This window comes from Neobacillus drentensis, from assembly GCF_036965245.1.
GTDB classification, from domain to species: domain Bacteria; phylum Bacillota; class Bacilli; order Bacillales; family Cytobacillaceae; genus Neobacillus; species Neobacillus drentensis_G.
The window spans coordinates 1-115,343 of sequence record NZ_JBALPG010000008.1 but is presented as its reverse complement, the minus strand read 5'-3'; the positions used below and the strand labels follow the sequence as shown (position 1 = coordinate 115,343).

Sequence of the window (115,343 nt, the reverse complement as noted above, 5' to 3'; positions counted from 1 at the left end):
AACAGGGAATGGTGCAAATCTAACATTTACCGGCTTCGATAATTATGTGCGTTTATTTAAGGATCCAACCTTCCTCACTACAGTAAAAAATACGGTGATCTATTTAATTATTCAAGTGCCAATAATGATTTTGCTAGCGCTGTTTCTTTCTGTTTTATTAAACAATAAATCGTTGAAGCTAAAGGGATTATTTCGAACTGCTATTTTTTTACCATGCGTAACCTCTCTTGTTGCCTATTCCGTCATCTTCAAATATTTGTTTGGTCAAGATGGCATTATTAATATCATGTTAATGAAGGTTTCACTTATTTCGGAGCCTATTCAATGGCTAACAGATCCTTTTTGGGCCAAAATTGCGATTATTATAGCTATCACTTGGCGCTGGACTGGGTATAACATGATATTCTATTTATCCGCTCTGCAAAATGTTGATGAATCCATCTATGAAGCAGCAAAAATCGATGGTGCGTCACCGGTTCAACAATTTTTCAAAATCACGATCCCAATGTTGAAGCCTATTATTTTGTTTACCTCAATTACCTCAACGATTGGTACGCTTCAGCTATTTGATGAAGTTATGAATATTACAAAGGGTGGGCCTGGAAATGCGACGATGACGATTTCTCAGTACATTTACAATTTATCGTTTAAATATACCCCTGATTTTGGCTATGCCGCCACTGTTTCTTATGCCATCGTCATTATGATCGTTATCTTCTCTATCATTCAGTTTAAAGTAGCAGGTGATAAAAATGAGTAACCTTAAACGAATATTCAGCTATACAGTCCTTATCATTGCATCCATTGTTTCTATTTTTCCATTTCTATGGATGATAGTAAGCTCGACAAATAAATCTATTGATGTGACGAAGGGGAAGTTATTGCCGGGCAGTCATTTTATCGAAAACCTTCATAATCTGCTGGACACGGTTGATCTTGTACCTGCATTAATAAATTCAGCGAAGATCTCGATTATCACAACCATTCTTGGTTTGCTGATTGCCTCATTAGCTGGCTATGGATTTGAAATTTTTAGAAGTAAGTCTAAGGACTTTGTGTTCAACTTCTTGCTGCTTTCCATGATGATTCCTTTTGCAGCATTAATGGTACCGTTATTTAGAATGTTTGGAAACATTTCTCAAAAACTGCCGATGATTGGGATTGATACACTGTCAGCAGTCATATTACCGACGGTTACAACTGCTTTTCTTATCTTTTTCTTTAGACAAAGCACAAAGATGTTCCCAAAGGAAATTCTAGAAGCAGGAAGAATTGATGGCTTATCGGAGTTAGGTTTATTCCTCCGGATTTATGTTCCCACAATGAAAACAACCTATGCAGCAGGGGCTATCATAACGTTCATGGCCAGCTGGAATAGTTATTTGTGGCCGCTTGTTATTTTGCAATCACCTGAGAAGCAGACAATTCCCCTGCTTATCTCCAACCTCGGATCAAGCTACTCACCCGACTTTGGAATGAATATGACAGCCATTGTGATTGCAACCCTGCCAGTTGCGCTCATTTTCTTCATCATGCAAAAGCATTTTGTTGCTGGTATGATGGGTTCCGTGAAATAGTTCGGTTGAAAAAGTAAGCAGATAGGATGTGTAAGAGAGTATGACAAAGGTTCCAAGTATTAATTGGTTATCAGACGTAAATGTATTTGCTGTTAATCGTCTTCCTGCTCATTCCGATCACGTTTATTACCAGACGGTGGAGGAGGCAAATAGTGCTGCTCCAATGAGGTTACGGCATGAATTGAACGGTGATTGGAAATTTACCTATAGCATTAATCCAGACAATCGTCCGGAACAATTTTTTCAACTTGATTTCAATTGCTCAGGCTGGGGAGATATTTGCGTGCCAGGGCATATTCAGCTTCAGGGGTATGGAAAACCGCAATATGTAAACACCATGTACCCATGGGATGGTCATAATGAAATCAGACCGCCAGAGATTCCAAAGGATCATAATTCTGTAGGAAGCTATGTGAAAATGTTTACTGTTCCAGCACATATGAAACATAAACCAGTATATATTTCCTTTCAAGGCGTAGAGTCTGCTTTTTATGTATGGTTAAACGGTGAGTTCGTCGGCTATAGTGAGGACTCCTTCACTCCGGCAGAGTTTGAGCTTACTCCATTTCTCATAGATGGGGAGAATAAGCTGGCCGTTGAGGTTTATCAACGGAGCACGGGCAGCTGGCTTGAGGACCAAGATTTCTGGCGCTTTTCTGGTATTTTCAGGGATGTCTATCTCTACACGGTACCGGAGATTCATGTCTTTGATGCACATGTTCGTGCAGAACTGGACGCCTCTTATAAGCAAGGAACTCTACAAGCAGACCTTAAATTTTTACCAGCTGATTCAGTCCCTTCAAAAATCATGGCTGAGTTGTTCGATGCTAAAGGAAGGTTAATAGCGAAAAAGGATGCTGTTCTAGGTGATGGAATATGCACATTTTCGATTCCAGTCGATACTCCAGAATTATGGAGTGCCGAAAATCCTAATTTGTATAAGCTATTTATTCATGTTTATAACGAGTCCGGTAGTTTGGTAGAGGTTATTCCACAAAAGGTTGGATTTAGAAGATTTGAGCTTGTTGATAAGGTTATGCGCCTCAATGGTGAACGTATCGTTTTTAAGGGTGTAAACCGTCATGAATTCAATTGCCGAAGAGGCCGCGCGATTACGAAAGAAGACATGCTTTGGGATATTAAAACACTGAAACAGAATAACATCAACGCAGTCCGTACTTCGCATTATCCGAACCAGAGCTATTGGTACGATTTATGTGATGAATATGGCATATATGTCATCGATGAAATGAATTTGGAAACACATGGGTCGTGGCAAAAGATGGGCGCGGTCGAGCCCTCCTGGAACATTCCGGGCAATAAGCCGGAATGGCAGGATATTGTCATGGACAGAGCTATTTCGATGTATGAGCGGGATAAGAACCATCCGTCCATTTTGATTTGGTCATGTGGGAACGAATCATACGCAGGCGAAGTGATTCTAAACGTTTCTAAATATTTTAAAGAAGTGGACCCTAGCCGTCTTGTTCATTACGAGGGCGTATTCCATAACCGTGACTATAACGAAACCAGTGATATGGAAAGCCGGATGTATGCGAAGCCTGCTGATATTGAAAAATATTTAAGCGAGAATCCGGAGAAACCGTACATCAGCTGCGAGTATATGCATGCAATGGGCAATTCACTGGGCGGCATGTATAAATACACGGATTTAGAGCGGAAATATCCGATGTATCAAGGCGGCTTTATCTGGGATTATATCGATCAATCGATGATCAAGAAGGACCGATATGGAAAAGAATTTTTAGCATACGGCGGCGACTTCGATGACCGTCCGACGGATTACGGCTTCTGTACGAATGGCATTGTGTATGCAAATCGAGAGTTATCGCCAAAAATGCAGGAAGTCAAATACCTGTATCAAAACTTCAAGCTGGAGCCGGATCAAACTGGAGTGACGGTGATAAACGACAGTCTTTTCACCGATACCTCCGATTATGATATGGAATACATTCTGTTCCGGGAGGGCAAGGAATTGGCTCGTGGCATCATTAATATGGTGGTTGCGCCTATGAGTGAGGGAAGAGCGGAATTTGAGCTGCCTGCTGATATTGTTAGAGATTCGGGCGAGTATTGTATTCATGCCTTCTTTAAATTGAAGGAGAACACACTTTGGGCAGATGCCGGATATGAAATTGCCTTTGGACAGTACGTGTTTCAGGTAAAAGGGACAGAAAAGCCCGCACCAATTCCTGGAACTTTAAGAGTGGCAGAAGGTGATGTCAATATTGGTGTCCATGGCCTCGATTTCTCCATCATGTTCTCGAAACAAGCCGGAAGCTTAGTATCGTTGAATTATGCTGGAAAAGAAATAATTGCTCTTCCTCCTGCACCATTGTTCTGGAGAGCGACAACGGATAATGACCGCGGCTTTTCTCAAGACTTCCATTCGGGGCTTTGGTATGCTGCCAGCCTGGCACGGAAATGTGTTGGGGTTGAGGTGAAGGAAGGTGATGAACAGGTTTGCGTCACTTTTACCTATAAATTAGCCATTAGCTCGGAAGTGGAAGTGAAGATCAATTACACTGTCTTATCCGATGGAAGCGTTCGTGTTAAATCGGTTTATCATGGAGCCGCGAATCTTCCGCAGATGCCGATTTTTGCCGTGTCCTTCAAGGTTCCAGCTGATTATGACCAACTGGAATGGTATGCGATGGGGCCGGAAGAGAATTATTCCGATCGCTGTAAGGGAGCAAGACTAGGTCTCTTTAAAAACCAAGTTTCCGATAATTTATCTGGTTACGTCATGCCGCAAGAGTCAGGCAATCGTACCGGAGTACGCAGGGCCAGTCTAACGAACCGTGATGGTCAGGGAATTAGGATTTCTTCTGTTTCAGAGCCGCTTGCCTGCAATTTTTCACCTTATACAGCATTCGAGCTTGAAAATGCAGGGCATCATTACGAGCTGCCAAATGTCCACTATACGGTCGTAACGATTGCAGGCAAGCAGATGGGCGTCGGCGGGGATGACAGCTGGGGTGCGCCTGTTCACGATGAACACCTCATTCATGCAGACCAGGATATGGAATTTGAGTTTATGATTCAGCGGATTTAAGTAGTTCAAACCGATAATGACTAGTAAAGAGTTAAAACTGGACTCTTTACTAGATTAGTATGTTATTAAAATAGAATAAACCTTACCTTAGTATAGTATTTTGAAAAAGGTTGATAAATGCTCCATTGATAGATTGACCATTTTTTAGAATGGATTTTGGAGTGAACTCTGTATTTAGGGGTGATGACATGATCTGAATAATTACATTACTGTTCCCGTAATGCCCGGAATTATGGACAACAGCCAAGGAAATGAATGATTTAGAATCATCCACCTTTGAGTAAACATCGAATTCCTTAACTGTCTGGAAATGTACCTTAAAACTATTGAAGGGAAGGATTTGCTTTATGTTACCAAAGAGGTTTGGTAGAAAAATATTTGCGTATTGCATGATCGTATTACTCGTTATGGGGGTTGTTTCACCCGCTATATCTAAAAAGACTTTTGCTGAGGAAAATTCTGTTGAAGTCAATTCTAATATAGAGACTATCAAATTAGACCCAAGCTATCAGCATGAGCCACTTGATGGATGGGGAACGGCACTGGTCTGGTTTGCAAATGTTACAGGGGGTTGGCCAGATGAACTTAGAAACCAGCTGGCAGATGATCTCTTCGGGGAAGATGGGTTGAATTTTAATATTGCCCGCTATAATATTGGCGGTGGTGATTCACCAGAGACTAAGCCATATATGCGTAAAGGCGGGGCTGTTCCTGGCTACTGGAATCGGCCGGCAGAATTTGGTCCTCCAGAAGGAAATCCAGAAGGTTGGAAGGAACAGGAAAATTGGTGGGATCCAGAAAATCCAGATCACTGGAATTGGAATGCGGATGCAAATCAACGGTGGTGGCTTGAGGCTGCTAAATCAAGGGGTGCAGACACGTTTGAAGCCTTCTCCAATTCTGCTCCATATTTTATGACTAGAAGTGGCTATGTTTCAGGGAACACTAAGCCTGGGGAGGAAAATTTGAAGGCTGACCAGTTCGGAAATTTTGCTTCATACTTAACAACAGTCGTTGATCATTTACAAAAAGATCTAGACATTGAATTTAAAACGCTTTCACCGATTAATGAACCGTCAGGCTTTTGGAAGGCACTGGACAGACAGGAAGGCTCCAACTGGCCAGTGGCAGCACAGGCAAAAATCATTAACGAGGTGAAAAAGCAGTTAGCTGAAAAACAACTTAATACAGTAGTTTCTGCAATGGACGAATCTACTCCGCAAGGGTTTATAAGTGATTGGGACCAATATAATGCTGAAACACGTGCCAATATTACGGGATTAAATGTCCATACGTACTGGCCAGAACATCAAATTGGCGTGCGGGATATTGCCAAATCATCTGGCAAGAGGCTGTGGATGTCAGAGGTAGATCTCAGTCCTGGAGGCATCGGACAAAATCATGCCGATATTCGAACAGGTCTTGGCCTATCTGAACGAATTACCAGCGATATTCAAAAGCTTGAACCGGAGGCATGGGTTCTATGGCAGGCAATTGAAGATGAAGTCAATATGAATCCAGAACACGAAAATGGAAACTGGGGACTAATCCAAGTTGACTTTGACCCTAAGGATTTCAGCAAGGTGAAAATTTATAAAAATAAAAAATACTATGCAATGGGGAACTATAGTAAATTTATCCGTCCGGGTTCTCAGGTCATCAATTCAAACAGCAGCAGTACATTAGCAGCCATCAATAAACAGGATGAATCGCTTGTCTTAGTTTATACAAACAGCACGACAGAGGAAAAGGAGCTGAACTTTGACTTATCAGGATTTGGAACTGTAAAAGATGACGCAGAAGCTGTTCCTTATGTAACGTCAGCAACGGATAATATTGCAAAGGGATCTGCTATTAAAATTTCGGATAAGAAGCTATCAGCTGTCGTTAAACCTCAATCAATTACCACTTTTGTAGTTTCAAAAGTATCCGGTGTTGCCCCTAATCAAAGTGTTGTCGATTCCGATGCAGACTACAATATTATTAATAAAAACAGCGGGAAGGTACTAGACATCGCCCAGGATCAAGCAGCGATTGTACAAAAAACGAAGGTTCAGGATAAAGATAATCAGAGCTGGAGAATTCAAAAAGTAACGTATGGTAACAGCAACAAGGAGATTTATCAAATTGTCCATCCGGCAAGCGGCAAGGTACTTGGTATCGAAAACGGTTCGGCCATTTTGCAGAAGGATGAGGATCAGCCAAGTCAAAAATGGATTCTATCAACCTATGGAAATGGAGAATATACATTTGTCAATGTACAAGATGGCAAACTGCTTGAGATAGGCGGACAATCCAAAGCGGAGGATGCCCGGGCAACGGCATGGCAGCCGAATGCCGGAAATAATCAGGTATGGAAGCTGGTTAAAGCGGGAATTACCAAGATTGAACCGGTAGAGGTTGTTGTACCAAAGAAAAAAACGGCACCAGTTCTGCCTAATGAAGTAATGGCCGAATACGGTGATGGGAATCGAGTTTTAAAAGGTGTCGTTTGGAATGAAATCTCTCCAGCTCTCTATGATCGAGAAAATGTCTTTACTGTTGAAGGTAAGGTAGAAGGCACAAAAATAAAGGCCATTGCAACGGTAATTGTTTCTAAGATTGAGAGCATCGAGCCTGTCAAAGTGAAAACGACTCCAGGCGTAGCACCAATTTTACCAAAAGAAGCAACAGCCAAATTAACGAACGGTTCTAGTGGTAAGGTGGCCATTCTATGGGATGAGATCAATCCTTCACTTTATGCTGAGCTAGGGAAATTTACCGTAAGAGGAAAAATACCTGACAGCCCAGTTAAAGCATTTGTGCAAGTGCAAGTTACAAAGCCGGCGTTACAAAACCATGCCTTACGAAATCCAGTTAACGAGTTCCCAAAAGCAACTGCTTCCTTCACGGGAATGTACGACAGTGCCGCAAACATAAATGATGGAATTATCTCAAGTGTCCGCTGGACGAACTGGGATCCAAACAATTGGAGAAAAGAAGACTGGGTTGCGGTTGATTTTGGCAAAGAAGAGACCGTTTCAAAAGTGGATTTCCATTTTTATGACGATGGCAGCAAGACAAGGCCAGCAGAATCATTTATTCTGCAATATTGGGATGGCGGTACTTGGGTAGATATTAATGGAACGCAAACCGATGTTAAAGCTAAAAAAGAGATCAGTCTTACGTTTGAGCCAATCACTACTTCGAAAATAAGGGCTGTTATGCAGGCGATGCCAAATACTTGTATTGCTATATCTGAATTAATGGTATGGGGAGTTGAAAAGACATCAGTTCCTAGTGTTGGCGAAGATGCATCGCTAGAAAGTATCTTAATAAATGGGCAATCGCTTAAAGCTTTTAAAGGAGATACTTTTGACTATCAAGTTGAAATGAACGGCCGGGTGCATAAGGAATTAAATATGGAGGCAGTTACAAGCGATATTTTTGCTGATGCTCAAATCAAGCTGCCGGATTCCCTGCCTGGTAAAGCCATTATTACCGTAACATCTGAAGATCGTAAACATAAGGAAACCTATACGATAGAATTTGTTAATGAAGATGGGATCTTATTAAAAAAATAAATAAATAGTATTAACGCCAAAATGGGGGGCTTTTGATAAGCCCCCTGTTTAAAATTGATATCCAATTTGGAAAAAGGTGAAGTTTTATGCCAATTCATACAAATCTAGAAAAACAGCAATTTCATTTAACGAATGGTCAGGTAAGCTATATTTTTCATGTGATGAAAAATGGGCACTTGGGCCATCTCTATTATGGCAAAGCATTAAGGCATCGAAGTGATTTTTCCCATTTGCAAACGTATTATGTAGCAACACCCGCAAGCTGTCATGTTTATGAGGATGATCCTGCATTTAGTTTGGAAACGCTGCGTCAGGAATACCCTGCTTACGGAAACTCAGATTTCCGGGAACCTGCAATTTCTGTGGGAAAAGACAATGCACTAAATGTTCCTGATTTTAAATATGATTCTTTTAGAATCCTAGAAGGGAAGCCACGGCTTGAGGGTCTCCCCGCAACTTATACCGATAAGGCAAGTACCATCCAAATCCTTTTAAAGGATGAGTTCCTTCAGGCAGAACTGACTTTGAATTATACTATTTTTCAAGATAAACCTGTTATTACGAGAAGCGCTTCCTTGAAAAATTACGGCACTGAAAATTTAGTGATTGATCGAATGATGGGAGCATCTGTCGACTTTCCTGATAAGGATTTTATATTTACTCATTTATCAGGGTCTTGGTCCCGGGAGAGGCATGTGAAGGAGCGGAGGCTTGAGATGGGAAATCAGTCGATTTCAAGCCTGCGCGGTGCCAGCTCACACCATCATAATCCATTTTTGGCCTTAAAGAGACTGGAAGCAACGGAGCATACGGGTGAAGTGTTTGGCTTTAATTTTGTATATAGCAGTAACTTTATTATGCAGGTTGAAGTTGACCATTACGATACAGCCAGACTAACAGTTGGGATTCATCCATTCGGCTTCAAATGGAATTTATTGCCCCATGAAGCTTTCCAGACACCTGAAGTGGTCATGGTTTATTCGGATAAGGGGTTAAATGGGATGAGTCAGGCGTTTCATGCCCTCTATCGAGAAAATTTAATCCCAGCTCAATGGAGAAAAGCAAAGCGCCCTATATTAATAAATAACTGGGAAGCTACATACTTTGATTTTAATGAAGAGAAGCTTGTAAAAATTGCAAAGTCAGCCAGTGAACTAGGAATTGAATTGTTCGTCCTTGATGATGGCTGGTTTGGGAAAAGGAATGACGATACATCCTCACTCGGTGATTGGCATGTAGATTTAAATAAGCTTCCAAATGGGTTAGAAAGCTTAGCTAAGAAAATCTCCAATGTTGGAATGAAATTTGGTCTTTGGTTTGAGCCAGAGATGATTAGCCCTAACAGTGAGCTATATCGTGAGCACCCGGATTGGGCAGTGGGCACACCACATCAGCGGACATTTGGACGTAACCAGCTTGTACTAGATTTTTATAGACCTGAGATTGTCGATTATCTTTATGAAAAAATGTCCAATATCATTAAACTTACTAATCTTTCTTACATTAAATGGGATATGAATCGGAATATTACTGAAGCATTTTCGAGAAAATTAGCTCCAAATGAGCAAGGGGAATTTTTCCATCGCTATATTTTAGGAGTATATAGTCTTTACGAAAGGTTAACCAGTGAGTTTCCCCATGTCCTTTTTGAATCCTGTGCTGGCGGGGGAGGAAGATTTGATCCCGGAATGATGTATTATGCTCCACAAGCATGGACAAGTGATGATACGGATGCCATTGAAAGGCTGAAAATTCAATATGGAACATCATTCGCCTATCCGATTTATAGTATGGGATCGCATGTTTCGGCAGTCCCAAATCACCAAACATTACGGACAACTCCACTATTGACGAGGGCAAATACTGCTTATTTTGGTACATTTGGCTATGAATTGGATCCACTTACGTTATCAGAAGAAGAGCGGGAGGAAATTAAAGGGCAGATTGTTTTTTATAAAAACCACCGAAACTTAATTCGTGATGGTCAATTTTATAGACTATTGAGCCCATTTTCGAACAATGAAACAGCTTGGATGGTTGTTAGCCAAGACCAATCGGAAGCGTTGGTAGGATACTACAAGGTTTTGGCGACCCCAAATTCTCCGAAACAGCAAACATTACGGCTTAGGGGGTTAAATGAAGCTGCGTCCTATTCCGTGGCTAGAAGTAATCATGCCTATTATGGAGATGAACTAATGCAAGTAGGTCTTCAGCTTCCGATTGAGTTTAATGGTGTTAATGGCAAAAGTGCTGAGCGCGGCGGTGACTTTCAGTCACATGTTTTTTATTTGCGAAATATAGACATAGGTGAAAAAAACAAAAGGATGGAGTAATCTCCATTCTTTTTTAGTAAAATTTTTAGTAAAAATATTGAATAATTTTACTAAAGGGAGTAGAATTGTGTTAAATATAGTTATTCACTTTTCATGAAAATGAAAGGGATCACATTCACTGGAGGGATAATAAAATGAACGTTACAACGCTAATCACAACATTTAAAGAAAAATTTGGGACTACACCCGAACAAGCCTTCTTTGCCCCAGGCCGGATTAATTTAATCGGCGAACATACTGATTATAATGGAGGGCATGTGTTTCCATGTGCGATTACGTATGGAACATATGCGGTTGCGAGGAAGCGTGAGGATCAGCTCGTCCGCTTGTACTCTGTTAACTTCCCTGACACAGGGATTATTGAATTTCATTTAAATCAGCTAGATTACGATAAAGAACACAATTGGGCAAATTATCCGAAAGGGATGATTCGCTACATTCTCGAATCAGATTATGAAATTCCAACGGGCTTTGAGTGCGTCATTCATGGAAATATCCCTAACGGTGCAGGTCTTTCTTCCTCTGCTTCGATTGAATTATTAACAGGAGTTCTTGTTGATAGTTTGTTTGGATTAGAGATTCCACGGCTCGATGTCATTAAGCTTGGCAAGCAGGTGGAGAATCAATTCATCGGTGTCAACAGCGGCATTATGGATCAATTTGCAATTGGGATGGGAAAGAAAGATGCAGGGATATTACTAGATTGCCAGACTCTTAAATATGAATACGCACCGATTCAGCTGGAAAATCACAAAATTATTATTATGAATACAAACAAGCGCCGTGAATTGGCGGATTCAAAATACAATGAGCGCAGAAGCGAATGTGAGGAGGCGCTGGCCGAACTTCAGCAAAGACTGCCGATTGAAGCACTTGGACAGCTTTCAGAAGCCGAATTTGATGAAAATCAACATCTAATAACAAATGAAACGGTCCGTAAACGGGCAAAACATGCTGTCTATGAAAATAGAAGAACATTAAAAGCGTTGGAGAAATTGAGGGCTGGAAATCTAGAGGCATTTGGTCAATTAATGAATCAATCGCATATATCCTTACGTGATGATTATGAAGTTACCGGAATAGAACTTGATCGTTTAGTAGAAGCTGCATGGGAACAGCCTGGAGTGATAGGTGCGCGCATGACGGGAGCAGGATTTGGGGGCTGTGCCATCGCCATTGTAGCAAATGAAGAAGTTGAGAATTTTATTGCTAATGTTGGTGCGGCTTATCTTGATAAGATTGGTTATAAGGCTGATTTTTATGTTGCCAGTATTGGAGACGGTGCAAAAGAAATCGAAGTGGAGGCGGCTGTGTAAATGAGTATTCTAGTTTTAGGCGGTGCGGGTTATATCGGTTCGCATGCTGTTTATCAATTAATTGACCAAGGATTTCAGGTGGCAGTCATCGATAACTTTCAAACAGGACACCGTGATGCCGTACATCCACAGGCTGCATTTTATGAAGGTGATATTCGCAGCCATGAATTTATGCGGTCAGTATTTGAAAAAGAACAGATTGAAGCAATCTTGCATTTTGCCGCTAACTCACTCGTTGGTGAATCGATTCTTGAGCCGTTAAAATACTATGATAATAATGTGTACGGCACGCAAATTGTCCTCGAAATGATGAAGGAATTTGATGTTAAGCATATTGTGTTCTCTTCGACAGCGGCCGTTTATGGAGAGCAAAAGGTTGTACCGATTACTGAAGAGGCGGAAACAAAGCCAACAAATACGTATGGTGAAACAAAATTAACAATGGAAAAAATGATGGCCTGGTGTGAAAAGGCGTTCGGAATTAAATACGTTGCCCTTCGCTATTTTAATGTTGCTGGTGCAAGACAGGGCGGGAAGATTGGCGAAGACCATAATCCGGAAACACACTTAATTCCCGTTGTCTTGGAAGCGGCATTAGGAAAAAGGCCGGCAGTTAAGATATTTGGCGATGATTATGATACCTCTGACGGTACCTGTGTTCGTGATTATATCCATGTCGAGGACTTGATTGCGTCTCACCTATTAGCCCTAAAGTTTTTACAAAATGGCGGGGAAAGTCATTGTTTCAATCTCGGCAGCAGCCAGGGCTTCTCAGTAAAGGAGATTGTTGAGACGGCTAAAAAGGTAACAGGTATTGATATTCCAATCCAAATTGGAGAACGTCGTGCTGGCGATCCAAGTACACTTATTGCCTCGTCGGAAAAAGCAAAGCGTTTACTTGGCTGGAACCCATCGAGAACGTCGATTGAGCAAATCATCACCGATGCCTGGAACTGGCATCAACATCATCCAAATGGATATCAGAGGTGAAAAAGAATGATTAATCAATTAGTTCAACAATTGATAAAACAAGCGCTTGCTGCCCAATTAATCGAGCGGGAAGACGAAATATATGCAAGGAATCAAGTTCTGTCGCTGCTTCATTTAGCAGATTATAAGGAAGAAGCTGAGACTGAAAACACTCCCCAAGAGATCCCTGAGTTGCTAGAACAAATTGTTGACTATGCTTGTGAGCAAGGAATTATTGAAGACCTATTTGATGAGAAAGAAATTTTTTCAAGTAAAATCATGAATTGTTTTATCGCTAGACCTTCCAGTGTGAATCAGCTTTTTTATGAAAAATATAAACAGAATTCACAAGAGGCTACTCAGTACTTTTATGAGTTAAGTAAAAACAGTAACTACATCCAGATGAAGCGAATCCGTCAAAATATTGAATATAAGGTCGCCACGGAATACGGAGATTTGGACATTACGATTAATTTATCAAGGCCGGAAAAAGATCCGAAGAGTATCGCACTTGAGCGGGCAGCCCAAAAAACGGACTATCCAAAATGCCTGCTATGTATTGAAAATGAAGGGTATGCGGGTAGAATCGGTCATCCTGCCCGTTCGAATCATCGGATGGTCCGGGTGAATTTGTTGGATGAGAATTGGTATTTGCAATTTTCTCCATATGTCTACTATAACGAGCATTGTATCGTATTGTCGGAAAAACATACGGATATGAAAATCAGCCCAGCAACATTTGCGAGGCTTCTTTCCTTCGTAGAGAAATTTCCGCATTATTTTCTTGGTTCAAATGCCGATATTCCGATTGTGGGAGGCTCGATTTTATCACATGAACATTACCAAGGCGGGAATTATCAATTTGCGATGGCGAAGGCGGAGGATGACTGGACATTTACAATGAGTGGATTTCCTAATGTCGAATGTTCAGTTGTCAAATGGCCGATGTCAGTGATTCGTCTGCGCTCAGAAGAAGTTGGATCACTTACAGAAGCCGGGGCGTATATTTTAGCTAAATGGAAAAATTACAGCGATGAAACGGTCAACATTTTGGCTAAAACAGGTGAGACCCCTCACAATACGATTACACCTATTGCCCGTAAAAATGGGGATCTTTTCGAGTTAGACTTGGTTCTTCGCAACAACCGAACGAGCGACGAGCATCCACTTGGCATCTTCCATCCACATTCAGATGTTCATCATATCAAGAAAGAGAACATTGGCCTAATTGAGGTGATGGGGCTTGCTGTTTTACCGGCACGACTTAAGCGAGAGCTTGAAGAGGTAGAGAATTTCATCCTTGGGAAAACAGAGGTGGTCACTGACTATCATTTGAACTGGGCAGAAGAATTAAAAGCACGCTATCAGGCTGTTGTTGATGTATCCAATGTGGAGTCAATTGTTAGAGATGAAGTAGGGAAGAAGTTTTTGAGGGTATTAGAGGATGCTGGTGTGTTTAAACGGGATGAAGCAGGGACTACTGGATTCAGGCGGTTTATTCAAACATTATGATAAATTTCGGGGTGTGTATTCTCAATTATATCCATGACTTGTCGTAAGCGGTAAGAGATTTGTAGTAAAGTCTACGGAATATGTAGTAAGTGAACCGAAATTAGTTGTAATGAGCCTGAAATGTGTAGTAACGGTCCAAAAATTTGTTGTAATGCTCATAAAGCCCCCTAAAATATGGAGTGTGAGACGATGAAAATAATTGATAGATTAGTTGGAAGTCATGAAAATTCGCCTGTTATCGAATATTCCCTTATCAACGATTCAGGAATGACCGTATCTTTTCTTAATTACGGTTGTGTCATTACGAAGATTATCGTCCCTGACTGCCACGGAAACTTTGAAAATGTTGTACTTGGTTTTGACGAATTTAAGGACTATCTCGAATTCTCGCCTTACTTTGGAGCGGTAGTAGGCCGGGTGGCGGGAAGAATCAAAGATGCCAGGTTTGAATTGGACGGAAAAGAATACCTGCTCGCAGACAATGAGCATCCCAACCACTTACATGGCGGTAGAATAGGATTTAGTTCAGTGGTTTGGGAAGCGGAAAAAGTAAAGGAAGAGCAAGCTGTAGGTGTGAAGTTTTTTTATCATAGTCCAAATGGTGAAGAAGGATACCCTGGTAATTTGGACACGAACGTTACGTATCTTTTAAACAATAAAAATGAACTGATTATTACCTTTGAAGGGAAAACAGATCAAAAAACAGTAGTCAATTTAACCAATCATTCCTATTTTAATCTGAGCGGCAATTTAAAAAGGGATTGTTCAGAACATATTCTGCAGCTAAAGAGTGATCGCTTTTTAGAGTTGGGTCCTGATCTTATTCCAACTGGTCAAATGCTGGGTTCCAAGAATACCCCATTTGACTTTCAGCACGGCCGCAGGTTACAGGCCGGGATGAATTCGGCGCATCCGCAAAATGTGCTAGTTGGAAACGGTTATGATCATCCGCTTATTTTTACGAAAGAAGGAGAAAATCAGATTGTATTAAGTGATGAAGAAAGCGGTCGAACGTTATTGGTTACGACGGATCAGCCGTGTGTGGTCCTTTATACATCGAATCAATTAGAAGCACCTTTTTCAATTTCGGGCGTCCGGGCAAGAAATTACTTGGGAGTTTGCCTTGAAACACAAGGTTTTCCTGATGCCATTCATCATCCAGAGTTTCCGACTACCATTTTAGACCCAGAGGAAGTATACTATTCCACAACGAAGTATCGTTTCTTTGCTAACACATTAGGAGACTGATTTTATGGCTACGATTAAGGATATTGCACAATTAGCGGGGGTTTCAATTGCAACTGTATCCCGCGTGTTAAATTATGACACCACGCTTTCTGTCGGTGATGAGACGAAAAAAAGAATTTTTGAGGCTGCAGAAGAGCTGTCTTATAAGAAGAAACCAGTGCGAAAACAAGACTCAGTGAAAATAGCCCTGCTGCAGTGGTATACCGAAAAAGAAGAACTAGAGGACTTATACTATATGTCGATCCGCCTGGGAGTAGAAAATCGCTGCCGGCACCTTGGAGTCCATATGGTAAAGTACTTTCAGGACAACTATGAAGAGCTGAAGGATAATGAGATTCAAGGGCTCATCGCAATCGGAAAGTTCAGCAGTAAGCAAGTAAAAGAGCTGCTTTCAATTACCAAAAATATTGTTTTTGTTGACTCCTCTCCGGACGAAGAACGATTTGATTCGATTGTGATTGACTTTGAAAAGGCAACCGAAAAGGTGCTGCAGCATTTCATTAAAAAGAGTCATGAGGAAATTGGCTATATCGGCGGAAGAGAAGGCTTTAAAGACAAAACCTCAATTATTGAAGACCAAAGGGAACTGGCGTTCAAGAGCTATTTAGAAGAAAAAGGTTTATTAAACGAAGCGTTTATGTACAGTGGGACTTTTTCCGTGGATGATGGCCATTCTCTAATGAAAAAGGCAATTCAAGAACACGGTGACAACCTGCCTACCGCATTTTTTGCAGGGAATGATTCTATTGCCGTTGGTGCTCTTAGGGCCCTGTTGGAGGAAGGAATCTCAGTTCCAGAGCGGGTGAACATCATCGGAGTAAACGACATCAGCATTTCAAAATATGTGTTTCCATCCTTAAGCACGGTCAAGGTGTATACCGAACTTATGGGTGAAACCGCCGTTGATACACTATTGGAACGAATCGAAGGCAGAAAAACTGCAAAAAAAATCTTCATCGGAACCAAACTCATCCTAAGAAACAGCAGTTTCTAACCTCAGGACCCACCAACAAGATTGGTGGGTTTTTTGTAGGCGTGTGGACACCGTCTTTTTACGGTGCCTGACACCATTTTCATCATTTCCATAAAAACGACGTTGTTGAATTTTTGAATGTTCCGTATAATGTTTTTATCCCGTATTAGCGGGCAGTTAGAGCCCTCTTCTCAAGACTTTGATAATACAAAAAGGATAAAAGGGGATCAACTGTTCATAAATGTCCGATTAGTTTAATTAACAATCAGTGGGTGGTGGGAAAAAAACCCCACTGATTGTTAGTTGAATTTTAACTAGATTGGTAGCGGTTACATAGACTAGCGGGATAAAGGATTGGGGTTGTTTTATGGGCAGGTTATCTGTTATGGCGTATACGTTTGGTGCTTTATTTTTTGTTGTGAGTTGCTCATTTTCAATATTTTATGGTGTTAAGGTAGTGACCCATGATTTGCCTAGCGAAAAAAAAGCGCAGGAAAAGTACAACTATCATTTTGTTCTTGTTCCAGAAGAGCTTGATAATGAATATTGGCGTCTTGTGGAGAAAGGGGCTAAGGCGGCTGCTAAGGATTATGGGGTTATGCTTGAGTATGTGGGGCCAAAACAATCCAATATTGATGATCATTTAAAAGCGATTGAAATGTCAGCGGCCTCTAAAGTGGACGGAATCATGACACAAGGCTTGAGTGACGAGCAATTTACGCCATTAATAAATCGGGTTATTGAGAAGGGGATTCCTGTCATCACTGTCGATACCGATGCTTCCAATAGTAAACGGATGGCCTATATCGGAACTGATAATTATTATTCCGGGTATTTAGCGGGAAAAGCATTAATTGCCGATACAAAGGGAAAGGCAAATGTAGCTATTATTACGGGAAGTTTTTACAAGAACCATCAAATCCAACGGGTAAAGGGTTTTGAAGATGCGGTAAAAGCAGAAAGCGGCATCCAGATCATTGATGTGCAGGAATCAGATATTAGTAGAGTTCAAGCAGCTGAAAAGGCATATCAAATATTGCAGGAACACCCTGAAGTTAATGCGTTTTATGGAACAAGTGCCCTCGATGGGATTGGGATTGCTCAAGTGGTCCAGAAATATAAAAATAACGGCAATATCTATATCATGGCATTTGATACATTGCCGGAAACACTTACATATATTCAGAAAGGAATCATCAACGCCACCGTTGTTCAGGAGCCCTACGAAATGGGCTATGAAGCGGTGATCATGATGATTGATATAATTGAAGGAAAAAAAGTACCTTCCATAATTCACACGAATACAAAGATTTTGAAGGTAGGAGATTTACCGCCAAGTCACCCGGATAGAATGGAGGCAAGATATTGATGTTATTTCGAATCAGATCGAAGTTGCTCCTCTATTTTATTGTCCTTGTCGTGTTGTTGTCCTCCGTCGGGCTGATTTTTTACAACAGCAGTGAAAAACTTGTAAATGAATATGATGATAGCTTTGAGCGATTTTTGCTGTTAAATGATATCTCGCAAAGAACCAATTTAATTAGCGAAAAGCTTCACGCGTATATATTAGATAAGGAAGAATCTTATCTAAAAGACTATCGAAAAGAAAAGGTAAAGCTGATTAATGATCAAAAAAGACTTTATCAAGAAATGAGTACGAATGATATTACACTGATTAATTATAAAAATATGATTGATAGCTTTTTAGATGAGTGTGATGCAACAGTTGGTGCTTTTCAGAAGGACGAAATTAACCAATACTCGAATCATTTTAATGAAGTTTTGAAAATTTCCACATTCCTTCAAGAAAGTACACTGGCACTGTTGAACAATAAATTGACCGATTATCAAAAGTTCTATGATCAAATGGAACAGCAAAACCATTATTATAAGCTCATGTCGATTTCTCTGTTTACAGCGGCTTTTTTTCTTAGCACCTTGCTAGCGTTATGGATTTCCGGCGGGATTACGAAACCAATCAGTTTGTTATCCAAAGCGGCTAAGGAAATTTCATCAGGGAATTTAACAGGAGATGATATAAAAATCACGACAAAGGACGAATTAAAGCCTTTAACGGAAACATTTAACCAAATGCGGACAAATCTCAGACAGCTTGTAACGGAAATTAAACAGAAGTCGGAATTAGATAAGCTGTTAAAAGAGTTGGAGCTGCGTAGTCTGCAAAATCAAATTAATCCTCATTTTCTGTTCAATACATTGAATACGGTTTCAAAAATGGCATATTTAGAAGAAGCAGAAAATACATCGCGGTTGATTGAAGCGGTTGCGGCATTACTCCGTTATAACCTCGGAGATTTAAACAAAGCCTCTACGTTAAGAGAGGAAGTACGGATTGTGAAGGAGTATTTTTTTATCCAGCAAACAAGATTTGGAGAACGGATTCAATTTTTCAGCGAAATCGAGGACAGTTGTTTAGATATTGAAATACCGTGTTTAATTTTACAGCCGCTTGTTGAAAACGCCTTTATTCATGGGGTTGAATCGTATGAAGAAAATGGAGTGATCCGCCTCCATATTTATCGGCACCAAGACCGAGTGCATGTAGAAGTCATTGATAATGGGGATGGGATGGATGAGGCTGTCAAAAACAGACTGCTCACCTATGTTAATGGGACTGAAACGGAGGAAATATACGAACCCGAAAAATCAAAAGGTCACTCAACAGGCATTGGCGTAAAAAATGTGATTAGACGACTGCAGCTTTTTTACCAGCAGAATGACATTTTCGAAATAGAATCAGAGTTGACGAAGGGAACCAATTTTAGACTGACGATTCCTAATGTGGCAAAAGGAGGAAGCGAGCTTGTTGAAAATTCTCATTGTGGATGATGAAGTGCTTGAACGAAAAGCATTAACGAAAATTATTAACAGCTCATTAATGGACGTAAAGGTCATTGGTGAAGCCGCAAATGGAAGAAAAGCAATTGAAATGGCTGTCGAGTATAGACCGGATATTATTTTTATGGATATAAAAATGCCGGGCATTGACGGAGTCCAAGCGGTAAAAGAAATCAAAAAACTAAATTCCCTCATCCGATTTATTATGGTTTCTGCCTTTAATACGTTCGAATACGCCAAAGAAGTGATGCAGCAGGGGGTCAAGGAATACCTTTTAAAGCCTAGCAGCATACAAGATATTCTTGCCGCGGTGGGGCGAGTTTCAAGCGAAATTTTTGAGGAAAGAAAGCATCAAGAAGAACAGCAAAGTCTGAGAGAAAATTTAGACCGTGCCGTTTCGATTGCGCAAAAAGAGTGGGTTTCATCTCTATTAATGAATCAGGTGCAGGATATTACCTTTGAAGAATGGAGCAAGCTGTTAGGGGTAGAAATTACTTCAGGGTATATTATGTTGTTTACTTTACAACAGCTTGGTCCATCCGAACTCGCTGCAAGCGAAAAACAAAACTGGTATACCTGGTTGAAGGATACCCTAAAAGCCGTTGTAAAAAAGCATGAAATCATGATTGGGCCGGTAACGGACACCCAGGTGCCGGTTTTATTTCTTTGCAAAAAGGTAACAGAAAAAACACATTTTAAAACAAACGCACAAACGATTCTTGAGAGCTTGATTAGTTTTTTCAATAAGGAAAGTTTCAGAGGAGAATTAAGGATTGGGATTGGCCATCCGTACAGCCAGGCCCATGAACTGAATAAGTCTTATCATGAAGCGGTTATGGCCCTCGAGCAGATTCTAAGAATGCCTAATCGGAGATATTTATTCTGCGACAAGCTTGGAACTGCCTTTGAAGTCCCTGTTGAATCAGGTTTTATGGAGGTTGAGAAAAAGCTGTTAGATGCTGTAAGGCAAGGAGATGTCAATCAAGTCCTGTTTATTTTTGATTCGTTTGTCACAAAGCTCGAATCGAACAAGACGATCAAACCATCATGGGTGAAAAAATCATTCGATGAATTGTTTATTCTCCTATCCCGCATGCTTCACGATCTAGGTATCAATTATGAACGGATTCCGGCAATCGACGAGTCTGATGATATCTGGCTTATTTTTGAAAAAGGGAAAACGCATCTGCTTGCGGTCGTTCAGCATGTACAGGCGTGGCGGAATAATCATGCTAAGGGAATGCTGCAAAAGGCAAAGGAATATATCGAAATTCATTATGCCGAATCTATTACATTGGAGTCAGCAGCCGAATATGTCGAGCTCAGTCCCTATTATTTTAGTAAATTATTTAAAGACCGGTTTGGCTTGACGTTTATTGATTACTTGACAGAAATAAGAATCAAGCATGCCAAAGCGGAAATAGTGAATCAAGGAAAAAGCCTAAAGGAAATTTGCTATTCAGTAGGTTATAAAGACCCAAACTATTTTAGCCGCGTGTTCAAAAAGGCAACCGGCCTGTCCCCAACGGAGTATCGTAAAGTAACGGTAAGCTAAAAAATAAGATCAATCCAAAGATTGGTCTTATTTTTTTGTGGAAAGAACTTCGGTAGTTGTCTAGCGCCAGCGCCTAGGGGCTCGGGGTCATAAGCCAATCAGTCAAGAAGGTTAAAGAGCAACCTTCTCGCCTGCTTGTCTTATGCCTGGCTACAGAAAGCTATCGCTTTCTGTACGCATTAAGGGAGACTAATCTCTGGCTTCGCTTTGCTTGCCAGTCGATAATTCTCCCTGTATCGCCCCTGGACAAGGCGCTTCCGCTTTTCTATTTGTCTAGCTCCAGCGCACAGCGACTAGTGGCAATCCCGCTCCTCCCTACGATAAGTCAACATCGAATCGCTTCCACATTTCCGTTTGCAATCGATTGCAAAATAATCTAGATATTCGCAAATATGTGCTATAGATTTGAACTATTGCATCGTTTGTCCTAATGCTACCATAGGTGTAAGGGCTTACATAAAGACTGTGTTAAGTGTCGCTTACAGCAGCTTACCATAGTCTTTATTAAAAAAGAAAAAGGAGAATGATTACATGCTTAAGAAGAAAAAAGGGTTAATTCTATCTTTAACAGTTGTATCTAGTATTCTATTAGCGGCAGGCTGCAGCAGTTCAACCGGCGGATCTGGAGATTCTACAAAAGGCAAAGACGGCGATCTTCCTGCAGTAGGAGCAACCATCTATAAGTTTGACGACAACTTCATGAGCTATGTACGCCGTGCAATGGAGAAGGAAGCAAAAGATAAAGTAAAACTTATGTTGAATGACTCGCAAAACGACCAGGCAAAACAAATTGAGCAAGTGGATACGTTAATTGCAAAAGGGGCAAAATCACTGGCAATTAACCTTGTGGATCCAAAAGCTGCACAAACGATTATTGATAAAGCGAAGCCAAAGAATATCCCGGTTATCTTCTTTAACAAAGAGCCGGATGCGAGCGTTTTAAAAGGCTATGAAAAAGCTTACTATGTTGGAACAACATCTTCAGAATCAGGTGTACTTCAAGGTGAATTAATCGCGAAAGCTTGGGAAGCAAACAAAGATAAATATGACAAAAATAAAGATGGCAAACTTCAATACGTATTATTAAAAGGTGAGCCAGGACACCCAGATGCTGAAGCACGTACGAAATTTGCAATTGATACTGTAAAACAAAAAGGGATCCAAGTAGAAGAGTTGGCAATGGATACTGCTATGTGGGATGCCACGAAAGCTACTGAAAAAATGGATGCTTGGTTAGCAAAATACAGTGACAAAATTGAATTTGTCATTGCAAACAACGATGGTATGGCACTAGGTGCGATTGCTTCGCTTGAAAAATCAGGGTATTTCTCTGGTGACAAGTATATGCCAGTAGTAGGTGTGGATGCGATTCCAGAAGCGCTTGAAATGATTGAAAAAGGAAAAATGGTTGGTTCTATTTTAAATGATGCGAAAAACCAAGGTAAAGCTACCATCGATCTTGCTACAAATGCAGCAAAAGGTAAAGACGTATTAGACGGAACTTCTTGGAAGCTTGACGATAAGAAAGCCGTTCGGGTTCCTTACGTTGAAGTAACAAAAGATAATATTCAAGTTGGTAAGGATGCATATAAATAAGAAAAGCGGAAGCGCCATGGAGAAGAACTAGAGAATAAGAAGTTTTAGTAGAAGCGCCTGTCCGGGGACAGCCAAATGTTTACCCCCAAGGCGCTCCTCGAACGAAGTAAAAGATGCTCCTTTTCCTTCGTTCGGGGCATTGCTTCTTTGGAAGCAGGACAACGATTTAATAGAAAAAATTTTTCAGAATAGATATGAGACTTACTTTTAAAGTCTCATATTTTTTAAATGCTTAAGCGAGGAGGTTCGCTAATGTCTGAAGCTAGTACAACCAATTTACTTGAAATGCAAAATATAACCAAACGATTTCCCGGCGTTATCGCGCTTAATAATGTTTCACTCAAAGTTAAGGCTGGATCTGTACATGCCTTAATGGGCGAAAATGGTGCAGGAAAGTCAACATTAATGAAGTGCTTGTTCGGAATTTATTCGATGGATGAAGGGAAAATTCTTTTTGAAGGAAAAGAAGTAGCATTTGCTAATTCCAAGCAGGCACTTGAAAATGGTGTTTCCATGGTTCATCAGGAATTGAACCAGGTACGGCAGCGTAATGTTATGGATAATATTTGGCTCGGCCGTTATCCGAAAAAAGGCGTCTTCATTGATGAGAAGAAAATGTATGAGGACACTAAGGCTATATTCAAGGGTCTCGATATTAATATTGACCCGCGCAGTAAGGTTAGCAGCTTATCCGTTTCTGAGATGCAGATGGTGGAAATTGCAAAAGCTGTCTCGTACGGTTCAAAAATCATCGTAATGGACGAACCAACTTCATCATTAACTGAAAATGAAGTGAACCATCTATTCACCATCATTCGAAGACTGCAGAGCGATAACGTTGCAATCATCTATATCTCGCACAAAATGGAGGAAATATTGAAAATTTCCGATGAAGTGACAATTATGCGTGACGGTCAATATATTGCGACGAAAAGTGCGGAGGAATTAACCACAGATGAAATCATCAAGCTCATGGTCGGCCGTGATTTGTCACAGCGCTTTCCGGCAAAAAGCAACAAGCCGGGAGATGTGATTCTGAAAGTTTCTAATTTAACTGCTGAGACGCAGCCTTCTTTTTCTGAAGTGAACTTCGAGCTGAGGAAAGGTGAAATTTTAGGAATCGCCGGTCTCGTTGGTTCTAAGCGAACGGAAGTGCTGGAATCGATATTTGGGATGAGAGCGTTAAAAGCTGGAACGATTGAATTAAACGGCAAGGTTGTAAAAAATCATTCTCCACAGCATGCCATCAAAAACGGTTTTGCTCTTGTAACGGAAGAAAGAAGATCAACCGGTATTTTTCCAGAGTTAAGTATAAGCTTCAACTCGATTATTTCCAACATGGCTCAATACCGTAAAGGCCCATTCCTATCAGACAGTAAGGTCAAGGAAGATACGCAGTGGGTGATTGATTCCATGAAGGTGAAAACACCTACGCAAAAAACATCCATTGGAAGTCTTTCAGGCGGTAACCAGCAAAAGGTTATTATTGGGCGCTGGCTCCTGACAAAACCGGATATTTTATTGCTTGATGAACCAACACGGGGAATTGATGTTGGAGCAAAGTTTGAAATCTATCAACTTATTAACCAATTAGCAGCAGACGGGAAAGGCATTATCATGATATCTTCCGAAATGCCAGAGCTTTTAGGGGTTACAGATAGAATTTTAGTAATGAGTAATGGAAAAGCAGCTGGAATCGTTGATACCTCTACGACATCTCAAGAAGAAATCATGCGATTAGCAGCTTTGTATTAGGAGGCGGTTGAAATGAATACGCAGGCATCAAAAAAATCGAATGTATCAAAGTGGCTTGTTGATAATGTTATTTATGTAGTTTTAGTCCTTCTCGTTATCGGGATTGTCATTGCTTCTCCTGACTTCTTATCGATGACGAACTTAATAAATATTTTAAGTCAATCATCCTCCCGGATCATTATTGCACTTGGGGTTGCCGGGATCTTAATTACAGCAGGTACAGACCTTTCAGCCGGCCGGATGGTCGGACTTTCAGCTGTTATTTCAGCATCTATGCTCCAGGCTGGGGATTATGCGTATAAAATGTATCCAAACTTGCCTGAATTACCGCTTTTTGTGCCGATTTTACTAGCAATGGCTGCAACAGGTTTAATCGCAGCAATAAACGGTGTGGTTGTTTCAAAATTTCACGTTCCGCCGTTCATTGCGACATTAGGTATGATGATTGGTGTATACGGACTGACTTCAATTTACTTTGACCGTCCGCCATATGGTGCACAGCCAATCGGCGGTTTAAGTGAAAAATTTACTACCTTTGCACAGCGTGGTATCAAAATTGGTTCATATGAATTCCCTTATCTTATTCTTTATGCCATTATTGTATCTCTCATTATTTGGGTCATTTGGAATAAAACTCAGCTTGGTAAAAACATGTATGCAATCGGCGGAAACCCAGAAGCAGCTAAGGTTTCAGGTGTTAACGTCGCTAGAAATCTCATTATCATCTACACTATTGCCGGTCTTCTTTACGGCTTAACGGGCACTCTAGAAGCGGGACGTGTCGGCAGTGCAACGAACAACACGGGTAATATGTACGAATTAGACGCGATTGCAGCCTGCGTAGTCGGTGGTGTATCCTTATCAGGTGGGATTGGAACTGTTCCGGGGGTTATCACAGGGGTATTAATATTCCAAGTAATCAACTATGGGCTAGCATTCCTAGGCGTAAGCCCGTACATCCAATTCATTGTAAAAGGCCTAATCATCATCGTCGCCGTCGCATTCGACATGCGCAAACACGCTAAGAAAAAATAAGTAACTGGGTGTCAGGCACCACCATTGGACAATATCCAATGACGATGCCTGACACCCTTATTTAGAAAGCTTTAAGAAGTCCCCAGAACTTTTTGCCCCTGGGGCTGTGTGTTGTTTGGAGTTGGTTCAAGCGTAATCCCTATGTCATCAAAGGAGAGGTCCTTTGGCAGGCGGCTAGTGATTATGCCGTTACCATTTGGATCAGGCTTTAGTGTGCCGGCACTTTGCCGATTGCCATTCTTTAAGAGCCATACTTGATATACTTCCTCATCTTTCGTACTTGGCAACTTAGATAAATCAATGACAAGGACGGTGTCACGGCCTTCCTCAAGAAGGTAGGCGCTTCCGCTTGCCGAAGCGGCTAAATTCACCCCTTTTAAATCAAATGTCCGGACAATTTGCGTTTGAGAACTCGCTTTGTTTTCTAATACCACTATGTTTTCCTTCAAATGGAGGTTAATCCAGAAAAGCCCGATTAGTCCTAATAGTAAAACGGCTGTTATGCCCGTAGATAACGGTGAAAATTGTCTTCCTAGAAATGCTTTTAATCCATCAAGATAACTACGCTTTTTTAACTCTCCTTCTTGAACCTGTAAAGTAGCCACATTTTCAGCTGTCTTAGCTTGAGCCAGTGATGATCCCTTATTTTCAGTCCCCTTAGCTTGAACTGATTCTGTCGAGTTTTCTTGAAAAATAAAGTCCATGACCTCAGCTTTTAATGATTCAGGAACATCCATTTCTTCGACATCATAAGAAAGCATCTGCCATGTCTCCTTTAAAGAATTTACTTCTTTCCGGCAATGTTTACATGTTATTAGATGTTGTTCAAATTGTGCCATTTCATCTACCGATAGCTCACCAATGATATATAAAGATAGGTTTTCGCATTTATTTTCCATGCGGAACACCTCCAATTTCTTTACTGAAATAATTACGAAGTATTTTTAATGTTTGATGCAGCCGGCTTTTAATGGTACCAAGCGGTTTTTGTTCCATTTTAGCAATTTCACTTAAGGAATAGCCTTCCCAGTACAATAAATTGATTAGGCGCTGCTGCGGTTCAGAGAGATGCTGCTTAGCTTCCTGGATTTGTTGTTTTAATAGATTTCTTGAAACTTGCTGTGGTACATCTTCTGTTTCCTGATCCTCCATTTGCCACCATTCGTTAAGTTCCAGCTGTACCATCCCCGGCTGTTTTTGTTCCTTTCGAATTATATCAATGGCGATGTTTCGGGTAATGGTGAGAATCCAGTTTGCAAATTTGCCTTGCAGCGGGTTGTAAATCCTTGTTGTTGTCCAAAGTCGGAGAAAAACTTGTTGGACAATTTCTTTGGTTTTCTCTCTATCACCTTTTGTTAATTTAAAGGAGAAGCTGTAGACAAGCTTTACATAGCGATCATATAGTTCTTCAAGCGCCGGTCGATGTTTTTGGTTAATTAATGCAATCAGTTCCTCGTCCGTTTTCGATTTCACTGCCGAATTCTCTCCCTTATGAAATAGTTTTATTAAGTATAAACTATAGTAAACAGAAAAAAGAACTGCCAAAAGTGCAGTCCTTTCGTATCATATTATGGTGCAAAAGTTGTTTCACTGTTAACGATGAACCAAACGTCTTTAACCCCTTGTCCGTTCACATCCCCAATTGCTTGATCTTTAACAAAGTAGTACAGCGGGTAGCCTTTATAGGTTGTTTGTTGTTTGCCCGTGTCATCGCGGGTAATAGTACCGAAGTCGTCTTTGTTAAAGCCTTCTGGAACCTCAAAATTATCAGTATAGAAGGCCGGCCAGTTTTGCAGACATTCACCGCTGCAGTTAGAAGTATTTGGCTTATCGTTTTTGAAGTAGTAAATTGCCTTACCGTCAGCATCAGCAAGATATTTTCCAATCTTTTCATTTTCCTTTAATTTTAGGGCTGACACTGGATCATTAGAGGATTCTTCTGTTTGAACATCTCCTGATTCCTTTGACACTTCTTCCGTTTGGTCATTTGCCTTTGCATCTTCTGCTTTTTCTTTAGAACTGCAGCCAACAAGCAGTACTCCTGTTAAAAGAAATAAGAATAACCAATTCCATTTTTTCATGATATAAATCCTCCTTAGCTGATCTTTTCAATAAAGGTAACGAAGGAGGAGTAAAAACGGTTCGATAAAAAAATAATTATTTTTATTAAATTCATCTGAGGCTTGGAAGCTAATAATCGTAATATTTACCCGTATTTCTCAAGCCTTTAAACTAATAAAGCTTTTAAGCAATAAAAAATGTTACAACAGAAAGAACGACAGACGTAATCAACATCGCAATTAGCGGCCGGGCTGCTTTCGTACGGAGATCACGTAAGCTTACATTCAATCCGAGACCAACCATTGCTGTTGTCAAAATAAAGGTGGTCGCAGTTGAAATCCCATCTAAGGCTGCTTTCGTAACTGGAATCGATTTGCCGAGTACATAACTTCCAAACAAACTCATTAAAATAAAACCGATAAGAAACCAGGGAAATTCAATTTTCGTATCTCCTGCACTCCCAGAACTTTTCCTTTTTACCCAATACATTAGAATAAAGCATAGTGGAACAAGGAGCAGAACCCGGCCTAATTTTGCCAGCAAGGCAATCGCTAAACCATCTGGACCCGCTGGGGCTCCTGCTAAGGCGACATGGGCAATCTCGTGAAGGCTGATCCCGCTCCAGATTCCATATTCAATCGCTGTTAGCGGAAGGAAAGGGCGCAGGATTGTATAGATAATCGAAAAAATCGTCCCTACCAGTGCAATAATTCCTACTCCAATAGCGGTATCTTCATCCTTTGCTTTAATGATCGGCGAGACGGCTGCAATTGCTGCTGCTCCGCAGACTCCTGTCCCAACTCCAACGAGCAGGGTGAGGGATGATTCTGCTTTCAGCAATTTTCCAAGCCATACAGTAAATAATATGGCAAAGGCAATGACGCCTACATCACGTGCAAGCAGTCCCAGTCCTTGATGAAGTACAATATCAATATTAAGTTTTAAACCGTATAAAATAATTGCAAAACGTAATAGACGTTTCGAAGAAAATTGAATCCCGGCGCGTATTTTTTCAGGATAACCGAAAAATTGCCGATAAATGACTGCGATCACAATAGCACAAGCGAGCGGTCCAACATGATCAAAGCCAGGGACTTTTGATAATACGTAACCGAATGCCGCTATGACAACGGTAAAAGCAATCCCTCCTAACCATAACCCTATGGAATGCTTTGGTTCAGGTTTTTTTTGCTGATGTTCGGACTGCTCGTTCAAGGATAGAGTTTTAGCACTCTGGCTCCCCATTTATATCACCTCAGTTTATTTTCTATCCTTAGAATACTCCTGATTCGTGCATAAGAAAAATAAAGATATATAATAGGGATGATAAGTAAATTCATATAAATAAAACAGATTAATGAAATTAATGGGGGCAAAATGATGGATCAACATTTAGAGGTGTTTGTAAAGGTCGTGGAAAAAGAGAATTTTTCTAAAGCGGCAGAGGAGCTGCACATGACACAGCCGGCGGTCAGTCAGTATATCAGAACCCTGGAAGAATCTATAGGTACGAGGCTGCTTGAGAGGAGCAATAAGTATGTGCGCCTCAATAAGGCCGGAGAGATTGTTTACCATCATGCAAAAGAAATTTTAGCACTTTATACAAAAATGCAGTCATTAGTTGACGACCTGTCAAATAAGGCGAGCGGGCCGATTGCGATTGGCGCGAGCTACACATTTGGAGAATATATCCTTCCGCATATTATTGCCAGAATGCAGGTGCAATACCCTCTCATCAGTCCATCCATTAAGATCCAAAATACAAAGGAAATCATTGAGCTTGTAAAAATGCATCAGTTAGATATTGGCATCATTGAAGGATTTTTTAAAGAAAATACCTTAAATTCAGAGGTAGTGTCCGAAGACAAAATGGTTATCGTTGCTCCGCCCGGTCATCATTTATTGACCGAGAAACGGGAAAAAAGTATTTCTGATTTAGCGGAAGAAACTTGGATCCTAAGGGAAGAAGGCTCCGGTACAAGGGAGGCTGCAGATAATCTTTTTCGAATGTATGATTTTACCCCGAAAAAAATCATGGAATTTGGAAGCATCCAGCTGATTAAGGAATCTGTAGAAGCGGGTCTAGGGATAAGTCTATTATCCCACTGGGCGATAGAGAAGGAACTTGTCAATGGCTATATCAGAATGATTGATGTGAAGGGGCTGCCTTTTAAACGGCATTTTTCAATATTAACTCATACTTCCTATCAAACAAAAGCTTTAAAGACATTGATTGAAACATTAAAAGGGTACTTAGCAAGTGAAGTCATACAAACTATCAAATAATTGGCCTGAAAGATTATATGTTTTGTCTAATGACAGCAAGTGGATGTATTGTATAATTAAAATAACTGAATATTTTTGCAAATAAAACAATAAGATTATCATAGGAATGGGACGGCTTACGTAATGAAAGACCGTTGCAGTTATAGTAAACAGAATTTCCGCTTTTCTGCTCCATGAGATTTATAACTCACATAAAAATGTTCTTAATCTCATTTTTAAGAGGGAGTGTTTTATCATGCAAAAACAAAAACTAATGATCAATGGGGAAAGATTGAAGCAGGAATTGGAACGCTTTGCTGATTTTGGCCGGACAGAAAACAATGGGATCACACGCTTGTCCTTATCAGAGGAAGATATTCGCGTAAGGGATTACTTCCGTGCTTGCTGTGAAGAATTAGGCTTATTGGTTAAGATGGATGATATAGGCTGTATGTACACCACACTAGAAGGCACCGAGAATAAACCATCTATTTTAATCGGATCTCATTTGGATTCGGTAAAAAAGGGCGGCCGATTTGATGGAGTTTTAGGCGTCGTAACCGGATTAGAAGTAGTCAGAACGATAATAGAAAATAACATCAAGCCGCGAATTTCTATTACGATTGTGAATTTTACTAATGAAGAAGGTGCTAGATTCGAGCCTTCGATGATGGCATCAGGAGTTCTTTCCGGTAAATTTGATAAGTCTGTCATGCTAAAAAAGATAGATTCAGAGGGTGTGACCTTTCAGGAGGCACTAATAGCCAGTGGGTACGAAGGGGAGGTTGAGAATCGGTTAAAAGAGGCGGCCGCCTTTTTAGAAATGCATATTGAACAAGGGCCAATTTTAGAAAAGGAAGCGTTTTCAATCGGTGTTGTTGAATGTGTGGTAGGAATGGCCTGCTATGAAATTGAAGTAACGGGGGAATCGGATCACGCCGGTACCACTCCGATGAATATGAGAAAAGACGCCTTGTTTGCGACTAATAGCTTAATCAACGAAATTCGCCGCCACTTAAGCACATTGGATAATGAATTGGTCTTCACCATCGGAAGAGTGAACGTGTATCCGAGTATCCATACAGTTATTCCAAATAAGGTTGTGTTTACGCTAGAAGCACGACACAAGGACATGGAAATCGTTAACGCTGTTAAAGATTTCATTCAAAGCCTTCCGCATTTAGGAGTCAACGAGGGCTGCGAGGTCAAAATGACAAAATTATGGGAACGGGACACAGTATGGTTTGACCCGGAAATCTGTAAGCTATTGGAACGATCTGCTGAATCGCTGGGGTATTCTAATAAAAGAATGGTCAGCGGTGCCGGTCATGACGCGCAATTTATTGCCAGCTATGTTCCGACTGCGATGCTTTTTGTCCCTAGTATTAACGGGAAAAGCCATTGCGAAGAAGAACTTACGAGCTGGGAAGATTGTGAAAAAGGGGTAAATGTTATTTTAGATACTGTTCTTACCTTGCTATCAAAATAAATTAACGTTCTAAAGTTGGGAAATAGAATGAAATGAACCAGCGAGGAGTACATCCATGTGCTCCTCGCTGGTTTATTTTTCTGATAGGATAGCAGTTTATCGTAAAACCAGCATTAGCATTACGATAAACAGGCAATTTTCTAAGTCAGAATTTTTGTTGATAAATATGGATTCGCTATAAATGTTCAAATTTCTCAAATAATTGGGGGGATAGTCCCACTCGAAATGGACCACAGTATCAATAAAAAGAATGCTTTCATTATGGAAATAGTAATAACTCTAGTTTAAGATAAGAGAGAATATGGCAATTTATACAAAGTATGGGTGGGAGTCAGTTGATTCATTTAGACTACATTATTAATCTCTCGATTTTTTCACTAATGGTAAGTATGCCGTTAGTCATCCGGTCATTTATCAATCTTAAACCATTGAAACATGTACATTTATGGGTCGGATTATATGGTGGAATTGTTTCCGTAATCCTTGTATCGTTTTCCTTCCAGCAAAACGGGTATTCCTATGACATTCGCTATGCACCAGTTATTCTGTTATTTTCCTATTTTGGACCCGTGCCTGGATTAATTACAGGGATATTTGCCTTGACCTCAAGACTGTTATCAAGTGGTCAATGGGCCCCTGCTATTATTGGCTGGACCATTCTCATGACTGTATTTTCTCTCGTCCACTGGTTTACAAAACGTCTTACCTCCGTAAAAAAATGTTTCATTCTTTTTGGATCATTTCTATTAATCTATGCAATTATTGTATCAATCATTTTCAATATATTTAGAGATAAACCTTTCTTTCATCTTCAATATCTATTGTTTGTGATGATAGGTGTAATCATTGGTGTATTACTTATTGAGTCATATATGAAGCTGTATCGATTATATAATCGGTTGTCAGACATGTACAAGATGGTGGAGGCTAGTGAATCAAAGTACCGCCTCATCGCTGAGAACACGTCAGACCTTATAATGGTGATGGATAAAGAGCAGTCGATTAGTTATTTCTCTCCTTCGCATGAGCTTGTTTTAGGATTCCAATGCTGTGAAATGGAAAAGTTTGAATTATGTAAGTTTATTCATTCTGACGACATCACGAATTTTCAAAATACAATTATGAACATGTTTAAAAATAAAGAGTCACAATCGATGGAATTCCGATTAAAACACAAGGACAACCGCTGGATTGAATTTGAGTCTCGCTGCATGCCTGTTAAGGGAGAAAAAGAAGCAATCGAGAAAATAGTGATTATCAGCCGAGATATCTCTGAACGGAAAAAATCCGAAGAAATTCTTTTACAATCTGAAAAGCTTTCAATTGTCGGGGAATTAGCTGCAGGAGTGGCCCATGAAATCCGTAATCCTCTTACAACCATTAAAGGATTTGTTCAACTATATAAAACGGAAAATAGTTCGATTGAATATAATGATTTACTCTTAAGTGAATTAGAGCGGATTGAAACCATTACAAGTGAACTTCTCACATTAGGGAAACCTCAAGCAGTCCAGTTGATCCGGACAAATGTAAGAGAATTAATTGAAAATACACTCGAGTTACTATCTCCTCAGGCTCTTATGAACAATATTCAATTTAATCTAAAGTTTGAGGAGTCGCCATTTATTATTACAGGTGAGAAGAATCAATTAAAGCAGGTTTTCCTTAATATTTTTAAGAACGCAATAGAAGCAATGCCGAAGGGCGGGGACATACATATTAACCTCCAAAAAGGTTTGGCAGACGAGTGCATTATTTCAGTCCAAGATCAAGGCTGTGGCATTCCTGAGGAACTTCTCCCTCGTTTAGGTGAGCCTTTTTATAGTTTAAAAGAAAAGGGAACAGGACTCGGCATCATGATCTGCCATAAAATCCTTAAACAACACCATGGCAGCATCACCTATAAAAGTAAGATTAAAGAAGGAACCTTAGTCGAAATAAAACTACCATTGGTAAGTTGAGAATAGTCGTATAGGTGTTAGGCACCGCTCGTGGACAGTGTCCACGGACGGTGCCTGACACCATTTTTTTCTTGGAATAGAACTAGTTATGGTGTCATATTTATAGCATATCAAACGTTTGATGGGTTAAAGTGGCAAAGTGTTCAGAACAATCGAAATTCCGACTTGACTGATAGGATTGTGTGTATTAAAATTTTCAATAAATCAGCAAAGGGGGAATATTGTGAATACTTTTCTTATTATTGTGAATGTAGTTATTTTGCTGCTACTCATTTTAGGGTTGTTCATCATGCAGAAGAAGCATGTTTCGTTTTCAAAACGTGTGTTCACCGCATTAGGTTTAGGTATTGTATTTGGTTTTATTATTCATTTAATCTACGGAACAACACATGAGGTAACTACAGGTTCAATTGATTGGTTTAATATTGTAGGGTATGGTTACGTAAAACTTTTACAAATGGTCGTTATGCCGCTTGTATTTATCTCTATTGTCGGTGCCTTTACAAAGTTAAAGCTGACTAAAAATATTGGAAAAATCAGTTTCTTAGTTATCGGCATTTTACTTGGAACAACCGCCATTTCTGCAGCCATTGGCATTGGTTCCGCTTTGGGCTTCGGTCTTGATGGTATTCATCTTAATGAGGGTGATGCCGAAAAAGCACGGAATGCTCAGTTAGTGGAACGTGTAGCTGGCGTTGAAAACATGACGCTCCCGCAGCAAATTATCGAATTAATTCCAAGTAATCCGTTTCAAGATTTAACAGGTGCCCGTCCAACCTCGACAATTGCGGTTGTCATATTTGCAGCCTTTATCGGCGTTGCCTACTTAGGAGTAAAACGTAAAGATCCTGAGCATGCAGACTTTTTTGCCAAGATTATTGATACTTTTTACTCGATTATCATGCGGGTCGTTAGCCTGATTCTTCGTCTGACACCATATGGGATTCTGGCTATCATTACCAAAGTGACAGCAACGAGTGATTATGAGGCAATTGCGAAATTAGGCAAGTTTGTTGTGGCTTCTTATGTGGCGCTTATTCTAATGTTCATTGTGCATTTACTTCTAATATCTTTTGCGAAGCTAAGCCCTGTTAACTATGTGAAAAAAGCATTACCAACCTTAACCTTTGCTTTTACCTCACGTACAAGTGCGGGAACATTGCCAATGACAATCAAAACGCAAACAAAAGACTTTGGTGTATCTGAAGGAATAGCAAACTTTGCAGGATCATTTGGGCTTTCCATCGGCCAAAATGGCTGTGCCGGTATTTATCCAGCGATGTTAGCGGTAATGGTTGCTCCTGCTGCAGGAATTGACCCAACCAGCATATCCTTTATTCTTACATTGATTCTAGTAGTTGCGATTAGCTCATTTGGTGTTGCCGGTGTTGGCGGCGGCGCGACCTTCGCTGCCTTAATCGTATTATCAGTTATGAATCTTCCAGTTGCGATTGTCGGCCTATTAATCTCTGTTGAGCCGCTAATTGACATGGGACGTACCGCCCTAAACGTAAGCGGAGCCATGACAGCCGGCGTCCTAACAGGCAAAGCAACAGGAGAAATAGAAACAGAAGTCTACCAACAGCCAAACGTCGTTGAAGCATAATAAATTAATAATATACCTTCACGACATACTTAATGAGGTGTCAGGCACCACGGACATGTCCACCTAGAGTGGACACTGTCTTTTTGTGGTGCCTGACACCCTTTTAAATGTAAAAAATGATGTACTAAATGTCTTAATCTATAGGATCAGATTTCTTTACTATTGGTTTTATCATATCTATTAATTCCTTCACTCTTGCTTCTAATGAATGACGTTCATGCACCATTTCATAACCAGCTTGAGCGATTTTTTTTCGCTCTTCTTCATGAATTAAATAATAATCTGCTACCCGTTCAAAATTGTATTTATTGATTTCAACAAAGTTTTCTTTAGGCTTGAACCCTAAATCTAATAGTTCCTGATTGGCAGGAGCTAGAAGGAGTGTGTTGCATGCTAATACTTCGTAATATTTCATAAAAGGTAGATGAAATTTAGAATCATCTGTAATGAACATTTTAGCCCGATTTATTTCTTTTGCATAGTTTTCACCAACAAATATCCTCGTGTCTTGCTCATTTACGTTTTTATATCCTGGATGACTATGATACACAAAACCGTTCTTATTTCTCATTCTCCTATAAACTCTTTGTCTTGTTGGGTAGTGATTTGATATCTTCCCCATTAATAACCAATTTATTTCTTTAGGATACTGATAATCTTTAAAAATATTTGTATTCACAAAGTGTGGCAGCCAAAACATCCTTTTTTCATATTGAGGGTGTCTCTTTAGGAATTCATCTCGATAAATCGTAAACAAAAATTGAATATCATACTTTTCAATAAACATGTTTCGTTTATCTACATTACGATGTGCATCGTGTATAAGTAGTCCTATTGGAATATCTACTTCACCAAGCCCAGTAATGGAAGGACTTCCTGAAACATCATTAAACAATATAAAATCTGGTTGAAAATCTAATTCTTTCATGACTTCATGAATATTAGCTGGTTTATGCCAAACTCTGTAATCACATACATTCTCGAGCCCCTTACTTAAGTAGTAAAAATTTTTCACTACATGGTGTTGAAAATCATGGACAAAATGCAGAAGCTTAAGCTCTTCTTTCATTAATGTCTCTCCTTATCTTTAAACTTTATATACATTTATATGAAATATCCATTTTTATGCGTGGGTTTATTACTTTAAAAGATTAGAATGGGGCCTAAGTCAAAAAATATACAATTACAACATCACTTTTTGATTGAGATAAACATACTTATATTAAGAACGTTTGATTATGAGTTTTCAGTATAGATATTTTTAAACCAAAGGAGTTTTGAAAGGTGATGAGAATTTTATATATTGGATGGATTGGACATGAAAACTTAGGTGATGAATTAATGAAAGACCTTTTTGTACAAAATTTAAAAACGATTATGAAAAACAAGGATTACACTCTTGATTTTGGCTTTAATGTATCTAATGAAATGATTAGGAACTCTGACTTTGTAGTTTTGGGTGGCGGTTCTCTAATTGTATCAACAGGTATAAACATCTTGAATAAAGCATTAAATGAAGGCAAAAAAGTAATGGTATGGGGATCGGGAGTAGATTATTTGGAAAAAAGGGCTATCAGCAACTTAAATAATCAGGCCCATCCTTTTAAAAAGGATTTTGTAGGAAAATTAAACAATGTAGTAAACAATGCAGAATACTTTGGTGTTAGGGGCCCTCTTACTTTTAATTTTCTAAAACAGATGGGTGTGGATGAAAATAAAATTGAGATTAGTGGTGATCCCGGTTTATTATTAAATCCATCTGTTAAAATCGATCCTATACAAGAATTAAATTGGGATTATAGGAAAGAAAATATTGTTGGAATTAACTGGGGAACAACCAATAATAACATTTATGGTAAAGACGAATTATTAGTTGAAAATCAGTTGGTAAATGTTTGTAATAGCTTGGTACAAAGGGGATATAAAATATTTATCTATAATATATGGTCTAAAGATATACAACCATGTGCACGACTATATAGTAAAATTCAAGATAAAGAAAATGTTCAATGGAGTTCGAAACTTTATCATCAGGATGAACTATTTTCTTTAGTAGAGAAATTTGCATTCACTATCAATTTTAAATTACATCCCAATGTGATTTCGGCTGCTGCAAATACACCTTTTATTGGACTCGGTTATCGGTTTAAAATCTTTGATTTTGCAAAATCAATAGAACAGGACAATTTTGTTATACCAACAGACTCAAAAAATTTAGTTGAGGAGATCTCACTATTAACAAATAATGCTTGTTTAGATCGAAGTGGCTTTATAAATAAAGTTAAACATTATCGTGACATTTACGAGAACAGATTATTGTCCTCACTAAACGTATTCTATTAACATTGATTCTCCCTTTTTAAAACTCTTAAGAGTTTTAAAAAGATTTAATAATAGCTATACAACAATTTTCGGAAATCTTATGTTCACAATGAAAATAGGGGGCTCGAAAAAATTACATGATTACAATTGGTAAACCTGAAATTAAGAGGATCAACAATACGGTTCGGCTACAGGCTGTTATAACGATAGGTGAAAAAGAAGATATCCTATGGTATGAGGTTGAAGATAAATATGGTAACTTTTTAACGGAAGAAAGGGCGGATGCTTTTGTTATTGGTTTGTTGTGGAAAGCCTTAGAACATGGTTATGATATTCAAGTAAAGGCTCCCATTTCAGAACGGCTGTATTTTACCATCAACAGTTTTTTAATCCCTATCATCAGCCAGTTTTACAATTATAAGAAAATAAATGTTATCTGTGAGCAATTAGATTCAAATCCTATACCAAATGCGGGTGCAGTAGGTACAGGTCTTTCATGTGGAATTGATTCTTTTAGTACAATTTATGAAAATCTAATGAATGATAAACCTAAAAACTATCAAATCACCCATTTTACTTTTTTTAATACTGGTTCACATGGTCGCTATGGTAAGAATTGGACAAGAGTACTTTATAAAAATAGAATTAAAATTTCAAGAGCCTGTGCGTATGAGCTAGGTAAAGAACTAATAATTGTCAATAGTAATGTAAGTCAGTTTGTATCATTCGATTTTCAGGCAACTCATACACTTCGAAATATGAGTGCAGTTTTAGCTCTTCAAAAGTTATTTAACGTATATTACTATTCCTCAGCATACCACATAAACGATTTCAAGCTCTCAACAAAGGATTCAGCCTACTACGATGTTTTAAATCTAAGTATGCTTTCTACGGAAAGTGTTAATTTGTTTTCAACTTGTCCCAACTTTAGTAGGGTTGACAAGACACGCTTAGTGGCAAAATTTGAACCCGCTTATAAATACCTAAATGTCTGTACGAGATCTGCGTATAACTGTGGAAAATGTAATAAGTGTTTAAGAACATTGTTAACATTAGAAATGATAGGGGCATTAGAAAATTTTAAATCTTTATTCAATCTTAAGTCGTATTATCTAAATAGATCGAAATTCATTGAAAAAGTAAAAGCTGAATACAATTCGGATAGCTTATTGAAAGAAATTTATGATGAGATGGTAAGAACGAATTTTCTATCTGATCAAAAGTAGGGGATCGCTTAAGATAAAGAAGTGGAAGAAGGCTCTTTATTTTAATGGAGAGATAAATTCTATTTCTTTTTTCTTTTCGAGTGGTTTCACTTTAGAAGCAGGTAATAGAATACCTTCACCTTATATCAGCGGTTGATGGAGGAAGAAAATAAAAACAGACGGATCGTCCATCTGTCGGAATTTTAGTAAACAATATGGTTTATAATGCAATTCCACGTGAAAGAACGGGATTTGAATACCTTCTCTCCAGTAATGGCCCCAAGTATTCCCCCTGCAAGAACATCTAAGGGATAATGAAGTCCTAAGTAAATCCTCGATATTCCCACACAAAGCCCTAAAGGAATGAGAACAAATGCCAGCTGCGGGTTGAATAATACATACGGAGTCACAACGGAAAAGATGGCCGTTGTATGACCCGATGGGAAAGAATGATCTTGCAATGGGTTAGCAGGGAACTTCGTTTCAACGATCATCAAATACGGTCTTTTTCGTGGAAACAGCTGCTTAATCATATGGACGGGAATATGACTGGCTGCTAACGCAAGTCCACTGGCGATTACTGTTAATTTGGCCTCACCTGATGATAACAGGATCAGGTGAAATGCTGCCGCAATGGTAATGTCCGCTCCTCCCAAATTTGTAACCGTCCGGGAAAATAGATTTAACAGTTTTTTATCAAAATGGCGGTTTACCTGTAGCAATACCCGGCATTCGAAACCATAAATTGTATGAATCCATCTAAATAAATGCGTCAGGCACCGCAAGCATGTCGGCGTGGAATGTACAGTGTCTTTTTGCGGTGCCTGACACCCTTTTTAACTTACACCCTTGTTTAAGCGTATTTTTGTTCTTCGCGATCGCGATCCTCGATTACGTGGGTGTATTGGCTAACGAGGTTTTGCAGGATTTGCTCCCAGCTTTGTGTTAGGGCATACTTTCTTCCAGTGCTTCCCATTTGTTCACGTAAGCGGTCATTGGTTAACAACTGAAGAATGGCCTCCGAAAATTCCTCAACATTACCTGGTTTACACAATTGTCCCGTTACCCCTTCTTTAATAATATTCTGAACACCGCCTGATTTCGCCCCAATTACAGGGGTACCGCTGGCAAGAGATTCAAGTACCACATTTCCAAATGTCTCCGTAGGTGAGGGGAAAACAAATAAATCTGATGCGGCATAGGCTTCTGCTAAACGATTTCCACTTAAGTATCCCGTAAATATCATATTAGCTGGTGCTTGGGCTTCCAGTTCTTCACGCAATGGACCGTCTCCAATGATTAACCATTGTATTTTTTGATTTATGTCTGAGGGCATTGATTTCGCAACAGCTATGAGTGTGTCTAGATCTTTCTCGGGTGCTAATCTGCCAACATAGGTAAGCAGAAACTCTCCTTGCGGGCAGTAAAGCCTTTTAACAGCTGCCTTATCATAATGAGGATGAAACAGCTGACAATCCACACCTCTTGGCCAAAGCTCAAGATTTGTAAATCCATGCTGTTTTAATAATTGGAATGCTGCGGGTGAGGGGACAAAGATCTTTTTACATGTCCGATGGAACCAGCGCATGTATTTCCAATGTACTTTTGAAAGAAATGGAAGGTTATAGTATTGCAGATAATCATCGAAATTGGTGTGATACGATGCAACGAGTGGGATGTTTAATTTTTTTGAAAAATAAACACCACAAAGGCCAATGTTAAAAGGGGTAGCAACATGAATCAAATCTGGTGAGAAGCTCTGCAACTCTGACTTGATCTCGAGGAGATTTGGAAAAGCCAAACGGCATTCTGGATATAAGAAAAAAGAAAGACTCTTAAACCGGTGGATATGACTCGAAACATACTCCTTGGAAGTAGAATCTGGTGCAAAAATTTTAAACGTAATGTTTTGATCTTCCAAAAAATTGGTCAATCGTTTAAGCGTGCGGGCAACCCCATTGATGTCAGGATAAAAGGTATCAGTGAAAATAGCAATTCGCATACAATCCCTCCTAACCGAATCTCTTACAGACATAATAAACAAAAGCATACAATCCCAGTAATGGTACCAAGGATTCCTCCTGCAAGGACATCTGAAGGATAATGAAGTCCTAAATAAATTCTGGATATTCCCACACAAACCCCTAAAGGAATGAGAACAAATGCCAATTGCGGGTTGAATAGGACATAAGGGGTCACAACAGAAAAGATTGCTGTTGTATGACCCGATGGGAAAGAATGATCTTGTAATGGGTTAGCAGGAAACTTTGTTTTTTCTATCATCAAATAAGGTCTTTTTCGTGGAAACAGATGCTTGATGATTTGGACAGGTATATGACTGGCTGATAGCGCAAGAGCGCTGGCGATTGCTGTTAGTCTGGGCTCACCTGATGATAAGAGTATAAGGAGAAAAGTGGCTGCAATGGTAATGTCAGCTCCTCCAAGATGTGTTACTGTACGGAAAAAAAGATTTAACAGTTTTTTATCAAAATGGCGGTTTACCTGTAGCAACACCCGGCATTCGAAGCCATAAAATGCATGGATCCATCTCATCATGATCGCTTCCCCTTTAAAAATATTTCATTCAAACGTATCATTTGTGTTCGGAAGGTCAGGTCTTCCTATTGATCGATAAATAATCGGATACTGCCTAATTTCTTGAAGTGGATAACAATTTCGGCCATCAATTACAATCGGCTCCTTCATATGGGTTAGATATACCTCCAATGGGAGATGCTTGATTTGGTCCCAGTCTGTGGCGATGAGGGCAAGGTCTGCATTTAGGAGTGCCTGCCGAATTTCTTCGGTATACTCTATGGCGTTCCCTATGATCCTTCTGGCATTTGGGATGGCAATAGGGTCATAAGCGGTAACAACTGCGCCTGCCTCAAGCAATTCTTTTATAATTGTAATAGCAGCCGACTCCCGAACATCATCTGTATCTGCTTTAAACGCTAACCCGAGTAAGGCGATTTTTTTCCCTTGTAACGAACCAATCGTTTCCTTCGCTTTCAAAACAGGCAGCGATTGTTGACGGTTATTAACGTTAATGACTGCTTCAAGCAATTCATAACGTTGCTTGAAATCCCCGCTAAGCTGAACAAGTGCTTTTGTATCTTTAGGAAAACAAGAGCCTCCATATCCAATTCCTGCTTTAAGAAAGTGGTGGCCAATCCGTTTATCTTGACCAATTCCATAAGCTACTTCCTCAATGCTGGCCCCGACATTTTTGCAAATGTTGGCCATTTCATTGATAAAACTAATTTTTGTTGCTAAAAAGGCATTGGCAGCGTATTTAATCATTTCTGCACTTCTGATGTCGGTTTTCATAATCGGAATTTTCAATGGCAGATAAAATTGTTCCATAAAAGCTGCCGTTTCAGAATGATTGGTGCCAATCACAATTCGGTCTCCATGGAAAAAATCATGAATCGCGGCCCCCTCGCGAAGAAATTCTGGATTGGCAACCACTTCTACTTGGAGGTTAGGAGGTTTTCTGCTTTCAATAATTTGTTGAATAAGCTCATTCGTACCTACTGGAACCGTGCTTTTCGTACAAACAATCACATCCTGCTCGATGTAGTGAGCGATTGTATGGGAAACCACATGTATGTATTTTAGGTCTGCTGAACCATCATGGTTTTCGGGTGTCCCGACTGCAATGAAAATAATATCAGCTCCTGAATAGGCCTGATGAGGAGACGTGGTAAAATGCAGCTGCTTGTTACACAGATTTTTTTCTAAAATAGCCTCTAATCCCGGCTCATAAATAGGTGAATGGCCGCATTGGAGCATGTTAATTTTCTCTTTTTGAATGTCAATGCACGTCACCTGATGCCCTAATTCAGCTAAACAAGCACTAGTGACCAATCCTACATATCCCGCTCCAGCAACAGTTACCTTCATCCAATCCCTCCCAATGAATTTATTTACTTTATTTTATTAGGAAATAATGGATTTTTTCTTAACCTACTGTAAAAAGAGTGTAAAGACTGTGTGTAGTTATTAAAATACTTTAAATTAAAAATACTTGAAATCAAGATAAATGCAAGGTACACTATAAATGGAGATGAACAGCAGGAGTTTTTCCTACGTTTTTATAGAAAATTGTCAGTGTATGAATGAATGAAGAGATAAAATCCATATTAGAATTAGGATTAATAAATGCAGCTTCTAAAAAAACAGTGGGGGAATTGAATAGAATGGAGAATTTTCATCAAAAACCAAGTGTATATGTCGGAGAGGTTAATATTAAAGTTAAAAACCTAGATAATTCAGTGACCTTTTATCAAAATATCATAGGTTTCCAAGTATTGGAGCAAACAGAAAGTAAAGCGGTCTTAACGACGGACGGGAAAACACCGCTATTAATGCTTGAACAGCCTGCTGATGTGATTCCGAAGGCAGGAAATATGTCTGGTTTGTACCATTTTGCGATTTTGCTGCCATCACGAGCTGATTTATCTGTCTTTTTAAGGCACTTGCTTCAGACGGGTTATCCACTAGGGGCAGCGGACCATTATGTGAGCGAGGCGATGTACCTTAATGATCCCGACGGCAATGGAATCGAAGTCTACCGGGACCGCCCCTCTGCAGAGTGGACCTGGAAAAATAATTTAGTTGAAATGGCAACCGAACAGCTGGATGCAGAAGGTATTCTTGCGGAAAGTGATGCGGAATGGAACGGCCTTCATTCTGGGACAGTCATGGGTCATATTCATCTTCACGTAGGCGATCTTCAAAAAGCAGAAGAATTTTACACAAAAGGGCTTGGGTTTGACGTTGTCAGTTACTATCCGCAAGCAGCATTTTTGTCAACGGGAAGTTACCATCATCACATTGCCATCAACACTTGGCAGGGAGTGGGAGCACCGACCCCTCCGAAAAATAGTGTTGGTTTAAATTGGTACTCACTTGTTTTCCCTAACGAAACAGAAAGAGAGAACGTGATAAAGCAGCTGCAGCAACTTGGTGCCCCGTTAAAGCAAGAAGCGGATTATTATGTAACGAATGATCCGTCGGGAAATCAAATTCGATTGGTGGTCTAGAACTTCCAAGTATCAAAAAAAGGGGGGCGGAATTAATAAAAATAAGCCAGACAAGACATTCCAAGGGTGGAATATCTTGTCTGGCAGACTTTTTTGTTTCAATTATTTAGAGGTCCATACCGCTCCAATCCTTAATCTCATTGTAGGTCCCAAGTTCGGCCAGATAGACCCCGTCCTGCCCTGTAATTCCAGTTATTAAAGCTGCTTTTCATATGATTTACCTCCTGTCTGTTGCTGCTACTTTATATATGTTGGTTTGTTTGGTCAATGTTTCCTTGCTTAAAAAAGACTGCTCCGTTGGTTAGTAGGAAGCAGTCTTTCTATTCCAGAAATCCTTTAGAAAGGATTCATTAGGAGAAGCAGCATTAAGTTGTCTGCCTAGGTGTAACAGAGAATATGTTTGCACAGCAAATTCTTACTTCTTGGTTTTTAACACCTTCGTCTAAAATAACTACATTTCCGAGAATTCTTGAAAAATGCCCGTTCGCGGTTGTATTACCGTTTGATTGAACCTGAACTTCTTGGCCTACTGCAATACCAGAGAATAAATCTTCGCAAGAACAGCAGCACTCATTGATTCTTACTCCCAAATTAAATTAGGCCCTTTCTTTTAAGTTAATACAATGTACGCAAGTCCTAAAAAGGTTGTTAAAGAAATAAGCTAAAGACCTAATGTTGCTCTTTTTTGTATAAATGGTAAAAAAACAAAATAACCCATTTTGGGGTATGAGGTACAAGCCAAGTTACGAATCTTTCATACTATATAAATGAGTAACTAACAGCAACCATAAGAAATATAGAAAGGAGTAGTATGATGAGAGTTTCGTATGGGAAACATACAAAACATAAATTAATGTCCCTCGATGAGCGGCTTTTAGGCTATCTGCCTGAAACCCAATACTTTACAGAAGAGACGTTGTGGGAAATGTTAGAGAAACACAACCAGATCATATTAAAGCCATGCTTTGGTTATCAAGGACTTGGAGTGGTCCAACTATCAGCTTTAGAAAATGATCACATTGAACTTCATAAAGAATACAAAAAAAATATTTTAAATGGAAAAGAGGACACCTATTCCTATCTAAAAGAGAACCACTTTTCAAGGAAAAGACCCCGCTATATCGTACAGAAAAAAATTCCCCTTGCCACCATAAATAATAATCCTTTTGATATGCGCGTAATGGTACAACGAAAAAGAAAATCTTCAGATTGGGTCGTAACCGGGAAATTGGCAAAGGTTGCGGCCAATAATTATGTTATAACGAATGCTGCAAAGGCGATATTATCCGTGGAAGAGGCCATGCAAAGATCAACACTAAATAATGAGCAAACTAACAATATAGTAACGGAGTTAGACCAGGTTTCCCTGATAGTTGCTGAACAATTAGCAAAATCTTATCCCAATATTCGTGCTTACGGCATTGATTTGGGGATTGATCGGGAAGGTAAAATTTGGATTATAGAAGCAAACTTATCACCTTCTATTTTCATGTTTAAGCTACTAAAGGATGGCTCCTACAAAACAATTAGATGGTACCAAAAAGGATAATTTTTTTAAAAATTCCCAATGCACCATCAAGGCAGTTTATAGCCTATACAAATTATTTGGTATTGAATATAAAGTAGGATAAAGGTCACAAAGGCGGTTTGTTAGGAGGACGGAGATTAGCAGATGGAAACCATAGGGGTTTTACTGTCCATTAGAGAATGGAATCATTTAAGACGTAAAAAACACAATGATGACGGAATTTGGCATCTGTTTGCCGTAAAAGGGGAAGAGCTCAGCCTGAAAATTGTTTATTTCACGCTTCAACATGTTTCGTTACAATTATTAAAAACGAAAGCAATTGAAATTGAAAAAGATTCAGGTATAAAAAAACACACAATTGATATTCCATCGATTATTTATAATCCAACAAAATTTTATCAAAAAAAGTATATTAAACTATTAAGGGAGTTATCAAACCATCCTAAATTTCAGGTAATAAATGAGCACCATATCATAAAGAAAAAAAACTTATTTGAATTAATTCAGGCACAATCGGAATTAAACAAGTATCTTAAAAACGGAAAAGAAAATGATCAAAATAATGCTCCTTTGACATTTTACGTTTTGGGGCAAAAAAGTCCGAATAAGGAATGGGAAATTCCAATTATTTATGTAAAGGACTCAAGTGAAAAAAAACACCTTTTGGTGGAAGCCTCTTCTTTACTAGAAAATCAGCCGCAAAAGCCTAAGGAAATACAGGAAATTCTATATGACCATAGTAAAAAACTGTTGAAAATCATTCATTTTTATTATCCTGGGATTTATGAGATCGGACTGCTTTTTTCAATCAATAGCAATGGGCAAATTTATATCGATTCCACTTGTTCTTTTAATATTATTTTGAAAGACCTTTTTGCTTGGAATCAGCAGCTTTGTCAGAAAATCTTCGAAAGCTCATTAAAGGGCGCAAAGGAAATGATTCAACAAAATGCTATTCCAAATGGATCAGACAAAAAAAATCAACCAAAATCTTCATTAAATGGAAAGGAAAATTCCTCAGGTTCGGTTAAAGAAAAGAAAAAAATAAAGCATTTAAATAAAGATGATTTGCGCATTTGGGTAAAACTTATACCCTTTGAAGCTGAAGAGATGACAATTAAATTGCCTGGCGGGTTAATACACTCTTCAATCAGCGAGCTTAACGCACTCCAATTTGGCATCAAAGAACAGCCATGTAAGATAGATATAGAGGGGGGGGTTCTGTTAAAATACAACACTTATTATTCCCCTATTGAAATATTAATCTCTAGTTCCCTGTTAGCAAAGTTGCACATACCACAAGACATGGTTTATCAACTAAAGGTTTCCACAGACAAAGTTATTATCGGACCAACTATTGGTTTACTATTAGGAGAAAAAAATCAGATTTATAATCCTGCATATATGGAAAAGTTCTCAGATCGACTAGGGATATATGAAAATTTCGGCGGTTTAGTGATTGCCTTTTCCTCTCGTTCCGTTGATTGGGAGGAAAAAATAGCTTACGGAATGATTTATAATCCCAAACAAAAACATTGGGAATATGGAACTGCGCCAATACCTGATGCAATATATCGTCGAAATTTCCATCAGAAGCCGGTGTGGATTAAACAATTAATCGAACTAACAGATGAAAAGCTATTCAACTCTCATCACTATAAAAAGTCAGATCTTTTACTGCTGCAAAATGATAAGAAAATAAATAAACATTTGCCGGATACTCATCTTTTTAAAAATACGAATGAATTAATTGAATTTGTAAATAAAAAGAAAAAGGTTATTTTAAAGCCGGTAAGTCTATCCCGCGGACGTGGCATTTTTTTAATTGAAAAGGGTTTAGGCGAACGCAAAGGTTATGTCCTTCATGACCATAGAAAGGGATTTCGACTCCAGCACCACATTCCTGATGCAAAGGGTTTAAAGGAAATACTAAAGGATTTAAATGTTTTACATGACAAGTATTTGTATCAAACCTATATTCCACTTTTAAAGATTAATAATCGCCCGTTTGATGTTAGGGTAGTGATGCAAAAATATGATAAGGAGCATTGGATTTGTACGGGTATTGAATGCAGGGTCGCTGGTGAAAACGAAGTCTTAACGAATATTGCCAGAGGCGGCGAGGCAATAACCTTGGAAGAAGTGATCTCGAAAGCAGGTAATCATCTGACCATTGAAAAGGTTGAAAAAAATATTTTAAAAGTATGTAAAGAATTCTGCGATTTAATGGATAAAAAAGATGAACATTATGCGGAGTACGGGTTAGATATTGGTCTAGATAAAGAGGGCTATCCGTGGATTATTGAGGCAAACATTTTTCCCAGCTTTAAAGGCTTTAAAGCTATGGACTATAATAGGTATTTAAAGATCCGCTATCAGCCTCTTATTTATGCTGTCCACTTACAAGGATTTGCCGTAACGGAAACAGGGGAGGGGACTATAGATGAAATTTTTCATCCAAACAATTCCCACGACTAGCTCAACTATTTCTATTCCGTTTACTGAATTAGACAAATTGTCATTGCGGGGAAAGCAGGCTATTACGATAAGAATTGGGGTTATACAGAAAAAGGCTGTCCTTTCACACCATAATGACCATGATCGATGTATCTATATTTCTTCTGATTTAGTAAAAGATATGTCACTTCCGGAATTTATCGAATATGAAATAAAAATTCAAGATGACATCTTGTTTATTGGACCAATTTTGGGTATGTTGGTTCGCGGTAAAATCGCTGAAATGAATTTACCTAGAATTAAGATTTACAAGAATTATTTAATTGATTACCAACACGTCAATGGCCTTATTGTCCTCTTTACTTCCGATGGAATCAATTATAAGAAAAAGCTGATTAATGGTTATGCGTATAATCCAATTAATAAGGAGTGGGTAGAAGGGATATTTCCTTTTCCTTCAGCAGTTTTTCTTAGAAAATCCATTAAAGAATCGTCACGAAAAAAATTACAAAAATTAATTGGAAATAACTTTTTTAATTCACATGTTTTTAATAAATGGGAAATGTGGGAATGGTTTTCTAAAAGTGAACAATTAAAGCAAAACCTGCCCGAAACCGTTTTGGCAGAAAATATGGAAGAAGTTAAAAAGTTAATGGATGTTTATCAGAAAACCTTTATTAAGCCTAGGGCAGGTATGCAAGGGACAGGAATCTTTCAGCTTTCAATGGTTGGTAAGGAGTATACATTAAGCTATCGTGTTAAGGACAAAAATATTAAGACAATATTGGATAACTGGGAAGCGGTTCAACTATATTTGCAATCAGAACTAAACTTACAGAATTATATTGTTCAACAGAAGATCCCTTTACTCCGAAATAATAACCGCGTTATGGATAATCGGGTCATTGTTGTAAAAGATCAAAATGGAGCTTGGTCTGTTTCAGGTATGGTAACAAAGTTTGGGGATATAGATAGTATAGTCAGCAATATATCAAGCGGCGGTTCAGCGGAAAAAGGCTGGCAGGCTCTCGTGGAAATGTATCAGGGGGACTCTAAGCAGGCCTTTAAAAAATATATGGAAATAGAGAAGTTAGCTCTTACATGTTGTAAGGTATTGGAAAGTAAAGGGCTGCACCTAGGCTATATCGGTATAGACATAGGGATTGATGAAAACCATCATCTTTGGGTGATTGAAATTAACAATCGTAACCCGGATATGACGATTGCTTTGGACGCTAATGATTTTCAGCTATACTATAAAACTAAATCAGCTCCATTCCATTATGCTAAATGGTTAGCTTGCTTTGGGGGTGAAAAAAGGGATGCTTTATGAAGTAAATGCAGAAGATTTATCTAGTAATTCACTATTCTTACCTGAGTCAACTGCAGAATCTTTCGGAATTGAAAATAAGCAAACTGTTACACTATCTTTTGGAAAGAGAAAGAAACCAGTAACGATTCATACACTACATTCTAATCACGATAGCAAGATTTTAGTTAGTAAGAATGTAAGATCCGAGCTCTTAATTGATACCGATGTAAAATACGAAATGGTTTATTCAAACAATGAATTAATGCTTGGACCGATCATTGGATTGTTATTGGCAAAATCTGATGTCAGATTACAAAAATATATGCAGCATTATTTAATTTATACGATGTTGTACGAACAAATAAATGGAATTTTATTTGTTTTTTGTGAACAACAAATTGATTTTACCAACGAAAAAATTACCGGTTATGTATTTGATCCTTCTACACCTGAGAACTGGAGAAAAGCAGAATTGCCTTTTCCCAAGGCAGTTTTTAGAAGGGTTGAACTATCGCAAAAAACGTTAACCGAACTTAGTGAAAAAATAGGGGCAGGCTTTTTTAATGCTCAATATTTTGATAAATGGCAGTTTTGGAACTGGCTGTCGCCATATGAGGAACTAAGGAAGCATCTTGCTGAAACGACAAATAAAGTGACATTAACCAATCTAAATTTATTCATTGATAAATATAACGGTGTCTATTTAAAGCCTAAAAATGGTTCAAGGGGAAAAGGGATTTATTATATAGAAAAACATAAAAATCAATATGTCATTCTCGAAAACTATCAGGACAATATTCGACAATTATCAAGCGAACAAATGATTACATTCCTTTCAAAGCACTCGTATTATTTATTGCAGCAGCCGATCCACCTTCATACCTTTGAGGAACGAAAAGTTGATTACCGGGTCATCCTACAAAAAGATGGAACAGGTCATTGGCAATGTACAGGAATTATCGCGAGATTTGGAAATACAAATGCCATTTCTTCTAATTTTAAAGCAAATGGCTTTGCCATGGAGGGAACGTTAGCGTTAATGACCCAGTTTGGCTATGACGAATTAACAGCGTTTAAGAAATATCAAGAAATTATCTCCATTTGTAGAAAAATGGCTTGTACAGTAGACGAAATTGCAGGTGGTTACGCTGATTTAGGGATAGATATTGGTATTGATAAAGATGGTAAGGTTTGGGTCATTGAAATGAATAAGAGGCCGGATCACGACTTTCCGTTATTTATAAAAGATCGTAAAATGTATTATTCCGTTAAATCGAATCCGGTATTGTTTGCAAAGTATATTGCGATGGGCAATTAAGGTGTTTTTTGCTTACTGATTACAAAAAAATTAATTGAAATAACAAATGACTCCAGAGTAATAAGGGAGTCATTTTAATATTTTGTAAATAGAGATCTAACTAATAGATTCGTCATCCATTTGATAAAGCTTTAATGCATTGGGGGCATGAATAGTAATTAAATTTTTTATATCCTCAGCTAAGGCAAAATTATAGTTTTTACTTTGGTTTCGACTTGATAGTTCAACTTTATTTTTATAAGTTAGACCAGTAAGTTCTTCAAAAACTTGCGGGTTTTTAATGATTTTCTCATATTTCAAAAGATGAATCTCATTACTAAATGATAAGTAGCGCTGACAAAATAAATCGTAAATTTTAACAAAAGTGAGAAGTGATTTATCACTTGAGCAGGTTATTTCCCGAAGTTCTTTCCAAAATGGCTCTGCATACGGCATCCGGCCATTACTAATATAAAGATTTAATGACTTCCAAGACAAGATTGTTGGAACGGGGTGTCTTACAATCGCAATGATAGAAAATACACCGGTTTCTAATAATTGAGGGAGGATGCCCGTATAATGTTCATTGTGCTTCATAGCTAACAAAAAGTTTTCATTTTCTATTTCGAAGGTAAACGCTCCATGTTTTCGAACGTTGAACCGCCTCCCCTTTCTTCTTTCCGAATAATAGTTTGTAAGCGGGGTGCCATCTTTGTTGCGGATATCTTTAATAGGTTTATTATCTCTAATTTTGTTGCGGATATTTTTATAATCATTCATTACAAATTCTGTCACCTTATTAACATCTTTGAAGTTTTTAAACCAAGGTGATTGCCACCTCGGCTCACTTAAACAAACCGCATTTTTTAAATTATCCAATAAAGCCGCCGATAATGTAGTACCTCCTCTTGGAATTCCCGTCAAAATTACATCTTTTTTGAAATCAGTCATTTTTTTGTGCCTCCTTGTTGGTATGACTGTAGAAAAGTGAATAATAACAAGTTAAACTTTAGTGGTGATTTCATATTTCTAGTTACAGTATATGTAGATGTACGTTAAGTCGGACTAGTTATCTTACTTAAAAATGGCCCTTCCAAGCCTTTACTTCCTCCGTAATGGGATATCTCACCTCCAGAGTTTATGTGCCCTGAAGTAATCGAAATCTTATTCAAGGGATTGAAAAAATTCATAAAAGAAAAGAGCTGTCTTATAGAGTAACAGCTCTTTTTCATTAGAGTTCGAATCCAAATTCCCCAATCGTATGCTCTTCATTATGAAAGTCTGATCCGCCTGTCATTAGGATGTTATACTTTTTTGCTAGATTTTTATATCGGATGATGTCTTCTTTGCGATGTTTACGATGCCAAACTTCAATTCCATCAAATGAAAGCTGCATTAATTCCTCTACTAATGAATTATCTTGAATAAGTAAAGGATGTGCTAAAACAGCTATCCCGCCAGCGTTATGGATCAAGGTTATTCCCTCATTTGGAGAGAGAACCATCTTATCCGCTGCACATGGTTTTCCATCTCCTAAATAAAGATCAAATACTTCTTGGGTATTTTTAGCATATCCTTTATCGACCACTGCTTTTGCAATATGAGGGCGGGCAATCACGTCGCCCTTACTGTATTTTTGAACATCATCTAATGTAATTGCCATCCCCAATTCGCAAAACTTATTTACAATCAATTGAGAGCGATTAAAACGATGTTCTCTCATTTTTTGTAAAACACCGGATAACTCAATTGATTCATGAATATAATAACCTAAAATATCAATGTTTTTTCCCTTATACTTCGTGCTTAATTCAATACCTTGGATAACTGTTACATTCAATGTTCTTGCCGTTTGTAATGCCTCTTGAATTCCATCTGTTGTATCATGATCTGTTATGGCAATAGTAACTAATCCTTTTTGCGCTGCCATTTTTACAACTTCGCTCGGGGAAAAGCTGCCATCTGAAGCGGTTGTATGCAAATGCAAATCAAAATAACCATTCTCAAGGATTTTCTTAATCTCCAATCAAATTCTCTCCTTTTTTATTATTATATGAAGCATTCTCTCAGCGGAATAGGTCAATTATAAAGGATAATATACCTCAGTTTTGGCAATATTTCGTCCATTTCTATTTTAACTCCGCAAATACTCAGCCCTTAATTAATAGCATTTCATATACTATTTTAATCCCATCTAAGAATGGAGAATGATTATAGGAGGATAACAATTGGAGAAAAATAAACAGCAACTCCCAGATTCTCATAAAAACATGCCTGATTTCGTAATTATTGGTGCGATGAAATGTGGAACGACTACACTTTATCAAAATCTGGTTAAACATCCATCAATTGTAAGTGCGAAAACGAAAGAGCTTCATTTTTTCGATGTAGAGAAGGAATTTAGAAAAGGTTTAGATTGGTACACAAGCCAGTTCCCTTTACTTCATAGTAAACTACAAAATAAACAAGATTTAATAACAGGTGAAGCATCACCAAGATATCTCTTCATACCAGATGTTCCAGAAAGGGTATTTAATGCCATGCCGGATGTAAAGCTAATTGTATTGTTAAGAAATCCCGTTGATAGAGCATTTTCTCACTATCACCATTTAAAAAGGAGGGGTGTGGAAAAATTGACTTTTGAGAAAGCTATTAATCAGGAGGGAGACGGAAATATCCAAAAATATAATAATAGAACCTATTTAGCAAGAGGAAAATATGTAGAACAATTGAAAAGATGGATGAACTTTTTTCCAAAAGAACAGATTTTGATTATACACAGTGAAAATTACTACCGTGATCCAATAAAAGGAATAAATCAAGTTTGTCAATTTTTAGACATATCTGAATGGAAATATAAGTACACGAAGAACCGTAGTTATCGATACCCTAAAATGGAGAAGCATATGAGGGAAAGATTAATTCAATACTTTAAACCGTATAATGAGGAATTGGAGGATTATTTAGGGGTTAAGTTTAATTGGGATTGCTAATGAAAAGAATGTAACCGTGCTTCTGTATAGAAGGCGGTTTTTCTTAAATTGAGGAGGGAAAAACTAGGAATATAAAAAGAGGCGTTTCAGCCTCTTTGTGTAAATTTGTTGGAAGCTTTCAATAATGAAAATCTTTTGGCAGTGGGGATAAAAAGTCCGTAACAATGTTCCTCCACAAATAAACTTATTGAATTAAATCTTTTACCATTTTCCTGTTTCATTCTCTTTCGGTTTGAGGTTTTTGGAATTTGTACCCCAATAAATCAATTTCTTTTTTAAAGTACTTTTGAACATTTTCTTTTTGTTGATCATTATAATGTGTACTATAATGTTTTTTGTTTTTCCTGAAATTACCTTTTGCCTTTGGCAGCCAACCATCCCAAGGAAGACCAATTTGTTCACAAATAAATTTTAAATCACTTTCTAGATTTTCATATTTCCCGAGGTAGTTAACAACTGGCTCATTATTTGTTGTATATTTATGGAAATTATGAGCTCTATTGTATCCTCCCTCTTTTAGAAATTTATCAAAGCTTACTTTTTTGGGGTTTTTCACAAAATAATAATAAGAAGAAATTAATTTGTCCCAAGGGTTTCGATCAAAACAAAACTTATAATAAGTGTTCCATATTTCTTCTCCTACCAAATCCTTTATTTTTCTTGCAGACGCGTGCTTAGAGATTTTTTTTCCATCGACTTTATAGTTTTGGGGATATTTACCGAATTTAGCCCTAATCTTTTCATCCACTGGTGATATAGGAGTGATAATGTCATTTTCACCACAATATCTTGACAATGAAATTTCGATGCTTGTCCCAGCTGTTTTTACTGTTTTCAAAAAAATAAATTTATATTTATGTGAAATTATCAATTCTTATTTTTCCCCTTTCTTTTGAAAATTTCTTTTTGATGCTGATATCCTTAATAGAAGGAAATGCCAGCCCTTTTTCAACTAGAATAGTATTTTTATGCCGCTAATAAATAAAATCACTGCCAAAATGAATCTAAGCGGTTTTGCAGGTACTTTTGTGGAAAGATTACTACCTAAAATAACTCCGGGTATTGAACCTATTAACAGATTAACTGCCAAGAGATAATCGACATTACCAAGACCTGCATGCAGGATTCCAGCCACAGTAACCAAGCCAAAGGCATGAGCAATATCTGTGCCAACAACACTCGATGTTTTTATTCGATAAATGTACAACAATGCAAGTGCAAATAAGGAGCCTGCCCCAATTGATGTTAGACCTACAATAAATCCTAAAAAGAAACCAATCAGAATGGTTAGCCCTTTTTTCCCCTTTATAGCATCTGTATCTCCAGGTTTAGTTTCAAAGCGATTACTAAAAAAGTTCTGAAAAATCATTGCAGCGGCAACAAAGATCAGAACATACCCTATGGAATGTTTAATAATCAGTTCTAGATTTTGAAAATAAATGTCAAAAACCTTTAGTAACACGATTGCGATTACTGCTCCTGGAATACTGCCAAAAGAAAAATATAAAACTAACCGGCCATTAATCGTCTTATGTCTCCAATGCTGGATTGTTCCAAAAAATTTTGTTATAGAATTATAGAATAGGTCGGTTCCAACAGCTATGACAGGGTTTATCCCTATTAGCATTAATAGTGGAGTTAAAAGTGATGCACCTCCTACTCCAGTCAAACCAACAAGAAAACCAACAAACACCCCCAGAATAATAATTCCTATTTCCATTTTCACTCCCCTATCATTCTTTATTTGAATAAATATACTGTCATATGTGGTGATTTCTTATTTCTTATTACAGAATATGTAAATGTACGTTAAGATGGACTAGTTATTTTGCTGAAAAAACAATATAAAGAATAAATATAGTAAAAATAATTTAAATGCACTTTCCATAACAGATAAGTAATACCAGTATCTCATTAGCTGGCAATTTAAAATTATATTAACTTAATAATTTATCCTGGGCTTGTGCTTGTTTTATATAAATGCCGTTTCCATTGTTTCAATCTATTCATACACTGAATTGTTAACTTGGTTCCTTTAATTTATAAACTACGGTTTTTTAACGAATAGGGAAAACAATTAGAAAGGAGAGTAGCATTTTGAATAATAATGGTAAGCCAAAGAATAATGTTTTCTGGCATCAATCAGCAATCAAAAAAGAAGATCGAGAAAAACAACACGGTCATAAAAGTATAATGATTTGGTTTACGGGACTATCAGGATCAGGAAAGTCAACCATTGCCAATGCTCTTCAGCATAAATTATTCCAAAAATACATTAATGTTTATTTATTGGATGGAGATAATCTCCGTTATGGCATAAATAAGAATCTCTCATTTACTGCTGAGGATAGGCAAGAAAACATAAGAAGAACAGCTGAAATAAGTAAACTGTTTGTAGATGCTGGAATCGTTGTACTTGCTGCAGTCATTTCTCCATTTGAAAAAGATAGGTTAAATGCGAGAGCACTTTTTAAACAAGGTGAATTTATTGAAGTATACATCAAATGTTCCCTTGAGGAGTGTGAAAACAGAGACCCGAAAGGACTTTATAAAAAGGCTAGAAAAGGAGAAATAACCCAATTTACTGGAGTTGATCAGCCTTATGAAGAACCAAGAAATCCAGAAATCGTTATTGATACAAATAAATTATCAATTGATGAATCAGTTGAAATTCTCATTTCATACCTTTTCGATAAAGCTGGTCTTGTATTAAATACAAAGGAGTGATTGATTTTGACATTAAGTATTCCTCACGGCGGTAAGTTAATTAATAGAGTAGACTTAAATTACAATTTTTCTACTATTTCATCTGAGATTGAAATGGATGCAATGGCACTATCTGATTTAGAGTTAATCGCAAATGGAGCATACAGTCCACTAGTTGGCTTTCTAGGAAAAGAAGACTATGAATCTGTTATAGAGAATATTAGATTAGCAAACCGGCTTGTTTGGAGTATCCCGATTACTCTCCCCGTTTCTGAAGAAACTGCACAGAAGCTAAGGATAGGGGAAAAGGTGAAGCTAACGTTTAAAAATGATACTTATGGAGTATTAGAACTAGAAGAACTTTATACACCCAGTAAAAAAGAGGAAGCAGAAAAAGTGTATCAAACGACCGCCCCCGATCACCCTGGTGTCAAAAAACTTTTTGAGCGTCCCAATGTTTATGCAGCAGGACCAATCATTTTAACAAAAATCCCGCCAAAAGATCCTGATTTTAGCCCCTACTATAAAACGCCCTTGAAAATACGAAAAGAATTTGAAAAAAAGAATTGGAACACTGTTGTAGGATTTCAAACGAGAAATCCTGTTCACAGAGCTCATGAGTATATCCAAAAGACCGCATTAGAAATCGTTGACGGCTTGTTTCTAAATCCCTTAGTCGGCGAAACTAAATCGGATGATATTCCAGCGGCTATTCGAATGAAAAGTTATGAAGCTTTATTAAAAAACTATTACCCGAATGACCGTGTCTATTTAGGGGTATTTCTCGCATCTATGAGGTACGCTGGGCCAAAAGAAGCTATCTTCCACGCTCTTGTTCGAAAAAATTATGGCTGTACACATTTCATTGTTGGACGAGACCATGCTGGAGTTGGTAATTATTACGGAACCTATGATGCACAAAAAATCTTTAAACAATTTAGCTTTGAAGAGATTGGCATCATGATTCTTTCCTTTGAACATAGCTTTTATTGTACAAAATGTAAAAGTATGGCTTCTAGTAAAACGTGCCCTCATGGAAAAACTGACCATTTACATTTATCAGGTACAAAGGTTCGAGAAATGCTCCGTAATGGGATTACGCCGCCTCCGGAGTTTAGTCGACCCGAGGTGATTGAAATCTTAATCAATGGATTAAAAAATTTATAATTAAAAAGAGCTGTTTAATAAAAATAACGGCTCTTTAGGATATGGCATATTACCCCAAACCTTTTTTATGAAAGTGAATATCCTTTTACTATAGGGTTGTCTAATTTGATGGCGTAAATGGAAATGTTGAGCACTAGGACTATCTCTAGAAATCTTTTACAGCGAAGGTGAATAGGTATGACGAAAGAAAATAAAGGTGTTTCAATTATCGTTTCAACGAATAAAGAAGGCTTCTTAGAAAATATTTTGTCGAATTTTGAGAATCTGAATTGGGATACGAAGGAATTAATTATCATCCTAAATAATGATTCTTTAAAACTTGAAGATTGGGTAAATAGGGCAGAACAAACCGAATATGTAACTGTATATCAGCTGCCGGAACAACTTTCCTTAGGGGCTTGTCTGAATTTTGGAATTGATCAAGCAAAATATGAATATATTGCAAAATTTGATGATGACGATTATTATGGACCATCGTATTTAACAGAGGCAATAAGGGCATTTGAGAGAACGAATGCCGATATAGTTGGTAAACGTACTGCTTTTATTTACAATTTAAAATCAAAACAACTGAGACTTCACTTTCCCGATAATGAGGAAAGGTGGGTAGAAAGAATTCGAGGCGGAACCATTATTGCAAAGAAAGAAGTGTTCAGTAAAGTCAGATTTGCAAATATATCATTAAGAGAAGACATCGATTTTTTTAACCGGAGCATGCAACAGGGGTTTAAAATATATTCAACCAGTCGGTACAATTATACCTATATTAGAAGAGGTGACGGAACCCATACTTGGGAACCTAAACCAAAGAAATTAATAAGGACATCTAAAGGGATTAGATTTACTGATGATTATAAACAGTATGTAAATAAATATTTTGATACCGAATAGAATAGTTACACACATGTCATTGTTGGGCAAGGGTAAATGGAAATATCGGGCACATTGATTATCTCAGGAAATATTTTACAGAAAGGGTGGATAGATATTGCCTGAAGAAAATAAGGGTGTTTCGATTATCGTTTCTACCAATAAAGAAGGTTTCTTAGAAAATATCTTTTCGAATTTTGAGAACCAGAATTGGGAAACGAAAGAATTAATTATTATATTAAATAAGGATTCTTTAATACTTGAAGATTGGGTAAATAAGGCAGAACAAACCGAACATGTAACTGTATATCAACTTCCTCAAAGCGTTTCCTTAGGTGAATGCCTGAACTTTGGGGTAAATAGAGCGAAGTATGAATATATTGCGAAATTTGATGATGACGATTATTATGGACCATTCTATTTAACAGAGGCAATGAACATTTTTAATAAAAAGAATGCTGATGTAGTGGGAAAACGAACTTATTATATGTACAATTCCCTAACGAAAGAACTAAGACTCCGTTTTCCAAGAAGGGAACACAGGTTTATATCGAAAGTTCATGGTGGAACCATTATGGCAAAGAAAGAAGTGGTCAGTAAAGTTAGATTTGCAAATATTTCATTAGGGGAGGATGTAAATTTTTTATATCGCTGCAGGCAACAAGGCTTTAAAATTTATTCAACTAGTCGATATAATTATACTTATATTAGAAGAGGTGATGGAACCCATACTTGGAAACCTAAATTACAGTATTTAAAGGCGACATCTGTAAGGATTAGAACAACAAATGACTTTAAAGCGCATGTGAATAAATATTATGATACGGATTAGAATGGCAGTACACTTTTCAGCGTTAGATGAGACCATGCTAGAGTTGGCAATTATAAGGCCCACAAATGATAATCTTTTGGGGGCCTATTCCTTGGTTTAGAGATTTAATTTGATGAAAGAGTCTCATATAGTACTAATCAAAAGCTCGCAGATAATCGTTCATCATACAATAAAAACTCTCTATTCTTGATCACGCTTATTAATCAACTTTTTCATTTCTTCTATATTTCCTCTTTTTTTAGCATAACGGTTATATAACTTAATATTATTAACAATGTTAGGATTGCCACGAGATCCAACTTTTGGATGCCATATATGATAGATTGAGGTATCTCTTGGCCTTATATAAGGTCCACATACAGTATTCATTGCATCTTTAAATGCATTATCCTCTTTCCCCCATCCTACAAACCTTTCATCAAATCCCTTTACCATGTTAAAGTTTTCTCTAGTAACAATGATCACTCCACTAATTGGTTTAGACTTCTTAAATTTTCGTTCTTTATATTTAACTTTAAATGGTAAAGGCCATTGGGGAGAATGAACTAGAAGTTTTTCAGAACTTGATTTTGATAGATCTTGCCATGTGAAGTAAGGAATGACCCAAGCATGTTGATCAAGTAACTTAATCCCTTGCACTAAAATTTGGGGGTCATAAAAGACATCAGCATCTGCAATAACAAAAACATCCCTTGTAGCTTGTTTAGCTGCGATGTTAATGGCTTGGGAACGATTAAAAGGTTCAATAAGGGTTTCACCAATACACAATTCCACTTCAGGCATCATGGTTTCATAGAAAGTCTTAACCCATTTAAATATTCTATCTCTTAAACCATTGTCCCGTTTGTAAGGGATCAAAACAGATACATTATTTAACATCATCTTCCTCCTTTACCTTAAATAGCTCATTATTTTAAAGAAAACTCGCCGTTAGGCGAAGACAGAGGCGAAGACAGAGGCGTAGTTGCACTTATGCCTGATAGGAAAGGTAAACTTTCCTATCGGCTAAAAAAAGCCTTCTCCCTCTTAAGGATCCTATTAAATTATCCTGCATTATCATATTCACAATAAGTTTTGATGGAATGGACAATGTCCTACCGAATAGTATTTTTTTATATGATTTAAGACAAAAAATATTAAAAAAATGGTCAATAATCTAAAAAGATTTTGATGAAAAACCAAACCAATATATTTTTAAAAGAATAGTATATAAGAGACCATGGGATTGATTTAAAGAATTGAAGAATATTGGAATGGTTTGTAGTAATCTTTAATATCACATAAATAAGTTCAAAGGGACGGTAGAAAAATGAAAAGAGGGATCACTTTAAAAAAGAAATTTAAACAAAAAAGAAAAAAAATTAAAAGAACCAAGAGACCTTCGAAGATTGCAAAAACAATTAATGAAAGTGTGAAGCACCATAATTATAAAGCCTTGATGGCCGAATATTTGGAAGAGGATTTAAGCAAAACTTCAGACACCTTTACCTCACTTATAGAAAGATTGGATCGAGTTGATGATTATATTGAGGGAAATAAAGCTTATGAAAGTACAAAACCAAATGAATTAGAAGTTGCCTTTGGTATTTCTCTAAAAAGTAAAAAAGTATCTCGCAATTGGACTACAGTTCAGAACAATTTATCAAGAACACTGAGATCAATATTAAACAACACTGACCAGAACTTTCGGATAATAATTGCGGGACATGAGAAACCAAATATAGAAGAAATTAATCATGAGCGTGTTACATGGTTATCTGTTTCATTCTCACGCCCAAAATATATTAGTCAATATAGTATCGATAAATTTCGTAAACGTAGAGTTATTGGCGCCTATTTAAGGAAAACAGGGTTTGCAGGATACTTTATGCCACTCGATGCGGATGATTGGATACACTATAGATTTGTTGAATATATTCGGACAGCCCCTATTTCAACTGCGTTTATTTTAAACAAGGGATGTATGGCTAATTTGAAAAATAATCAAATATGGGTAAAGGATCGTTTTTTTATAGGCTGCGGAAGTAGTGCCGTATTTTATTTTTCCAATAAAGATTTTCCTAGGTCCTTAAGAATAAAAGATGTTGCGAAAACAAAATTTAAATGGGCAATTTGGCCTCATCATAAGGTTACACTATTCCTAAAAAATAAAAACTATAGAATGGTGGATTTTCCATTTGTTACTTGGGTTCTCTTTCATGGAGATAACAATAGCATAATAAAAAGGAAATTAAGCAGTAAGGTATCTCCAAAAATTTTTAATGTCATTCCTGAAAACCTTGAAGATAGGTTTTATAAATACTTTAAAATAAAGAATTTTTGAAAAGAAACCGAATATTTTACCAATCGGGAAAACTATCTGTTTTTAAAGGAAGAATTTGGACGAGATCTACCTTTCTTTGTTTCCAGCCAGTGGTAAAAAGGTAAATACAAATCCCTGCATGTAATCAAGATATTTAGTTTAATACCTAAGCATGTTTCAATTAATTGAATAGGATATATGAGAAATTTCCATTCAGAAAGGTTGGGAGCATATTTGCATGATGAAACACAACAAAATAAGATCAAGGGAGTATCGATTGTAACAGTAACAAACAGACTTAATTACATCGAGAATGTTTTTTCAAGCTATGGAAATCAAATCTGGCAAGAAAAAGAATTGATCATTATTTTAAATAATGACTCAATGAATCTACTTGAGTGGGGAGAATATGCAAAAAAGTATAACCAAGTTTCCGTTTTTCAACTTTCAGATCATATTACTCTAGGAAGGTGTCTGAACTTTGGGGTAAACAAAGCAAAATATGGCTATGTCGCGAAATTTGATGATGATGACTATTATGGTCCATTGTTTTTAACAGAAGCTATGAACACGTTTGAAAAAGAAAATGCTGATGTAGTGGGAAAGCGCACTTGCTATATGTATAATTCTCTAACGAAAGAGCTAAGGATCCGCTTTCCAAAAAGAGAACACAAGCGAGTATCAATTCTTCAAGGTGGAACGATTTTGGCAAAAAAAGAGGTAATGGAAAAAGTACCCTTTCCGAATAAAAATGTTGGTGAGGGATTGAGCTTTACACAAAGGTGCAGGGCGAAAGGCTACCGCATTTATTCAACGAGCAGATTTAATTTTGCCTATATTAGACATAGTGATGATTCGCACACATGGAATCCTTCAACAAATTACTTCAATCAAACCTCAAAACGAATTGCATTTACCGATAATTTTCAGGAATATGTTAACCCAGATTAACGTTACAGTAAGCCGATAAAAAGAAGGTGAATTATGATAAAAATTCTCCACAAAACTGAACCAAACACGATTGAATTTTCTATGAAACTTGCAGAAGTTTATAATATTAATTCTTCAAAACTGATCATAAGAATCGGAGCCTGGATAAGAGAAATGTTTGTTAGAATTAACGACGAATTACCTGAGGATACGATTGGTCTGCCAGAAGAATTAAAACAATCCTTTACACTTCCAGAAGAGCTTTCCTATGAAATTGTTGTAAAGAATCGATATCTAACAATAGGACCGGTAATAGCATTTGTGGCCTATCGTGGTAAGAAAAATATGTCACCAAAAAATCTGGAATTATATAAACTCCGTTTTGCAAAATACCATAAGGTTAATGGGCTCATATTTATTTGTGCCGCAAGCGGGATCAATCCATCTACGAAAACCATTGAAGGTTATTATTATAATCCCAATGGTATAAACTCTATAACTAGATGGATTTACGGTGTGTTTCCTTATCCGAATGCAGTATATAAAAAAAAGCCTATTGATGGGTATCGGTACAATGATTTGATTTCATCAATCGGGGATCGAATTATTAATTCTTTCTTTTTTCTAAAAGCCGATATTGCCAAAATGACCCAACGGGATAAAAATTTCCAAAAATATTTCCCTTATTCTGAAATGCTTGATACCGAGGAGCAATTAAACAGGTTAATTAAACACCACCATTTTGTTTATATTAAGCCTTCAAATGGACGTCAAGGGATCGGAATCTATAAAGTGACTTTGGACGAACAAGAGAATTATCAATTTATGGATAGAAGGCAAAAGGTTTTTTCTCTTGCGAAAGGTGAACAGTTAAATAAATTTCTAAATAAATGTAAACGTAAAAATTATATTATTCAACAGGGCATTGAATCTAGGGCTAATAATCAACAGGTTGATTTTAGAGTATATGCCCAAAAGAATAAAAAGGGGAAATGGGTTTGTCAAGGAATGATTGGCCGATTAGCCAAAAAGGGTTCGGTTGTAACAAATTTATACTTTACAGAAAAATTGCTGCCAGGTCTTGAATCCATTAAAACAATCTTTAATGCGGACGATGCCGATGCTATAAAAATTCAAGGTGAGATTTATAAACAGTGCATTGGTGTATGTGAAGAATTAGATAAGAAGTTTGGGAAATACGGCGATGTTGCAATAGATGTAATTGTGGACGCTAATCAGCGCGTATGGATCTTGGAGATTAATAAAGATTTCGGATATCAAAGTCTCGTAAAGCTGAAAAATCGCAAGCTGCTTCGTACACTCTATACGACACCTTTCGAATATGCAAAGAAATTAGCTGGATTTTAACGCTACAACATAACAAGGTAGATTGACAACCGTGGAGGTTTGATAAATTGGGAAACTCATATATTGGAATCTTAGTTGATGGATTGGTGTACAGCGGAATTAAACGGGGCTATTCCTATTTTGAACGCGTGGCTTTTTATGAAGAGGCAGGTAAAAGATTTGATCTAATTCCATGTTTTTTTCGGTTAGGGGATGTATCACCAGATTCGGAATGGATTCAGGCCTTAGTGAAAGAAACGAATGGCAGATACAAATTGAGAAATATTCCTATTCCTTCCGTCATTCATAATCGAGGTCTTTTTTTTACGAAACAAGCAAAGGTTAAACTGCTAAATCTTCAAAATGCAGGTTTTACGATTTTCAACAGCTGGAATCGTTATAGCAAAATGACTGTTCATGAAATTCTAATACAAAATGAAGAATTACGTCCCCATTTACCTGAAACTAAAAGAGCAAGTATAGAAAATCTTAAAGAGATGATGGAAAAACATACTGAGCTGATCATTAAGCCTAATAGCGGAAGCCTTGGCGGCGGGGTGATGATGGTCGAGAGAACAGACAATGAAGTTTGGACAGTTAACCACAATCAAAATAAGGAGTTTTTTACGAGTGAATTACCGGGAATCCTCCGGAAAAGGGCAGCTAACAAATATTATTTGATTCAACAGCGTATCCCGCTAGCTAAGTATCAAGGCAGTCCGTTTGATTTACGTGTATCGGTGCAAAAAAACGGCTCAGGAGAATGGCAGGTAACAGGAATCGTTGGAAAGGTAGCTAAACTAGGAAGTTACGTGACCAATGTGGCAAAGGGTGGAACGTGTAAATCTCTTCGAGAATTAGTAGGTGGCTCTCCTGGCCTGGATTATGACAATGTCTATAAGAATATTGAAGATTTCTCCATTAAAGCAGTAAAGGAATTAGCCATTCAGTTCCCTAGCCTGGCAGATGTGGGTTTGGATATTGGCATAACAGAAGATGGTTTTCCAATGTTTATAGAATGTAATGGACGCGATTTAAGAATTACCTTTGGTAAGGCCAAAATGCTGGATGTTTGGAAAGCAACATATACCACACCAATAAGCTATGCCCGGTATCTCATAGATTCAAAGACTGAACAGGAGTAATTTTTATGAAAACTCTCAAACTATCTGATTTTATTGGCAAGATAAATGGGAAACTGCTGCAAGGAAATCCTGACGATGAGATTCGAAAAATAGTAAAGAAATTAAATAATCTAAGTGAAAAATCTTTATATTTTCACAGTAGTAAGACAGCAATTAGAGCCGATTCCTTACTGGAAAAAACGAATTACACGATTGTAACAGAAGATCAAGGGCTCCTCCCAAGTGTAGACGGAACAGCAAATGTCATTTTGGTTACGAATAGTAAGGATTCATATTGGAAATTTATCGATTATTATCGAAATCTATTTCAGATTCCTGTTATCGGGGTAACCGGTACATGTGGAAAAACAACAACAAAGGACATGATTAAACATATTTTAAACCGAACTATGAAGGTCCATTCTACCCTTTTCAGTCAAAATGGACTTCATTTAAACTTGCACTATTTGCTGGGATTAAATGATCAAACGGAAGCAGCGGTATTTGAAATGGGTGTTGCATATCCTGGTAATATAAAGAGCAGTGGGAAATATTTCAAACCAACTATTGGGATTATTACGAACATTGGAGAAGCACATTTGGAAGGCTGCAGGACGTTGGAAAAATATATTAAGGCAAAGGGAGAAATGTTTGACGTTCTATCCGATGAAGGAATATTGTTCATCAATGCCGATGATGGGAACATCAAATCCTTACCGATTTCTTCATTTAAAGGAAGGGTCCTTTCGTTTGGTAAGGATCCGGCAGCTGAATATAGAGCTGAGAATATCCAATTTGAGAATAATAGGATGCTTTATACTATGCATGTTGAGAACCACGAATATAGAGTGTCTATCCCTGGGTATGGAGAGCACAATGTATATAATAGTCTAGCAGCCATTGCCTCAACAACTGCTCTTGGTATTCCAATCGAAGAGGCGATTCAAAGGCTAAGTACGTATAGAACAATGGAACGGCATGTAAAAATTTATAATGGTACGGGTAATATAACTGTGATTGATGATACTTGGAGCTGTAATCCGAGCTCTGTAAAGTCTGCCATCGATGTTCTTAAAAAGACCTCAGACGGAAAGACAGAAGTACTCGTCCTTGGGAAAATGCAGCGTCTGGGAAATCAAGTAAACAAACAGCATATTCAAATGGGAAAAACGATATTAGATGTTGGCGGGGTCGATCATTTAATTACAGTTGGTGCATCAGCTAGGCTGACAGGGGAAAGCGCGATTGCATTAGGAATGTCCCAGGATAAAGTTCATCCTGTTATGGATGCAAAGGAATTGGAAGCCAAACTAGCTGAAATTCGTAAAGAAGAAATGATGATTTTATTTAAAATGTCACTGGGTAAAATGGACCCTTCATTCCGAAAGGTAGTAGAAAAGTATCGATTTACCTAATAAGAATTGCCAAAAGCCGCTGTGTTTGTCCATAGCGGTTTTTAAGTGTCATTCGTTTTTTTAATTACATACTTTATGGTATATCCATTTTTTCTTTGCCGATAGGAAAGTATAACTTTCCTATCAGGCATAAGTACAACTACGCCTCTGTCTTCGCCTAACGGCTTGCCAGTCGGTGAGTTTTCTTTAAATGTCCAGCTCCATCGCCCAGCGGCTAGTAGACTTCGCTCTTCTCCCTACGATAAGTCAACATCGGATCGCTATCGCTCTCCGTGTTTCCTTTATCTCAGTCGAAGCGCTCCAGTCATACGCCGATAAACGGGCGCTTCCGCTTTTCTTCAAAAATTGTTATACAGGGGATGAATGGTTGGTATGCAAACAATCGTTTTTATAGGAAGTAATAAATCTGGAACAAGTAAAGAAGCCCTCATCACCTCCACTGAAATGGGATACTTTACTGTTTTATTAACGGATCGAAAAAAATTCATGCGTCAAAGAAATGAATTCCCTGAGGTTCAACAAATGATGTTTGTAGAAAATTTATTCGAGAAAGATAAAATTCTCTCGATTATCAAAGATTTGGAACTGGATGGAAAGCAGATACGTGCTGTTATCAGTTTCATTGACCCATTTGTTTCTTATGCAGGAAAGATTTCAGAAGAGTTGGGACTTGTCCAATTGTCGGTAGACGCTTTGTCGATTATCGAGGATAAATCTCGTTTCCGTACAAATCTAAAGGGACTTCCTGTCTCCCCTCACTTTACTGTTCTTCAATCTGATGAATCCATCCACAAATTTATTGAAGAATTTGATGGTTATTTTCCGCTTGTTTTAAAATCACCCGTTTCCAATGGATCAAAAGATGTATTGCCTGTCCATACAATTTATGAATTAAGTGAAGGATTGCAATTTTTAAATAAAAAGTTCCCAAACAAAGCTATTTTAATGGAAGAATATCTAATTGGACCACAATATTTAATTGAAGTCATGGTGGTAAACGGGGAGATTTTCATTATTGCCGTTATTGAACAGGAGATTTTAAATGGTCACCGCTTTATTATCACTGGTTACATTTATCCTGCCTTATTAAGTATGGAAGAATATGAAGAATTGGAAAACGCCGTTTTTAGTATAATACGCAAGCTGGAATTAATAAATGGAACATGTCATCTAGAAATGCGTAACGTAAATGGCCAGTGGAAATTGATTGAAATCAATCCGAGAATGTCCGGTGGGGCAATGAATCGAATTGTTCAGGAAGGTACAGGGATTAACTTGGTCAAAGAAACCATCAAGTTATTCTTAGGCATAGAACCTAACCTAGAAAAATCCGTTATGAAATATGTTTATGCAAAATATCTTATTGTCGATTCTAAAGGAAAATTAATAAAGGTGACAGGGAAGGGTAGAGCTTTAAAACATAATGGAGTTAAGGAGGTTTTCGTTAAGCCTAAAAAAGGGGCTGTGTTAAGGAAACCCCAATCGATGGGCGATCGGTATGCATATGTTATTGCTGTTTCTGACACAGCTGAAAGTGCAAAACATGCAGCGGTTACAGCAGCAAATGAGATAAGATTTTATTTAGAACCTCTTTAAGGACGTGAGGTCATGGTGCTTATTGGGATGCTTCACAATCGGAAAGATCCTGGTAGAGTTAAGAAAGCATATCCATTTGCAGCAGTTGCAAAAATGGAAGGTATTGAATTTATTTATTTTACTTTTAATGGTGTAGATTTTGACAGAAAAATCGTTAATGGCTGGGTTTATGAGAAGGGAAAATGGATCGAAAAACAGGTGGGTTTTCCTACGGTCATTATTAACAGTTGTAATCCCAAAAACGATAAACATGTAATGGTTGTAGAGAGGTTAAAAAGAGTCGCTGTTTTTACAAGTTACCCGGTCGGTAATAAGATAAGTGTTTATAAAAGGGTAAAGAAGGCAAAAACATTTGCCTCTTATTTAATTCCTTCAACAATTTTAGAAAGTGCAAATGACCTTTTTTCATTCTTAGAGACGCAGTCTGTTGCTGTAATAAAGCCGTTAACTGGAAATCATGGTAAAAGAATTTTTTTTATTAAAAAAGTAAAAGAGGATATGTATCAATGGATGGATGGATCTAAAACACTTTTTTATAAAAAGAGGCAATTAGAGGCTTTGGTAAATCAAGTTATACTTAATCAAAAATATTTGCTGCAGCCTTTTATTGAATGTAAAACGAAATCTGGATTAACACACGATTATCGGTTGCATGTTCAAAAAAATGGAAGTGGAAAGTGGGAGATTACATTAATATATCCACGTATTAGTGGTAATAAGAAGATGGTTAGTAATATAAGCAGTGGCGGATATCGTGGTGAATTGATTCCTTTTCTTAAGGAAGAATTTAAAGAAGACTACATGAAAATGAAATGTATTCTTGAAGAATTCGCATTAGCGTTTGCCTCCCACTTTGAATCTCTTTATAATAATCCATTTGATGAGCTTGGTATTGATGTTGGGGTAGATCAGCAGCAAAACCTATGGATTTTTGAAGTGAATTGGCGTCCAGGCTCAAAAAACCGAGAGTTTGAAGTTGCCAAACGGCTCATACCTTATTGTAACTTTTTAGCAACTGAGGAATTCGATAACAGACCATCATGAGGTTTAACTAACAAAGAGCAGGGGCTTAAGGAAAAATGAAGAATTTTTCCCCAAGAGGGAGATATGGAAACCAAATATGTAGAACTTGTATTTTTACTGATGGTGTAAAAGATCAGCAATATACGTGAGCTGTGAATTTGATTGGAGTGGGCTCTAGGCTATGAGTGTATGGCTTTTTAGAAAATGCACTCTGTTGAAAAACTAATTAAACGTTTGATTGAATGAAGCGGAATATGATTTTTATTGCTGAGAATGGGAACAAATTTTTCAAGTGGTAGATACTATAGGGGAGAAAGGAGCGTGGTTAGTTTGAAAAAAGGATGGTTAGGGATTGGAATTGTGGTCGCGGTTATTGTTATTTTTGGCCTCATGTTCATGTCCAGCTATAACAGCTTTGTCAATCTAGAAGAAAATGTAGACCAGTCATATGCTCAAATCGAAAATCAGCTGCAAAGAAGGCTCGATTTAATTCCAAACTTAGTGAATACCGTAAAAGGGTATGCTTCACATGAAAAAGAGGTCATCGCATCGATTTCAGATGCACGAGCAAGACTAGCAGGTGCAAATACGCCGCAGGAGGAAGCGACAGCGAACGCCGAATTATCTAGTGCTTTAAGCCGGTTGCTTGTAGTCGTTGAAAATTATCCCAACCTGAAAGCAGACCAGCAGTTTACCCAATTAATGGATGAACTTGCTGGGACAGAAAATCGAATCGCCGTAGCCCGCAAAGATTACAATGATCAAGTAGCGGTTTATAACAAAAAGGTTAAGCGACTGCCGGGATCTATTATCGCGGGTATCGCCGGATTTGATGAAAAAGAATATTTCAAAGCGGATCCTAAAGCTGGAGAAGCACCAAAGGTTGACTTTGGGGGCAATGGATAATGAAAGCGAAGAGGGTCTTCAGCTTTATTTTGGTGTTTTTCACTTTTTTTCTATGTGCAGCCACTGCACTTGCTGAGGATGTCCAAATTCCTGCTCCAGTAGGAGATATTTATGTACAAGATTTTGCCGCTATATTAACCGAAACAGAAAGAGCAGAATTAATCAATTTAGGCAGAAGCATTGAAGATCAAACAACGGCACAGGTTGCAGTTTTGACAGTCGAAACAATTGGGGACCGAGCGATAGAGGAATTTGCGAATGAGGCATTTCGGCAATACGGAATCGGAAGCAAAAAGGAAGACAATGGTGTATTGCTCGTATTTTCGATGAAAGAACGCAAGGTAAGAATTGAAGTTGGATATGGGCTGGAGGGTAGGATTCCAGACGGAAAGGCTGGCCGGATTCTGGATGAATATGCCATCCCCTATCTAAAAAATCAACAGCCGAATAATGCCGTAGTAGAAACTTATAAGGCAATAGCGAAAGAAGTCTTAGCCGAATATGGCATTGAGGGTGGAGAAAGGACAGCAGCGAATCCAGCGGTATCAAAGGATAAAGAGGCAGGGTTTCCATCCTGGTTAATTATCCTTATTGTGGTGGTGGTCGTATTTCTCGATTTTAAGTTTTTTGGCGGCACTCTCACCTATCTCATCCTCTCTATCATTTCCCGGGGCGGAGGCAGAGGAGGAGGAGGAGGTTCCAGCGGCGGTGGTGGTGGATCATCAGGCGGTGGCGGAGCCAGCCGCGGCTGGTAACGAAGCAGGGTGTTCCTGTTACAATTCCTATTCCTATTCCTTTTCATGTTCCTGTTACAACTATGGGGATACAACTTGTGGTGTCAAGCACCGTTTGTGGATTTGTGTTTGTCTGGTGGACGGTATTGAGTTGCTTGATGATAAGGTTTTATTTTGTTTCCACTAAAAAAGATGCTCTTCATTAACTGAGGGCATCTTTTTGTGTTGGTGTTGTTGAAAAGTCACGATGAAGCGTTTTTCAGTGTTCTCCTTTTTCTCCTGTAGGAATAATAAATAATGAATCCGAAAAGACAAAGGATGATTAAATATATGCTATATCTAGAAAGGTAGGTTCCAACCATAACCCAGCTCCCTCCAAGTACTCTGCCCAAAGTGATAAAGGTAAAGCACCAGATAATCGCCCCTGTATAGGCAAATATGGCAAACTTTTTGTAGGAGTACTGGTTAATTCCTGCAAGATATGCCGTAATATGCCGTACTCCAGGAATAAAAAAACCGATGATGAGCAGGAACGGACCTAATTTATTAAATAATTTCCTTGTTTGATCAATCCTAGACTCACTGATATGAAGTTTAGGGCCAAATTTATGTAAAAACGGTATACCTAATTTGACACCAAAAATGAAGCTAAGCGTAATTCCACAACACGCCCCAATAAAGGCACATAAGAGAGAAGTCAGGTATGCTAATTTTCCTGCAAAAATAGTATAGCCCACATAGGTGAGCAGAACCTCATCAGGGATGGGCAGTCCAATTATGCCGCCGATTAAGGCAATAATTATCCCCATATAGCCAAAATGTTCAATTAGATAATTCAAATGCTGCATTATTACACGTCCTACATTCATTTCTAGAAAAAATAACAAGATAAAAAAGAAAAAACACCTTTCCCAACTTATCATCCGCAAAATTTCTCATTTTTATGTGGTACCTGACACCATTTTCACCATATCCGTAAATATAATAGTATAAATATTTTTCTTAGGAGTGAGATTTCATGCCGATTGAGTGGAATGAAGCAGATCAAGTGTTTCATTTATATAATAAGAAAGTTAGTTATCTAATTCAAATTGTTTATGGAAAGTATCCGGCACATTTATATTGGGGCAGGCGAGTGCAGGTGCTGCAGCCTTCATCCATACTCTCATTTAAAGGAAGGGCATTTTCGCCAACGACAGAGCCTGATGACCTCAAATTTTCACTCGATATACTCCCGCAAGAGTACCCTGCATTTGGGAATGGGGACTTCCGAAAGCCTGCCTATCTGCTTCGTACCCATGATGGTTCAACAATTACGGAATTTGTATATGATTCCCATGAGATTTTGAAAGGGAAGCGTCCGCTTAAAGGGTTGCCTTCCTCTTATATTGAAGATGATTCTGAGGCAGATACATTAGTAATTACAATGGTAGATTCCATATTGGGGATTGGATTGAATCTCAATTATACGATTTACCGTGACCTTGATGTAATAACAAGATCAGCGTCCTTCGAGCATCTTGGCAGTTATGCTATTGAAATACATAAATGTATGAGTATGTCAGTGGATTTCCACGAGTCGAATTGGGACTGGCTGCACCTTCATGGAACATGGGCAAGGGAGCGTCATATCGAACGCCAGCCGCTGCTCCATGGAATTCAATCAATTTCTTCCACAAGAGGCGCAAGCAGCCACCAGCATAATCCATTTCTTGCGTTACTTTCAAAGGATGCAACCGAAGAGTTGGGTGATGTTTATGGGATTAGTCTATTGTATAGCGGGAATTTTCAAGCCTCCATCGAAGTAGATCCTTTTGATACAACCAGGATCAGTATCGGGATTAATCCGTTTGATTTTATCTGGCTGAATAAGCCAGGTGAAATGTTTCAAACACCGGAGGCAGTAATGGTCTATTCTTCAGAAGGCATTGGCGGGATGTCGAGGACCTTTCATAAACTATTGCGAACCAGGGTGTGCCGCGGTGTTTATCGCGACAAAACACGCCCGATTCTAATCAATAATTGGGAAGCCACCTATTTTAACTTTACCGAAAAAATTTTAAAGGAACTTGCAGATGTGGCGAAAGGACTGGAAATTGAGTTGTTTGTCCTTGATGACGGCTGGTTTGGACACCGTGATAATGATAAGAGCTCTCTTGGTGATTGGGTCGTCAATAAGAAAAAACTCCCACATGGCATAAAGGGATTGGCAGATTATATTCAAAATAAGGGGATGCAATTTGGTTTGTGGGTAGAGCCGGAAATGGTATCGCCTGATAGCAATTTGTACCGCAAACACCCCGATTGGTGTCTGCATGTACCGGGGCGAAGCCGGACACTTTCCCGAAACCAGCTCGTCCTGGATTTAAGCAGGGAAGAAGTATGTGATTTTTTAATAAGAACTCTCACAAACATTTTCTCCAGTGCACCAATATCCTATGTAAAATGGGATATGAACAGAAATATGACAGAGGTGGGATCGGCAGCACTTCCTCCTGAAATGCAAAAGGAAACAGCTCATCGCTATATGCTTGGTTTGTATCGGATTTTAGAAACATTAACCGAGCGCTTTCCTGAGATTTTGTTTGAAAGCTGCTCGGGTGGCGGCGGCCGCTTTGATCCTGGCATACTCTATTACATGCCGCAAACGTGGACGAGTGATGATACAGACGCGGTTGAACGGTTAAAAATTCAATATGGAACAAGCATCGTTTATCCGGCGATTACCATGGGAGCGCATGTTTCGGATGTGCCGAACCACCAGGTAGGAAGAATGACACCTATACAAATGAGGTGTCATGTGGCAATGGCAGCCAATTTAGGGTTCGAATTAAGTGTCGGCAAGCTCAGCAATGAAGATAAATCAGTGATAGTAGAACAAATCCGTCTTTACCATCAAATTAAGGAGATTGTTCTGTTCGGTGACCAGTATCGATTGTTAAGTCCATTTGAAGGTATGGACACTGCATGGATGTATGTTACACCGAGCCAAGAACAGGCGGTTGTTTTTTACTATAAAACGCTGGCAACGCCGAATCCACCCTTTTTCCGTCTCAAATTACGAGGATTAAATCCTAAGCTGAAATACAGAATAAACAACGCTGAGCACCCTTTTTATGGAGACGAACTGATGCAAATCGGTAAAGACATGCCGCTGATTAAAAAGGACTATTCTTCATTTATCTTCCATATTAAAGCAATATAAGAGGTGCTAGATACATTATTAATGCTATACGGCTATGCACCCCTGTTTTCCCAAAAATGGTGCCTGAAACTATTTGGAAATAAAATTATCCTTTTCTTAAATATATGAATCAAGTATTGTTTTCATATAGGGGTAGCCAACTTGGGTGGGGGAACATACGATGTTTATGCTTAATCTTAGTACACAAAAAAGGCTGTTTATTATGTTTTTGATCGTGGCGTTAATTCCACTGTTAACATTAGGGATTATTTCATATGATCAATCGTCGAGAGTGGTGAATGGAAAGTTATCAAACTATAATCATTTTGCCGGCGAAAAGATTAAAACACAGCTGGACCAAATATTGGAGGATATGTATTATAGCGCAGCTGAAATTCAACAATATTTAGCAGATAGTACGTCTGTTAATCTACAGCATCAGGAGCCGCAAACGTATTCGGATTTTAAAGAAGTGAATAATTTAGAGAGGCTTTTGCAGGCTCATAAAAAGTCGAACATCCGAGGGATATATGTCATTACATCTTCGGGCTTTTACTACGGAGATTCTGACTTTAATGTGGAACAATTTAAGAAACAGGATATCTGGAAGCGAATTTATTGGAGTGGAAACTCAGAAATTGGTATTTACCAACCGTCCTATTATAAAAACAATACTTCCCATCATGTCCTTGGTTTAATTGTTCCATTGAAATTCTCCTACGGTGCATTAAACAATAGTTATCTATTAATTGAAACAAATATAGACGATTTATACGAATTAATGTCGGTATTGGAGAAGGATCTCCATTCAAGAATTACAATTAGAAATGAAGTAGGTCAACTGCTCTATCATACTAAAAGTGTCGAGGAAAATCGGGACGATGATATTATTTGGATGGAGCACACAAGAATCAATAATTGGGAATTTGAAATTCGCGTACCCCGAGACGAGTTTTATCAATCTTCTCGAGTGATACTCAAAATGGTTTCGATCGGGATCTTGATTGCTTTTTTACTAGCTCTCATCCTTTCTTATGTTTTTTCCAATCAGTTTACAAAAGGAATTTTGAAGCTGAAATTTGCCATTGATGAAGTGAGCAAGGGGATATTTGATGCAAAGCTGACCGTCAATACAAAGGATGAAATCGGGAAGCTTGGTTTGCATTTTAATCGGATGGTCGGGAAAATAAGGCAATTAATGGAGGAAGTAAGGGAAAAAGAATCAACAAAGCGAGAAGCTGAAATGAAAGCGGTTCACTATCAAATTAATCCTCATCTTCTGTTTAACACGTTAAATACGATTCAGTGGAAAGCTCGATTGGATGGGAATGAGGAAATTGGAAAAATGCTTTTGCATTTGACAAAGGTTCTAGAGGGAAATTTAAATTTTAATATTGAATTGATTTCTTTAAAAGAAGAGCTACAGTCGATTCAGCATTTCTTTGCCATTCAAGAGTTAAGATATGGGCCTAACTTTCACGTATCCTTGAAAATGAACGAGAAGCTTGAACGAGGGTTGATTCCAAGGATGACGTTACAGCCAATGCTTGAAAATATTTTTTTCCATGCTTTTGAGGATGGTAAAGGAAATATTGATCTAGAGTTTACTGAGAGTAATAACTATTTTCAGCTCATCATTAAGGATAATGGGAAAGGAATACCTCAGGAAAAGCTAAAAACATTATTTACGAGGCCAAATGAGAAAGTACGGGGTGGAATCGGATTATACAATGTAAATCAGAAGTTTTATATCCATTATGTGAAGGACTTTTTGATCAATACTGATTCAGTGGTCGGTAAAGGAACGACCATTACAATAACTTGGCCGGCAAGGTGGGTAGATCAATATGATGAAAACGGGAATCATTAAAGTATTAATTGTCGATGATGATACGATTGTTCGCAGAGGGTTAAGAGCAACAGTCGAATGGGAAAAGTTTGGGATGACCGTGGTCGCGGATGCTCCGAATGGAAAACGGGGCTGGGAGGAATTTTTAAACCATCAACCTGATATTGTCATAACTGATATCGTCATGCCAGAGGAGAATGGACTAGAATTTTCAAGGAAAATAAAAGCCCACGCACCTAATACGAAAATCCTCTTGCTCAGCTGCCATAAGGATTTTGAGTATGCACAAGAAGGATTAAAGCTAGGCGCCTCCGGATATTTATTAAAAACAGTATTTGATGATCAAGAGCTAGAGCATTTTTTAACTGCGTTTAAAAAAGAAATTGAAGGAACGCCGAAAAAGGCGGATACGGATTTTTCCGGATTCCAAGAATGCTTTCTATTATGGCTTAGTGGATATAAAAATGACTTCGAACAACGGTTGGACGAGCTCTTCAGTGATAAATGGAGATGGATGAATGATTCGTATTTTGCCTATTTCGTTCAAAATATGCCTCCCTCCGGTCAGGAGATTTTTCCTCCGTCAACTAAATTTGTCACTTTAACATTCGGAACAAATTTAACCTATTTCTTTATTGAAGAGTCTTTTCATACAGAATTTTTAGCACATTTAACAGAAACAAGGGTAGCACAACCAGACTTGAATTGGATTCATGCAGGTCCTTTATCTGGAAAGGGAGAATGGATGAAATCCGTGAGGGGGTTCCATCAAGCCCAGCGAAGGGATGGGCACTTGCATCATTATCCAACTGTAATTCTACATGCGGTGGAGTATATTGTAAGAAATTTATCAAACCCGATGACAGTATCAGACATTGCCGATGAGGTTGGAATGAGCAGGAGTCACTTAAGCACCTTATTTAAGAAAAAAATGGGTGACAGCATTCATTCATTTATCGAAAAGAAACGACTCCAGCTTACCAAACAGTTATTAATAGACTCCAGCGTGAACATTCAAGAGATTGGTGAGCAGATTGGAATTCAAGATGCCAAATATTTTAGTAAGTGGTTTAAACGGTGCACCGGGTATCCGCCATCTAATTATCGAATCCAACAAAAAGACGACAAATAGCTAACAAAATGACGATAAAAAATAAAAGTAAGGTAAAAATGCACGAATTATAAAACAAATAGAAGTGTTTAACCGCTTTCATACAAGATAAAATGAAAGCGGTTAAATTTTTTAATAATGAAAAAATAGACGAAAAGAGGGGTCCTATGAAGAAAAGGAAAATGTGGTTTTCGCTGCTTATAGCAGCAGTTGTCCTTGTCATGAGCGCATGCAGTTCAAACAATTCATCCGGAGATGGGAAAAAGGATGGGAAAACCGTCCTCCGCTTTGCAACCTGGGATACAGGGGATACATTGAAAATTCAGCAGGATATTGCTAAAGCCTTTGAAAAAGAAAATAAAGATGTAAAGGTGCAGGTTGAGGCTTACGGAGATGGATTTGATCAAAAGATCGCCGCCTCATTCGGAGCAAAAAATCCACCTGATGTTATGTATATGTGGGATTTTACTACGTATAACAAATCGCTTGAACCACTAGATGGATATGTACAGAAAGATCCTGATATTAAAATGGACGATTTTTACGAGGGCTTGTTTAACTATTCAAAAGTGGACGGCAAATTATATGGAATGCCGGCAGGTTTTTCAACAATGGTCGTATATTACAATAAAAAGCTTTTTGATCAATACCAGATTCCTTATCCAAAAGAAGGTTGGACATGGGATGAATTTAAAGAGATTGCGAAGAAGTTAACAGATAAAAGCAAAAAACAATATGGCTTTGCTGTAACGTCTGAGCCTGATACGTATGATTTACAAGGTTTGGTTTGGAGTAATGGCGGCAGCTTTATCAGCGATGATGGAAAGAAAATTGATGGAGCAATGAATAGCCCTGAAACGGTAGAAGCGCTTCAAATGTATGGAGATATGGTGAAAGATGGAATGGCAATTTCAACTGGTGGAAAAAATCAACAAAGTGCAAGTGAGATTTTTAAAGCCAATAAACTTGGTATGTTAATAAACGGCATTTGGCCAATTCAAGGCTATAAAGATGCGAAAGTTGATTTCGGAACTGCTATGATCCCTTCATTCGGTTCCAAACCTGTAAAAGGATTAATCTCATCCTCTTCTATTTCCATTGCTAAGGATTCAAAGCAAAAAGACTTAGCATGGAAGTTTGTGAAATTTTACTCTTCAGAACAAGCAATCAAGATGAGAACTGCCGATCTGCCGGTTCGTAAGAGTATCGTCGAAGAAACGAAAGTAAACGAAGATCCATTATATAAGCCATTTTATACAATGTTAGAAAATGCCACAAACACACCTGCGTTTTTACTGAATAAAAATTGGAACGAAATAAATCGCAACCTGTCTGCGGCGATTAATGCTGTCATGCTCGGACAAGACGGGAAGCCGCTGTTTGATAAAGCAGTGAAAGATTCTGAGAAATATTTAGATAAGTAAAAGGTGTTGGGGCTCTACATTCCTTAGTGGTGTAGAGCCCTTAGAAAATGGCAGGAGGAGGTTTTTATGAAATCGGGCTTGAGCGCAAGTATAACACCTTCATCAATTCAAATGAAGAGGAAAAAACAATGGAGTAAACTTATTCCATATTTATTCGTTGCACCGTGGATCATCGGATTTGTTGTATTCACACTTGGACCGTTACTATTTTCATTTGTTATTAGTTTTTTTGATTGGCCGATTGTCGGAGAGAAGAAGTTTATTGGATTTTCCAACTATACTACGATGTTTACAAATGACCCGATGTTTTGGCACTCCTTATGGGTCACTGTGAAGTTTGCTCTTTTCTTTGTTCCCTTAAACATTATTCTGGCCTTATTACTTGCGATTTTATTAAATCAAAAGGTAAAGGGAAGCTCCTTATTCCGTACGTTTTTCTACGTTCCGTCTGTCATTTCCGGCGTTGCTTTAGCGATGATCTGGGGAAGTGTTTTCGATGGGGAATACGGAATATTGAACTATTTACTTTCCTTAATTGGCATTGAAGGGCCGAATTGGTTAAATAGCACAAGCTGGGCACTCGTTGCGATGGTTATTGCTAGTTTGTGGGGCCAAGGGACCCTGATGCTGATCTTTTTAGCTGGATTGAAAAATATACCCCAAGATTTATACGAAGCAGCGGAAATTGATGGAGCGGGGAAAATCTTTCAGTTCTTCAAAATTACCGTTCCCTTATTATCACCAACCATTCTTTTTAATTTGATTATGACGATTATTGGTGCGTTTCAGCAGCTAACTCTTGCGTTAGTATTAACAGGTGGGGGACCACTTCAGTCAACCTATTTCTATGCGATGTATGTATACGAAAATGCATTTAAATATTTTAAAATGGGATATTCATCTGCAAATGCATGGATTATGTTTCTAATTGTATTAGCCCTAACCTTGCTCGTATTTAAATCGTCTAGTACGTGGGTGTATTACGAAAATGAAGTGAAAAATGATAAATAAAGAGAGAAATGGAGGTGCCCGCAGCATGAAAGGTAAAAAAAGATTACAAAAAAGTTTTGTGTATGGCTTGTTAATTGCCCTTTCGCTTTTATTTCTGCTGCCATTTTTTTGGATGGTTATGACATCATTAAAAGGTCCGGAAGAGCTTGCTCAATATCCGCCAAAACTTTTTCCTTCCGAATGGCATTTCGAAAACTTTGCAAAGGCATGGAACAGTCAGCCATTTAATGTTTTCTTAGTTAATAGTTTGATTGTAACAGCGCTAACAACAATTGGACAGATCATTTCTTCTACTCTCGTTGCTTATGGGTTTGCCCGGTTTAAATTTAAAGGGCGTGATGTCCTATTTATTATTTTGCTGGCGACAATGATGATCCCATGGGATGTAACCATGATTCCACAATATATGGAATTTAATTTATTTGGCTGGATTAATACGTTGAAGGCGTTAATTATTCCTTCATGGTTCGGTTCCGCCTTTTATATCTTCTTATTGCGTCAATTCATCATGTCGATTCCAAAGGAATTGGATGAAGCTGCAAGAATAGATGGAGCGAATGTGTTCCAAATTTATTATAAAATTTATTTACCATTAGTATGGCCAGTGATTGTTTTAATTGCGGTATTCAATATATTAGGAAGCTGGAATGATTATTTAGGACCATTGATTTTCTTAAATGACCAAAGTAAATATACGTTGACCCTCGGTTTAGCACAATTTAAAGGTGTTCATGATGTAAATACGAATGGAATCATGGCCGTAACTTTCTTAATTAGTATTGTTCCGCTCGTTCTATTTTTCTTGGCACAAAAGAAAATTGTTGAAGGTGTACAAACAACAGGTTTGAAATAACATATCGAATGGGTGAATCTAGGTTCATCCATTTTGTTTTAAAAGGGCTGTTTTCTAAAAGATTGTTGTTTTTAAATAGGTTTTGAAAAAAAGTTGATTGGAGCGGAAGGTGCGAGACTCCTGCGGGAGCAGCGGGACAGGTGAGACCCCACAGGCGCAAGGCGCCGAGGAGGCTCACCGCCCGCCCCGCGGAAAGCGAGCATCCTGGAGCGGAAATCAACCACGCCTCTTTTTGGTTAAATAGCAACAAAGTTTACGAAAACAGCCTTTAAAAGAAAGCATTTTTGAAACGTACTCTTCCACTTTTCTACAAACATGAAAGGTTGAAACACTCTATGATACAGTCATTACAATTTCTATCTTTGCCGTCAGGTGTGAAACGTTTTTTGGCCACTGAATCACTGTACGGGCTGAGCATTGGAATGTTCACCTTGATTTTGAATCTTCATTTCATTGAAATGGGTATCTCCGAAAAGCAAATAGGCTTTATCACATCAATGGGAATTTTAGTGATGGGAATCTTTGCAATCCCTGTGAGCATTCTGGCCAAAAAAACCGGCCGAAAAAAGCTGCTGGTTTCAGGGATCATGAGTATTGCCATTGGATGCAGCATTTTTGCTTTTGCGGAAAGCTTTGCCTTATTTTTGGGGGCTCAATTTATCGTATCGATTGGTCTGACCCTTGTAGAAACGACGGAAATACAGCTTTTGTTCCATTATAGCCGTTCAAAAAGGGAAGAAACTCAGGCATACAGCTTTTTATTTGCCGTCTTTACCGCTTTTACCGGAGTGGGAACATTGCTTGGGGGGTTTTTGCCGAATTGGATTGAGCTTTCTGGGAGGGGCTACCAAAACACATTAATAGCCACCTCGATATTATTTCTATTATTAGCTTGTGCAAGGGGAGGGCTGCTTCCGTCTGAGAAGGGGAGGGAACCTTTACGTCAGACAAAAATGGAAATGAAAGAGGGAACCGCATCAAAACGGAAGGTGTTTTATCGAACAAAGGGAAAGAATTCCCGCAAACTTCAGCAAAAATTACTATTTTTTGCGGTATTCTCCCTGATTACTGGCGGAGCAGTGTCCTGCTTACAGCCTTATTTAAACTTATTTATCAAGTTTCGCTTTGATTTCTCGAATGAGGCTGTGTCGATCCTGTTGGCTTTAAATGGCCTGGCATTGTTCATTGGTTCTGTTTTTTCGCCGTCGATGATAGACCGATTTGGGATGAAAAAGACACTTTTTTACATTTATATGATAAATAGTATTCTCTGCCTTATTTTATTTTTGAACATTCCGGCCTTTTTCTTTTCGGGACTTTTACTAATAAGAGGAGGGGTTTTTACGATGCTGACAAATCTGGTCGACAGCTTATCGATGTCCTCGTTCAAAGATGAAGAACGCGATTTGTATGCCGGGGTTCGAGCGGTGTTCCGCAGCATTGGTTCTGCATTAGCAGCCTTTATGATAGGAACGATCTTAGCAGGTAAAAACTATACACTTCCATTTTTGCTGGCTAGCTTGCTCATCCTCCTCGGATATGTGTATTTTGCTAATGTAATCAGACCGAAATTTTTCGAAACGGATCCGGAATTTCAAACGAGTAGTCAAGGTGAGATAACAAATGAATGTTGAAAGAGAAGTGATCATATGTTTGATATTAAAAAAATTCCCTTCAGCCGTTACGGTTCTTTTATAACGATTTCACCAAATCATCATGAGGGCAGCGAAGGGACACTTTATATTCGCAATATCCGGAACGGTGATAACGATTTTGGGGCAGTGTTTCAGATTGATCTTATTAGCGAGGGAAAATACTTATCTTATAATTCGGTGTTAAGTCCGAGCATTCTCCGGCTTGAAGCTCCTGAAGGTTTTGCAGAATTTTGCATTACGGAGGCTCGTGTTTTACAAATAAGAAGTCATGGAGTAGGGGTAAGGTTGACGGGTGTTACCGGTGCATATGATTACGCTGTCTTTGTGAAAGAGAATCGGTGGGAAGTCAATCATTCGCTTCAGGAAATGCGCTATATGGTTACGGCTGTAAAAGGGCGGATTGAAATGGATGCCCCTTTCAAAGAACAGCGTTGTGAGAAAATCATTGCTGATTTTCTGCCAGAGCCGCAATCGGCGGAAATGGAATGTGTGCTAGAAGAATTTACGACCGTTTACCAGCCTCGTTCCTATGCTACTTTTTCAGAAGGCCATGAAATTGTTAAAAAAGAATACAAGTTGTGGCAGGAGAATACGCTTGAAACTCCTAATGAGTTTATCAGAGGGAAAGAACTAGCTTCTTATATTACTTGGTCCTGTGTTGTTTCTCCTGAAGGAAAACTAACAAGGCCAGCCATGTATATGTCGAAAAATTGGATGACAAACATTTGGAGCTGGGATCACTGCTTCAATGCCCTGGCGTTAGCAAAAAATTCCCCAAAACTGGCTTGGGATCAGTTTATGATCTTTTTTGATGCCCAGGATGAGTCGGGAATGCTGCCAGACTTCATCAATAACAGGTTTGCATTGTGGAACTTCACGAAACCGCCAATCCATGGCTGGACACTAAGACGTATGTGGGAGCAAAACGAATTTATTAACGCGGATAAGTTGCAAGAGGTTTATCAGCTGTTGATAAAATGGACGAAGTGGTGGCTGACATTCCAAGACAGTGACAATGACGGGATTCCGCAATACAATCACGGAAATGACAGCGGCTGGGATAATAGCACGATTTTTCACAAAGGAACGCCAATTGAAAGTCCTGACCTATCCTCGTTCTTAGTGCTGCAAATGGAAGTATTGTCGGAAATCGCTCTCAAGCTTGGTAAGGTAGATGAAGCCGATAAATGGCTACGGGAATCTCAAGCATTGTTAACGAGAATGATCGACCATTTTTGGAATGGACAGCAATTTGTAGCAAAACGTTCCGGCACCCATGAAGTTATTGAATCAGATAGTTTAGTTTTATATGTTCCTCTGATTCTCGGAAAAAGGCTGCCAGTAGAAATTTTAGAGAAATTGGTTGAGGGTATTACGCAAAAGGGATTTTTAACAGAATATGGCCTGGCAACGGAGCTCCCGGACAGTCCGTACTACCGGGAGGATGGCTATTGGCGGGGGCCGATTTGGGCACCAACCACCATGCTGCTTGTCGACGGTCTCATTTCGTCTGGACAAGAAGAATTAGCTCTTGAAATCGCAAGGAAATTCTGTTCGATGGCATCTAAATCAGGAATGGCAGAAAACTATAATGCGCTAACCGGCCAAGGCCTACGCGACCCGGCATTTACCTGGACATCCAGTACCTTTTTAATCCTGGCTAATCACATTGCTAAAACAAAATAAAAGACAATATTAAAGACAAAAATCAAAGATTACAAGCCCAAAATGTCTCCAATAGGCTACAATGTGTAGAATGCTGCAAGGCCTTTAATCTTGCAGCATTCTAATTATCAATGTTTTTGATGAATTGCATCCGATAAGTAATTGGGGACATGCCTTTATGTTTTGTAAATAGCTTGGAAAAGTGAGAAGCGGTGTTGAAACCAGTTAACTCGCTTATTTCACTTACGGAAAAACTGCTTTTTCGAAGCAAATCACATGCCTTATTAAGCCGATAGTGAATGATATAAGCTTGAGGACTATACTTCACATATAATTTAAACAACTTAAATAAATAGGTACGATCAACATTGATTTCATCCGCAACAGATGCAACCGATAAGCTATGCAGATTATAACGTCCATGAATAATATCCAATGCCCATTTGACATATTTTTCTGCCTCATTAAATGAATAGCGCAGCTCATTTTCATGCTCAACCATCAAAATATTAAATAAAATATAAAGATTCCCAAGAGCGGCATATAATTTTCCTCTATCACAACTGTTATAAATTTCTTCAAATAGTTTCTCTACAGTTTCATCTTTATTGTAAGAGATCGTAAATTTATCATTACTAAAGCCACATTGTTTTAAAAGAGAACTACATTTTGTTCCTTTAAATCCCAACCATCGGTAGCTCCAAGGATTTCCTATAAGGGGATAATAATTATTATCCGTATGTGGAGGGATTAAAAACATATCTCCGGCACCAAGCTTGTGTACATCACCATTTATAAAAAATAATCCTTCTCCACTGGTCACATAATGGAGTAAATAATAATCTAACTGTTCATATTGGTATGGATCCCTCGGTTTAACATCCTCGTACCCACATTCATAAATAAATAGCTCTTCACCAGTCTTTTCATCAGTTTGGAAAATACCAATTGAATCAAACATACGATCACTCCGTTTTTCAACATAATGACATATTGTTGCAACACAAGTATATGGAAACCCTTACATCATATCCGTAAAATGAAACCGTAAACACATTATATAACAACGATTTTATATCAATTAAACTTGGGTGTAAATCTTTGGTGTGTTTATGGTTTGCCATTACTCTGCAACATTTCACCGATTGTCCACAATTTGAAGGAGATGACAAAATTGGAGCAGTCAAGAAAAAAAATAAGTTCTACCGCTTTGTTGTTAATGACGTTTACTGCCGTTTTTGCTTTTAACAGTATTATCAACAACAGCATCAGTATCGGGTTAGCGTCAATACCAGCGTATATCGTTGCAACAGTATTTTACTTCTTCCCATTCGCCCTGATGATAGGGGAGTTTGCTTCAGCGAATCAAAACTCAGAATCTGGGGTTTATAGCTGGATCCGAACTTCTCTTGGAGACAAATGGGCATTCCTTGGTTCATGGTCCTATTTCTTTGTAAACTTATTTTATTTTACAGCGCTATTACCACAAATCATCATTTATGCTTCCTACACTTTTTTAGGTCGAAATGTTTTTGAAGGTAATAAGGGTACGATTATTATTTCACTTGTTTCTATTGTTCTCTTCTGGTTGTCAACCTATGTTTCCACTCGTGGAGTCGGCTGGATTTCAAAAGTAACAAACATTTCAGGTATTGCACGTTTGATACTTGGTTTAGGATTTATTGTTTTAGCATTTGGCGTTGTTCTAATCTTTGGAAAAGAACCAGCACAAACATTTAGTGCTTCTTCCATTACACCAAAATTTAACTGGACTTTTTTCATGACAATGGCATGGATCTTCCAGGCAGTAGGTGGGGCAGAAAGCGTTGGTGTCTATGTGAAAGACGTGAAAGGCGGGAATAAATCTTTCATCAAAACGATGTTATTTTCCACTATTGCAATTGGGCTAATTTATAGCTTAGGCTGTGTAGCTGTTGGTTTAGTCGTTCCATCAAAAGTACTAGCAAACAACTATTCGAATGGTTTATTTGATGCTTTTAAAATCATTGGTTCTCATTACGGCATTGGCAACAAGATTACAAATGTTGTCGGACTAACCATGATGATTGCAAGTCTTGGATCGCTTGTTATTTGGACAGCGGCACCAGTGAAAATTTTATTCTCAGAAATTCCTGAAGGCATCTTTGGTAAATGGGTTGCCAAAACCAATCATGAAGGAAACCCTGTCAATGCGCTTTACTTACAAGCTGCAATTGTAACCGTGTTGCTTCTTATTCCTGCAATAGGTATCGGATCAATGAATACGTTTTTACAAACATTGATTAACATGACAGCTTCAACTGCTATCATTCCAGTACTCTTTTTGTTAATTGCATATATCAATATGCGTATGAAAAAAGACAGTTTGGAACGTAGCTTTAAAATGGGCGGACGAACATTGGGGATTTTCGTTGGATTCCTTATCCTTGCTATCTTTTTCCTTTCATTCCTGGTTTCTACATTCCCGGAACCAAGTGTGATTATGGAATATATTGAAACCGGAAAAGTGGCCGGGGATGGAGCCAACCCAATATTTGTCTTGCTCTATAATGTTCTTGGTATCGTTATCTTTTTAGGATTTGCGGCGATTTGTTATCGCCGTTATGAAAAAAAACTCCAACAACAAATGTAAAGGGGAAATAATGATGAAAAAATTAAAAAGATGGGAAGATATTCATACAGACGGTTTAAACCGCATGAGCGCCCGTGCTCACTTTAACAGCTTTCCTTCCCGGACAACTGCAGAAACGCAAGAAGCGAGCAATACTCACTATTATCAAAACCTTAACGGAACATGGAAATTTACCTTCCTTGAAGCACCTGAATATTGGCCGGATGGCTTTTATCAAGATGAGTTGAATACAAAGGATTGGGACGATATTGCCGTTCCTGGCAACTGGCAGCTACAGGGCTATGGGAAGATGCATTATTCTGATCTGTGGTATAACTTTCCAATTATACCGCCTCATGTGCCAACAGATAATCCGACAGGCATTTACCGTCGTGAATTTGAATTAGATCGAAATCTTGATAGAGAACAACTAATCCTTCGTTTTAATGGGGTTGATTCGGCCTACGAACTGTTTGTAAACGGCGAGTTTGCCGGCTATAGTAAAGGTGCGCGGATTCAAGCTGAATTCGATATTACCGGCCTATGCCGTCAAGGTACAAACACCCTGACTGTCCGCGTGTTCCAGTGGTCAGATGGCACCTATTTAGAAGATCAGGATATGTGGTGGCTAAGTGGGATCTTCCGTGATGTCGAACTATATACAAAACCAACAGCAGGTCTTAATGACTATACTGTAAGCACGGAGTTTGATAGTGAATGGCAGGATGCAATCTTATCAGTTTCGGTTAAGCTCACGGAACAACGTGGCCAAACGATTGCTTATGAATTAATCGACCCAGACGGAAAGCAAGTTTTTATTGAGGAAAAAAAGGCAGACGAGTCTTTCGGCAAACATGTGTCAGCGCCATTGAAATGGAGTGCAGAAGAACCTAATTTATATCATCTATATATGACAGTTAAAGAGAATGATAGGATAATTGAAGTTATTCACCAGCATGTAGGCTTCCGCTCTATCGTTCTAGCTGGAGAAACATTCCTTGTAAATGGTGTCGCAATCAAATTCAAGGGTGTAAACCGTCATGACTACAACCCGAAGACGGGACGAGTGGTGACGAAAGCGGAAATTGAGCGCGACATTAAGACAATGAAGCAAAATAACATCAACGCCATTCGTACTGCCCATTATCCAAACTCTCATTCCCTCTATGATCTTTGTGATCAATACGGAATGTATGTGATTGATGAAACGGATTTAGAATGTCACGGCTTTGAGCTAACAGGAAAATATGATTGGATCAGCGATGATCCTGCCTGGGAAACCGCTTATGTTTCCCGGCTTGAACGGATGATCGAGCGCGACAAAAACCATCCTTGTATTATCATGTGGTCGCTTGGTAATGAATCGGCCTTTGGTCATAACTTCCGAGCTATGGCCAAACGGGCGAAGGAGATGGATCCAACACGTCTTGTTCATTATGAAGGAGATCGAGAAGCCGAAGTAACCGACGTATATAGCACGATGTATACATGGCTAGAGCGTCAAGATGACCGACTGACAATGGAGAAGGTAATTGAAAGAACAAAAAAACCACATATTCTCTGTGAGTATGCCCATGCGATGGGAAATGGGCCTGGTAATCTGAAAGAATATCAGGACTTATTTTACAAGCATGATAAACTTCAAGGCGGATTTATTTGGGAATGGTTTGATCACGGTATCGAAACACTTTCGGGAGATGGTACTGTTTACTATCGTTACGGCGGCGATTTTGGCGACGATCCGACAAATGGAAACTTCTGTATCGATGGATTAATCATGCCTGATGGTACGCCGTCACCAAGTTTATTTGAATACAAGAAAGTCATTGAGCCAGTTCAAACAGAACGTATTGATCTTGAAAAGGGACTTTTCCGACTTATTAATCGCTATGATTTCCTCTCACTGGACCATTTAGAATTGACTTGCTCACGTTATGAGGATGATAAATTGCTAGAATCCTTTACTGTTGATATTCCAAAGCTAGTTGGACGTGAAACAGCAGAGCTTCAACTGCCTGTAGGAAAAGATGAGGAAAAAATAAGCGGCGCCAATTATTATTTCGTATTTTCCTATACACTAAAACAAGATACACCATGGGCATCTAAAGGCCATGAACTAGCAAATGCTTCCTTTGTACTCCCTGGTAAGGAAAAGCTGCCAAAAGTACATGCTGATGGTGATCTCCAAGTAACAAAAGAAGGCGCCTTTCTAACGGTTTCCGGCACTGATTTCACCGTAACCTTCGATTGTGTCAAAGGGGCTCTAAAACAAGTAACCCGTAACGGAAAAGTTCAGATTGAGAAGGGACCGCAGTTCAATTTCTGGCGTGCGCCGATTGATAATGATATGTACTTACTCAATGATTACCGGACACAATATTTCATGCATTTAGGTCATGAAATTGTTGAAGATGTACACTATGAATTAAAAGACGGAGTGTTTGAATGGCATACAGATGCAATGTACGGATCAACAAACAGTTCTTGGTATTATCAACTTCAATATCATTACAGCATCTATCCGGACGGTGACATTGTTTGTAAGATTGATGGAGTAGCATCAGGCATGAAAGAAAACGCGCCTGTAATGGTTCCACGTCTTGGTCTGCATCTGCAATTAAACAAAGATTTTGCTCAAACGGAGTGGCGCGGCAGAGGACCTGGTGAAAGTTATGTTGACTCGAAAGAAGCGAATCATTTAGGTGTATATAGAAAAACAGTTGATGAGTTATTTACCAATTATGTGAAACCGCAAGAAAACGGCAACCGTTCTGATTGTGATTGGGTTAGCTTTACCGACAATGAAACGAATGGCCTCATTTTTATCGCCAATCAGACATTTGATTTTAGTGCTTCCAACTATGAAATTAGCGATCTTGAACTAGCAAAACATACCGTTGATTTGAAACCGAGGGACTACGTTGTCTTAAATCTTGATTACAAGCAAAATGGACTCGGCAGTAATTCCTGCGGACAAAACCAACTAGAAAAATACCGATGTAAATTTGAAGATTTCACTCTGAAATTCCGGATTTCACCAATTAATAGTGAACACACAACAGCGGTTAAACTTGGCCGCGAAAAATGCTAAATAGGGTTATTTAACGATAAAAAGCGAGGAGCACGCTCTTCGCTTTTTTACTTATTAAGAAGACTTAAGTCCGAATCTGAAGTTTGTCAATTTTTCTATATAATGTACGAATGCTAATACCTAGGTCCTTTGCTGCCATTTGTTTTCCATTATGACTATTACCGTAGTACTGCAGCTTTCGGAGAATGACTTCTCTTTCAGCTTCAACCAGTGCCGGTGCTTGCTCTTGCTCTGTTATTTGATTACTAATTCGTTTATTTAAAAGGTATGGGGGAAGCGAGTTTTTTGTTAAAACGGTTTCTGTTTCTATATTCATACTGTATTCAATCACATTTTCAAGCTCACGTAAATTTCCCGGCCAATGGTAGGAAGATAAAATACTCATGTACTCTTCAGTACAGGAATGGATATACTTTCCCGTTCGTTCCTGTAATTTTTCCATAAAGTGCACTACTAATAGTTCTAAGTCGCCCATCCTTTTTCTTAATGGTGGAATCGTAATGGGTATGACATTCAATCGATAAAATAGATCGGAACGAAATAAGTTTTCCTTCATTAATTCATCTAAGGACTGATTCGTTGCCGTTATAAGACGGATACTTACTTTCTTTGAAGTAGTTCCTCCAAGACGCTGGATGATTCCATCCTGTAATACCTTTAATAATTTTGGCTGTAAACTAATTGGTAAATCAGCAATTTCATCTAAAAATAATGTTCCCTTATCCGCTAGTTCGAAATATCCTTGTTTTCCCTTCCTTCTTGCATTCGTAAAAGCACCCTCTTCATATCCAAATAATTCACTTTCAAATAGATTCTCTGGAATGGTCGCACAGTTTAATTCGACAAAGGCACCCTTGCTTACAGGACTGTGTTGATGGATATACTGAGCTAACAAACTTTTTCCGGTTCCGGTTTCACCAGTTATTAAAATAGAGGAGGTACTATTTCTAATGCTCTTTATTAGGTTATTGATTTGTATAAAGGACTGGCTATTCCCAAAAATATAGTTTGTGTCTATTTGAGCACTATGCTCACTACCCTTGAATTCGTCAATTTCTCGTAAAATTGAAATAATGATTTCTTTTAAACGGGAGAGCCATTCAACATAATATTCTTTGTTTTCTATGAGTATTTTCTCGTTTTCCTGAGAGAAGCTGACAAAGGATAAATAGCCATATTTTTTTCCATTAATAATCATATCTTGAACGAGCTCAGCTTTAGAAGGGCAGTTATTAATAAAATGGCAGCCCTCACAAGTCTTCATCTTTCCAGGTTGATGTAGAAAGGTAATGTGATGTCCATACAATGTATTAAAAAATGGAACATAGACTTTCCTTCCTTTACGTCGTACATATTCCTCAGTTGCTGCAATTAGTTTTCCATCGGGATTAAAACAAGCAATATCAACGTGAAGGAGCCTTGAAAAAGCTTGGATCACTTTTGAAATCGAATTGAGGAGCAGCAAACATAATCCCTCCACCTATTTGAACGTTATTATTTTCGAACGTGTTACTTTAATTTTATTTTTATAATTCCGAATAGTCAATTAAATTAATTGAAAGTGGTGACATAATTGGCAATCTATATGTCATTTTTGACACAATTTCTAAACAGAGAAATCGACCAATGGTTTTATAAAAGTTATATTTCCTTCATTTTTAGATAAATCTTAATATTGGTACAATATTTGCAAGTAATTAATTGAAAGAAAACAGAAGTATTTTTGCAAAAACAAAGCAAAGAAAGGTTGGTGTTTACCTTGAATTATGAAGAATTAGTAGGAATAAAAAATAAAGTGGTTGCGATTACAGGTGCCGCTTCTGGGATCGGTTTGGCAACGGCCGAATTGTTTGCGGAAGCAGGTGCCTATGTAGCATTGATAGACATTAATGAAGAGCGGGGAATTCATCTTGCGAACGAGATGAATGACAAGGGCTGGAAAGCAGGATTTTTTAAATGTGATGTCACTTCATCGATTGAATGTGAAATAACAGCACTTAAAATAGAAAAGGAATTTGGAAGAATCGATGTTTTATTTAATAATGCCGGGGTTATTCGAAGAAAAACAGTTGTTGACCACACGGAAGAGGATTGGGATTTAGTGCTCAATGTTTCATTAAAAGGAGCCTTTTTATTATCAAAATATATCATCCCACTAATGGCTAAAAACGGTGGAGGAAGTGTTGTTAATACGGGTTCCGGCTGGGGGCTGAAAGGTGGAGATGTAGCAGCTTCTTATTGTGCGGCGAAAGCGGGTGTAGTCAATTTAACGAAAGCAATGGCAATCGATCATGGAAAACAGAATATACGTGTCAATTGCATCTGTCCTGGTGACACAGATACACCGTTATTAAGAGATGAAGCCAAGCAATTGCAATTTGACGAAGAATCGTTTCTTGCATCGTCAGCAGTAGGACGGCCGCTTGAAAGGATTGGAACGCCTCAAGATATTGCAAAAGGAGTGTTATTTCTGGCAAGTGATATGGCGTCGTGGGTCACAGGTACAGTATTAACAGTAGATGGCGGAGGTTTAGCCTAAAACGAGTTTGGAGGAGAAAAGTGATGAATAAACAAAAGAAAACTGCGCATCCATATATTCCGAATACAGTTCCGGAAGTTCAGGAGGAAATGTTAAGGGAGATTGGTGCAAAAACGATTGATGAGTTATTCGATGGTATACCGGAAGAATTGCATTATAAGAAGGATATGAATATTCCAAAGGCATTATCAGAATATGAGCTTAGAAGATATATAGAAGGAATTTTAAACAAAAACATTAATACGGAAGAATATTTAAACTTTTTAGGGGCTGGTTGTTGGAACCATTATGTTCCGGCTGTATGCGATGAAGTGAATCAGCGGGCAGAATTTTTAACGGCTTATGCTGGAGACCCGTATGAAGATCATGGAAGATATCAGGCATTATTTGAGTATCAAAGTTTGATGGCAGAATTAGTAGATATGGATGTTGTCAATGTACCGACATTTGATTGGGCACAGGCTGCAGCAACCTCAATACGGATGGCAAGTCGGATTACGGGACGAAAAGAGGTACTTTTACCGAAAACAATTGCACCTGATCGTTTGAAAATAATCAAAAATTATTGCTCGCCGCAGATTGAATGCATTCTCGTTGACTTTGAAGAGGATTCAGGCCAAATAAATTTGAACGATCTTGAAGACAAGTTGTCATTAAATACAGCTGCCGTCTATTTTGAAAACCCTTCCTATTTGGGTTTTATTGAAACAAAAGGTCAAAAGATTAGTAAACTAGCAAAAAGTTTTGAAGCGATTACGATCGTCGGTGTTGATCCGAGTTCCTTAGGTGTCCTTGAGCCTCCTAGCCATTACGGGGCTGATATTGTATGTGGAGACTTACAGCCGCTTGGAATGCATATGAATTATGGCGGAGGTCAGTCCGGCTTTATCGCCACACACGATGATGTAACCTTTATTCAAGAATATCCTTCTCGGCTTTTTGGGATTGCCCCTACAGTGGTTGAGGGAGAGTATGGGTTTGGAGATGTATTCTATGATCGAACATCTTTTGCATTAAGAGAAAAAGGGAAAGAATCGGTAGGAACCCAAACCGCATTATGGGGGATTACTGCAGGGGTATATCTTTCCTTGCTAGGTCCAAATGGCATGTATGAACTTGGTAAGTCAATCATGCAAAAATCACAATACGTAATGGGACAGTTAGGAAACATTCCGAACGTTGTGGCATCCCGATTTGAATCCACGAATTTTAAAGAGTTCGTAGTGGACTTTTCCCATACAGGGAAATCTGTCAAGGAAATTAATCAATATCTATTAGACCATGGCATTTTTGGCGGCAAAGACTTATCGGAAGAGTTCCCAGAATTAGGGCAGTGTTCATTATTTTGTATAACAGAAATTCATTCAAAAGAAGATATCGATCGTTTAGTAGGTACCATTCAAGAATGTGTGGATTCAATTGGAAATAATGAGGAAAGGAATGGTGTACATGCAAAAAATTAATCGGGATCATAAAGTCAGAAATTATCACCAGGCAAAATGGGATGAGCCTATTATTTTTGAACTCCATAAAAGCGGCGAACGAGGAGTCACTCTCCCGCCTGTAGAAGAAGAAATTACAAACAATGTAGGGGATGGAGTTTCGGCCATTCCAATGGAAATGGTTAGAAAAAAGACACCAAATTTACCTGAAATCTCTCAAAATAGAGTGTTGCGCCATTATTTACGACTATCGCAAGAAACATTAGGAGCCGCCTTTAACGTAGAAATTGGGCAAGGGACATGTACGATGAAATACTCTCCTAAAATTAATGAAATGTTTGCCTCATCACCGAAAATGTCTGAGCTGCATCCATTGCAAGATGAAAGTACTGTTCAAGGAATGCTTGAAGTTATGTACAAATTAGATTTATGCATGCGAGAAATTTCAGGTATGGACTACTTTACCTTTCAACCAGGAAGCGGGACACAATCACTATTTACGATGGCGTCTATTGTACGGGCTTATCATGAAGCAAATGGTGAGGGGGAGCAGCGGAATGAAATCATCACGACGATTTTTTCTCATCCATCACAAGCGGCAACTGCTGCCGTAAAGGGATATAAAATTATTACTTTATATCCAGATCAAGATGGTTTCCCAGATATTGAGAAGCTAAAAGCCGCTGTTTCCGAAAGAACTGCCGGCTTTGTCGTGGCGAATCCTGAAGATACAGGAATCTATAACCCAAGAATAAAAGAGTTTACAAAAATCGTCCATGATGCTGGGGGGATTTGCTATTATGACCAAGCGAATGCGAACGGTTTATTAGGCATCACAAGAGCTAAAGAGGCAGGCTTTGACATGTGCTTCTTTAACCTTCATAAGACATTTTCAACGCCCCATGCAAGTGGCGGACCGGCAACTGGAGCATTGGGTGTCGTGGACAAATTAAAGGAATTTATGCCAGGGCCGTTAGTTGAAAAACAAGGTGAGAACTATCGTTTGAATGATAACTTGAAACATAGCATTGGGAAAGTCCGGTCGTTTCAAGGGGTTCCCCAAACCGTGCTTCGTGCCTATGCCTGGATTAGAGCCCTTGGTGCCGAAGGTCTTAAGGATGTAGCGAAAATTGCTGTGTTAAATAACAATTATTTATACCATAAAATACTAAATATTCAAGGCGCTGATGCACCATACATCAAAGGAAAAAGACTTGAGCAAGTTCGTTATAGCTGGGAGCAGTTAACGAAGGATACAGGTGTAACAACAGATGATATTTCCCGCCGTATGGCTGATTTCGCCCATCATTATTGGTCAAGTCATCATCCATTTGTTGTACCTGAGCCTTTTACGTTGGAACCGACTGAATCACTTTCAAAAGCTGATTTAGATGAGTACATCGCGTCATTAACACATATCTCACACGAAGCTTACACAAATCCAGAGAAGGTGAAAAATGCTCCACATAATAGCACGATTCATCGTGTGGATGACCAAGATTATTTCGAAAATCCGGAAAAGTGGTGCATTACATGGCGGTCATATTTGAAAAAAGCAAATAAGACAGAAAAAATAAATTCTTAATTTGGATCAGGTTTGGACGAGTCATCACCCATACATTGTGCCGCAACCATTTACACTTAAGCCGACTGAATCCTATTCAAAGGCGGATTTAGATGAATATATTGCCGCACTTGAACAAATTTCGAAGGAAGCCTATGAGAATCCTGAGATTGTTCACAATACCCCTTATAACAGCACAATTCATAAATTGGATAAGCAAGATTTCCTTGATAATCCCAAAGAATGGTGTATTACTTGGAGATCTTATCAAAAGAAATCAATGTTACCAGAATTAATTTAAAAGTTTTGGTAGGCAATCAAGCTCGGGTTTGATTGCCTCCTTATCCTATTTCATTTTCAGAAGAAAAAGTGAGGTTTTTATCCAAATTAATTTAATAAGGAGGTAATAAATTGGGTAGCGAAAAATATTCAGACAGTCTGCGTAATAAACGAGTTGTTATAACAGGAGGAGCAAGCGGGATAGGATTAGCTACTGCCATTCGATTTGCAAAAGAAGGATCTACAGTCACCATATTAGATAATAATGTAGATCAACTTCATAGTACCCTTAAGGAATATCCACTTATTGCACATGGAGTGATTGTGGATGTGAGTAACCCAAATGAAGTTAAACATGCTTTTGAAGAGATTGATTCTCTGACTAATGGAGTAGATATTTTAATTGCTAACGCTGGGGTAAGTGTAAGAGCTAATTTTATTGACATCACTCCGGAGCAATGGAGAAAAGTACTTGGGATTAATCTTGATGGAATTTTTTATACTTCTCAAGAGGCTGCGAAACGCATGTTATCCCAAGGAGAGGGAGTCATTCTAATGACGGCTTCAACTAATGGATTGGTAGGACACCCTTATTATGCTGATTACAATGCTTCTAAGGCCGGGGTTAATCTGTTGGCTCGGACAATGGCACTTGAGCTTGCTCCAATGATTCGAGTAAATACCATTTGTCCCGGATATGTACTTACACCTATGCAAAAAGCTGAGTATACACCAGAAATGCTGAAAAAAGTAGATGAAAAAATACCATTAAAACGGCATGCACTTCCTGAAGAGGTAGCAAATTTGTATGCATTTTTAGCATCTAAAGAGGCTGCATATATCACTGGTCAGCATTTTCCCATTGATGGGGGAGAACTAGCATAATAGTTTGATAGTTCTTCAAAAATGAAAGGGCTTTCTTGTTTCTGGTTTTAATTCTATTTTTATTAAAAATTGGGGTTGGATCCTCATGTAAAATAGTCCACCTTGTCGATGAATCAATCTTCGATGATCCAAAATATACTAAATCACTTAGGTTTTGTATTTAATGGTGTAGAGGAAAATAAAAAAATGAGAAATATAGAAAAGGAGTGCTGGACAATGATTTCGATGCTTTCATGTCGTGAAGAAGTATTAAAGTTTACAAATGAATTAGTAGCAGTAGAAAGTATAGTCAACACTACAGGGGAAATTACGATTTCAAATTTTTTATATAATAAAATAGCTTCTTTCCCTTATTTTCAAAATAACCCCTCCTATCTTATGCTGTCCCGAACAGTAAATGATGAAATTGAACGCTATAACGTTTTGGCTTTTGTAAAAGGAACGAAAAAGAATAACAATAAAACGGTCATCCTAATGGGACATACGGATACAGTTGGTACGGATGACTACAATCATTTACAAGATAAGGCTTGTTACCCAGAGGAACTAATGAAAGCATTACACGATGAACCACTGCCGGAGTTGGTAAGAAAGCAATTGGAATCCGGTGAGTGGCATTTTGGTCGTGGGTCTGTTGACATGAAAAGTGGTGTAGCAAGTCATCTTTATTTACTAAAATACTACTCTGAACATCCAGAAGAACTCGCTGGGAACCTTATATTACTTGCTGAGTGCGACGAGGAAGATAGCTCGCACGGTGTTTTATCAGGATTACGAGATTTGAAGAATTTGCGTGAAGAACATCATTTTGATTATGTTGCGCTTATTAACTCTGATTTCGTCGCTCCTCGTTATGAAGGAGATGAAAATCGGTATATTTACAAAGGTACAATCGGAAAACTTCTCCCTTCTTTTTTCATCACTGGATCAGAAACACATGCGGGTTCTTCCTTTGAAGGGCTTGATCCGAACTATATTGCTGCCGAACTGACAAGGCAAATTAGTTATAATCCTGATTTAGTTGATGATTCATTAGGAGAATTTCCGGCACCGCCCGTATCGTTAAAGCAAACCGATTTAAAACCGACTTACACGATACAAACGGCTCTTTCTGCATATGTCTATTACAATTTCTTTATTCAGTCATGGTCTCCGAAAGAAGTCTTAGTAAAGCTAAAGGAACAGGCGGAAACCGCATTTGACAGGGCACTTCAAACGCTAAGTGACAACTATCAAAAGTTTTGTGAACGAAGTGGTGAGACGTATAATGAATTGCCATGGAAAAAAAGAGTAATTATATACGAAGACATGAAACTATTACTAGAAAAAGAACATGGCGATCGATTTATTCAACATATGAAAGCCTTTAAGGAAAAACTTTTGCTAGATAAAAGTTTGGACACTCGTATGTTTGCCGCACGTGTTGTTGAAGAAGAATGGAACTGGATGGCAGATAAAAGCCCAGCCATTATTATTTTCTATTCTTCGCTTTATTCTCCGCGAGTTGAGGTTACGGGGAAAAATGAAAAAGAAAAGCATCTTCTAGATGCATTGCAGCAAGCGGTTGAGCATGTTCAGCCGAACTATTCTCATCCAATCGTAACAAGAAACTTTTTTCCTTACGTCTGTGATATGAGCTGTGTCGCACTAAGTGATGATGAGGAAGGGATACAAGCAGTTTGTAATAACAATCCTGGCTGGGGTACGAAACATTTTGTCAATTATCAGGATATACGGGATATTAATGTACCTGCTATTAATATTGGACCATACGGATATGATGCACATAAAAAATATGAACGAATGGAGCTTAAGTTCTCGACAGAAATTGTTCCAAAATTAACAAACGAAGTCATTATCCGTTTATTGAAATAAGAAAACAAAAATCCTAGGATAACATGAGGGTGGTTGGAATACATTACAACCACTCAAAAAATACAATTAAATTAAATAGACTGAATCTTCAATTAATTTATACCTAAAAAAGGAGAGATGACCGATGCGTCACTTATTAAATAAAAGAGTAAGGGAAATGCAATTTTCTGGTATCAGGAAAATTGCTAATCTGGTGGCACAGTATCCAGATGTTATCAATCTTACAATCGGTCAACCAGATTTTCTAACTCCTGAGCATATAAAAGCAACAGGGAAAATGGCAATTGATGAAAATAAAACTACGTATACACATAATGCAGGATTAATAGAGCTCCGAGAAGCTGCCTGTGATTATATTTTACAAAAATACAAGTTACTTTATCAGCCGATCGATGAAGTCATTATCACTGTCGGTGCAAGCCAAGCAATTGACATCACGTTCAGAACCATTCTTGAAGAAGGGAATGAAGTGATTCTTCCTGCACCTATTTATCCTGGCTATGCTCCGATTATAGAATTGTGTGGAGCAACTCCAGTATTTATAGATACATCAAAAAATGGCTTCAAGTTAAATGCCGAATTGGTTCGTGATCAGTTGACCGATAAAACACGGTGTATTGTTCTCCCATATCCTTGTAACCCAGTAGGAAGTATTTTAGATCAAAAGGAATTAGAAGAAATTGCTGAGTTACTTAAGGAAAAAGAAATCTTTGTTATTTCTGATGAAATTTACAGCGAATTAACCTATGAAAAACCACATACATCCATTGCCTCAATTCCTGAAATGAGGGACAAAACAATTGTTATAAATGGCCTGTCCAAATCTCATTCGATGACAGGTTGGAGAATCGGCTTTGTTTTTGCACCATCTTACATTATAGAAGAAATGCTAAAAGTTCATCTTTATAACGCCACTTGTGCAAGCTCGATTAGCCAATACGCAGCTATCGAGGCACTAACCCGAGGGAGAGATGACACGAAAATGATGAAAGATGAATACCGGAAAAGAAGAGATTACGTATTGAAACGATTGCTTTCCATTGGAATGGAAGTTGAAAAGCCGGAAGGGGCATTTTATATTTTTCCATCAATAAAACATACGAATAGAAAATCAGAAGAATTCACAATAGAATTGCTTGAAAAAGCGGGAGTAGCTGTAGTGCCAGGAGATGTTTTTTCAGAAGCTGGTGAAGGATATATAAGGATTTCTTACGCAAATGATATGGACATGTTGGTAGAAGGGCTGAATCGAATAGAACAGTTTGTTGATTCAATAAACCGTAAAGGGGAGAAGTAGTATGCAAATTAAAAAGACAATCGAAAAGGTACCAGGTGGTATGATGCTCGTACCTCTTTTATTAGGAGTAACCCTTCACACTTTTATACCTTCATTGGGAGACTTTTTTGGTTCTTACACAGGGGCACTTTTTAATGGTGTATTGCCAATGTTAGCTATCTTTTTTGTCTGTGTGGGAACAACGATTGATGTAAAGGCAACTCCAAAAATATTGAAAAGAGGAGGAGCTCTTCTATTTGGAAAAGTTGGAGCCTCGGTTGTTGTCGCGTGGATTGCTTTTAAAATTATTGGAGAAGGATCTGTTCTTGGAGGATTGTCGGTTTTAGCAATTGTAGCAGCAATGAATGATACTAATGGAGGATTATTTTTAGCTTTAATGCACCAGTATGGAAAAAAGGAAGAAATTGCTGCCTATCCAATTATGACAATAGAAGGAGGACCGTTCATAACTATGGCAACACTTGGAATCGTCGGGCTTTCCGCTATACCATGGCAAACACTGATAGGGGCAGTTTTACCTCTAGTGATCGGGATGATACTTGGAAATCTAGATAAAGACATACGCGCTTTATTAAGTAAAGCTGTCCCAGCATTAGTTCCATTCTTTGCATTTGCACTGGGATCAGGTCTTAATTTTAAGGATGTAATTGATGCGGGATGGATTGGATTGATTGTTGGTTTATCAGTCATTCTTTTTACAGGAACGATTCTATTTTTTATGGACAAATTTGCTGGAGGAAATGGGATAGCAGGATTAGCCGCGGCGTCAACTGCAGGAAGTGCAGCAAGTGTGCCGACTATCGTAGCTGCAGCCAACCCAGTCTATGCCCCTGTTGCTGCCTCTGCCACGATTATCATTGCAGCAAGCGCCATCATTACTGCTATCTTAGTACCGATTATAACGGCATGGTGGGCAAAACGTGTTAATACACGATTGGATCAGACATTAAGTATGTAAAATGTCATATTTGAATAAATAAAAAAATATAGGGAGTGGAGATCAAATGAAATTTAAATATATACCGAAGCTTATTACATTAGTCAGTTTGCTTCTTCTTTTCGTGTTAAGTGGTTGTGGTTCGAAAACGGGGGGATCTTCAAATCAACCATCTGAAAAGGAGTACCTTACAAATAAAGGTAAACTAACCTATGCAATGAGCGGTTTATTAAAACCGCTAAATTATAAAGACAAAGGAAAATTGGTTGGGTTTGATGTAGAAATTGGAGAGGAAATTTCTAAGCGTATAGGTCTAAAAGCAAACCCTGTAACTAATCCATGGGAAACAATCATTCAAGGGTTAAAAGGGAAAAAATATGATGCTATTATCGGCAGTATGACCGATACGCCAGAAAGATCGAAGCAAGTGGATTTTACAAATCCTTATTATATCTCTGGTGCCCAAATATTTGTATCAAATTCTAATAATACAATTAAAAGCGAAGATGATTTAAAAAATAAACGAATTGGAATAATGCAGGCAAGCACGTACAAGCAAACCGCAGAAAAATACACGAACGATATCAAAAATTATCCAAGTGATGTATATGCTCTGCAGGATCTTGTACCGGGACGTGTAGATGCAGTTATAACAGATAGAATCGTAGGAGTTTCCGCTATTAAACAAGAAGGATTACAAATTAAAACTGTTGGTGATTTGTTACAAAAAGAAAATATCTCAATAGCAGTTAATAAGGATAATCCCATCCTTTTGAAAAAAATTAATAATGCGATAAAAGAGATGGTAGAAGACGGAACCTACGAAAAGATTAGTAAGAAGTGGTTTGGTGAAAACGTGCTGAAATAACAAGAAAATTAAAATAAGGATTTTCTATTTCTCCTTAGGAGGGCTACAATCGTGAATTTTATTGAAAAAATTTATTCGATTTTTCAGATACACGGTAGTGCTTTTTTGCAGGCAACGGTAACGACTGTAGAGCTTACGGTGGTTTCCTTGCTAATTGCAGTTGTAATTGGTTTAGTTTTTGCTTTTTTTAAGGTATCAAACCTAATCATTTTACAAAAAATTGCTGATATCTATATTTTCTTAATTCGCGGAACCCCATTAATTGTCCAAATTATGTTCTTGTATTATGGGATTTCTACTGTGCTAGTACTAAACAGCTTTATGGCGGGGGCAGTTGCTCTTGGAATTCATTCGGGAGCGTACATCGCTGAAATTTTTCGAGGCGCTATTCAATCAATTGATCGCGGTCAAATGGAGGCAGCCCGTTCTCTTGGTATGCCATACTCACTATCAATGAGACGAATTATTCTTCCTCAAGCGTTTCGAAGGGCGATCCCACCACTAGGGAATCAATTTATTATCGGACTAAAGGATTCATCACTTGTTGCCTATATTGCTGCAACCGAGTTGTTTAGTCAAGCTCTTTCTGTACAGGCAGAGAACTATATGCCATTTGAAACTTATTTTGTTGTCGGACTTTATTACTTAGTTCTAGTCCTTATATTCACTGTTATTGTTCACAAAGTAGAAAGTAGACTAAGTGGTAATAAGGTAAAAAGGAGGGGCCATGTTGATCAAAGTAAGAAACTTGTGCAAAACGTTTGATGGTATCCAAGTTTTAAAGAATATTTCCTTAGAAATCAACAAATCTGAAGTGGTTGTATTGATTGGTGCAAGTGGATCAGGGAAGAGTACCTTACTTAGATGTCTTAGCTTTCTGGAATTAAAGGATGGAGGGGAAATTGAAATAAATGGGGAACTAATTGAGCAGAAGAAGACGGATATAAATAAGGTGAGGGAGAAAGTGGGTATGGTTTTTCAGCATTTTAATTTATTTCCTCATATGAATGTACTTGAAAATGTCATTGAGTCACCTATTCATGTAAAAAAGATAAAGAAACATGATGCAACTGAAATGGCAATGAATCTATTAAAAAAAGTCGGTTTAGAAGATAAAGCACATGAATATCCGGATCGGCTTTCAGGTGGACAAAAACAGAGGGTTGCCATTGCTAGAGCTTTAGCGATGGAACCGAATGTCATGCTGTTTGATGAACCTACATCGGCTCTAGATCCAGAGCTTGTCGGAGAAGTGCTTCAAACAATGAAAGAGTTAGCATGTGAAGGAATGACCATGATTGTCGTAACACATGAAATGGGGTTTGCCCGGGAAGTTGCAGATCGTGTGGTCATGCTAGCAGACGGACAGGTTGTCGAGGAAGAAAACCCAAAAGTCTTTTTTACCCAACCGAAACATGAGCGAACTCGTAGGTTTCTGAAGCAAGTTTTGTAAGAGGGTCATTAATAAATTTATTCGAAGTCTGAACAATTGAATAATTTTTTAAAGAGGGAGAAAGCTTCCTTGAGTTGGAAAGGTTTTAATTCGGTAAGATCTGGATAGGAGACACGATCAGAGACATATTTAACTGAACTGTAAATATAGTGAGATGGAGGTCAAGTGATGAGTAAGATAGAGATAAATTCCAATGTTGAAACAGTGGCTGCTACGGGTGGAAAGTTAAGTCGGGGTTTACGCTCTCGTCATATGACGATGATTGCTATTGGAGGTGCAATTGGGACTGGGTTATTTGTTGCAAGTGGGGCAACCTTTACTCAAGCAGGACCAGGAGGAGCGCTTACCGCTTATAAAATTTATCAACCATATCCCTTTCAACGTTTTTTAGAAAGTTCCATGCTACAAAAATTAGTGAGATCTGGGATGAGGTATTAAGTGATAAAAAAGCTTAAACTCTTCAATTGGTTATGAAAGCATCAAATAAAAAGGCTTTGTCAAAATTCAAATCTGTGCCGTCCAGTACATGATGAAAAAAATTGATTCGCTTCAGGATTTTAGCAGGCAGGTCGAATATTATGTCGATGTTGCAGCTGATTTTAGATCAGATTTTGTTGTATTCCCCTTAGATATTTACGACACAGTTAATGTCATTTCTTGAAGAAAAGCGGCCGGACCGGGCTGTCCGCCGGCTGGCAACCTATACGGATTAATACATTGAATTATTTACACAGCTGGCTGTCCGCTTTAATATCAACATTGTTGGCGGATCCCATTTTGTTGAGGAGAATGGAGATGTGTACAATGTCGGTTTTCTCTTTCGCCGAAACGGGACGATTGAGAAACAGTACAAAATCCACTCCACCTAAAATGAGCGCAAGTGGTGGGGGATTACAGATGGAAATGAAATTAACGTGTTTGATACGGATTGTGGAAAGATAGCGATTCAAATTTCATATGATATCGAATTTCCTGAGCTCGCCAGTATTGCAGTTGATAACGGTGCAAACATCATTTTTATCCCATTTTATACAGAGGATCACCAGGGCTACCTCCGGGTCCGTTACTGTGCCCAGGCAAGGGCGAGTGAGAATAACGTTTATACCTGTATTGCCGGGACGGTAGGCAACTTAACACATGTCGAGAACATGGGTATTCAGTACGCCCAATCAGGAATATTTTCACCTTCAGACTTTGAGTTTGCAAGGGATGGAATTGTTGGTGAATGCGACGCTAATATTGATACAGTTGTAATTGGTGATGTTGACTTAGAATTATTAAGGCGTTCCGAAATTCCAGCTCATTGCGGCAATCACGCGACAGACGGCATGATTTATATCGGATTGTTTGGAATAATAAAACATAAACTTTAATTAGAAAATTAATAACTATTATCCCATTGATTTCCATTTTATAAGGTGTTATGATTAAGGTACTTATAGAGAAATGGAGGTTTTCCTAGTGTATTTTTGCAGATTACGATTCCAAAATTTGAACCGTTAATTGAATACGTTCAAATCTCTGCCGGCTGTGCAGAGTAAATGGGATTGGTCTGCCTTTTTTAAGGAAACCTTTATTTTACGGTATGTGAAAAAAGGGGGCGAGTCGGCTCTCTTTTTTGCTGTCTTTAAAAATAAATACTAGAGTTGGTAACTGCCTTTACCTATTCCTTGCATTAAGTCATGGGAAGGAAATTAGGTCTTTTCATTCGGCATTAACAATCTAGCCAGATCATCTTCAAGCCCTTTTGGGGGTTATTTGTCATACATTCATCCATTTACTTTGCACAGACAGGTCGTCTGTGTTTTTTTGTTATTTTTTCAAAAAGAAATGGAGGAACTGACCAATGCGAGAAAAACAAAAAGCGCTTATTGTTGGTGTCAATATCAATCATCAGGCTGATTTTCCTTATTCCATGACGGAATTAGAAAACCTGGCTGCCGCCTGTCATATAGAAGTTGTTGCTGAAATCACGCAAAATTTAAACCGCATCAATAAATCACATTATATGGGTACCGGAAAAATCGAGGAAGCGAAACGGCTCCTTGAAGAGACAGATGCGGGTGTAGTCGTATGTAACGATGAGTTATCGGCGACGCAAATTCGAAATCTTGAAGAAGAGCTTGATCGAAAAGTCATTGATCGTACGCTGTTGATTCTAGATATTTTTGCCGAACGTGCCAAAACGAGAGAAGCCCAGCTGCAAGTAGAGGTGGCACGCCTCAAATATATGCTCCCAAGAATCATTGGCTCACGGGAATCGTTAGGCCGCCAAGGCGGTGGAGCGGGCTTGAAAAATAGAGGTGCTGGCGAAACCAAATTAGAACTTGACCGGAGGAAAATTGAGGCGAAGATTGCCGACCTGAATAAGGAATTAGAAATACTTGTCTTACAGCGGGAAACCCGTCGAAGCCAACGAAAAAAAAACGGTATTCCGCTCATTTCCTTAGTGGGCTACACCAATGCCGGCAAATCAACAATCATGAATGCGCTGCTGCGTAGGTCACATCAATCGCCATCTAAACATGTGTTTGAGAAAGATATGCTTTTCGCAACGCTCGACACCTCTGTCAGAAAAATAAAGCTTGCCAACCACCAGCCATTTTTGCTATCGGATACAGTTGGCTTTGTTGACAAACTGCCGCATCATCTCGTGAAAGCTTTTCGTTCGACCTTAGAGGAAGCGGCAACTGCGGATTTGCTCATCCATGTGGTTGATTTTTCAAGTTCGCATTATGAAAATCTGATCAATGTAACCAATCATACTTTAAAAGAAATCGGAATTGATCATATCCCTGTTATTTATGCTTATAATAAGTCCGACTTAGCCGATGTTGAGTTTCCTGTAGTGAAGGGTCGATGTGTCTATCTTTCCGCAAAACAAGATGTAGGTATAGAGGAATTAGTCGACATCATCAGCGGGCAAATTTTTAAAAATCCGATTCATTGTGAAATGTTAATCCCGTTTGATGATGGCCGTTTAGTTCATTACCTGAATGAGAATGCAAACGTGCTTTCAACAAGCTACGAAGACAATGGCACTAAGTTAACGGTGGAATGTAACCAAGATGATTTTGAAAAATACCAGGAATATGTCGTTTAAAGTGAAGGTGTCTTGAATGGCGACCGCCCGAAAAAATATGTTTGACGTTTTTGAAACGGTTCTTTATTATAGGAGAGAAGAAAAAAGAATACCCGTACTTGAACGGGAGAGGTTCATAGCTGATACCCTCTATAAAAAACTATGGATACATGACTCTACGCCATGTCCATATCGGACGTGGCTTTTTGGTTTTTTATCCCTAAAGTTTACATAGAATGTTCAGAAGAAACTCTCTTGAAAAAGTGTGGGGACACATTTTTACAAGGGGGTTTTTCTATGTCTGGCCGCAGCCATGAAGAAGGATTAAAGGATTTAACATTATTAGGGAACCAAGGTACTACCTATTCATTTGAATATGCACCAGAGGTATTGGAGGCAGTCGATAATCTGCACCCGGAACGTGATTATTTCGTGAAATTTAATTGCCCGGAGTTTACTAGTCTTTGCCCGCTGACACGTCAGCCGGATTTTGCAACGATGTATATTTCGTATGTCCCTGATCAAAAAATTGTTGAAAGCAAATCTTTAAAATTATATCTTTTCAGCTTTCGAAATCACGGCGATTTCCATGAGGATTGTGTCAATATCATTATGAACGATTTAATTAAATTGCTTGATCCACGCTATATTGAGGTTTGGGGGAAATTCACACCAAGAGGCGGCATTTCCATTGACCCATGGTGCAACTACGGGAAACCTGGCACCAAGTACGAGGAGATGGCAAGCTTCCGATTGATGAACCATGACCTCTATCCAGAAAAAGTCGATAATCGATAAGGGAAGGAATAAAGAAATGATATTTTATTTAAATGGAATTTTCGTGGGGCTGTTAATCCTAGCAAACATCGTTGCAGTTAAGCTGTTTAGCATTGGAGATTTTGTGATCCTGCCAGCCGCTGTCATTGTGTATATCTTTACGTATCCACTTATTGATGTGATTGTCGAGGTTTATGGAAAAAAAGAAGGACGGAGAACTGTTCAGGCTGGGTTGATCACTCAAATCCTTGCACTAATCTTCATTACGATTACCATTCATCTGCCGGCTGCACCTGTATTTAAAGGACAAGGAGCATTCGAAACCGTCTTGAATGGAAGTTTTCGCGTGATTCTTGCGAGTTTAATTTCTTATGCAATCAGCCAAAACTTGGATGTGTTTGTATTCAATAAATTAAAAAGCGTCCATGGACAAAAAAAGCTCTGGCTACGCAATAATGCGTCCACCATGCTAAGCCAGTTGATTGATACTACCATCTTTATAACTATTGCTTTCTATGGAACAATGCCAATCGCTGTCCTAGGAAGCCTGATTCTAACTCAATATATATTTAAATTCATAGCAGCCATCCTGACTACTCCGCTAGTCTACGGGCTCGTCCATTTCATACGGAAACAAGAAACACAGGAACCAGCACACTTATACAAAGGGTGACACCAAAATAGATTTATTGAAGCAGTCGTTTTTAAGCGGCTGCTTCTTTTTATTTCTATTAAATTTTTTTATCTCTAGCCATTCTTTCACCAAGTTTTCACCGTTCTTTTGTAAACTTCAATCAGGAAGTATATTTGAGGTGAGGGTGCCTGACACCAATAAATAGATTAATATAGTGGGATAGTGGTAAAGGGTGTCAGGCACCAATAAATAGTTAAATACGGTGGTGGAGTTAGTTGTAAATGTGGTAATACAACAATTGAGGGGGGGTGTTGGATTTTAATTAAAAGAGTCTACCTGTCCCTTTTATTATTTCGTAATATTGGCCAAATACGACTTAAAAGATGTATCTAGAATTACTATACTTGGAGGTTCCCTTGGATTTTAAGCTACAAAGTCGAAGTAGCTTCTTTCTACGTAGGGGTTTCACGAATTTTTTAACGCAAACATCGAAATAGAGCCTTTCTACTTCGGTGTTTGAATTGATTTTGAGCCAAAACTCGACGCCTCCTTCTTCTACGTCGCACTTCCCTCCAATTACGACCTATTTTCAATGGTTTATTACATATTTTCAGGCGTTTCGACATGAAATCGGAAACTTATGACCTATTTTTCAAAATTCACGACATTATTGGAAATTGTCTAGGAATTAGGTTTATTCCTAACAATTAACTATATAATTAAGACTTCCGTTAGGTGAATAGCAGCTGCTACAGTTCTGTTTTTCATTGATTCATTTATGTTCTCCTAATTTCTGGAGTTCATTTACTGTTACAAAGGTATACCCATCCTCGGATAGTACTTTTAAAATGCCTTCAATGGTTTTGAGTTCTTCCCCGGTTTTGTCATACATAGAATGCAATAAAATAATCGATCCCGGTTTTACTTGCGACTTTACATATTTCACTTTGTCTGTTGCAGTGGTGTGAAAGGTGTCCGGCTCAAGATTCCATATAATGGTGTCTCGATCATGCTTATTGAGGTAATAAGGTAAGCCAATTAGTTTTTTTCCGTTTGGCGGACGAACATCAATTGCATCCTTATACCCTGCATCACGAATCAATTGATCTGTTTTTTCAATTTCTTCTTTATAATAGAAAGGTGTTTTAAAAATCATCCGCTTATGTGAATAGGTATGATTACCAACTTGATGACCCGCATCGACTATTTTCTGTGCTTCCTCCGGCTTGTCCTTTATCTCTTTGCCAATCAGAAAAAAGGTCCCCTTTGCATGGTATTGATCCAAGAGTGGCAGAATTTGATTGACATTGTTGGTCGGCCCGTCGTCAAATGTTAACGCAACCACCTTTTGATTTGTCTCCACCTGATCGGTTAGTCCGCCGAATAACTGGAATGTTCTCGAATTCATTAATTTATAGATGCCGAATAATAGCAGGAAGCTGACTAAAATGGCGGCCCCATAAATGCTACTCTCTTTTTCATCCATACGGCCCTTCTTCCCCTAATTATTGTTGCCGTTGTTTTTTTCGTCAGCCGATTTTTTTACTCCTTTGCTGACATATGGCTTGGCACTTTTTGCTTTGTTAGCACCGGCTTGCCAACGATTCCAGCCCTTCTTGCCTGTTCCACTGCCTATTCCACTTTTCCCTTTAGCTTTAACCATATAACCACTCCAATATATTTTTTCGTTTAGATACAAGTCGTGGTATAGTTTAACATAAACGAACAGAATTCGTAAAAAGTGTTCTAAGTTATTCAATCTAAGGAAAGAGAACAGTGGCCTGACCCCCGATGTGTAACGATTTAACACACTGGGGTCAGGCCTCCTTTTGCTTTTTCAACCTGAAACCTCAGCCTTGCTGCTGCCTCAGGAACTCTTTGACTTCAGCTGGAGTTAATCCGATTTGTTTTGCCAGGAACATTAGATTAATCCATTCCTCATCAAGCTTCTCTACCCGTGCATCTAGCTTGGAATCCACTCATTATCATCCCCTAGGTACAAAAATGTCTTATGAAGAAATGTATGTAAAACTGTGATTGTTTTTTAAACTTAAAAGAAGCTTGCATTTGCAATTTATTTAGCATGTAAATGATCAAACAGTTCTTCACGAAACAAATCGACCAATTCCCCAAATAGTGATTCTTTACTATCAAAGTATAAATAAAAGGCAGGCTGGCTTAACCTGGCTTGTTTCATAAAAGCCTTTATGAGCAAATTCTTTAGCTGCGATTGAAAGCAATAACGCCCGGCTTTGTTCCCCAGTTGCTCCCCTTTTTTCTTCCCCTTCTACTTATTAAAACCCCAGCTCCTGATAGAAAAGTATATTATTTACAAATATTATATTTTGGAAAAACCTTCTAGTCAACATAAATACTCTGAATTTTTAGTTATATTAACCTATTTAAATAGCCCTGACATTAGCCGTAACTAAGTGCCTGGCTCCTAATAAGTTAATGCGTAAACAAACTAAGGACAAGTACTTTTTTGAACTAAAAAGGGATACCGGCGAATGGCCGGTATCCCTTAAACAACATCAACTATTAAAGTGCTTCATTGATGACCTTTTTGTAATAGATGACGGATAATAATCCAAATATTGAGTACAATCCGGTATAGATGACCATAACGATAATCATTGGTGTCCACACTTCGGATCCGAATAAAAACCATCCTGATTGAACGGCGAAATAGCTATGAAAGAGCCCTACAACTAAAGGAATTCCAAAATTAAAGATTTGTTTTGCGTGAATACCTTTAAGCAGGTCTCCTTGGGTGAAACCGAGTTTTCTTAATATGGTATAATTCGGCTTTTCCTCTTCACCCTCACCCATTTGTTTAAAATAAAGAATACATCCGGATGTGATGAGAAAGGTTAACCCTAAAAAGCCAACGATAAACATGATGAGGCCCATTGTTTTTTTCTGCATATTGCTGATTTCCAAGCGAGAAGAAAAGTAATTATCGTCACTAACATTCATCTTTATTAAAAGATCATTTGCTTTTTCTAGGTCTGCTTCATCTTTTAATGTAATCCCGATAAAGATGGAGGATTCCTTCTGAATGGCGGGATTTACGTCCTCCTTTAGACGCTCGAATACCGTTTCATCGACAATGGCAATCGGCTGCCCGCCGTTTGTAAAGTAACCTGATACGACGAAATCCTTTTTTAAACCTAAGTATTTGAGGGGAATCACTTCGTTTTGCCCCTTCATCTCGATGTTACCTGAATCCTTTAGACTCATAAATTTCTGCAGCAAATCATTATAACCGGTGAAAATCGTCTCTCCCGGAGCCACGTCGATATTCTTAACAGCCTTATCACTAATAACCGGGGTCGTCATAGCCTTAGGATCGACCATTAACCCATTTAGGTTTCCTAAAATCTCCTTAAGATTCGCATCCACCTGAATAACGTCAATCTTATTTTCATTGAACGGAATGTCATTCGCAGCTAATTCCTTTTTGAACTGATCAGCATCTTCCGTTTTTATCAATGAAAAATCGCCTGCGACCTGATTTTCAGCCATTTTTTCTGCTGAATAATATGAGATATAACTTAAAGACAATAAACCAATCGCTAGGGCTGATACCGTTGTAATAATCGTTAATAATAAGGCATTCGATTTCATCCGAAACATAATTGAGGAAAGTGATAATACCTGATTAATATTTAAATAACCATCCTTCTTTTTCCGAATGAGGTTAAAGATAAAACTTACTGACCCTTTATAAAAAAGATAAGTTCCGATAATGACAGACCCCAGAATAAAGATCATCGCTCCAAAAAGTTCATACATGGTTGTAAAATCGCCGCCAAACAGTTTCGATGAAATATAGTAGCCTGAAATAATCGAAATCACACCAATAATCCCGATGATGATTTCAAAGATGGACATCTTTTTCACTTTACCTTCCGTTGAAGAAACTACTCTAAATAACGAAAGGATACTCTGTCTTTTAATAAACACATAATTCATCAGCATGATAAACAGATAAATGGCACAAAACACCACAACTGTTTGAATCAATGCTTCTGAAGAGAAGTTTAGGGAAGCAACCGCGTCCATACCTGTAATTTTAAATAGAATCATTAGAATTAATCTAGAAATGGAAAAACCGATAAAGATTCCGATGATTAATGAACCAAAATAAAGGAAGAAATTCTCGGCAGTCAGGATCCTGAAAATCTTACTTTTTGTCATCCCGATTAATTGAAATAACCCAATTTCCTTACTTCGCCGTTTAATAAAAATGTTATTGGCGTATAACAGAAAGATGGAAACAATCCCGACAAGTAAAACGGATGCTGCCTTAATCGCTGCGGCTCCTTTAATGGAGTCTTTTGTATCATTCATTGCCGGATCATATTGCAGGGTGACAAAGGCGAAATAAAGGGCAACACTAAATATCAGTGCAAACACATAAAGGTAGTAATTTTTTAAATTCTTTTTCAGGTTGCGAAAGATGAGGTGGTTAACGCTCATTTGGGACACCGCCTAATACACTTTGGGTTTTCATGATGTCTTTAAAGAACGTCTGTCTTGATTGTTCGCCTTTATTTAATTGCGTGTAAATCTGTCCATCTTTGATAAAAATAACCCTGCTGCTGAAGCTTGCTGCCACCGGATCATGCGTAACCATCACAATCGTTGCTTTTCGGTTTTGATTTAATTCGCTTAATTTGTTTAGTAAATCGGATGCCGATTTTGAATCAAGTGCACCGGTTGGCTCATCAGCGAAAATAATGCTTGGTCCGTGAATAAACGCACGTGCAGCAGAGGTACGCTGTTTTTGACCACCGGAAATTTCATTTGGATACTTATCCTTGATTTCTTGAATACCCAATTCCGCTGCCACCGCATTAAATTTTTCATCTGCGTCTCTTTTCGATACCTTTGTAATCGATAACGGAAGCAGGATATTTTCTTTTACTGTTAATGTATCTAGAAGGTTATAATCTTGAAAAATAAAGCCCAGGTGATGCTTTCGAAATTCAGCCAGCTGCTTTTCCTTCATCGCTGTCATTTCTTTTCCTTCAATTTTGATGGTCCCGCTACTCACCTTATCAATCGAGGAAAGAACATTGAGCAAGGTTGTCTTCCCGGAACCCGAGGCACCCATGATGCTGACAAATTCCCCTTTTTCAACTGTAATATCAATCCCTTTTAATACTTCTTGTTTATTTAATTTATTGCCATAGCTTTTATGAAGTTTATTGGCTTCTAAAATATGCATACTGACACGCTCCTTTATTTCGTTAACCTTAGTATAATTGGCAGGATGATTCTAATCCTTCGATTGAACGAACAAATCATAAAGGCATGTGACATTGTTGTCACATGCCTGCAATATGAACGAATTCATTCCTTTTTGGAAAGGTTAACGTAAAATTTGTTCCTCTTCCAAGGTCTGAGTTTACATTAATATGGATTAATAATGCCTTGGCAATTCTTTTTGTTAAATACAATCCCATGCCTGTTGCGGCGTTGTCATGATGAGCTGTCGTTGAGGTAAAGCCCTTCTCAAAAATGCGCGGCAGGTCCTTAGGATCGATGCCGCGTCCATAATCCTGTACTTCGAGGACTGTCTGCCCGTCTTTTTGATAGCTTTTAATTATGATGTCGGATGATTCACTGTATTTCACCGCGTTTGTCAACAGCTGTCTGAGGATAAAAGAAAGCCACTTGGCATCGGTTATGACAGTAGGTTCCTCTAAATCTACATCAAAGCCAATGCCCTTTTGCATACACCAGGATTGTAACGTTTTAATCTCTTTAAAAAGTAACGCTTTTAAATCGGTTTTTTCAATATATAAATCATTCTCCATAAAGGGGATCCGTTTTTGGTGAAGCTGGGTGTCAAGCAGCAGATGAATTCGTAACCATTCATGAGTTAATTGGGCCTTCATCCGTTCATCGTCTACGCGGTCAATCATTAAATGCATCGCAGTTAACGGTGTCTTGACTTCGTGAATCCAGGCTAATAGGTCATCCTTCTCCTGTTCTAATATCAGAAAGTTTTGTGATGCTTCCTGTTTAAGCCATTCTGTTTGCTTTACGATACTTCTTTCGATCATTTTTTCAAAGGGGCTTTCTGGATGCGCTATATTGGTTAAATCAAGATTGTTCTCCCATTCCTCTAAACTTTTGTAAAACTTTGTTTCCTTATGATAGCGGAAAATCAAAAAGAAACTAAAAACGAGCATTGATAGGAAGATAATATAGAAGAATGGCATCAAGGGAAGCGCCTTATCGAGATATGCCACAAAAAGAATAAATAGTTGAATCAATAAGAATAGAAAAATCCAGCTGCGCCTTTCAACTAAATATTTCTTAATCATAACTATTTTCCTCTTCAATTGCGATGTAACCCTGACCAATCTTCGTTTCAATATACCGTCCTAATCCAAGCTCGTCCAATCTTTTTCGCAAACGATTAACATTGACCGTTAAGGTGTTATCACTGACAAAGCGCTCATCCTCCCACAGGCTTTTAATCAAGTCTTCGCGGCTGACAATCTTATTTTTTTGCTCAATCAGCTTTTTTAAGATAAACGTTTCATTCTTTGTTAGTTCAACCATACCCAAAGCATTACTAACCGTATTTTTCTCATAATCTACCGTGGCACCACACCATGTTTTGAGTGTAATTTGCTCGGTATTGTAATTATAGACACGGCGAAGGATGGCCTGTATTTTCGCAATCAGCACATCAAAATGAAACGGTTTTTGAATAAAATCGTCCGCACCAAGCTGCATTGACATCACCATATCAGTAGGATGATCACGTGATGACAAAAATAGAATTGGAACATTCGAATGGGAGCGGATCATCCGGCACCAATGAAAGCCATCAAATTTCGGCAATTGTATATCAATCACAACTAAATCAGGTTTTATCACCGTAAATTCCTGCATAACCTGGCTAAAATCAGTAATCCCATACACATCATAAGACCACCCGGTTAATCGATCCTTGATTTCTTTAAATAGTGTTTTATCATCTTCAATTAACAAAAGTTTAAACATTGGATTCACCATTCTTTTTCGTTTAATCTTAAATAATTGTATAATATATCCTATTTATGTGCTATAGGGGAGTCTTCATGTTGACCTTAGGCCAATCCCCTAAAGAATGAAATAACTGATTCTGGAAAATGAATCTGCTTGACAATAAAACAAAATTTTATTATCCTTTTACAAAACAATGAAATAATTAAATTCGTATAACTCCAATGATATGGTTTGGAGGTCTCTACCAGGAACCAATAATTCCTGATTACGAAGAAGGTACATATACTTGTATTTTCTTCGTAATCAGGAATTTTTTTTTATAAAATTTTTTAAAGGAGGTCAACCATGAATTTTTCTGCATTACCTAAAATTGAACTTCACTGCCATTTAGACGGAAGTCTTAGACCTAAAACGATTATTGATATCGCCAAGAGAGAAGGGATTCGGTTACCGTCGATAGAGATAGATGAGTTAGAAAAAGAATTGATTGCTCCATTAGAATGTGAATCGCTCGATGAATATTTAAAACGGTTTGCGATTCCTAATTCAGTTATGCAGTCAAAGGAAAATCTAAGAAGAATCGCCTTTGAACTTTTTGAGGATGCTGCACAGGAAAATGTGAAATATATGGAGGTTAGATTTGCTCCTTTACTGCACGTTGCAAAGGGGCTGCGTGTCGAAGAAGTCATCGAAAGTGTCATAGATGGGATGAAGGATGCAGAAGCGAAATTCGATATAAAAGGAAATATCATTCTCTCCTGTATGAGAACGATGTCGATTAAAGGTGCGTTTGAGGTCGTAGAAAAGGGGAAGGAATTCCTTGGAAAAGGGGTAGTGGCCATCGACTTATGTGCATCTGAAGAGGAAGGCTTTTGCGGTCATTTCGTTGAACCAATCGGATTAGCTAGAGATTATGGCTACCATGTCACGATCCATGCAGGGGAAACGGGAGTCGGAAAAAATGTCCTTGAAGCCGTTGAATTGTTAGGTGCTGAAAGAATTGGGCACGGCGTTTTTATTAAGGATTGTACAGAGGCATATGAGATTGTGAAGGAAAAACAAGTGGTGCTGGAAATGTGCCCGACAAGCAACGTCCAAACAAAAGCAGTGAACCATTTTAACGAACATCCCATCTATCAGTTTCATCAAGATGGCATAAAAGTTACGGTTAATACCGACAACAGAACAGTATCCGATACAACGATGGCGAAGGAATGTACCATTGTCTTTAATGAATTCTCTTTAAGTGAAGAGGACTATCGACAAATTTATCTTACTAGTGTAGAAGCAAGCTTTGCTGATCGGGAGACAAAGGAAAAGCTAAAGAAATTTATCAACTAACCTTTAGATAAAGTGAGAGATTTTTATAAAATATTACACTGCAACAGTTCTTATATTGTGGTATTCTTCAAATATAGTAACAAATAATTTGAAATTATTTTCTTAGTTAAGGAAAATGAGCTGCAAACTTTTAATACAAAATGAGTGTTTATAGAAATAAGTCAATTAATGTTTAATAACACCCATTATGAATAAACTCACATTTAGGGGAAAGAGTACATGGGTAAATTGTATGAATTTAATTTAGAAAAGGAGAAGAAAACTTTGTTCGTAAGAGCAAGTGGCTTCTTTAAAGAGGAAGATACAAAATTATACTTCAGTGAGTTTCAAACAATTGTAAATACGATCAATCCTTCTATTTATAAATTAATTGTGGATGCTAGTGAATTAGAGGCAGTTGAGCCGTTTTTAATCGATGATACAAAATTTGTGTTAAATTTGTATACAAATGCAAGATTTAAAAAGTTAGTTATTATCAATTCAACTTGTCCAGTTTCAAAAACACAAATCGATAACTGTGCAAAGGAAATTAACTTTAAATGTGTGTTCGCAACGTCTGTTAAAGAAGCCTATAGACTTTAGGTAAGCCAATTACGAAGATACTACCAAAAATTCGCTTATTGAACTTCTTTTCGGACTTGGTATTGACGATAGGTTGCAAAATAATAGAAATCGTTGAGGAAATTTTAAAGATTCTTTAAAAATAAAACGGAGGATACCGCTGCTTAAGACGGTATCCTCCGTTTTGTTTATTTAAAAGAAGGTTAGGTTTTACCGTAATTTCTTATTTAATTTTTCTCTGAAAATAGTAGTTGACTTTATTAGAGTATAATAGTAATATAGAAATCCTGATGAGGGAAATGAATCAATTAGGATGATTCTTAACTAAAAAATTCTTTCATCAGTTGACAGAAATAGTTGTTTTTGATAAGATAATAGTCTCGCTGATTCAAAAAACATTATTTTAAAATAATGTTTGACATTAGAGGAACGAGATGATAAAATAACATCCTGTCGTTGAAAAATTGTTCTTTGAAAA

Annotated in this window: 92 protein-coding genes, 3 pseudogenes and 2 riboswitches (1 of these 97 running past the window's edge); of the genes and pseudogenes, 69 read left to right on the top strand and 26 right to left on the bottom strand. The window is 38.2% G+C overall.

The features are described from left to right. The 16 genes from V7150_RS02255 to mglC form a co-directional block, all read left to right on the top strand. Window positions 1-760, top strand: the 3' portion of a protein-coding gene (locus V7150_RS02255) for a carbohydrate ABC transporter permease (RefSeq protein WP_335513227.1). The gene continues 137 nt to the left of window position 1, outside the view; only the last 760 of its 897 coding nucleotides appear in the window; the start codon falls outside the window, past its left edge; it ends in the stop codon at window positions 758-760. Further along, window positions 753-1,577: a carbohydrate ABC transporter permease gene (locus tag V7150_RS02250; protein ID WP_335513205.1), complete on the top strand. Its 825-nt coding sequence runs from the start codon at window positions 753-755 to the stop codon at window positions 1,575-1,577. The genes V7150_RS02255 and V7150_RS02250 overlap by 8 nt, the downstream gene beginning before the upstream one ends. Before the next feature lie 40 nt (window positions 1,578-1,617). Beyond that, entirely contained in the window at window positions 1,618-4,653 is a 3,036-nt protein-coding gene (locus V7150_RS02245) for a glycoside hydrolase family 2 TIM barrel-domain containing protein (protein WP_335513203.1), read from the top strand. A gap of 347 nt (window positions 4,654-5,000) precedes the next feature. After that, window positions 5,001-8,216: a glycoside hydrolase gene (locus V7150_RS02240; RefSeq protein ID WP_335513201.1), complete on the top strand. Its 3,216-nt coding sequence runs from the start codon at window positions 5,001-5,003 to the stop codon at window positions 8,214-8,216. Between the two features lie 86 nt (window positions 8,217-8,302). Next, window positions 8,303-10,549 carry an alpha-galactosidase gene (locus tag V7150_RS02235; protein WP_335513199.1) on the top strand — a complete coding sequence of 749 codons (2,247 nt, stop codon included), beginning with the start codon at window positions 8,303-8,305 and terminating at the stop codon, window positions 10,547-10,549. Window positions 10,550-10,683: 134 nt separating this feature from the next. Beyond that, on the top strand, window positions 10,684-11,865 hold the full coding sequence (locus tag V7150_RS02230) for a galactokinase (RefSeq protein ID WP_335513197.1): 1,182 nt from the start codon (window positions 10,684-10,686) through the stop codon (window positions 11,863-11,865). Beyond that, complete coding sequence (galE, locus tag V7150_RS02225; RefSeq protein ID WP_335513195.1) at window positions 11,866-12,855, top strand: UDP-glucose 4-epimerase GalE; 990 nt, start codon at window positions 11,866-11,868, stop codon at window positions 12,853-12,855. A gap of 6 nt (window positions 12,856-12,861) precedes the next feature. Next, window positions 12,862-14,346 (top strand): UDP-glucose--hexose-1-phosphate uridylyltransferase, encoded by a 1,485-nt coding sequence (gene galT, locus V7150_RS02220; protein ID WP_335513193.1) that lies wholly within the window; start codon window positions 12,862-12,864, stop codon window positions 14,344-14,346. 189 nt (window positions 14,347-14,535) lie between these two features. Then, window positions 14,536-15,594: an aldose epimerase family protein gene (locus V7150_RS02215; RefSeq protein ID WP_335513191.1), complete on the top strand. Its 1,059-nt coding sequence runs from the start codon at window positions 14,536-14,538 to the stop codon at window positions 15,592-15,594. A 4-nt stretch (window positions 15,595-15,598) separates the two neighbouring features. Further along, window positions 15,599-16,588: a LacI family DNA-binding transcriptional regulator gene (locus V7150_RS02210; RefSeq protein WP_335513189.1), complete on the top strand. Its 990-nt coding sequence runs from the start codon at window positions 15,599-15,601 to the stop codon at window positions 16,586-16,588. A 346-nt stretch (window positions 16,589-16,934) separates the two neighbouring features. Next, window positions 16,935-17,936 carry a sugar-binding protein gene (locus V7150_RS02205; protein ID WP_335513187.1) on the top strand — a complete coding sequence of 334 codons (1,002 nt, stop codon included), beginning with the start codon at window positions 16,935-16,937 and terminating at the stop codon, window positions 17,934-17,936. After that, the gene (locus V7150_RS02200) at window positions 17,936-19,417 is read left to right on the top strand and encodes a sensor histidine kinase (RefSeq protein ID WP_335513185.1); all 1,482 of its coding nucleotides are present in this window, start codon (window positions 17,936-17,938) and stop codon (window positions 19,415-19,417) included. The genes V7150_RS02205 and V7150_RS02200 overlap by 1 nt, the downstream gene beginning before the upstream one ends. Further along, window positions 19,392-20,981: a helix-turn-helix domain-containing protein gene (locus tag V7150_RS02195; RefSeq protein WP_335513183.1), complete on the top strand. Its 1,590-nt coding sequence runs from the start codon at window positions 19,392-19,394 to the stop codon at window positions 20,979-20,981. The genes V7150_RS02200 and V7150_RS02195 overlap by 26 nt, the downstream gene beginning before the upstream one ends. A 531-nt stretch (window positions 20,982-21,512) precedes the next feature. Next, window positions 21,513-22,577 carry a galactose/glucose ABC transporter substrate-binding protein MglB gene (gene mglB / locus V7150_RS02190; RefSeq protein ID WP_335513181.1) on the top strand — a complete coding sequence of 355 codons (1,065 nt, stop codon included), beginning with the start codon at window positions 21,513-21,515 and terminating at the stop codon, window positions 22,575-22,577. Between the two features lie 252 nt (window positions 22,578-22,829). Beyond that, entirely contained in the window at window positions 22,830-24,332 is a 1,503-nt protein-coding gene (gene mglA, locus V7150_RS02185; protein WP_335513179.1) for a galactose/methyl galactoside ABC transporter ATP-binding protein MglA, read from the top strand. Between the two features lie 12 nt (window positions 24,333-24,344). Continuing rightward, window positions 24,345-25,367 (top strand): galactose/methyl galactoside ABC transporter permease MglC, encoded by a 1,023-nt coding sequence (mglC, locus tag V7150_RS02180; RefSeq protein ID WP_283921539.1) that lies wholly within the window; start codon window positions 24,345-24,347, stop codon window positions 25,365-25,367. A 71-nt stretch (window positions 25,368-25,438) separates the two neighbouring features. Here mglC and V7150_RS02175 read toward each other — a convergent pair whose 3' ends face one another. The 4 genes from V7150_RS02175 to V7150_RS02160 form a co-directional block, all read right to left on the bottom strand. Then, window positions 25,439-26,266: an anti-sigma factor gene (locus tag V7150_RS02175; protein ID WP_335513176.1), complete on the bottom strand. Its 828-nt coding sequence runs from the start codon at window positions 26,264-26,266 to the stop codon at window positions 25,439-25,441. Beyond that, on the bottom strand, window positions 26,256-26,840 hold the full coding sequence (locus V7150_RS02170; protein WP_335513174.1) for an RNA polymerase sigma factor: 585 nt from the start codon (window positions 26,838-26,840) through the stop codon (window positions 26,256-26,258). Before V7150_RS02170 ends, V7150_RS02175 begins: the two co-directional genes overlap by 11 nt. Window positions 26,841-26,935: 95 nt before the next feature. Then, entirely contained in the window at window positions 26,936-27,448 is a 513-nt protein-coding gene (locus V7150_RS02165; protein WP_335513172.1) for a COG4315 family predicted lipoprotein, read from the bottom strand. Between the two features lie 163 nt (window positions 27,449-27,611). Further along, entirely contained in the window at window positions 27,612-28,673 is a 1,062-nt protein-coding gene (locus V7150_RS02160; protein ID WP_335513170.1) for a YeiH family protein, read from the bottom strand. A 135-nt stretch (window positions 28,674-28,808) separates the two neighbouring features. Between V7150_RS02160 and V7150_RS02155 the strand changes: the two genes are divergently transcribed. The 4 genes from V7150_RS02155 to V7150_RS02140 all read left to right on the top strand — a co-directional run bounded on the left by V7150_RS02155 (window position 28,809) and on the right by V7150_RS02140 (window position 34,749). Then, the gene (locus V7150_RS02155) at window positions 28,809-29,714 is read left to right on the top strand and encodes a LysR family transcriptional regulator (RefSeq protein ID WP_335513167.1); all 906 of its coding nucleotides are present in this window, start codon (window positions 28,809-28,811) and stop codon (window positions 29,712-29,714) included. Window positions 29,715-29,949: 235 nt separating this feature from the next. Next, window positions 29,950-31,182, top strand: coding sequence for a Zn-dependent hydrolase (locus V7150_RS02150; RefSeq protein WP_335513166.1), 1,233 nt, complete (start codon window positions 29,950-29,952; stop codon window positions 31,180-31,182). A gap of 335 nt (window positions 31,183-31,517) precedes the next feature. Continuing rightward, a complete protein-coding gene (locus V7150_RS02145) occupies window positions 31,518-33,143 on the top strand; it encodes an ATP-binding protein (protein ID WP_335513164.1) in 1,626 nt (541 codons plus the stop codon). Between the two features lie 223 nt (window positions 33,144-33,366). Then, on the top strand, window positions 33,367-34,749 hold the full coding sequence (locus V7150_RS02140) for an L-cystine transporter (protein ID WP_335513163.1): 1,383 nt from the start codon (window positions 33,367-33,369) through the stop codon (window positions 34,747-34,749). A gap of 133 nt (window positions 34,750-34,882) precedes the next feature. On the opposite strand, the gene V7150_RS02135 is transcribed toward V7150_RS02140, so the two are convergent. Continuing rightward, window positions 34,883-35,818, bottom strand: coding sequence for a glycosyltransferase (locus V7150_RS02135; RefSeq protein ID WP_335513162.1), 936 nt, complete (start codon window positions 35,816-35,818; stop codon window positions 34,883-34,885). Between the two features lie 218 nt (window positions 35,819-36,036). Between V7150_RS02135 and V7150_RS02130 the strand changes: the two genes are divergently transcribed. Further along, entirely contained in the window at window positions 36,037-37,092 is a 1,056-nt protein-coding gene (locus V7150_RS02130; protein ID WP_335513225.1) for a polysaccharide pyruvyl transferase family protein, read from the top strand. Between the two features lie 116 nt (window positions 37,093-37,208). Then, window positions 37,209-38,297 (top strand): hypothetical protein, encoded by a 1,089-nt coding sequence (locus V7150_RS02125; RefSeq protein WP_335513160.1) that lies wholly within the window; start codon window positions 37,209-37,211, stop codon window positions 38,295-38,297. Window positions 38,298-38,479: 182 nt separating this feature from the next. Here V7150_RS02125 and V7150_RS02120 read toward each other — a convergent pair whose 3' ends face one another. From V7150_RS02120 to V7150_RS02105, 4 genes are all read right to left on the bottom strand, one after another. Then, window positions 38,480-39,031: a phosphatase PAP2 family protein gene (locus tag V7150_RS02120; RefSeq protein WP_420490244.1), complete on the bottom strand. Its 552-nt coding sequence runs from the start codon at window positions 39,029-39,031 to the stop codon at window positions 38,480-38,482. A gap of 98 nt (window positions 39,032-39,129) precedes the next feature. After that, on the bottom strand, window positions 39,130-40,278 hold the full coding sequence (locus tag V7150_RS02115; protein WP_335513156.1) for a glycosyltransferase family 4 protein: 1,149 nt from the start codon (window positions 40,276-40,278) through the stop codon (window positions 39,130-39,132). Between the two features lie 23 nt (window positions 40,279-40,301). Beyond that, on the bottom strand, window positions 40,302-40,832 hold the full coding sequence (locus V7150_RS02110; protein WP_335513154.1) for a phosphatase PAP2 family protein: 531 nt from the start codon (window positions 40,830-40,832) through the stop codon (window positions 40,302-40,304). A gap of 24 nt (window positions 40,833-40,856) precedes the next feature. Further along, window positions 40,857-42,182 carry a UDP-glucose dehydrogenase family protein gene (locus V7150_RS02105; protein ID WP_335513153.1) on the bottom strand — a complete coding sequence of 442 codons (1,326 nt, stop codon included), beginning with the start codon at window positions 42,180-42,182 and terminating at the stop codon, window positions 40,857-40,859. A 296-nt stretch (window positions 42,183-42,478) separates the two neighbouring features. Here V7150_RS02105 and V7150_RS02100 point away from each other — a divergent pair, with 296 nt between their 5' ends. Further along, entirely contained in the window at window positions 42,479-43,324 is an 846-nt protein-coding gene (locus V7150_RS02100; protein ID WP_335513224.1) for a VOC family protein, read from the top strand. A gap of 365 nt (window positions 43,325-43,689) precedes the next feature. Here V7150_RS02100 and V7150_RS02095 read toward each other — a convergent pair whose 3' ends face one another. Continuing rightward, window positions 43,690-43,914, bottom strand: a complete 225-nt coding sequence (locus V7150_RS02095) for a hypothetical protein (RefSeq protein WP_335513151.1) — start codon at window positions 43,912-43,914, stop codon at window positions 43,690-43,692. 224 nt (window positions 43,915-44,138) lie between these two features. Here V7150_RS02095 and V7150_RS02090 point away from each other — a divergent pair, with 224 nt between their 5' ends. From V7150_RS02090 to V7150_RS02075, 4 genes are all read left to right on the top strand, one after another. Beyond that, window positions 44,139-44,873: a YheC/YheD family protein gene (locus V7150_RS02090; protein WP_335513149.1), complete on the top strand. Its 735-nt coding sequence runs from the start codon at window positions 44,139-44,141 to the stop codon at window positions 44,871-44,873. Window positions 44,874-44,996: 123 nt separating this feature from the next. Then, window positions 44,997-47,330, top strand: a complete 2,334-nt coding sequence (locus V7150_RS02085; protein ID WP_335513148.1) for a YheC/YheD family endospore coat-associated protein — start codon at window positions 44,997-44,999, stop codon at window positions 47,328-47,330. Further along, on the top strand, window positions 47,296-48,642 hold the full coding sequence (locus V7150_RS02080; RefSeq protein ID WP_335513146.1) for a YheC/YheD family endospore coat-associated protein: 1,347 nt from the start codon (window positions 47,296-47,298) through the stop codon (window positions 48,640-48,642). Before V7150_RS02085 ends, V7150_RS02080 begins: the two co-directional genes overlap by 35 nt. Further along, window positions 48,632-49,939 carry a YheC/YheD family endospore coat-associated protein gene (locus V7150_RS02075; protein WP_335513144.1) on the top strand — a complete coding sequence of 436 codons (1,308 nt, stop codon included), beginning with the start codon at window positions 48,632-48,634 and terminating at the stop codon, window positions 49,937-49,939. Before V7150_RS02080 ends, V7150_RS02075 begins: the two co-directional genes overlap by 11 nt. Window positions 49,940-50,035: 96 nt before the next feature. Here V7150_RS02075 and V7150_RS02070 read toward each other — a convergent pair whose 3' ends face one another. Beyond that, on the bottom strand, window positions 50,036-50,869 hold the full coding sequence (locus tag V7150_RS02070) for a sulfotransferase (protein ID WP_335513142.1): 834 nt from the start codon (window positions 50,867-50,869) through the stop codon (window positions 50,036-50,038). Between the two features lie 280 nt (window positions 50,870-51,149). Beyond that, window positions 51,150-51,944: a PHP domain-containing protein gene (locus tag V7150_RS02065; protein ID WP_335513141.1), complete on the bottom strand. Its 795-nt coding sequence runs from the start codon at window positions 51,942-51,944 to the stop codon at window positions 51,150-51,152. A gap of 202 nt (window positions 51,945-52,146) precedes the next feature. Here V7150_RS02065 and V7150_RS02060 point away from each other — a divergent pair, with 202 nt between their 5' ends. Continuing rightward, window positions 52,147-52,911, top strand: coding sequence for a sulfotransferase domain-containing protein (locus tag V7150_RS02060; RefSeq protein ID WP_335513139.1), 765 nt, complete (start codon window positions 52,147-52,149; stop codon window positions 52,909-52,911). A 217-nt stretch (window positions 52,912-53,128) separates the two neighbouring features. Here the strand turns inward: V7150_RS02060 and V7150_RS02055 are convergent, their stop codons facing one another. Together V7150_RS02055 and V7150_RS02050 are read right to left on the bottom strand one after the other, a co-directional pair. After that, complete coding sequence (locus V7150_RS02055) at window positions 53,129-53,782, bottom strand: sulfotransferase family 2 domain-containing protein (protein ID WP_335513137.1); 654 nt, start codon at window positions 53,780-53,782, stop codon at window positions 53,129-53,131. 81 nt (window positions 53,783-53,863) lie between these two features. Next, window positions 53,864-54,631: a sulfite exporter TauE/SafE family protein gene (locus tag V7150_RS02050; RefSeq protein WP_335513135.1), complete on the bottom strand. Its 768-nt coding sequence runs from the start codon at window positions 54,629-54,631 to the stop codon at window positions 53,864-53,866. 377 nt (window positions 54,632-55,008) lie between these two features. Here V7150_RS02050 and cysC point away from each other — a divergent pair, with 377 nt between their 5' ends. From cysC to V7150_RS02030, 4 genes are all read left to right on the top strand, one after another. Then, a complete protein-coding gene (cysC, locus tag V7150_RS02045) occupies window positions 55,009-55,638 on the top strand; it encodes an adenylyl-sulfate kinase (RefSeq protein ID WP_335513133.1) in 630 nt (209 codons plus the stop codon). Window positions 55,639-55,644: 6 nt separating this feature from the next. After that, the gene (gene sat, locus V7150_RS02040; protein WP_335513131.1) at window positions 55,645-56,784 is read left to right on the top strand and encodes a sulfate adenylyltransferase; all 1,140 of its coding nucleotides are present in this window, start codon (window positions 55,645-55,647) and stop codon (window positions 56,782-56,784) included. A gap of 177 nt (window positions 56,785-56,961) precedes the next feature. Further along, window positions 56,962-57,675 (top strand): glycosyltransferase, encoded by a 714-nt coding sequence (locus V7150_RS02035; protein WP_335513129.1) that lies wholly within the window; start codon window positions 56,962-56,964, stop codon window positions 57,673-57,675. A 97-nt stretch (window positions 57,676-57,772) separates the two neighbouring features. After that, on the top strand, window positions 57,773-58,486 hold the full coding sequence (locus V7150_RS02030; RefSeq protein WP_335513127.1) for a glycosyltransferase family 2 protein: 714 nt from the start codon (window positions 57,773-57,775) through the stop codon (window positions 58,484-58,486). A gap of 180 nt (window positions 58,487-58,666) precedes the next feature. On the opposite strand, the gene V7150_RS02025 is transcribed toward V7150_RS02030, so the two are convergent. Then, entirely contained in the window at window positions 58,667-59,365 is a 699-nt protein-coding gene (locus V7150_RS02025; RefSeq protein WP_335513126.1) for a glycosyltransferase family 2 protein, read from the bottom strand. 430 nt (window positions 59,366-59,795) lie between these two features. Here V7150_RS02025 and V7150_RS02020 point away from each other — a divergent pair, with 430 nt between their 5' ends. From V7150_RS02020 to V7150_RS01980, 9 genes are all read left to right on the top strand, one after another. Further along, window positions 59,796-60,809 (top strand): hypothetical protein, encoded by a 1,014-nt coding sequence (locus V7150_RS02020; protein WP_335513124.1) that lies wholly within the window; start codon window positions 59,796-59,798, stop codon window positions 60,807-60,809. A 201-nt stretch (window positions 60,810-61,010) separates the two neighbouring features. Next, window positions 61,011-61,739: a glycosyltransferase family 2 protein gene (locus V7150_RS02015; protein ID WP_335513122.1), complete on the top strand. Its 729-nt coding sequence runs from the start codon at window positions 61,011-61,013 to the stop codon at window positions 61,737-61,739. A gap of 33 nt (window positions 61,740-61,772) precedes the next feature. Next, window positions 61,773-63,086 (top strand): YheC/YheD family endospore coat-associated protein, encoded by a 1,314-nt coding sequence (locus tag V7150_RS02010; RefSeq protein ID WP_335513120.1) that lies wholly within the window; start codon window positions 61,773-61,775, stop codon window positions 63,084-63,086. Between the two features lie 47 nt (window positions 63,087-63,133). Continuing rightward, window positions 63,134-64,210: a YheC/YheD family endospore coat-associated protein gene (locus V7150_RS02005; protein ID WP_335513118.1), complete on the top strand. Its 1,077-nt coding sequence runs from the start codon at window positions 63,134-63,136 to the stop codon at window positions 64,208-64,210. A 5-nt stretch (window positions 64,211-64,215) separates the two neighbouring features. Further along, the gene (locus V7150_RS02000; protein ID WP_335513116.1) at window positions 64,216-65,604 is read left to right on the top strand and encodes a UDP-N-acetylmuramoyl-tripeptide--D-alanyl-D-alanine ligase; all 1,389 of its coding nucleotides are present in this window, start codon (window positions 64,216-64,218) and stop codon (window positions 65,602-65,604) included. A 372-nt stretch (window positions 65,605-65,976) separates the two neighbouring features. Beyond that, entirely contained in the window at window positions 65,977-67,200 is a 1,224-nt protein-coding gene (locus tag V7150_RS01995; RefSeq protein ID WP_335513114.1) for an ATP-grasp domain-containing protein, read from the top strand. A 12-nt stretch (window positions 67,201-67,212) separates the two neighbouring features. Continuing rightward, a complete protein-coding gene (locus V7150_RS01990) occupies window positions 67,213-68,244 on the top strand; it encodes a YheC/YheD family endospore coat-associated protein (RefSeq protein WP_335513112.1) in 1,032 nt (343 codons plus the stop codon). 309 nt (window positions 68,245-68,553) lie between these two features. Further along, the gene (locus tag V7150_RS01985) at window positions 68,554-69,129 is read left to right on the top strand and encodes a LemA family protein (RefSeq protein WP_283921580.1); all 576 of its coding nucleotides are present in this window, start codon (window positions 68,554-68,556) and stop codon (window positions 69,127-69,129) included. After that, on the top strand, window positions 69,129-69,884 hold the full coding sequence (locus tag V7150_RS01980; protein ID WP_335513110.1) for a TPM domain-containing protein: 756 nt from the start codon (window positions 69,129-69,131) through the stop codon (window positions 69,882-69,884). Before V7150_RS01985 ends, V7150_RS01980 begins: the two co-directional genes overlap by 1 nt. Window positions 69,885-70,105: 221 nt before the next feature. Here V7150_RS01980 and V7150_RS01975 read toward each other — a convergent pair whose 3' ends face one another. Then, window positions 70,106-70,711, bottom strand: a complete 606-nt coding sequence (locus V7150_RS01975) for a DedA family protein (protein ID WP_335513221.1) — start codon at window positions 70,709-70,711, stop codon at window positions 70,106-70,108. Between the two features lie 170 nt (window positions 70,712-70,881). On the opposite strand from V7150_RS01975, the gene V7150_RS01970 reads away from it, so the two are divergent. From V7150_RS01970 to V7150_RS01935, 8 genes are all read left to right on the top strand, one after another. Beyond that, on the top strand, window positions 70,882-73,068 hold the full coding sequence (locus V7150_RS01970) for an alpha-galactosidase (protein ID WP_335513108.1): 2,187 nt from the start codon (window positions 70,882-70,884) through the stop codon (window positions 73,066-73,068). A 160-nt stretch (window positions 73,069-73,228) separates the two neighbouring features. Further along, the gene (locus tag V7150_RS01965; protein ID WP_335513106.1) at window positions 73,229-74,917 is read left to right on the top strand and encodes a sensor histidine kinase; all 1,689 of its coding nucleotides are present in this window, start codon (window positions 73,229-73,231) and stop codon (window positions 74,915-74,917) included. Further along, window positions 74,895-76,028 (top strand): response regulator transcription factor, encoded by a 1,134-nt coding sequence (locus V7150_RS01960; RefSeq protein WP_335513104.1) that lies wholly within the window; start codon window positions 74,895-74,897, stop codon window positions 76,026-76,028. Before V7150_RS01965 ends, V7150_RS01960 begins: the two co-directional genes overlap by 23 nt. A gap of 146 nt (window positions 76,029-76,174) precedes the next feature. Continuing rightward, window positions 76,175-77,431, top strand: coding sequence for an ABC transporter substrate-binding protein (locus V7150_RS01955; RefSeq protein ID WP_335513102.1), 1,257 nt, complete (start codon window positions 76,175-76,177; stop codon window positions 77,429-77,431). 111 nt (window positions 77,432-77,542) lie between these two features. Continuing rightward, window positions 77,543-78,442, top strand: coding sequence for a carbohydrate ABC transporter permease (locus V7150_RS01950; RefSeq protein WP_420490243.1), 900 nt, complete (start codon window positions 77,543-77,545; stop codon window positions 78,440-78,442). Between the two features lie 25 nt (window positions 78,443-78,467). Then, entirely contained in the window at window positions 78,468-79,295 is an 828-nt protein-coding gene (locus tag V7150_RS01945; RefSeq protein ID WP_335513098.1) for a carbohydrate ABC transporter permease, read from the top strand. Window positions 79,296-79,630: 335 nt separating this feature from the next. Continuing rightward, window positions 79,631-80,929 carry an MFS transporter gene (locus tag V7150_RS01940; RefSeq protein ID WP_335513097.1) on the top strand — a complete coding sequence of 433 codons (1,299 nt, stop codon included), beginning with the start codon at window positions 79,631-79,633 and terminating at the stop codon, window positions 80,927-80,929. Between the two features lie 15 nt (window positions 80,930-80,944). Continuing rightward, the gene (locus V7150_RS01935) at window positions 80,945-82,636 is read left to right on the top strand and encodes an amylo-alpha-1,6-glucosidase (protein WP_335513095.1); all 1,692 of its coding nucleotides are present in this window, start codon (window positions 80,945-80,947) and stop codon (window positions 82,634-82,636) included. Between the two features lie 100 nt (window positions 82,637-82,736). On the opposite strand, the gene V7150_RS01930 is transcribed toward V7150_RS01935, so the two are convergent. Further along, window positions 82,737-83,576 (bottom strand): AraC family transcriptional regulator, encoded by an 840-nt coding sequence (locus tag V7150_RS01930; RefSeq protein WP_335513093.1) that lies wholly within the window; start codon window positions 83,574-83,576, stop codon window positions 82,737-82,739. Window positions 83,577-83,789: 213 nt separating this feature from the next. On the opposite strand from V7150_RS01930, the gene V7150_RS01925 reads away from it, so the two are divergent. Together V7150_RS01925 and ebgA are read left to right on the top strand one after the other, a co-directional pair. Then, window positions 83,790-85,247, top strand: a complete 1,458-nt coding sequence (locus V7150_RS01925) for an amino acid permease (RefSeq protein WP_335513091.1) — start codon at window positions 83,790-83,792, stop codon at window positions 85,245-85,247. A gap of 13 nt (window positions 85,248-85,260) precedes the next feature. Further along, window positions 85,261-88,317, top strand: a complete 3,057-nt coding sequence (gene ebgA / locus V7150_RS01920; RefSeq protein ID WP_335513089.1) for a beta-galactosidase subunit alpha — start codon at window positions 85,261-85,263, stop codon at window positions 88,315-88,317. Between the two features lie 64 nt (window positions 88,318-88,381). Here ebgA and V7150_RS01915 read toward each other — a convergent pair whose 3' ends face one another. Continuing rightward, window positions 88,382-89,782: a sigma-54 interaction domain-containing protein gene (locus V7150_RS01915; protein ID WP_335513087.1), complete on the bottom strand. Its 1,401-nt coding sequence runs from the start codon at window positions 89,780-89,782 to the stop codon at window positions 88,382-88,384. A 258-nt stretch (window positions 89,783-90,040) separates the two neighbouring features. Between V7150_RS01915 and V7150_RS01910 the strand changes: the two genes are divergently transcribed. The 16 genes and pseudogenes from V7150_RS01910 (at window position 90,041) to V7150_RS01835 (ending at window position 105,988) form a co-directional block, all read left to right on the top strand. Further along, window positions 90,041-90,856: an SDR family NAD(P)-dependent oxidoreductase gene (locus V7150_RS01910; RefSeq protein WP_335513084.1), complete on the top strand. Its 816-nt coding sequence runs from the start codon at window positions 90,041-90,043 to the stop codon at window positions 90,854-90,856. A 23-nt stretch (window positions 90,857-90,879) separates the two neighbouring features. Next, window positions 90,880-92,319: an aminomethyl-transferring glycine dehydrogenase subunit GcvPA gene (gene gcvPA, locus V7150_RS01905; protein WP_335513082.1), complete on the top strand. Its 1,440-nt coding sequence runs from the start codon at window positions 90,880-90,882 to the stop codon at window positions 92,317-92,319. Then, window positions 92,306-93,883, top strand: a complete 1,578-nt coding sequence (gene gcvPB, locus V7150_RS01900) for an aminomethyl-transferring glycine dehydrogenase subunit GcvPB (protein WP_335513080.1) — start codon at window positions 92,306-92,308, stop codon at window positions 93,881-93,883. The genes gcvPA and gcvPB overlap by 14 nt, the downstream gene beginning before the upstream one ends. A gap of 13 nt (window positions 93,884-93,896) precedes the next feature. After that, a pseudogene (locus tag V7150_RS01895) lies at window positions 93,897-94,163 on the top strand (aminomethyl-transferring glycine dehydrogenase subunit GcvPB); the annotation flags it as partial. 110 nt (window positions 94,164-94,273) lie between these two features. Next, window positions 94,274-95,026: an SDR family NAD(P)-dependent oxidoreductase gene (locus V7150_RS01890; RefSeq protein ID WP_335513078.1), complete on the top strand. Its 753-nt coding sequence runs from the start codon at window positions 94,274-94,276 to the stop codon at window positions 95,024-95,026. Window positions 95,027-95,251: 225 nt separating this feature from the next. Continuing rightward, complete coding sequence (locus V7150_RS01885) at window positions 95,252-96,901, top strand: M20/M25/M40 family metallo-hydrolase (protein WP_335513219.1); 1,650 nt, start codon at window positions 95,252-95,254, stop codon at window positions 96,899-96,901. Between the two features lie 124 nt (window positions 96,902-97,025). Beyond that, complete coding sequence (locus tag V7150_RS01880; protein ID WP_335513076.1) at window positions 97,026-98,198, top strand: aminotransferase A; 1,173 nt, start codon at window positions 97,026-97,028, stop codon at window positions 98,196-98,198. 1 nt (window position 98,199) lies between these two features. After that, window positions 98,200-99,156 (top strand): 2-keto-3-deoxygluconate permease, encoded by a 957-nt coding sequence (locus V7150_RS01875; RefSeq protein WP_335513074.1) that lies wholly within the window; start codon window positions 98,200-98,202, stop codon window positions 99,154-99,156. Between the two features lie 46 nt (window positions 99,157-99,202). After that, entirely contained in the window at window positions 99,203-100,003 is an 801-nt protein-coding gene (locus V7150_RS01870; RefSeq protein ID WP_335513072.1) for an ABC transporter substrate-binding protein, read from the top strand. A gap of 69 nt (window positions 100,004-100,072) precedes the next feature. Continuing rightward, window positions 100,073-100,768, top strand: coding sequence for an amino acid ABC transporter permease (locus V7150_RS01865; RefSeq protein WP_420490242.1), 696 nt, complete (start codon window positions 100,073-100,075; stop codon window positions 100,766-100,768). Continuing rightward, window positions 100,734-101,456, top strand: coding sequence for an amino acid ABC transporter ATP-binding protein (locus V7150_RS01860; RefSeq protein WP_335513068.1), 723 nt, complete (start codon window positions 100,734-100,736; stop codon window positions 101,454-101,456). The genes V7150_RS01865 and V7150_RS01860 overlap by 35 nt, the downstream gene beginning before the upstream one ends. Before the next feature lie 168 nt (window positions 101,457-101,624). Then, window positions 101,625-101,810: pseudogene (locus V7150_RS01855) on the top strand (amino acid permease); the annotation flags it as partial. 154 nt (window positions 101,811-101,964) lie between these two features. Continuing rightward, window positions 101,965-102,822, top strand: a pseudogene (locus V7150_RS01850) (carbon-nitrogen hydrolase family protein); the annotation flags it as partial. Window positions 102,823-103,302: 480 nt separating this feature from the next. Then, entirely contained in the window at window positions 103,303-104,559 is a 1,257-nt protein-coding gene (hflX, locus tag V7150_RS01845; RefSeq protein WP_335513066.1) for a GTPase HflX, read from the top strand. A gap of 102 nt (window positions 104,560-104,661) precedes the next feature. Continuing rightward, window positions 104,662-104,708: riboswitch (PreQ1 riboswitch) on the top strand. Between the two features lie 127 nt (window positions 104,709-104,835). Further along, window positions 104,836-105,336 (top strand): preQ(1) synthase, encoded by a 501-nt coding sequence (gene queF, locus V7150_RS01840; protein WP_335513064.1) that lies wholly within the window; start codon window positions 104,836-104,838, stop codon window positions 105,334-105,336. Window positions 105,337-105,352: 16 nt separating this feature from the next. Continuing rightward, entirely contained in the window at window positions 105,353-105,988 is a 636-nt protein-coding gene (locus V7150_RS01835) for a queuosine precursor transporter (protein ID WP_335513063.1), read from the top strand. Window positions 105,989-106,721: 733 nt separating this feature from the next. Here V7150_RS01835 and V7150_RS01830 read toward each other — a convergent pair. From V7150_RS01830 to V7150_RS01795, 8 genes are all read right to left on the bottom strand, one after another. Next, window positions 106,722-107,435: a polysaccharide deacetylase family protein gene (locus V7150_RS01830; protein ID WP_335513061.1), complete on the bottom strand. Its 714-nt coding sequence runs from the start codon at window positions 107,433-107,435 to the stop codon at window positions 106,722-106,724. A gap of 15 nt (window positions 107,436-107,450) precedes the next feature. Beyond that, complete coding sequence (locus V7150_RS01825) at window positions 107,451-107,612, bottom strand: DUF3934 domain-containing protein (protein ID WP_335513059.1); 162 nt, start codon at window positions 107,610-107,612, stop codon at window positions 107,451-107,453. A gap of 187 nt (window positions 107,613-107,799) precedes the next feature. Then, window positions 107,800-107,928: an anti-repressor SinI family protein gene (locus tag V7150_RS01820; RefSeq protein WP_335513057.1), complete on the bottom strand. Its 129-nt coding sequence runs from the start codon at window positions 107,926-107,928 to the stop codon at window positions 107,800-107,802. Between the two features lie 95 nt (window positions 107,929-108,023). Next, window positions 108,024-108,146 (bottom strand): TetR family transcriptional regulator, encoded by a 123-nt coding sequence (locus V7150_RS01815; RefSeq protein ID WP_335513055.1) that lies wholly within the window; start codon window positions 108,144-108,146, stop codon window positions 108,024-108,026. Between the two features lie 344 nt (window positions 108,147-108,490). Continuing rightward, window positions 108,491-110,434, bottom strand: a complete 1,944-nt coding sequence (locus V7150_RS01810) for an FtsX-like permease family protein (RefSeq protein ID WP_335513053.1) — start codon at window positions 110,432-110,434, stop codon at window positions 108,491-108,493. Next, window positions 110,424-111,185, bottom strand: coding sequence for an ABC transporter ATP-binding protein (locus V7150_RS01805; protein WP_335513052.1), 762 nt, complete (start codon window positions 111,183-111,185; stop codon window positions 110,424-110,426). Before V7150_RS01805 ends, V7150_RS01810 begins: the two co-directional genes overlap by 11 nt. A 100-nt stretch (window positions 111,186-111,285) precedes the next feature. Further along, entirely contained in the window at window positions 111,286-112,290 is a 1,005-nt protein-coding gene (locus tag V7150_RS01800; RefSeq protein WP_335513050.1) for a sensor histidine kinase, read from the bottom strand. Next, complete coding sequence (locus V7150_RS01795) at window positions 112,283-112,978, bottom strand: response regulator transcription factor (protein WP_335513048.1); 696 nt, start codon at window positions 112,976-112,978, stop codon at window positions 112,283-112,285. The genes V7150_RS01800 and V7150_RS01795 overlap by 8 nt, the downstream gene beginning before the upstream one ends. A gap of 173 nt (window positions 112,979-113,151) precedes the next feature. After that, window positions 113,152-113,251, top strand: a riboswitch (purine riboswitch). 57 nt (window positions 113,252-113,308) lie between these two features. Here V7150_RS01795 and add point away from each other — a divergent pair. Together add and V7150_RS01785 are read left to right on the top strand one after the other, a co-directional pair. After that, entirely contained in the window at window positions 113,309-114,304 is a 996-nt protein-coding gene (add, locus tag V7150_RS01790) for an adenosine deaminase (protein ID WP_335513046.1), read from the top strand. Between the two features lie 219 nt (window positions 114,305-114,523). Then, window positions 114,524-114,886, top strand: coding sequence for a hypothetical protein (locus V7150_RS01785; RefSeq protein ID WP_335513044.1), 363 nt, complete (start codon window positions 114,524-114,526; stop codon window positions 114,884-114,886). The last annotated feature ends 457 nt before the right edge of the window (window positions 114,887-115,343 follow it).

Bases quoted from the DNA above. Each gene is read 5' to 3' on its own strand.
- V7150_RS02250 (WP_335513205.1), top strand. From the start codon at position 753: ATGAGTAACCTTAAACGAATATTCAGCTATACAGTCCTTATCATTGCA.
- V7150_RS02245 (WP_335513203.1), top strand. From the start codon at position 1,618: ATGACAAAGGTTCCAAGTATTAATTGGTTATCAGACGTAAATGTATTT.
- V7150_RS02240 (WP_335513201.1), top strand. From the start codon at position 5,001: ATGTTACCAAAGAGGTTTGGTAGAAAAATATTTGCGTATTGCATGATC.
- V7150_RS02235 (WP_335513199.1), top strand. From the start codon at position 8,303: ATGCCAATTCATACAAATCTAGAAAAACAGCAATTTCATTTAACGAAT.
- V7150_RS02230 (WP_335513197.1), top strand. From the start codon at position 10,684: ATGAACGTTACAACGCTAATCACAACATTTAAAGAAAAATTTGGGACT.
- galE (WP_335513195.1), top strand. From the start codon at position 11,866: ATGAGTATTCTAGTTTTAGGCGGTGCGGGTTATATCGGTTCGCATGCT.
- galT (WP_335513193.1), top strand. From the start codon at position 12,862: ATGATTAATCAATTAGTTCAACAATTGATAAAACAAGCGCTTGCTGCC.
- V7150_RS02215 (WP_335513191.1), top strand. From the start codon at position 14,536: ATGAAAATAATTGATAGATTAGTTGGAAGTCATGAAAATTCGCCTGTT.
- V7150_RS02210 (WP_335513189.1), top strand. From the start codon at position 15,599: ATGGCTACGATTAAGGATATTGCACAATTAGCGGGGGTTTCAATTGCA.
- V7150_RS02205 (WP_335513187.1), top strand. From the start codon at position 16,935: ATGGGCAGGTTATCTGTTATGGCGTATACGTTTGGTGCTTTATTTTTT.
- V7150_RS02200 (WP_335513185.1), top strand. From the start codon at position 17,936: ATGTTATTTCGAATCAGATCGAAGTTGCTCCTCTATTTTATTGTCCTT.
- mglB (WP_335513181.1), top strand. From the start codon at position 21,513: ATGCTTAAGAAGAAAAAAGGGTTAATTCTATCTTTAACAGTTGTATCT.
- mglA (WP_335513179.1), top strand. From the start codon at position 22,830: ATGTCTGAAGCTAGTACAACCAATTTACTTGAAATGCAAAATATAACC.
- mglC (WP_283921539.1), top strand. From the start codon at position 24,345: ATGAATACGCAGGCATCAAAAAAATCGAATGTATCAAAGTGGCTTGTT.
- V7150_RS02175 (WP_335513176.1), bottom strand. From the start codon at position 26,266: ATGGAAAATAAATGCGAAAACCTATCTTTATATATCATTGGTGAGCTA.
- V7150_RS02165 (WP_335513172.1), bottom strand. From the start codon at position 27,448: ATGAAAAAATGGAATTGGTTATTCTTATTTCTTTTAACAGGAGTACTG.
- V7150_RS02160 (WP_335513170.1), bottom strand. From the start codon at position 28,673: ATGGGGAGCCAGAGTGCTAAAACTCTATCCTTGAACGAGCAGTCCGAA.
- V7150_RS02155 (WP_335513167.1), top strand. From the start codon at position 28,809: ATGGATCAACATTTAGAGGTGTTTGTAAAGGTCGTGGAAAAAGAGAAT.
- V7150_RS02150 (WP_335513166.1), top strand. From the start codon at position 29,950: ATGCAAAAACAAAAACTAATGATCAATGGGGAAAGATTGAAGCAGGAA.
- V7150_RS02135 (WP_335513162.1), bottom strand. From the start codon at position 35,818: ATGAAAGAAGAGCTTAAGCTTCTGCATTTTGTCCATGATTTTCAACAC.
- V7150_RS02130 (WP_335513225.1), top strand. From the start codon at position 36,037: ATGAGAATTTTATATATTGGATGGATTGGACATGAAAACTTAGGTGAT.
- V7150_RS02125 (WP_335513160.1), top strand. From the start codon at position 37,209: ATGATTACAATTGGTAAACCTGAAATTAAGAGGATCAACAATACGGTT.
- V7150_RS02115 (WP_335513156.1), bottom strand. From the start codon at position 40,278: ATGCGAATTGCTATTTTCACTGATACCTTTTATCCTGACATCAATGGG.
- V7150_RS02110 (WP_335513154.1), bottom strand. From the start codon at position 40,832: ATGATGAGATGGATCCATGCATTTTATGGCTTCGAATGCCGGGTGTTG.
- V7150_RS02105 (WP_335513153.1), bottom strand. From the start codon at position 42,182: ATGAAGGTAACTGTTGCTGGAGCGGGATATGTAGGATTGGTCACTAGT.
- V7150_RS02100 (WP_335513224.1), top strand. From the start codon at position 42,479: ATGGAGAATTTTCATCAAAAACCAAGTGTATATGTCGGAGAGGTTAAT.
- V7150_RS02090 (WP_335513149.1), top strand. From the start codon at position 44,139: ATGAGAGTTTCGTATGGGAAACATACAAAACATAAATTAATGTCCCTC.
- V7150_RS02085 (WP_335513148.1), top strand. From the start codon at position 44,997: ATGGAAACCATAGGGGTTTTACTGTCCATTAGAGAATGGAATCATTTA.
- V7150_RS02080 (WP_335513146.1), top strand. From the start codon at position 47,296: ATGAAATTTTTCATCCAAACAATTCCCACGACTAGCTCAACTATTTCT.
- V7150_RS02075 (WP_335513144.1), top strand. From the start codon at position 48,632: ATGCTTTATGAAGTAAATGCAGAAGATTTATCTAGTAATTCACTATTC.
- V7150_RS02070 (WP_335513142.1), bottom strand. From the start codon at position 50,869: ATGACTGATTTCAAAAAAGATGTAATTTTGACGGGAATTCCAAGAGGA.
- V7150_RS02050 (WP_335513135.1), bottom strand. From the start codon at position 54,631: ATGGAAATAGGAATTATTATTCTGGGGGTGTTTGTTGGTTTTCTTGTT.
- V7150_RS02035 (WP_335513129.1), top strand. From the start codon at position 56,962: ATGACGAAAGAAAATAAAGGTGTTTCAATTATCGTTTCAACGAATAAA.
- V7150_RS02025 (WP_335513126.1), bottom strand. From the start codon at position 59,365: ATGTTAAATAATGTATCTGTTTTGATCCCTTACAAACGGGACAATGGT.
- V7150_RS02020 (WP_335513124.1), top strand. From the start codon at position 59,796: ATGAAAAGAGGGATCACTTTAAAAAAGAAATTTAAACAAAAAAGAAAA.
- V7150_RS02010 (WP_335513120.1), top strand. From the start codon at position 61,773: ATGATAAAAATTCTCCACAAAACTGAACCAAACACGATTGAATTTTCT.
- V7150_RS02000 (WP_335513116.1), top strand. From the start codon at position 64,216: ATGAAAACTCTCAAACTATCTGATTTTATTGGCAAGATAAATGGGAAA.
- V7150_RS01995 (WP_335513114.1), top strand. From the start codon at position 65,977: ATGCAAACAATCGTTTTTATAGGAAGTAATAAATCTGGAACAAGTAAA.
- V7150_RS01990 (WP_335513112.1), top strand. From the start codon at position 67,213: ATGGTGCTTATTGGGATGCTTCACAATCGGAAAGATCCTGGTAGAGTT.
- V7150_RS01980 (WP_335513110.1), top strand. From the start codon at position 69,129: ATGAAAGCGAAGAGGGTCTTCAGCTTTATTTTGGTGTTTTTCACTTTT.
- V7150_RS01975 (WP_335513221.1), bottom strand. From the start codon at position 70,711: ATGCAGCATTTGAATTATCTAATTGAACATTTTGGCTATATGGGGATA.
- V7150_RS01970 (WP_335513108.1), top strand. From the start codon at position 70,882: ATGCCGATTGAGTGGAATGAAGCAGATCAAGTGTTTCATTTATATAAT.
- V7150_RS01965 (WP_335513106.1), top strand. From the start codon at position 73,229: ATGTTTATGCTTAATCTTAGTACACAAAAAAGGCTGTTTATTATGTTT.
- V7150_RS01960 (WP_335513104.1), top strand. From the start codon at position 74,895: ATGATGAAAACGGGAATCATTAAAGTATTAATTGTCGATGATGATACG.
- V7150_RS01955 (WP_335513102.1), top strand. From the start codon at position 76,175: ATGAAGAAAAGGAAAATGTGGTTTTCGCTGCTTATAGCAGCAGTTGTC.
- V7150_RS01950 (WP_420490243.1), top strand. From the start codon at position 77,543: ATGAAGAGGAAAAAACAATGGAGTAAACTTATTCCATATTTATTCGTT.
- V7150_RS01945 (WP_335513098.1), top strand. From the start codon at position 78,468: ATGAAAGGTAAAAAAAGATTACAAAAAAGTTTTGTGTATGGCTTGTTA.
- V7150_RS01940 (WP_335513097.1), top strand. From the start codon at position 79,631: ATGATACAGTCATTACAATTTCTATCTTTGCCGTCAGGTGTGAAACGT.
- V7150_RS01935 (WP_335513095.1), top strand. From the start codon at position 80,945: ATGTTTGATATTAAAAAAATTCCCTTCAGCCGTTACGGTTCTTTTATA.
- V7150_RS01930 (WP_335513093.1), bottom strand. From the start codon at position 83,576: ATGTTTGATTCAATTGGTATTTTCCAAACTGATGAAAAGACTGGTGAA.
- ebgA (WP_335513089.1), top strand. From the start codon at position 85,261: ATGAAAAAATTAAAAAGATGGGAAGATATTCATACAGACGGTTTAAAC.
- gcvPA (WP_335513082.1), top strand. From the start codon at position 90,880: ATGAATAAACAAAAGAAAACTGCGCATCCATATATTCCGAATACAGTT.
- gcvPB (WP_335513080.1), top strand. From the start codon at position 92,306: ATGCAAAAAATTAATCGGGATCATAAAGTCAGAAATTATCACCAGGCA.
- V7150_RS01885 (WP_335513219.1), top strand. From the start codon at position 95,252: ATGCTTTCATGTCGTGAAGAAGTATTAAAGTTTACAAATGAATTAGTA.
- V7150_RS01880 (WP_335513076.1), top strand. From the start codon at position 97,026: ATGCGTCACTTATTAAATAAAAGAGTAAGGGAAATGCAATTTTCTGGT.
- V7150_RS01875 (WP_335513074.1), top strand. From the start codon at position 98,200: ATGCAAATTAAAAAGACAATCGAAAAGGTACCAGGTGGTATGATGCTC.
- V7150_RS01870 (WP_335513072.1), top strand. From the start codon at position 99,203: ATGAAATTTAAATATATACCGAAGCTTATTACATTAGTCAGTTTGCTT.
- hflX (WP_335513066.1), top strand. From the start codon at position 103,303: ATGCGAGAAAAACAAAAAGCGCTTATTGTTGGTGTCAATATCAATCAT.
- queF (WP_335513064.1), top strand. From the start codon at position 104,836: ATGTCTGGCCGCAGCCATGAAGAAGGATTAAAGGATTTAACATTATTA.
- V7150_RS01835 (WP_335513063.1), top strand. From the start codon at position 105,353: ATGATATTTTATTTAAATGGAATTTTCGTGGGGCTGTTAATCCTAGCA.
- V7150_RS01830 (WP_335513061.1), bottom strand. From the start codon at position 107,435: ATGGATGAAAAAGAGAGTAGCATTTATGGGGCCGCCATTTTAGTCAGC.
- V7150_RS01825 (WP_335513059.1), bottom strand. From the start codon at position 107,612: ATGGTTAAAGCTAAAGGGAAAAGTGGAATAGGCAGTGGAACAGGCAAG.
- V7150_RS01815 (WP_335513055.1), bottom strand. From the start codon at position 108,146: ATGAAACAAGCCAGGTTAAGCCAGCCTGCCTTTTATTTATACTTTGAT.
- V7150_RS01810 (WP_335513053.1), bottom strand. From the start codon at position 110,434: ATGAGCGTTAACCACCTCATCTTTCGCAACCTGAAAAAGAATTTAAAA.
- V7150_RS01805 (WP_335513052.1), bottom strand. From the start codon at position 111,185: ATGCATATTTTAGAAGCCAATAAACTTCATAAAAGCTATGGCAATAAA.
- V7150_RS01800 (WP_335513050.1), bottom strand. From the start codon at position 112,290: ATGATTAAGAAATATTTAGTTGAAAGGCGCAGCTGGATTTTTCTATTC.
- V7150_RS01795 (WP_335513048.1), bottom strand. From the start codon at position 112,978: ATGTTTAAACTTTTGTTAATTGAAGATGATAAAACACTATTTAAAGAA.
- add (WP_335513046.1), top strand. From the start codon at position 113,309: ATGAATTTTTCTGCATTACCTAAAATTGAACTTCACTGCCATTTAGAC.
- V7150_RS01785 (WP_335513044.1), top strand. From the start codon at position 114,524: ATGGGTAAATTGTATGAATTTAATTTAGAAAAGGAGAAGAAAACTTTG.